Origin of the sequence: Mycolicibacterium komossense, assembly GCF_025822605.1 — a bacterium.
Lineage (GTDB): Bacteria > Actinomycetota > Actinomycetes > Mycobacteriales > Mycobacteriaceae > Mycobacterium > Mycobacterium komossense.
Window position 1 is genome coordinate 171,128 of record NZ_JACKTY010000030.1, and the last position, 114,997, is coordinate 286,124.

The window sequence follows — 114,997 nt, forward strand, 5'->3', positions numbered from 1 at the left end:
CGAGCGGCGGCGGTGTTCCCGTCGATGGTCAACGAGACGATGGTCGAGCGCTTTAGTGCGTCATCGGGCAGAGTGTCGAAAACGGTTCCCTGCCAATGGTATCGGCCATCGATCGGGTCGAGGTGCCCGGTCAGGCGGACCCGTACGTCGCGGGTCTGCCCCCCGAGCGTCAACACGGCTGGTCCGTCGTAAACGCCAGGACTCATAGGAACCGGGTGCGCTTCCACAGCCGCCGAGCAATCGGACCCATCAGGCCGACCTCGGTCAGGAAAGCGGCCAGCGGTGCGAAACCGGCGACCTGGACCTCATGCCGGTGCGGGCTGGTGCGCGCCAGCCGGCGGGCCGCCTTGGCATCGAGTCCCGTGCGCCGGTACGGCACCGGGTTGCTGAACAGGAAGCGGAAGAACAAACCACCCAGGCCGTTGATATTGGCCACGAAGAACCGGTTGAATCGCGGCATCTCGGCGACCCTCTTGCGGGCGCCGTCTCGGGCGAACTGGATGTGACGCGCCTCTTCGGTGACGTGAATCCGCATGAGCCGCTGCACCATCGGCTGCAGCTCGGGATCATCCATCATCTGCCTCTGCAGTGAATCGAAGATCTCCTCGCCGATCAACGCCGCCACCCAGAGCGCCGAACCGCGGAACATCAGCGGCAGCGTGTTGATGATCATCCGCTGATACAGCCGTGGCCGAACGGGTTTGGCGCCCACCCGCTCGATCGCCTTGCCGAACATCACCATGTGCCGGGTCTCGTCGCCCAGTTCGGTCAGCGCGTAGTGCGTCTCCTTGGCCGTCGGGTCCTGGTGCATCATGGTGCGCAACAGTGCCTGGTTGAGGATGTTCTCGAACCAGATACCGGCCGAGAGTGTATTCACCAGCTCTTGCCGGGACAGCTCGATGCGTTGCTCCCGCGACATCTCCTGCCATATCGATGTGCCGTAGAGAGACACGATCTTCGGCGGCAGGAAGAACTTGTCCGGGTCCAGCGGCGCGTCCCAGTCGATATCGACGACCGGCTCGTAGGACTTCCGCACCGAGCCTTTGAGTAACCGGTCGGAGAATTCCTCGCGGGTGGGGCCGGTAGACGGTTTCACCGAGGAGGTCATCGAGTCAGGTCCCTTCGCAGCGCTGGACTCTGCTCGACGTTAAGGATCGGCAGGGCAAGATGTCAATACCCCGGGTATCGGATACTTCGGGTTCCCCGCGGCGCTCGGTAGCCGTCTGCACGCAGACGGCTACCGTTGTCGAATGCGCATGATTCATGTCATCGGGATAGGAGCGGGCGACCCGGGCTACGCCACGGCACAGGCTGTCGAGGCGCTGAACGACACAGAGGTTTTCTTCGCGATGGACAAAGGTGAGGCGAAGAGCGATCTGGTGGACCTGCGACGTGAAATCTGCGAGACCTTCATCCGGGAGCCAGGCTATCGGTTCGTCGAACTCGCGGACCCCAAGCGGGCCAAGGACGGTGACTACCGGCAGGTGGTCGCCGACTGGCATGAGGCGCGGGCGCAGGTATGGGCCCAGGCCATCGAAACCGAGCTCGATGTCGACGGCGTCGGTGCGTTTCTGGCGTGGGGCGACCCGTCGCTGTATGACAGCACGCTGCGGATCCTTGAGCTGGTCGGTCGGCATCTGGCATTCGACTACGACGTCATCCCCGGCGTCACCGCGATTCAGGCACTCACCGCGCGGCACCGCATCACGCTCAACGACATCGGTGAACCGGTGCTCATCACCACCGGGCGGCAGTTGCGCGCCGAGGGGCTAGACGGTGCGGCGGTGGTGATGCTCGACGCGGAATGTTCGTTCCTGAGTTGCCCTGCTTCGACCAGGATCTGGTGGGGGGCCTACCTCGGCACGCCGGACGAGATTCTGGTGTCGGGGACGGTGGGGGAGGTCGGTAACCGGATCGTGTCAGTGCGCGCCGATGCCCGCGCGCGGCACGGCTGGATCATGGACACCTATCTTTTGCGCCCGACGGGCTAGTTCGCGCGGGCGCAGGGCAGCTAGGGAGATGTCCCCGTCGTAGTGGTCGATCACTCGGTGGTCCATGACCCGGCGCCACAGCGGCGGAATCGCGGCCAGCACGATCATCGCGGCGTAGCCGGCGGGCAGTTGGGGTGCTTCCTCGGCCTGGCGAAGTGCTTGATAACGGCGTTGCGGATTCGCATGGTGATCGGAGTGCCGCTGCAAATGGAACAGGAAGACGTTGGCGATCACGGTGTTGCTGTTCCAGCTGTGTGAGGGCCGGACCCGTTCGTAGCGACCGCTGGGCAGCTTCCTTCGCCGCAACCCGTAGTGCTCAAGGTAATTGACCGTCTCCAGCAGGCAGAAGCCGACGAAGGCTTGCCCGATCAGCCACGGCAGGACGACGCTGCCGAACCAGATCACCAGTCCGATGAACAGGCCGATGCTCATCAGCCAGGAGCTGAGGACTTCGTTGCGCAGGCTCCAGGCGGACTTCCCGGAACGCGTCAGGCGTTTGGCTTCCATGCGCCACGCCGAGCGCACGCCGCCGACCACCGACCGTGGGATGAAGAAGTAGAGACTCTCCCCGAGCCGGGAGCTGGCGGCGTCCTCAGCGGTGGCGACGCGCGCATGGTGCCCACGGTTGTGCTCGACGAAGAAGTGTCCGTAGAACGTCTGGGCCAGCGCCACTTTGCTCAGTCGCCGCTCGGCTTTCGCCTGCCGGTGTCCCAACTCGTGTGCGGCGCTGATCGCGACCCCGCCGATGATCCCGACTGTCATCATCAAGCCGAACCGATCGGCGAAGCTCATGGTGAGCCAACCGCCACCGGCCCACAGCCAGCAGGCGAGCACCACTGACAGGTACTGGCAGGGCAGATACAGATAGGTGACCCAGCGGTAGAACCGGTCATCTTCCAGCCATTCCAGCGCACTGTCGGGCGGGTTCTCGGCGTCCGGGCCGACGATGTGGTCGAGCAACGGCATGATCCCGAAGGCCACGATGGGCCCTGACCACCAGAACGCGGTCAGGCCGGTCATAGTCACCGCGAGCCACGACCCGACGACGAGCCCGGGGACTATCGATCCCAATAGCCACAGATACCGCTTGGGGTCCCGCCATCGGCGGGCGGCGACGGGGCCGTGGTCCGCCCCCACGCGTTCCGACTGATCTGCTGGCGCGGGTGATGACATGGCCTCGTTTACCTTGCTGAGTGTGTTGTCGCAAACAATCTGAAGTGCATCGGTCAGTCAATGTAGCCAAAAATGACGGTGCCGTCGATAGGTGGTGTTGTGAGGTTTCGCACGGTCAGGCGTATGTCGATGGGAAATTCGTTAGGTAAGGTCACGATCTTTAAAAATTGACGATCTTGTATCGTTTCGTCGGTGGTCGTCCTATCAGTTAATATCGGGATATTCGCCTAAAGTGCTACGTGGGTAAAGATCGGTGGCGAACTCCCCTGTCGAGCGTCCCGAGGAGGCTGTATGTCGGTGCTATCGCGGAGACGCTTCCTCGGCGCCGCGGCTGGAGTAGCTGTCGGTGCAGTCGGCGCGGGAATGGTGGATCTGGGATCTGTCCGTGGCCGACGTGCCCAAGCCGCCGCCCGGCCCCATTATTCGGCGATCGTGGTCGGCAGCGGATATGGCGGCGGAGTCTCGGCGCTGCGGTTAGGTCAGGCGGGTGTGGACACGCTGATCCTGGAGAAGGGCAGGTTCTGGAACGCGCCCGACGCAGACGGCAAGAGGTTCTCCCGAATGCTGCCTGCCGACACTCGTGCCGGTTGGTTCTCGGATGTCCCGCCGAGCCTGGTGTCGTCGTATCAGGGCATCTCCATCGAAGATGTCGCCAAACACTCTCCGTCGCCCCAGCCCGTTCAGGCCGGGATCTGCCAGAAGACGGCTCATGGTGATCACGACGTATTCCGCGGTATCGGCGTCGGCGGAGGATCGTTGGTCAACGCCGCCATTGCGGCGATTCCCACCGTGGGCCAGGTCCGTGCTGCCTTCCCGGATATCGACGCCGCACAGTTTCTCGGCACCTACATCGAACGCGCGAAGGCGATGCTGCGGATCAACTACCGCGATATGGACTGGTTTGAGCGGACCCCGTACTTTCAGTACGCACGCGTCGGCCGTAAGTATGCCGAAGCGGCCGGATACCAGGTCGACTACAACGGCAGCGCATACTCCTTCGACTACATGAAACAAGAAGAGGCTGGACAGGTTCCCCGTTCGGCGCTCGACTTCGAGCAGCAGTACGGCAACAATTACGGCCGATTCGGCAGCGTCGACCAGACCTACATCGCCGCCGCGCTGGCAACCGGAAACGTCAGCATCCGCAGCCTCACCGAAGTAACCGGAATTCGGCGGGAGCGCTCGGGGGAGTACGTGGTGTCCACCCGGGAGATCGACCGGTGGGGACACGAGCTCGGGCGCCACGAAATAGGCTGCCAGCAACTGCATCTCAATGCCGGCGTGCTCGGCACCGCCGAGATCCTGCTGCGCGCACGCGATACCGGAGCGCTGCCGCACCTGAGTGACGAGATCGGCCGCGGCTACGGTAACAACGGCGACGTCATGGTTGCGCACCGGCTGAACGAAAGCGATCCGGCGGGAACGCAGCAGTCCCTGCTGGGGATGATCAACATCGACGGCCGTGACGACCCCGTCAACCCGGTCTATGCCAGCATGTTCTCGATTCCGCTTCCGGTCGAGACGTTCGCCCTCGGCTACTACGTCATGGTCAAGACCGGCGATCGCGCCGATATCGCCTACGACCGGAGCACGGATTCGGTCGGCATCAACTGGCCCGCGGAGAACACCGATCACCTCCGGGTGCGGGCCAAAGCCGTGTTCGACAAGGTGACCGGCGCCAATGGGGTGGACTACCGCGACGATATCTTCGAGGGACGGGTCTTCGCGCCCAACACCGTGCACCCGCTGGGCGGGTGCGTGCGGGGCAAAGCGACCGACAGCTACGGGCGGGTCAACGGCTACGACAACTTGTTCGTCAACGATGCGTCCTTGATCCCCGGCTACATCGGATGCAACCCGTTCATGTCGATCACCGCGCTCGCGGAACGCAATATCGAGGGAATTCTGCAAGGCCGCACCTGATCCAGGCAAACTGGTGCAGTGCCCGAACTCCCCGAGGTCGAAGCCCTGGCCGATCACCTGCGCAGGCACGCCGTCGGACTGACCGTCGGACGAGTCGACATCGCCTCGCTGTCGGTGCTCAAGACGTTCGATCCGCCGGTGTCGGCGCTGATCGGGGGCACGGTCACCGGAGCGCACCGGTGGGCGAAGTACCTCGGCCTGCAGGTCGGTGACCTGCATCTGATCACCCATCTGTCCCGCGCCGGCTGGCTGCGCTGGTCGGACAAGCTCTCGCCGGCACCGCTGAAACCGGGCAAGGGCCCGATCGCGCTACGGGTGCGGCTGTCGGATCCCGCGAACCCCGAGGACGCCCCCGGGTTCGACCTGACCGAGGCCGGCACGCAGAAGCGGCTGGCGGTGTGGCTGGTCGACGATCCCATGAAAGTGCCGCAGATCGCCGCGCTCGGCCCCGACGCGTTATCGCTGGGGCCCGGGGAGTTGGCTGCGGCGCTGCAAGGCAACGGTGGCCGGATCAAGACGGTGATCACCGATCAAAAGGTGATCGCGGGTATCGGCAACGCCTACAGCGACGAGATCCTGCACGTGGCCAAACTGTCGCCCTTCGCGACAGCAGGCAAGCTGACCGACGCGCAGTTGTCGGCATTGCACGACGCGATGATCTCGGTGCTGACCGATGCCGTGGTCCGCTCCGTCGGCCAGGGCGCCGCCATGTTGAAGGGGGAGAAGCGATCCGGTCTGCGCGTACATGCCAAGACCGGTCTGCCCTGCCCGGTCTGCGGTGACACCGTGCGGGAAGTGTCGTTCGTCGACAAGTCCTTCCAGTATTGCCCGACCTGCCAGACCGGCGGCAGAATCCTGGCCGACCGGCGAATGAGCAAGCTGCTCAAATAGTTTCGTCCTGTAAATCATCACCGCTGCGCTGCCACCAGTAGATCCGCAGTTCCGGACCGCCGGCTAGCTGCAGTAGGAATGGGTGGCGAAGCCCAGTGCCTGCTGGTAGAGGCCGTCGAGCTGGCGGGCGCCGATGACGGCCGACGTGGCGCTGGCGAGCTCGCCCCAGCAGTCCGGGCCGTGTAGCGAACCCCATTGCAGGGCAATCTCGTTCACCATCGTCTTGTTGAATCCGTCGATCGCGGAGCGGGAAGCCGAGAGATCGGGTGCGGTGTCCGGCGCCGAGGCCGGGTCGAACTTCCACTGGCTGAAGCGGGCGTATTCGACCCCCTCGGTGGCATTGATCTGATCGCCGAAGACGCGCTTGACGTATCCGGTGTCGATCCGGTGTGCGGCGGCATCGGCGCCGACGTTGTCCAGTACCACCTTGACCCGGGGCGGGTCGGTGATCGGACCGCCGTCGATCCACTTGTAGGCGGCGACAGCATCCGCGGTCAGCAGTCGTTGAGCTGCGGCGTCCACCAGGTTGTAGAACGGGCTGGGGGTCTCTGCTTGTGCGTTCGGGACGGCGCCGACAACGCCGAACAGCACGGCTGCGGCGGTGGCGAGCGGAGCGACGGACAAACGGGTCATTGCTCCATCATCGCTGGCCCTGGCTACGCTGCAGCGGTGGCTCGCCAAAAGATCCTGATCACGGGCGCCAGCTCCGGCCTCGGTGCCGGCATGGCGCGGGCGTTCGCCGCCAAGGGCCGTGACCTCGCATTGTGTGCACGTCGGCTGGACAACCTCGAGGCGCTCAAAGCCGAGATTGCGCAGAGCCATCCGAACGTGACCGTCGCGATCGCGGCACTCGACGTCAACGATCACGACCAGGTGCCCAAGGTCTTCACCGAACTCGCCGAACAACTCGGCGGTATCGACCGTGTCATCGTGAATGCGGGAATCGGCAAGGGCGCTCGGCTGGGGTCGGGCAAATCGTGGGCCAACAAGGCCACCATCGAAACGAACCTGGTCTCCGCGCTGGTGCAGATCGAGAGCGCGCTGGAGATGTTCACCAGCGCCGGATCCGGTCACCTGGTGCTGATCTCGTCGGTGCTGGGCAACAAAGGTATGCCGGGGGTCAAGGCCGCCTACGCCGCCAGCAAGGCCGGTGTGTCGTCACTGGGTGAATCGCTGCGCGCCGAGTACGCCACCGGACCGATCCGGGTGACGGTCGTCGAACCCGGCTACATCGAATCGGAGATGACGGCGAAATCCGCGACGACGCAGTTGATGGTCGACAACGAGACCGGGGTTCGGGCGATGGTCGGCGCGATCGAGCGGGAAGCCGGACGGGCCGTGGTGCCCGCCTGGCCGTGGATCCCGCTGGTCGCACTGTTGAAGGTCTTGCCGCCGCGGTTCGCGCGGTACTTCGCTAGCTGACCCGGCTGTGCCGATAGGCCGGGCCCGTCTTTCGCCAGGGGCTTCGCCGAACCTGGCTCAGTCGACCCGGCCTCGCTCGGTCCGGTACTTGCGCACCAGCGCATCCGTCGAGCTGTCGGACTGCTCGGCCGGTGAGTCGTCTCCTGTGATCATCGGCAGCAGCGCCTTGGCCTGGGTTTTGCCCAGCTCAACACCCCACTGGTCGAACGAGTCGATACCCCACACGACGCCCTCGGTGAACACCTGATGCTCGTAGAGCGCGATCAACTGCCCCACGATCGACGGGGTCAGACGGGTGGCCAGAATCGACGTCGACGGGCGGTTACCCGGCATCACCTTGTGCGGCACCACTTCTGGTGGGGTGCCCTCGTCGGCAATGGCCTCCGCCGTCTTGCCGAACGCCAGCACCTGGGTCTGTGCGAAGAAGTTGCTCATCAGCAGGTCGTGCATGCTGCCGGTGCCGTCGGCTGTCGGCAGGTCGTCCGTCGGCTGCGAGAACCCGATGAAATCGGCGGGCACCAGCCGGGTGCCCTGGTGCAGCAGCTGATAGAAGGCGTGCTGGCCGTTGGTTCCTGGTTCGCCCCAGAAGATTTCGCCGGTGTCGGTGACCACCGGGGAGCCGTCACGGCGCACCGATTTGCCGTTGGATTCCATCGTCAACTGCTGCAGATAGGCGGCGAACCGGGACAGATCGTTGGAGTACGGCAGCACCGCGCGGGACTGGGCGCCGAAGAAATCGGAATACCACAACCCGATCAAACCGAGCAGCGCCGGCGCGTTCTCTGCCAGCGGTGCGGTGCGGAAATGCTCGTCGACGAGATGGAACCCGGACAGGAAATCGGCGAAGGCCTCTCTGCCGATGACGGCCATCACCGACAGGCCGATGGCCGAGTCCACCGAGTAGCGGCCGCCGACCCAGTCCCAGAAGCCGAACATGTTGTCGGTGTCGATCCCGAATTCGTCGACCAGTTTTTTGTTCGTGGACACCGCGACGAAATGCTTGCTGACGGCGGCATCACCGAGTTTGTCGGTCAGCCAGCGGCGTGCGGCGGTGGCATTCGTCAGAGTCTCCAAAGTGGAGAACGTCTTCGACGCGACGATGAAAAGCGTTGTAGCCGGTTCTAATCCATCGAGCTTGGCGACCAGGTCGGCCGGGTCGACATTGGAGACGAAACGCGCCGAGATACCCGCGTCGGCGTAGTGCCGCAGCGCGTCGTACACCATCACCGGCCCCAGATCCGACCCGCCGATACCGATGTTGACCACGGTCTTGATCCGCTCACCGGTCGCGCCGGCCCACTCGCCGTTGCGCAGCTTGTCGGTGAACTCACCCATCGCATCGAGGACCGAGTGCACCTCTGCCACGACGTCCTGGCCGTCGACCACCAGCGTCGCATCGCGTGGCAGCCGCAGGGCCGTATGCAGAACGGCACGGTTCTCGGAGGTGTTGATGTGCTTGCCGGCGAACATCGCGTCGCGGCGCCCTTCCAGATCGGCGGTTTTCGCCAGCTCGATCAGGAGTGCGAGGGTCTCGCGGGTGACTCGGTGCTTGCTGTAATCGATGTACATATCGCCGACCGTCAGTGTCAGCTCACGCCCACGGGCGGGGTCCTCGGCGAACAGTTCGGTGAGGTGCTTACCGCCGATTTCCTCGTGATGCCGGACCAACGCGGTCCACGCGGGGGTCTGTGTGATGTCGGGGATATCGGATTTCAGGCTGGTGTCGGCAGACATACCCCGACCCTAGTGCGGCATGGCATCCGAAGGAGTAAATGATTGATGCATGGACACCGAAAAGCTCCTGTCATCCGTACCCACCGGCTTGTGGATCGGAGGTGAGGAGCGCGCAAGCTCCTCGACATTCGAAGTTTTCAACCCCGCGACCGACGAAGTGCTGCTGAGCATTGCCGATGCCACGCCCGCCGACGGGATCGACGCACTCGACGCCGCGGCCGCCGTCCAGGCGGACTGGGCCGCCACCCCGGCGCGCGAACGCGGCGAGATCCTGCGCTCGGTCTTCGAGACGATCACCGCCCGCGCCGAGGAATTTGCGACGCTGATGACCCTGGAGATGGGCAAGGTTCTCGCCGAGAGCAGGGGTGAGGTCAAATACGGCGCCGAATTCTTCCGCTGGTTCGCCGAGGAGGCCGTGCGCATCGGCGGCCGCTACACCAAGAGTCCGGCGGGCACGGGCCGCATCATCGTCACCAAGCAAGCCGTCGGACCGTGTCTGGCGATCACGCCGTGGAACTTCCCGTTGGCCATGGGCACCCGCAAGATCGGTCCGGCGATGGCCGCCGGGTGCACCATGATCATCAAACCGGCCGCTGAGACCCCGCTGACGATGCTGCTGCTGGCCAAGCTGATGGACGAGGCCGGCCTGCCCAAGGGCGTGCTCTCCATCCTCCCGACCTCGAAGCCCGGCGATCTGACGACCGCGCTGATCGACGACGGCCGGTTACGCAAGCTCACCTTCACCGGCTCTACCGGGGTGGGCAAGATGCTGGCCAAGCAGAGCAGCGACAAGCTGCTGCGACTGTCGATGGAGCTGGGCGGCAACGCGCCGTTCATCGTCTTCGACGACGCCGATGTCGACGCCGCAGTCGATGGCGCCATCCTGGCCAAGATGCGTAATGGCGGCGAGGCCTGCACCGCGTCGAACCGCTTCCACGTTGCCAACGCGGTGCGCGCTGAGTTCACCGAGAAGCTCGTCAAGCGGATGAGCGAATTCACCCTGGGCAACGGGCTGGACAAGTCGTCGACCCTGGGGCCGTTGATCAACGCCAAGCAGGTCGGCACCGTCGAGGACTTGGTGTCCGACGCAGTGTCCAAGGGCGCGACGGTCGCGGTCGGCGGCGTCGCACCGGGCGGACCGGGCTTCTTCTTCCCGGCCACCGTGTTGGACGGGGTGTCCGCGGACGCCCGCATCCTCAAGGAGGAGGTCTTCGGGCCCGTCGCGCCGGTCATCGGGTTCGACACCGAGGAAGAGGGGATCGCGGCGGCCAATGACACCGAATACGGTTTGGCCGCATACATCTACACCCAGGGCCTCGACCGTGCGCTGCGGGTCGCCGAGGCGATCGAGGCGGGCATGGTCGGTGTCAACCGCGGGGTGATCTCCGATCCCGCTGCACCGTTCGGCGGCGTCAAGCAGTCCGGCTTCGGCCGGGAAGGCGGCACCGAGGGCATCGAGGAGTACCTCGACACCAAGTACATCGCGCTGACGTAGTCGTGACTTCGGCGTGCCCCTCGCCGCTGACCGGGCGGGGGCACGCCGAAATCGCAAGAAGTCAGTGGCCGAGGCGGCCGCGGCCCAACCGCAGCAGCAACATCGCCAGGTCTTTGCCCTCGGGGCCCAGTGCGCTGTAGCGCTCGATGACCTTCATCTCGCGGCTGTGCACCAGCCGGGTGCCACCGGAGGCCATCCGGGCTTTGCCGATCGTCTGGGATACCTCGGTGCGGCGCTGGACCGCGGCGAGGATGGTGGCGTCGAGCTGATCGATTTCGAGGCGGAGTGAGTCGATATCGAGCTCGGTGGCTGCGTTCGTCTGGACCGTCATCGGTTCGTTCTCTCTGTGTGGAGGTTCTGGTGTGGTAATTTCCGGGTTCCTTCCGGGGCCTCTACACAAGAGTCGAGCCCCGGATCCGGTTGCGGACCGCGGGGCTGAAGGGAAAGCAGCTAAACCACGGGGACCGCTGGCCGGTACCCGTAAAAAAATCGAAGCTGCGCATCAAGCACCAATCGAGTGTGCCACTAAGGGTCGCGCCAGCGCAAAAAGTGTCGCCGAGCGGCGGTAAGTTGGGTCAGACATGAGTGTGGACGTGATGGATACCCAAGCTTCAGAACTACTGGACGGGCTCAACCCCCAGCAGCGGCAGGCGGTGCTGCACGAAGGAACGCCGCTGTTGATCGTGGCCGGCGCCGGTTCCGGCAAGACCGCGGTGCTGACGCGGCGCATCGCCTATCTGTTGGCCGCCCGCGATGTCGGGGTCGGTCAGGTACTGGCGATCACGTTCACCAACAAGGCCGCTGCCGAGATGCGGGAACGCGTCGCTGAGCTGGTGGGCCCTCGGGCCAGATCCATGTGGGTATCGACGTTCCACTCGACGTGTGTGCGGATCCTGCGTAACCAGGCGTCGCTGCTGCCGGGGTTGAACTCCAACTTCTCCATCTACGACGCCGACGATTCGCGGCGGCTGCTGATGATGATCGCCAAGGACATGGGGCTGGACACCAAGCGGTACACGCCGCGCCTGCTGGCCAACTCGATCTCCAACCTGAAGAACGAGTTGATCGACCCCGACAAGGCACTGGCCGACCTCGACGAGGGCTCGGACGACCTGATGCGCACCGTGGCAACCGTGTTCGGTGAGTACCAGCGCCGGCTACGCGTGGCCAATGCGCTGGACTTCGACGACCTGATCGGGGAGACGGTCGCGGTCTTGCAGGCGTTCCCGCAGATCGCGCAGTACTACCGGCGGCGGTTCCGGCACATCCTGGTCGATGAGTATCAGGACACCAACCACGCCCAGTACATGCTGATCCGCGAGTTGGTGGGAGTTGAGGCCGACCCAGAAGACGTAGCCGGCATCCCGCCGGGCGAGCTGTGCGTCGTGGGTGACGCCGACCAATCGATCTATGCGTTCCGCGGCGCGACGATCCGCAATATCGAGGACTTCGAACGCGACTACCCCAACGCCACCACGATTCTGCTGGAGCAGAACTACCGGTCGACGCAGAACATCCTGTCTGCGGCCAACTCCGTCATCGCCCGTAATACGGGGCGCCGCGAGAAACGGTTGTGGACCGATGCCGGCGAGGGTGAGCTGATCATCGGTTACGTCGCCGACAACGAACACGACGAGGCCCGGTTCGTCGCCGAAGAGATCGATGCCCTGGCGGACAAGAACGAGATCACGTATAACGACGTCGCTGTTTTCTACCGCACCAACAACAGCTCACGCGCGCTGGAAGAGGTCTTCATCCGTGCGGGCATCCCGTACAAAGTCGTTGGAGGAGTGCGCTTTTACGAGCGCAAGGAGATCCGCGACATCGTCGCCTACCTGCGGGTGCTGGACAACCCCGGCGATGCGGTCAGCATGCGGCGCATCCTCAACACCCCGCGCCGTGGGATCGGTGACCGCGCCGAGGCCTGTGTTGCAGTGCATGCCGATAACACCGGCTCCAGCTTCAACGACGCATTGCAAGACGCCGCCGAGGGCAAGGTGGCGATGCTGAACTCCCGCTCGGAGAAGGCGATTGCGTCGTTCGTTGAGCTACTCCAGGGTTTGCGGGCCGGACTCGAAAACGAGCTCGGCGATCTGGTCGAGGCAGTGCTGGATCGGACCGGATACCGCAAGGAACTCGAATCATCCAGTGATCCACAGGATCTCGCGCGCCTTGATAACCTCAACGAACTCGTCAGCGTCGCACACGAATTCAGCACCGATCGAGCCAACGCCGCGGCCTTGCGCGATGAGTCGGAGGAGGTGCTCGACGAGGACATCCCCCAGACGGGCATCCTCGCGGAGTTCCTGGAGCGGGTGTCGCTGGTCGCGGATTCCGATGAGATTCCGGAGAACAGCTCGGGCGTCGTGACAATGATGACGTTGCACACCGCAAAGGGTCTCGAATTCCCGGTGGTCTTCGTGACCGGCTGGGAGGACGGCATGTTCCCCCATATGCGGGCTCTCGGCGATCCGGCGGAGTTGTCGGAGGAGCGCCGGCTGGCCTACGTCGGAATCACCCGGGCCCGCCAACGGCTGTACGTGAGCCGGGCCAAGGTTCGCTCGTCTTGGGGCCAGCCGATGTTGAATCCGGAATCGCGCTTCTTGCGGGAGATCCCGCAAGAACTCATCGACTGGCGCCGCACGGATACCGCGCCGTCGTTCAGTGCACCGGTGAGCGCGCCCGGCCGGTTCGGCGGCACACCGCGGCCGGCGCCCGGCCGCACCGGTGGGCCACGCAACCGCCCGCTGGTGACGCTGGAACCCGGTGACCGGGTCACCCACGACAAGTATGGTCTCGGCCGCGTCGAGGAAGTGTCGGGGATGGGCGAATCGGCGATGTCACTGATCGACTTCGGCAGCGCGGGCCGGGTGAAGCTGATGCACAACCACGCGCCGATCAGCAAGCTCTAGGGTAAGTCACAGCCCGTTGAGCTGTGACAACGTCGCGTGCGCGATCATGAAGTAGATGATCAGGCCGGTCCCGTCGACGATCGTCGAGATCATCGGCGCCGACACCACCGCCGGGTCTACCTTGAGCTTCTTGAGTACCGGCGGCAGTATCGACGCGACGAACGCCGACCACAGCACGATGGCCCCCACCGTAAGCGAAACCGTGATGGTGACCTCGGGGCCCACGCCCAGGGTCCAGGAGCGGACCACCGCTGCGGCGGCCATCGTGACGGCGATCAGCGCACCGGTCGAGAGTTCCTTGACCAGCACGCGCGGCATATCCCGGAACGTCACCTGCCCGGTGGCCATCGCGCGGACGAGGGTCGTGGTGATTTGGGTGCCAGTGTTTCCGCCGGTACCGATCAGCAGCGGGATGAAGAAGGCCAGTGCCACCACGGCTTCGAGTTCATCCTCGAACGCGCGCAGCACGGTGCCGGTATAGGCCTCCGCGACGAAGAGCACCAGCAGCCAGACGATGCGCTTACGCCACAGCAGCCACGGCTTGGCTCTCAGATAGGGCACCTCCAACGGCGCCGAACCGCCTTGCCGCTCGGCATCTTCGGTGGTCTCTTCTTCGAGGATGTCCGCCGCGGCGTCCGCAGTGAGAACGCCGAGCAGCCGCCGCTGTTCGTTGACGACGGGCAGCGCGGGGAGGTCGTAATCGGCCAGCGCCTGAGCCGACTCCTCGGCATCGACCAAGGCGGACACCCACGCCAGATCCTGGTCCATCAGATCCGAGATGTGCTGGTCGGGTTGCGCCAAAATGAGGTCCTGCGTTTCGACCACGCCGACCAGACATCGATCTGCGTCGGTGACGTAGATGAGCCCACCGATGCGGTCCTTTCCACGGATGCGCAGTGCTTGGGTGCGGATCGCCGTCTCGGCCTCCGCGATGGTCATCTCGGATTCCACGGTGAAAGCATCCGGAATCATATGCGCCGCAGTCGATTCCGCTGGCCAGTCGAGCATCTCCCGAACGGCCTGGGCGTAGTCGGGGCTGACGGCGTCCAGTAGAGGCGATCGCTGGGCCTCTTTCATCCTGCGCAGTATCTCAGCAGCATCGTCGAGATCCATGGCCTCGAGCAGGCGAGCGGAATACCTCGCGGCGCCGGCGCGTAACACCTTGCCGGCCAGATCGGCATCGACGGAGCGCAATACCTCCGGTCCGCTCCTGGCGCTCAGCAGCAAAGCGAACGCCGCCAACTGCGATTTGCTCAGCGCTGCGACTCGCCGGCTGCGTTCTGCGCGCGACGTGTTCTCCAGCCACCTTTGGATGTCATCGGATGTCTCCAGCAGTGCCGGTGCCCGCTGAACCGTCTCTTCGGATGCGGTCATCGCGCCCTCCTTCTCAACCGACCGGATACGTACTAACGTCCGAGACAGCGTAACGGCAGCGTGCTGACCCCTCAGGCGGATTCGAACCCGCGTCGCTGCCCGTGGATTTCTTCGATAGCCAAGGGGGAGAGCATGTTTCGACACCTCGTGAAAGGAATCCCATCCCAGGCGGTGGCGCATTGTTCACCACTCGTTTGCCTGGGCGTCAGCGGTGCTGGACCCAGCGTTTCGTCGACGGTTGCAGGGCCAGTGCCGCGCTGATGACGGGTAGCACCGGGATGGTGTAGACGATCCACGGAATTTTCGCCCCGGCGATGAACACTCCGGTGAACGCCAGCAGCGCCACCACGGCACCGAGCGCGATCAGGAAGCGACCGATCTGGCGACCCAGCAGCAGGAGGATCACCCCGGCCGTTGTACTGGCTGCGAAGACTAGCGCGAGGAATCCGACTGCAGCGCAAAACAATCGGTCGGTGTCCCACCAGCCGGTCAGGAGATCGGTCGCGACCACCGACGTCGCCCAGCCACTGAGGATGGCCACCACGCAGGCCGAGATCGCCGTGGTGGCAGACGGTCGGATCCCCGAGTGGGTGCCGGGTACCTGGACCGGCTTGGCGCGGGGCAACAGACTGGTGGGGGGTTCGTCATTCGCGGTGGACATCTGAGCGACGGTGGGGATGTGCGTGGTGCGGGCAGTGTCCGGCACGATTGGCATGGCCCCGGTCGGTGCGCGACGGATGATTCCGGTCCGGGTGTCGCCGGCGGTAGGAGCAGCGGGTGTGGCGATGGGCCCGGTGGGGTTGCGACGAATGATGCGCGTCGGCTCGTCGGGTCGCTCGGGGGACCCTTCTTCGCTCAAAGGCTCAGGGTTCGTACGCGCCGACGGTGATACCGCGCTGAGCGAGCCACGGAACGGGGTCGATGCGGTCAGTTCCGTTGAGTAGAACCTCGAAATGGCAGTGCGGGCCGGTGGAGTTGCCGCGGTTACCGATGGTGGCGATCTCGTCGCCGGCCATCACGCGCTGGCCGACGCTCACCAGCCAGGTGTTGACATGGCCGTACAGAGTGACGGTGCCGTCGTTGGCACGGACCTTGACCCAGGCGCCGTAGCCGGCGGTCGGGCCCACATCGGTGACGACCCCGTCGGTGGCGGCAACGATCGGGGTGCCGATCGCGTTGGCGAGGTCGATGCCGCCGTGCAGTGCGCCCCAGCGGTAACCGAAGCCCGAGGTGTAGATGCCCTGCGTGGGCTTGACGAACAACGGCCGCTGCAGGCGGGCTTCGCGCTCGGCACGCTCCTGCGCGAAGGCCGAGGCGTTGGCGATCTCTTCGGAATGCACGCTGGCGTTGGCGACCGAGCTGACTGCGACGACCTGCATGCCTTGGGACGTGCCCGTGATGGCGCCGGTGTTGAGAGCGGTCTGGCCGGCCGCCAGCACCGTCTGTGCCGAAGCGGTGTCGGACGGGTTGATGGCCGAGTGCGCGGCGGCGGCCGCGGCCCCTGCGGCCATCGCAGCGATGAGTACGCGGCCTTTCAGTGCGCCAGAGTTCGTCGGCTTGCGGTGCGCGGCGACGCGCGGGATGACGTCGGTGATATCCGGGTCATAGACGCAGTCGATATCGGTGCGGCGCATCAGGGTGAAGGGCGTGAGGTCGTCGACGTCGTGCAAATCGTCCAGTTCGGGCGCGCGCAGCACCGCCGTCTCGCCGTCGAAGGCACCGTCGCGGAAATCGAAGTCGTCGAGACTGCCGAACTCATTGAACGGAATGATGTCGGTGACTTCATTGCGGTCCAGGTCACGACCCTGATCGAGCCATCGGTTGCGCGCATTTTTCGACACCCCTGCAGAAGGCGATGGAGTCGAACGATGCTGCGGCAACCTGGAATGTCCCTCTAGTCGTGACCAAAGCGTTATCTCGGACCAGGAGACGTTAACCAAACTCCAATGAAGGTGGCAAGCCGTAACGGTATTCCACCGTCGATTGTGATTTGTATCACTATGGCGGCGCCGTGACATATACCACTTCGGTGGTGGGCGGTGCGATTGCCACGCACTGGCCTAGATACAGTGCCCAACGGGCGACTTCCCTCAATCCACATGACCCAGTCAACGCAGACAGACAGACAGTGAGCACATGGATCTTTTCGAGTATCAGGCGAAGGAGCTGTTCGCCAAGCACAACGTCCCGACCACACCCGGCCGAGTCACCGACACGGCCGAAGGCGCCAAGGCGATCGCCGAAGAAATCGGCAAGCCCGTCATGGTCAAGGCCCAGGTCAAGGTGGGTGGACGCGGCAAAGCCGGTGGCGTGAAATTCGCCGCCACCCCCGACGACGCCTTCACCCACGCACAGAACATCCTCGGCCTCGACATCAAGGGTCACGTGGTCAAGAAGTTGCTGGTCGCAGAAGCCAGTGACATTGCGGAGGAGTACTACATCTCCTTCCTGCTCGACCGCTCCAACCGCACGTACCTCGCGATGTGCTCGGTCGAGGGTGGCATGGAGATCGAAGAGGTCGCCGCCACCAAGCCCGAGCGCCTGGCCAAGGTGCCCGTCGACGCCGTCAAGGGTGTCGATCTGGCCTTCGCGCGCTCGATCGCCGAGCAGGGCCATCTGCCCGCCGAGGTCCTCGACGCCGCCGCCGTCACCATTCAGAAGCTGTGGGAGGTCTTCGTCGGCGAGGACGCCACCCTGGTCGAGGTGAACCCGCTCGTCCGTACCCCGGACGACCAGATCCTGGCGCTCGACGGCAAGGTCACTCTCGACGCCAACGCCGATTTCCGGCAGCCCGGCCATGCCGAGTTCGAGGACAGGGACGCCACGGATCCGCTGGAGCTCAAGGCCAAGGAGAACGACCTCAACTACGTCAAGCTCGACGGCGAGGTCGGCATCATCGGTAACGGCGCGGGCCTGGTCATGTCGACGCTGGACGTGGTGGCCTACGCCGGTGAGAAGCACGGTGGCGTCAAGCCCGCCAACTTCCTCGACATCGGTGGTGGCGCCTCGGCTGAGGTGATGGCCAACGGTCTCGACGTCATCCTCGGCGACAGCCAGGTCAAGAGCGTCTTCGTCAACGTCTTCGGTGGCATCACCGCGTGCGACGCAGTCGCCAACGGCATCGTCGGCGCACTGGAGAAGCTCGGCGCCGAGGCGAACAAGCCGCTCGTCGTCCGTCTGGACGGCAACAACGTCGAAGAGGGCCGCGCGATTCTCGCCAAGGCCAACCATCCCCTGGTGATCCAGGCCGAGACCATGGACGCCGGCGCCGACAAGGCCGCCGAGCTGGCCAACAAGTAAGGGCGAAAGGTCTATCTGCCGTGTCTATTTTTCTGAACAAGGATTCCAAGGTCATCGTCCAGGGCATCACCGGCGGCGAGGGCACCAAGCACACCGCACTGATGCTCAAGGCCGGTACGCAGGTCGTCGGCGGCGTGAACGCGCGCAAAGCCGGCACCACCGTCGCCCACAAAGATAAAGAGGGCAACGACGTCGAGCTCCCGGTGTTCGGCAGCGTCGCCGAAGCGATCAAGGAGACCGGCGCGGACGTGTCGATCGCCTTCGTGCCGCCGGCGTTCTCGAAGGACGCCATCATCGAGGCCATCGACGCCGAGATCCCACTGCTGGTCGTCATCACCGAGGGCATCCCGGTGCAGGACAGCGCGTATGCGTGGGCCTACAACGTTGACAAGGGCGAGAAGACCCGGATCATCGGGCCGAACTGTCCTGGCATCATCACCCCCGGCGAGTCGCTGGTCGGCATCACGCCGAACAACATCACCGGCAAGGGCCCGATCGGGCTGGTGTCCAAGTCCGGCACGCTGACCTACCAGATGATGTACGAGCTGCGCGATCTCGGCTTCTCGACAGCCATCGGCATCGGCGGCGACCCGGTCATCGGCACCACCCACATCGACGCCATCGAGGCGTTCGAGAAGGACCCCGAGACCAAGCTGATCGTGATGATCGGTGAGATCGGTGGCGACGCCGAAGAGAAGGCCGCCGCCTACATCAAGGCCAACGTGTCCAAGCCGGTCGTCGGCTACGTCGCCGGCTTCACCGCACCTGAGGGCAAGACGATGGGCCACGCCGGCGCCATCGTGTCCGACGGCGCCGGCACCGCGGCGGGCAAACAGGAGGCTCTCGAGGCTGCTGGTGTGAAGGTCGGCAAGACGCCGTCCGAGACCGCAGCCAAGGCACGCGAGCTGCTGAAGTCCCTTTAGCGCGAGCAGACACAAAGTCCCCCATTTCCTCTCGAAATGGGGGACTTTTCTGTCTGGTCGCTAGACGGAGTTCGCTGGGCGGAGTCCTGCAGCGCCATCAACCCACCGATGGCGCCGATCACGGCTGCCAACTACTCGATTGGCAAAACAGGAACACGTTCTATTAGCGTAACGAATTAACACTTGCCAGGAGGTCTGTCCCATGCCCGTTGACCCGCGCACCCCGGTGATCGTCGGCGTCGGCCAGTTCACCGAACGCATCGACGATCCGGACTACCGCGGGATGTCGGCGGTCGAGCTGGCCACCGAGGGTGTCCGTGCCGCGCTGCTCGACACCGGTGCCGACGTGACAGCGGTGGCTCAGGCGATCGAGGTGTTCGCCGGACTGCGGCAGTTCGAGATCTGCACGCCCTTCAACACTCCGTCGCTCGGTGCGTCGGACAACTACGTGCGCTCGGTCGCGCAGCGCGTCGGCGCCGACCCCGCCCGCGCGGTGCTCGAACCCATCGGAGGCAATGGCCCGCAGAAGCTGGTCACCGAGTTCGCCGGGGCCATCGCCGCGGGTGACATCGAGGTAGCACTGATTCTCGGATCAGAACCCGGCTCCACGGCAAAGTATTTCGCGACCCGTGACGACAAGCCCGATTTCACCGAACACGTCGGCGGGCAGCTCGACGACCGCGGGTACGGGTTCGAGCAGTATATGAGCGAGTACACCGCGAACCACGGCCTGACCGGGGCGCCGGTGCAGTACGGGCTGCTGGACAACGCCCGTCGCGGGCGCCTCGGCCTGACTGTCGACGAGTACCGGCTCGCGATGGCCGAGCTTTTCGCACCGTTCTCCAAAGTTGCTGCCAAGAACCCGTTTTCGTCGTCTCCGGTGGAACGTTCGGTTGACGAGCTGATCACGGTCACCGACGAGAACCGGATGATCTGCGACCCGTACCCGCGGTTGATGGTCGCCCGCGACACGGTGAATCAGGGTGCGGGCGTGCTGGTGATGTCGGTCGCGGCCGCCCGTCGTCTCGGGGCGGCCGAGGAGAAGTGGGTGTACCTGCACGGCCACGCCGACCAGACCGAGCAGGGCCTACTTGACCGGGAAGACGTCAGCGTCAGCTACTCCGCGAAACAGGCTGTGGCCGAAGCTCTTCGGGTGGCCGGGGTCGGCATCGACGATATCGCGACGTTCGACCTGTACAGCTGCTTTCCGTTTCCCGTCTTCGCCGTGTGCGACGACTTCGGGCTGGCCGCCGATGATCCGCGCGGGCTCACACTCACCGGCGGGTTGCCGTATTTCGGTGGTCCCGGCAACAGTTACTCGCTGCATGGCATCGCCGAGACCGTCGCGCAAGCGCGGGACAAACCAGGGACATTCGGTCTGGTCGGCGCCAACGGTGGCGTCATGAGCAAATACTCGGTGGGGGTGTACTCGACGACCCCCGCTGACTGGGTCGCCGACCGCAGCAAGGCGCTGCAGCAGGACATCGCCGCGCTCCCGAAGGTCCCGGTCACCCGTAATGCCAACGGTCCCGGCGTCATTGAGACGTATTCGGTGCGCTACGACTGGTCGGAGGTCACCGGCATCATCATCGGCAGATTGGCCGCCGACGACAGCCGATTCATGGCGATCACCACCGACTACGAACTGCTGGCGCTGATGACCGGCGGAGATCCCCTGGGTGCGAAGATCACCGTCGCGGCCGGCGACGATGGGATCAACCGCGCCGTTCTGACGTAGGCGCGCAGCTCAGGGCGAGCGCATTGTTGGTTGCGCTGACCCCGCCGTCGCCTAGCAGGGTCTTCAGTCGTTTGCGCAACGCGGCCTGAGTCTCGGGTTCGAGGATGATGTGGTTGGAGTGGGTGAAGACCAGGTTCAACCAGTCGTCTGTCTCGTAGTGCAGATTCTCGCTGGCCTCGATGCGTTCGACCGCGAAATCCGAGGTCTGCAGCAGCGTCTGCAGTGCGGTTTCGGCGTTGCTCGCGGAGTTCGCGGCCGGTGTGGTGGCGCTGTAGTCGGCGGAGATGCGTTCCATCTCCTGACGTAACGGCTCGGCTGGCCTGATGCGGTTCCACATCAGCACCAGCCGGCCACCGGGGTTGAGTAGCGTCGCGAGCTTGGGCAGCGCCACCTCCGGGTCCACCCAGTGAAACGACTGGCCGAAGGTAATCAGGTCGAACGTGCGCTCACTGGCCTGCCAGTCCTCGAATATGCTGCGCTCGAACGGAATTCCCTTTGCGCTGCCCACGGCCGCCATCTGCTCGTCTGGTTCGACTGCGAGGACCTCGGCTCCGGCGGCGGCCAACTGCGCCGACAGGATTCCGGTGCCTGCTCCCACATCGAGAACGCGTAAGCCGGGGCGGGTCACCAGTCGGGAGATCAGCGGCTGTGGATACTGCGGGCGGTAGCGGTCGTAATTCTCGGCGACCGAACCGAAGGACTCGGCGCGGCGGCGATCGGTGAAGACTCGGTTCAGTTCTGGCATGCGCCCAGAATGCCCCGCGTTTCTAGACGAGCGCTGCGAGCTTGCCCGCCAATCGCTCCACGTAGGCCGCCACTTCAGCTTCGGGCTTGTCCGGCAGACCGAACAGCACCTCGGTCACGCCCAGCTCGCGCCAGTGCGCCAGCTTCTCGGGATCAGGCTTGAAGTCGAGTGCGACGATCTGCGGCGCACCATCGCGGCCGGCCGCGGCCCAGGTGTCCTGCAACAGCTTGACGGGATCGTCGATGTTGAAGTCGCGGGGCGTGGTGATCCAGCCGTCGGCACTGCGGGCGATCCACTTGAAGTTCTTCTCGTTGCCCGCCGCGCCGACCAGAACCGGGATATGAGCCTGCACCGGTTTGGGGTAGGCCCAGCTCGGGCCGAACTTCACGAATTCGCCGTCGTATTCGGCTTCTTCCTCGGTCCACAGTGCCCGCATGGCCTCGAGGTATTCGCGAAGCATGGTGCGGCGACGGCCCGGCGGAACGTTGTGGTCGGCCAGTTCGTCGGTGTTCCAGCCGAATCCCACGCCGAGGCTGACCCGCCCCCCGGATAGATGGTCGAGGGTGGCAATGGATTTCGCCAACGTGATCGGGTCGTGCTCGACGGGTAACGCCACCGCCGTGGACAGCCGCACCTTGGTGGTGACCGCGCATGCGGCGCCCAGCGAAACCCACGGATCCAGGGTTCGGGTATAGCGGTCGTCGGGCAGCGATTCGTCCCCGGTGGTCGGATGCGCGGCTTCGCGCTTGATCGGGATGTGGGTGTGCTCAGGTACGTAGAACGTGGTGAACCCATGGTCGTCGGCGAGCCTGGCCGCCGGCGCAGGGGCGATTCCACGGTCACTGGTGAAGAGCACGAGCCCGAAGTCCATAACCAGAATTAGAACGTGTTCCAGTCTTGGGGGCAAGGCCGGGGTCCCCGACGAGCGAATTGGTGTGAGTTTAAGTAGTGACCACCGCTGACTTCGCTGGTGGGATTGATCGTCATGACGACAGAACGCATCGCCGAACAGACTTCGTTCGCCTACTGGGTGCCGAACGTCAGCGGCGGCCTGGTGACCAGCGATATCGAGCAGCGCACCGACTGGAATTACGAGTACAACAAGAAGCTCGCGCAGACTGCCGAGAACAACGGGTTCGAGTACGCGCTGTCGCAGGTTCGCTACGAGGCCAGCTACGGCGCCGAATACCAGCATGAGTCGACCAGCTTCAGCCTGGCGCTGTTGCTGGCGACTGAACGGCTCAAGGTGATCGCCGCGGTGCATCCAGGGTTGTGGCAGCCCGCTGTTCTGGCCAAGCTCGGCGCCACCGCCGATCACCTCTCGGGCGGCCGCTTCGCGGTGAACGTCGTCTCCGGTTGGTTCAAGGACGAGTTCACCCATCTGGGTGAGCCGTGGCTCGAACACGACGAGCGCTACCGCCGCAGCGCAGAGTTCCTGCAGGTGCTGCGCAAGATCTGGACCGAGGACGACGTGGACTTCCGCGGGGACTTCTATCGCATCCACGATTTCACGCTGAAGCCGAAACCGCTCAACACCCCCGAGCGGCCGAACCCGGAGATCTTCCAGGGCGGCAACTCCACCGCCGCCCGGCGCAACGGTGGGCTGTACTCGGACTGGTACTTCTCCAACGGCAAGGATTTCGACGGCCTGACCGAGCAGGTGGTCGAGGTGCGTGAGCATGCCCGCAGTGTGGGCAGAGAGGTGAAGTTCGGCCTCAACGGTTTCATCATCGCCAGGGACTCAGAAAAGGAAGCCAAAGAAGTCCTCCGAGAGATCATCGCGAAAGCCAACAAGCCGGCCGTGGAAGGGTTCCACGGTGCCGTGCAGCAGGCCGGTAATTCGACCGGTGACAAGAAAGGGATGTGGGCCGACTCGTCGTTCGAGGACCTGGTTCAGTACAACGACGGATTCCGCACTCAGCTGATCGGTACCCCCGAACAGATCGCCGAGCGGATCGCGGCCTACCGCAAACGTGGCGTGGACCTGATCCTCGGCGGGTTCCTGCACTTCCAGGAGGAGATCGAGTACTTCGGTGCCAACGTGCTCCCGCTGGTACGCGAAATCGAAAGCAGTGAGCTCGACCAAGCAAAAGAGTCGGCGGGCGCGCCAGTACTCGTCTCTTCCTGAGGCACTCTGGGAAAGAGTTGAGGTCCTGCACCCGCGTGGCGCGGTGACACGCGCAATGGCGTGCCGCGCCCGTCCGACGGTGCGCTAGCGTGGTTGTTCGTATCGCATTCGAGCGCCAACGCGGGTCATCCAGACTTGGCCGGTCGCGGTCCTACGTAAGCGCCGCCGGCGAGCGGCGCCAAACGACACAGGAGAGGTCATGACCTACTCACCCGGCTCACCCGGCAGTTCCCCCTATGGGGCACAGCCGTCAGGTTCCTACGGAGCCCCGACACCCGCCTACGGGCAACCCGCCGTCGACTCCGGTCCGAGCAAGCTGCCCCTGTACCTGACGGCGGCGGTGGCGGCATTCGGCATTCTCGCCTACCTGTTCAGTTTCGGCCCGATGTTCACCTTCAATGTGGACATCGGCCCGTTCGGCACCGAGCTTTCCGGAACCGGCGGTTTCGGCACGCAGATCGCGGTGGTTGCCGCGCTGGCGGCCGCGCTGCTGGCCGGCGCGAGCCTGCTCCCCAAGGCCACCGGCTACAGCGCCATCGTCGCGGTGCTCGCCGTTCTCGGCGTGCTCCTGGTCGCCTATCAGGTCTTCGTCAAACCGCAAGGCGTCTCGATCGGCTGGGGCCTGTGGGTGGTGCTCGCGATGAGCTTCCTGCAGGCCGTCGTGGCGATCGGCGCAGTCCTGCTGGAGACCGGCGTGCTCACTGCGCCCGCTCCGCGGCCCAAATACGAGCAGCCCCAGTACGGCCAGTACGGCCCGCCCGCCGGCTACTGGGGGCAGACTCCGGGCCAGCCGCAACACCAGCAGCAGCAGCCGGCCGGACCGCCGCAGGGACCGCGGCCCGGTTACCCGTCCCAGTACCCGGGCTACCAGCAGGGCCCCTCGACCGGCGGTTTCGGTGCCGTCGGGCCGCAGGGCGGCGCGCAGAGCGGCCCGCCGACCCCGCCGACCGGCTATCCCAGCTTCAGCCCGCCACCGGCGGTCGGCTCGGGCCAGCAGCAGGCGCCTGCCCAGAGTTCCGGGCAGAACCAGCCGCAGTCCCCGGCTCCGTCGCCCGGACCTTCGTCGTCGTAGTTCGGTGCGCTTGCTTCCGGTGACCCGGGCGCAGCAGACCTGACGTGAATGCAGGACAACCGAACGGCGGGGGCGCGTCAAGCCCGTGACCTGGTCCGGGTCGCTTTCGGCCCGGCACTGGTGGCGTTGGTCATCGTCGCGGCGGTGGTACTTCTCCAGCTGGTGATCGCCAACAGCGACATGACCGGCGCGTTTGGCGCCATCGCGAGCATCTGGCTCGGGGTGCACCAGGTGCCGATCTCGATCGGCGGCCGGGAGTTGGGCGTGATGCCCCTGCTTCCCGTGCTGTTGATGGTGTGGGGCACTGCCCGCACGACATCGCATGCCACCGCGGTCCGGGCGTCGTGGTTTGTGATCAGGTGGGTGGTGGCCTCGGCGCTGGGCGGCCCACTATTGCTCACGGCAATCGCGCTCGCGGTGATTCACGATGCCTCGTCGGTGATCACCGAACTGCAAACGCCCAGCGCGTTACGCGCATTCGGCAGCGTGTTGGCGGTGCATGCCCTCGGCGCGGCGATCGGGGTGGGCACCAAAGTCGGCCGGCGCACCGTCGCGACGTTGCGCTTGCCGGGCTGGCTGGCGGATTCGGTGCGGGCTGCGACGGCCGGCGTCCTGGCGTTGTTCGGGTTGTCGGCCGCGGTCACCGCCGCGTCGCTGGTGGTGCACTGGGCGACTATGCACGACCTGTACGCGGTGACCGACTCGCTGTTCGGCCAGCTGAGCCTGACGATTCTCTCGGTGCTGTACGCGCCGAATGTGATCATCGGGACGTCGGCGATCGCGGTCGGCTCAAGCGCGCACATCGGTTTCGCCACCTTCAGCTCCTTCACCGTCTTCGGCGGCGACATCCCGGCGCTGCCCATCTTGGCCGCCGCGCCGACCCCGCCGCTCGGCCCGGTCTGGGTGGCGCTGCTGATCGTCGGTGCCGCCGCCGGTGTGGCGGTGGGCCAGCAATGCGCGCGGCGGCCGCTGCCGTTGGTGCAGGCGTTGCCGAAACTGGCCACGGCGGCAGCGCTCGCCGCCACGGCGATGGCCGTTCTGGGCTTCGCCGGTGGGGGTCAATTGGGCAACTTCGGCGCCGTCGGGGTAGACCAGGCGACGTTCGCCCCTGCCGTGTTCCTGTGGTTTTTCCTGGTCGGAGCTGTGACCGTGGTGATGTCGGGCGGGCTGAGGCGAGGGCCGAAACGGGTCAGAAAACCCGTCACGGCGCCGCTGGAACTGGCCGGCTCCGCGGTGATCGCGGACTCTGTCGTAAGCCCGGACGACGCCGTGGACAGCGAGGATGCCGAACCGCCGACGCGGCCTCTCGGCGAGCCGTCCGCCAACTCGCCGGGGCCGCTGCTCGGTCAACCGTCGCGGGAATCGATCGAGGATCACTACCTCGACGCCAGCCTCGACCCCCTCGACCCCTATGAAGAACCGCACACGGCCGAGCCGTACGTGGCCGAACCGCACCAACTACGCGAGCGGGAACCCGTCGACTACGCGGCGCTGGCCGATCTGCCCGACGCCGAGGATCTGCTCGACGCCGACAACGACCTCCCGCCGGACGCGCATTAAGCTCTTTGCGTGCAGAGACCGCTCTTGGTGCCCCCCAGCGCGCCGGCCCGGCTCGTGGTGCTGGCGTCGGGCACCGGCTCCCTGCTCAAATCCCTGCTGGAGTCCGCGGTCGGCGACTACCCGGGCCGGGTCGTCGCCGTCGGTGTCGACCGCGACTGCCCGGCTGTCGACATTGCCGCCGCCGCCGGCCTGCCGACCTTCACCGTCCGGCTCGGCGAGTATGCCGACCGCGCAGCGTGGGACGCCGCCATCGCCGAGGCCACCGGCGCGTATCGGCCGGATCTCGTGGTCTCGGCCGGTTTCATGAAGATGCTGGGGCCGCAGTTTCTTTCGCGCTTTCCCGGCCGGGTGGTCAACACCCATCCCGCTCTGCTGCCTGCCTTCTCCGGCGCTCGTGCGGTACCTGCCACTTTGGAATACGGCGTCAAGATCACCGGCGCCACCGTGCACCTGGTCGACGCCGGGATGGACACCGGGCCGATCCTGGCCCAGGAGGCCGTGCCGGTGTTCGACGATGACGACGAACAGACTCTGCACGAACGCATCAAGGTCGTCGAACGTCGACTCTTGGTGGACGTGCTGGCCACGATCGCAACCAGCGGCGTGACCTGGACCGGACGGAAGGCAAGCTTCGGGATGAACGGGACTTTTACGTGAGTGAGCGGAAGCCGATCCGGCGGGCGCTGATCAGTGTCTATGACAAGTCGGGTCTGGTGGACCTGGCGCGCGGCCTGCACGATGCGGGTGTTGATATCGTCTCCACCGGCTCGACCGCGAAAACGATTGCCGGGGAAGGTATTCCGGTGACCCCGGTGGAGGATCTGACCGGCTTTCCTGAGGTGCTCGACGGCCGGGTCAAGACCCTGCATCCGCGAGTACACGCCGGCTTGCTGGCCGATCTGCGCAAACCCGAACACGCGGCAGCGCTTGAGGAACTCGGTATCGCGGCGTTCGAACTGGTGGTGGTGAACCTCTACCCGTTCAGCGAAACCGTGAGTTCGGGTGCGACGGAAGACGAATGCGTCGAGCAGATCGACATCGGCGGGCCGTCGATGGTGCGGGCCGCGGCGAAGAACCATCCCAGTGTCGCCGTGGTGGTCGACCCCCTCGGCTACGACGGCGTGTTGGCCGCCGTGCGCGCCGGCGGATTCACCCTGGCCGAGCGGAAGATTTTGGCGTCCTTGGCGTTTCGGCACACCGCCGAGTACGACGTCGCGGTGGCATCCTGGATGGGGGAGATTCTGGCTCCGGAAGAGCCGGCACAGAAGCTACCGGAATGGTTCGGCGGCACCTGGCGTCGTTCCGCAGTGCTGCGCTACGGCGAGAACCCGCACCAGCAAGCGGCGCTCTACTCCGATGACGGCGGATGGCCCGGGTTGGCGCAGGCCGAGCAGCTGCACGGAAAAGAGATGTCCTACAACAACTACACCGATGCCGATGCGGCGTGGCGGGCGGCGTTCGACCATGAGGGCATCTGTGTGGCCATCATCAAACACGCCAATCCGTGCGGCATCGCGATCTCGTCGGTGTCGGTCGCTGACGCGCACCGCAAGGCGCACGAATGTGACCCGCTCAGCGCATTCGGTGGCGTCATCGCTGCCAACACGACGGTCAGCGTCGAGATGGCCGAGACGGTGGCCGACATCTTCACGGAGGTCATCGTCGCGCCGGCTTACGAACCGGGCGCCGTCGATATTCTGGCCCGCAAGAAGAACATTCGCGTTCTGCTTGCGGCCGAGCCCCAGGCCGGCGGAACGGAATTCCGTCAGGTCAGTGGGGGAATACTGGTCCAGCAGCGCGACGCCATCGACGCTCACGGTGACGATCCGCTGAACTGGACGCTGGCCACCGGTTCGCCGGCTGACCCCGAAACGCTGGCCGATCTGAAGTTCGCCTGGCGGACCTGCCGGGCGGTGAAGTCCAACGCGATCGTCATCGCCAAGGGCGGCGCTACCGTCGGGGTCGGGATGGGTCAGGTGAACCGCGTCGACGCCGCCAGGCTGGCCGTCGAGCGTGCCGGTGACCGGACCTCGGGCGCAGTGGCCGCCTCGGATGCGTTCTTCCCGTTCCCCGACGGTTTGGAAACGCTCACCGCAGCAGGGGTGACGGCGATCGTGCATCCCGGCGGATCGATGCGCGACGACTCGGTGACATCAGCAGCCGAAGCCGCCGGTATCACGCTGTACCTCACCGGGGCAAGGCATTTCGCGCACTGAGCTCATCGAAGCACGGCGGGGTTATGCCGCCGGCCAACGGTTCTGCCTTCGAGCCGATGGCGTCGACCAGTTGCCTGAAAACACGTCGCTGCTCCGCGGACAGGCCGGCCAGCACCCGGTCGTCCGCGGTGCGCACGGCTGCCTCGGCGCGTTTGAGTAGCGCCTTGCCGTCCGAGGTCAGGTGCGCAGGTAGCGCGCGCCCGGACGAAACCGAAGCCGGTCGCTTCACGACGCCGGAATCCTGAAGCCCCCGCAGCACCGCATTCATCGCCTGCGGTGACACATTCGTGTCGCGGGCCAATTCGGCGCTGGAGCGACCGGGTTGCATCGACAGGATGCGCAGGCAGACGAACTCCGGCAGCGTCAGCCCCAGTGGTTTGAGTTCCGCGGTGGCGGCCGGTCGTAGCGCCGCCATGATCCGGTAGAGCAGGTACCCGAGCGGCTGGTCCTCGGCTTGCTCGTGGGATGGCCCGGTCATATCCAGTATCTTGACATATATCAACTAGATTGATATTGATGGTTCATGTCCGAACCGCAGCCGCCCCGCTGGCTCAAGCCGATGAACAAGGTGATGATGGCCATGCACAGACTCGGGGTAGTCACCGGGCCGGTGCAGGTCTTGACCGTCACCGGCCGCAAATCCGGTCGGCCACGGAGCACGCCCGCGACGCCATATGTGTTGCAGGGCAACACCTATGTGGCCGGCGGTTATCCCCGCGCGGACTGGGTGCTCAACGCCCGCGCCGCGGGAGAGGGCGTCGTCACCCGCGGCCGGAAATCCGAACGGGTCGCATTCGTCGAGCTCACCGCGGACCAGGCGAAGCCGGTGCTGCGGGCATTCCCGCGCGAGGTGCCTGCGGGTGTCGGTTTCTACAAACGTGCCGGTCTGGTCACCGACGGCACGCCCGACGAGTTCGAGGCACTCGCCGGGCGCTGTGCGGTGTTCAGGTTGGATCCGCTTCCGGTGTCGTGAGATCTGGGAGTTCGCCACGCAGGGCGTTCGGCGATCTATTCCCGAATCCCGATAACGATGTCGAAAGTTCGCTCTTAGCAGGGACCCGCTGCCCCCGGACGCGGACAGTCGTAGCGTGGAGTGGTGACATCACCTAACGATCTGCCCCGGACCCTCGGCGAGCTGCGCGCTTCTGGCCATGAGGAGCGCGGGGTCAAGCAGGAACTCCGGGAGAACCTGCTGGCGAAGTTGGCCGCCTCCGGCGAGGACTCAGCAGACATCTGGCCGGGCATCCTGGGCTTCGAGGACACGGTGTTGCCGCAGTTGGAGCGTGCGTTGATCGCTGGTCACGATTTCGTGCTGCTCGGCGAGCGTGGCCAGGGCAAGACCCGGCTGCTGAGGTCGCTGGCCGGTCTGCTGGACGAGTGGACCCCGGTGATCGCCGGTTCCGAACTGGCTGAGCATCCGTATTCACCGATCACCCCGGAATCGATCCGACGGGCCGCCGAGCTGGGTGACGACCTGCCGGTCGAGTGGCGGCACCGCAGTTCCCGGTACACCGAGAAGCTCGCCACCCCGGATACCAGCGTCGCCGACCTGGTCGGCGACATCGACCCCATCAAGGTCGCCGAGGGACGCAGCCTCGGCGATCCGGAGACCATTGCGTTCGGCCTGATTCCACGGGCGCACCGTGGCATCGTCGCGATCAACGAGTTGCCCGACCTCGCCGAACGCATCCAGGTGTCGATGCTCAACGTGATGGAGGAGCGCGACATCCAGGTCCGCGGCTACACCCTGCGCCTGCCGCTGGACGTGCTGGTGGTCGCCAGCGCCAACCCCGAGGACTACACCAACCGCGGCCGCATCATCACCCCGCTCAAAGACCGCTTCGGCGCCGAGATCCGCACGCACTACCCTCTCGATCTCGATGCCGAGGTGGGTGTCATCACGCAGGAGGCGCATCTCAGCGCTGCGGTGCCGGACTACCTGATGCAGATCATCGCGCGCTTCGCCCGCTACCTGCGGGAGTCGAGCTCGGTCGACCAACGCTCCGGGGTGTCCGCACGGTTCGCGATCGCCGCCGCCGAAACTGTCGCCGCCTCGGCTCGCCACCGCGGCGCGCTGCTGGGGGAGGCCGAGCCGGTGGCCCGCGTCGTGGACCTCAGCACGATCATCGACGTACTGCGCGGCAAGCTGGAATTCGAGTCCGGTGAGGAGGGCCGCGAGCAGGCGGTGCTGGAGCACCTGCTGCGTCGGTCCACCGCGGACACCGCCCAGCGAGCTCTTGGCGGAATCGACGTGGGCACCCTGGTGGTCGCGGTCGAAGAGGGTGCGGCCGTCACGACCGGTGAGAAGGTCTCGGCCAAGGATGTGCTGGCCGCAGTGCCCGATCTGCCCGTGATCGACGCGATCGCCGAGCGTCTCGGCGCCACATCCGAGGGTGAGCGAGCGGCGGCTCTGGAGCTGGCCCTGGAGGCGCTGTATCTGGCCAAGCGGATCGACAAAGTGACCGGAGAAGGCGAAACAGTCTATGGCTAAAGCTAAACACGGCCACTCACAACGCTATTCGCGATACACCGGCGGACCTGATCCACTTGCGCCGCCGGTGGATCTGCGCGACGCGCTGGAACAGATCGGCCAGGACGTCATGGCCGGGACGTCGCCACGCCGCGCGCTGCAGGAGCTCTTGCGCCGCGGCACCAAGAACACGCCAGGTGCGGATCGGCTGGCGGCGGAGGCGAACCGGCGTCGCCGAGAGTTATTGCAGAACAACAACCTTGACGGAACGCTGCAGGAGATCAAGAAGCTGCTCGACGAGGCGGTGCTGGCTGAGCGCAAGGAATTGGCTCGCGCACTTGATGATGACGCCCGGTTCGGCGAACTGCAGCTTGAGTCGCTGTCCCCGTCGCCGGCCAAGGCCGTGCAGGAACTGGCCGATTACGACTGGCGCTCGCCGGAGGCGCGCGAAAAGTTCGACCAGATCAAGGATCTGCTGGGCCGCGAGATGCTCGACCAGCGCTTCGCCGGGATGAAGGAAGCGCTGGCGAACGCCACCGACGAAGATCGTCAACGGGTCAACGACATGCTGGACGATCTCAATGAACTGCTGGACAAGAACGCCAGTGGACAGGCGTCGCAGCAGGATTTTGATGACTTCATGGGCAAGCACGGCGAATTCTTCCCGGAAAACCCGAAGAACATCGACGAGCTGCTGGACTCGCTGGCCAAGCGGGCTGCCGCAGCCCAACGCTTCCGCAACAGCTTGTCGGCCGAGCAGCGAAACGAACTGGATGCGTTGGCGCAGCAGGCATTCGGCTCTCCGTCGTTGATGAACGCGCTCGACCGCCTCGACGGCCACCTGCAGGCGGCCCGGCCGGGCGAGGACTGGAACGGCTCGGAACGGTTCACCGGTGGTGACCCGTTGGGGATGGGTGAGGGCGCCCAGGCGCTGGCCGATATCAGCGAGCTGGAACAGCTGGCCGAACAGCTCTCGCAGAGCTACCCGGGCGCGACGATGGACGACGTCGACCTCGACATGCTCGCCCGGCAACTCGGCGACGAGGCCGCCGTGGACGCGCGCACACTGGCAGATCTCGAACGCGCGCTCATGAAAGAGGGCTTCCTCGACCGCAGTTCCGATGGGCAGTGGCGGCTGTCGCCGAAGGCGATGCGTCAGCTCGGTCAGGCTGCACTACGTGATGTGGCACAACAACTTTCGGGGCGACACGGCGAACGCGAGACGCGCCGCGCCGGTGCGGCGGGTGAGCTGACCGGTGCGACGCGCCCGTGGCAGTTCGGCGATACCGAGCCGTGGAACGTGACCCGCACACTGACCAACGCCGTGCTGCGCCAGGCCGGGACCGCGCAAGGGGACCGGGTGCCGGGTCGGCTCGACATTACCGTCGACGACGTGGAGGTTTCCGAAACCGAGACACGCACGCAGTCCGCGGTCGCACTGCTGGTGGACACCTCGTTCTCGATGGTGATGGAGGACCGTTGGGTGCCGATGAAGCAGACCGCCCTGGCGCTGCATCACCTGGTGAGCACCCGGTTCCGGTCCGACGACCTACAGATCATCGCCTTCGGCCGTTATGCGCGCACGGTGACCGCCGCCGAGCTGACCGGCCTCGAAGGTGTCTACGAGCAGGGCACCAATCTGCATCACGCCCTGGCGCTGGCGGGCCGACATCTGCGGCGGCACCCGAACGCACAGCCCGTGGTGCTGGTGGTCACCGACGGTGAGCCGACCGCACACCTGGAGGATTACGGCGCTGCAGAGGGTTCTGCAGTCTTTTTTGATTACCCCCCGCATCCCAGGACGATCGCTCATACGGTGCGTGGTTTCGACGAGGTGGCCAGGCTGGGCGCGCAGGTCACCATCTTCCGGCTGGGTAGCGACCCCGGTCTGGCGCGCTTCATCGACCAGGTGGCCCGGCGGGTGGAGGGCCGCGTGGTCGTCCCCGACCTCGACGGACTCGGTGCCGCGGTGGTCGGCGACTACCTACGGTCCCGGCGGCGGCGCCGCTGAGGTCCGAGCCGGGTGGCTGCAGAAATCCCGGCAAACCGGGGGGAGTCCACTTTTCGCAGTTCCGCGGTCCGCGGGCGTGTTCAGGGCCAATGGAACACACAGCTGTTTGCCAGCCTTGCGGGTGTTCGCTCCTCGCGGTCGGCCCTCGGACCCGTGTGCTCCGCTGGGCCGCGTGGTTGGATGTGACTTGAGCAACATCTCGCGGAAGCTTCTCCGGGCGTGTGGTGCGGTCCCCGTATTTACCGCTCATCATGATTTGAAGCACCCGGGCGACGGCTACTTCGGCTAACGAGACGGGCGGGCCGAGCAAACCTGGGTGGCGAGGGTTGTGCCCGGCGAGCGAAGGAGCTCTCCGGCAAACAATTCTGCTACCTCTGGGGTGTGTAGACGGTCTCGTCTCCATAACGGATGCTGCGAGTTTGCCGCTAGTTGGCTTATTTGCCGATAACGAGACGGCTACGGCCGAACGGCCTCTGCGGTGTGACGGTCGTTACGCGCGGGATCTGCATGGCTAATATTGACTAGCCGTACCGCTTGCCGTAGGGCAAACAGCGCCCTACTATCCATTAGGTTCTTCTAAGCTCTTTGCAAGGAAGCTCTTCGTTTACGCCGACCCAGTCCCAATAAGGGGGATCCCTACATGGCACCACGGCCATATCTGTCCACTGCTGCCGCCATTGTCGGCGCAGCCGTCATCGTCGCCGGCACGCCGGCGATCATGCCCCACGGAGATCTGCAGGTCAGCGCGCAGGCTCCCACCCCCACCAAGATCTCCACCGCCCAGTACGAGTTGACGGCGCTTTCGGACATCACGCTGCAGGGCATTGCCGACGCCTACTACAACGGCTGGGGCGGCTACATCGGTAGCGGCTTCGACCCGACCAAGGTCTACGCGGCCAACGCGGATGGCAGCGCGCCTTTCGCTTCTGACCCGTACTTCCCCGGAATCAACGGGCCGGTCGTCGCGACCCGTAACGCCGACGGCGTTCCCACCGGTTACTACTACGACCAGAGCCCGGTCTACGCCACCGGCGTCGGTGGTGCGACGTACTACCTGATCTCCCAGGCCCTGGATGACAAAGGGCTCTTCGCGGATCCCGTCTACCACTACTACTACGAGGTCGCGGCCGCGGGCGGCAACGCCTTCAGCGCTGCGCTGTACGTGGCCACCGCTCAGGCCTTCGGCGGAACGAGTTCGCTGCCTGCCCAGCTCGTGAAGACGGTCTTCATCGACGGCGTGCTGCCGAACGTCCAGGCGACGGTCATCGGTCTGGCCACCCTGGTGCCGAAGTTCAACGTCGGGCCGGTCGTGGTCGGCGGCGGTAACCTCGCCAGCCTGTACTTCACAGGCTCGACCATCGACGGCTCGTACAGCTACGGCAACACCGGGCTCTCCGCGATCGCCGGCTACATCGCGTACTCGATCGCGAACCCGCCCACGACGACGCCGACGACGTCGACGACGCTGGCTGCAGCGGCGAAGACCGCCGCTCCCGAGGTCAAGGCTCTCGTCGCGACCGACACCACGGTCACCGACGGCACCACGGCTGCGACGGACACCACGGCCGTCGTCAAGAAGGTCACCTCGTCGGCCAAGGTCGAGAAGCCTGCGGCCGAGGATGTCAGCGCTTCGGTCGCCGACGCAGTGACGGCAGCACCGGATACCACCACGACGACCACGACGTCGACCGTGACAACCCCGAAGGTCAAGAGTTCGCTCTCGGATCTGGGGAAGTCGTTCGACAACATCCTGGGCGGTGGCAAGTCCGACAAGGCCAAGGCCGCCGCTGATGGTGCGAAGTCGGCGTCGGATTCCGGCTCCACCGGCGCCAAGTCGACCGGCAAGAAGGGCACCAAGAGCGCCTCGACGAAGAGCTCGTCAGACTAAGCGCGTCAGTCCTTCCCGCTACTACAACATCGGCCCCCTTCCTGACGGAAGGGGGCCGATGTTGTCGCTGAGCCAGCCGGAATCGGTAGGGCCTCAGGCACTCTCGAGACGGGTTTGCGGCCGGCGCTTCTTGCGCTTGATACCGATGCCGCCGCAGATGGAGAAGCCCGTGATGGTGACGTGCGGTGCACCAGGGGTTCCGGTGTCGCCGAGGTCGTGGTTGAACCCGCCCATCACCCCAATCCCGTGGATGTGGACGTTCACCTCCGGCGGCAGCAGGATCGTCTGGCCGCCCATGATCGAGTACGCATGGATGGATACTTCAGACGAGGTGAAGTCGGCGTACCGCAGATCCACCACGCCGCCGCCGAACAGCGTGAACGTCGTCATCTTGCGGGGCACGTTCCAGCGGCCGCGGCGCTCGAAGCCACTCAAGATCGCCAGCAGTACGGTCGACGGCGCGGGCTTACATGCGCCGCGACGGGTGTTGGCGATACCGGGCAGATCGGTGGTCAGCACGTCGAGCTCGTCGTAGGTCGTCGCCGCGTACGCCTTCGCCAGCCGGACCTCGAACTCGGTCAGGTCGAGGCGGCCCTGCGCGGCGGCGTCGGTGAGCAACTGCGCGACCTGAATTCGATCGGTGTCTGCGGCTCGCAACGATGCATCCCGCGGCGCTGAGTTGCTCATCGGTACCGAGCCTACGACGATCGGTGGCCACCGCAAAGGATGGATTTCTAAACGTCCGTGCGCCCCTCGGTCTGAGCCCATCTCGGTGGCCGCCTCTGCAGAAATGCGAGCATCCCTTCGCGGGCTTCCTCGGAGACGAACAGGCGCGCCGAGTCGACGGTGAGGCGCTCGGCGTCGCGGTCGAATCCCGCCAGGATTGATGCTGTGGTCAGCGCTTTCGAGGCAGCCAGGCCCTGCGGTGAGCCCTTGCCCAACGCCTCGATGATGGCGACGGCCGCGGTCTCGATGTCATCGGCGGCGATCGTGATCAGGCCGATCTCGGCGGCCTCTCCTGCCGTGAACGTCTCACCGGTCAGGTAATAGCGACTTGCGGCACGCGCGGACAACTTCGGCAGCAGTGTCAGTGAGATGATCGTCGGCGCCACCCCGATCCGGGCCTCCGTCAGAGCGAAGGTGCTGCGCGGTCCGGCAACCACGATGTCGCAGGCGCCGACGAGCCCCAGGCCCCCGGCCCGGACATGTCCGTCGACGACCGCCAGCACCGGCTTCTCACACTCGACGATCGCGCGCAGCAGCGTGGTCATCTCTCTGGCCCGGTCAGCAGCGGCCCCGCCTGCGTCGCCGCCCGAGCCCTCCGACAGATCGGCGCCTGCGCAGAACGTGCCACCGGTGTGCCGAAGCACCACCACCCGCACCTGCGGATCGGCGAGGGCATCGCGCAGGCCCCGGTGTAGCTGACCCACCAGCGTCGTCGACAGTGCGTTGCGGTTGTGCGGAGAATTCAGCGTGAGCTGGGCCGCGCGGCCGTCGACCTCGTAGTCGACAAGTACAGGGGTGGTCATCAGTAGGAGCGCGGCAGTCCGAGCGAGGTTTGCGCGATGAAGTTGAGGATCATCTCGCGACTCACGGGCGCGATCCGCGCCAGCCGCGACGCCGTCAGGATCGAGGCGACGCCGTACTCCTTGGTCAGCCCATTACCGCCGAGTGACTGCACGGCCTGGTCAACAGCCCGCACGGACGCTTCGCCGGCGGCGTATTTGGCCATGTTGGCGGCCTCCGCGGCCCCGAAATCGTCTCCGCCGTCGTAGAGCGTGGCGGCCTTCTGCATCATCAGCTTCGCCAGTTCGACCTCGATGTGGTTCTGCGCCAACGGGTGGGCGATGCCTTGGTGCGCGCCGATCGGGGTCTTCCACACCTGGCGCGTCTTGACGTAGTCGGTGGCCTTGTTGATGGCGAAGCGACCCATCCCGACGGCGCTGGCCGCACCCATGATCCGTTCCGGGTTCAGGCCCGCGAACAGCTGGGCGATGGCGGCATCCTCCGACCCGACGAGCGCATCGGCGGGCAGCCGGACGTCGTCGAGGAAAAGCTGGAACTGGAACTCGGGGCTGACGATTTCCATGTCGATCTTGGTGTAGGTCAGGCCGGGGGTGTCGGTGGGCACGACGAACAGTGCGGGCTTCAAGTTGCCGGTCTTGTGATCTTCGGTGCGGCCGACCACCAAGACGGCCTGCGCCTGGTCGACTCCGGAGATGTACACCTTCTGGCCGGACAGGATCCAGTCGCTGCCGTCGCGGCGGGCGGTGGTGGTGATGCGGTGCGAGTTCGAGCCGGCGTCGGGTTCGGTGATGGCGAAGGCCATCGTGATGGATCCGTCGGCGATTCCCGGCACCCAGCGCTTCTTCTGCTCCTCGGTGCCGAACTTGCTGATGATGGTGCCGTTGATGGCAGGGGAGACGACCATCATCAATAGCGCGCAGCCACCGGCCGCCATCTCCTCCATCACCAGCGACAGCTCGTACATGCCCGCGCCGCCGCCGCCGTACTCTTCGGGAAGGTTTACCCCGATGAAGCCCAGTTTGCCTGCCTCGTTCCATAATTCGTCGGTGTGCTGGCCGGCGCGGGCCTTCTCCAGGTAGTAGGCCGGCCCGTAGTTGGCCGCCATCGCCGCCACCGACTTCCGCAGCGCCTGACGCTCTTCGTTCTCGACGAAACTCATTTCTCTCCTTCGTTGGCGTCTTGCGCTTCTACACGGGCCAGCACGGCCCCCACTTCGACCTGGTCGCCCGCCTTGACGTGCAGTGCGGTGAGTACACCCGCGGCGGGTGCGGTGATGGTGTGCTCCATCTTCATGGCCTCCAGCCAGACCAGTGGCTGGCCTGCGATGACGCTGTCCCCGATCTGGGCGCCGACTCTGATCACCAAGCCGGGCATCGGTGCGACGAGCGATCCCAGTTGCACGGTCGAGCCGGGCTCGGCGAACCGGGGCACCGCGACCAGATGGACCGGGCCCAGCGCAGAGTCGACGTAGGCATCGGCTCCGTAACGCGCGACGGCGAAACCGCACTCCACCGCTGTGTCGGCCAGCACCACCTGTTGCGGCGCCACCGAGATGACGGTGACATCCGGGTCGTCGGGCAGTGTCACCCCCATCCGGTGCGGGCGGTAGGCGACCCGGACCTGCGCACCGGCCGTCCCGTCAGCATTGGTGTAAGTCTTCACCTGATCTCCGGAGGAGAGATTGCGCCACCCGCCCGGGGCCGCCGCGAAAGCCGTTGCCGTCGAACGGTTGTGTGCAGACTCGGCGAGTGCGGCAGCTACCGCGGAGAGCCGGATGGCGCGGTCGTCGGCCAGCGGTGCGGCGAGTTCGCCAAGTCCGTGGGTATCGAAGAACGCGGTATCGGTGGCGCCGTCGAGGAATGCCGGGTGGCGCAGCACCCGCACCAACAGCTCGCGGTTGGTATGGATGCCGTGCAGCCGGGTGCCGGCCAGTGCACCGGCCAGCAGAAGGGAAGCCTGGCGACGCGTCGGGGCGTAGGAGATCACCTTGGCCAGCATGGGATCGTAGTGGATCGACACCACCGAGCCGTCGACGATGCCCGAGTCCAGCCGGATTCCGGCCGCCGCTGGACCCTCGAATTCCGTTGCGGCCCGCGGTACTTCGAATCGGTGCACGGTGCCGGCCTGGGGTTGCCAGTTCTTGGCCGGATCTTCGGCATATACCCGGGCCTCGATCGCGTACCCGACCGGCGCCGGTGGCTCGTCGGCCAGTGCCACTTCTTCGGCGATCTGTAGTTGCAGTGCGACGAGGTCAAGCCCGGTGGTCGCCTCGGTGACCGGGTGCTCGACCTGGAGCCGGGTGTTCATCTCCAGGAAGTAGAACTCGCCGTCATCATCTGCCAGGAACTCGACGGTGCCCGCGCCGGTGTACCCGATCGCTTCCGCGGCCAGGCGCGCCGCGTGGAAGAGCTTGGCGCGCATACCGGGTGTGCGCTCCACCAGCGGAGACGGCGCCTCTTCGATGATCTTCTGGTGTCGGCGCTGGATCGAACACTCCCGCTCGCCCACGGCCCACACCGTGCCGTGGCTGTCGGCCAGTACCTGCACCTCGACGTGGTGGCCGGTCGGCAGATATCGCTCACAAAACACCGTCGGGTCGCCGAATGCGGATCCGGCCTCCCGCCTGGCCGCGTCGACCTCACCGGCCAGCGCCGAGAGGTCGTGTACCACCCGCATTCCGCGGCCGCCGCCACCGGCCGAGGCCTTCACCAGCACGGGTAACTGCGCCTCGGTGACCGTCGCGGGATCGAGCTCCTCCAGCACCGGCACCCCGGCTGCCGACATCATTTTCTTGGCCTCGATCTTGCTGCCCATCGCCCGGACCGCCGCGACCGGAGGTCCGACCCAGATCAGACCCGCATCCTGCACCGCTGCCGCGAAATCGGCGTTCTCCGAGAGGAATCCGTATCCCGGATGGACCGCATCGGCCCCGGCTGCCTTAGCGGCGGCGATCAGCGCCGACGGATTGAGGTAATCGGTGGTCAGGGGCAGCCGCACCCGGACATCGGCCTCGGCGACGTGCGGTGCGCCGGCATCGGGGTCGGTGTACACCGCAACGGTGCCCAACCCGAGCCGGCGACACGTGCTGAACACCCGACGGGCGATCTCGCCCCGGTTGGCCACCAGAACCTTCGTGATCCGGTGCTGTCTGTTCTTCTCGCGAGCGCTCATCGCTGGCCCCTACATTCTGAAGACGCCGAAGTTCGACGTCCCCTCGATCGGGCCGCTGGCGATGGCGGACAGACACATTCCCAGCACGGTGCGCGTGTCGCGCGGGTCGATCACCCCGTCGTCATACAACCTGCCGGACAGGAACATCGGCAACGACTCCGCTTCGATCTGGGCTTCGACTGCTGCCTTCAGCGCCGCGTCAGCCTCTTCGTCGACCTGTTGGCCGCGGGCCTCGGCGGCGGCCCGGCTGACGATCGACAACACCCCGGCCAGCTGTGCACCGCCCATCACCGCGGATTTCGCGCTGGGCCAGGCGAAGAGGAATCTGGGGTCGTAGGCCCGGCCGCACATTCCGTAGTGCCCGGCGCCGTAGGACGCCCCGATCAACAGCGAAATGTGCGGCACTGTGGAATTGGAGACGGCGTTGATCATCATCGAGCCGTGTTTGACCATGCCGCCTTCCTCGTAAGCCTTGCCGACCATATAGCCGGTGGTGTTGTGCAGGAACAGCAATGGCGTATTGGACCGATTTGCCAGCTGGATGAACTGGGTGGCTTTCTGGGCCTCCTCGCTGAACAGCACGCCGCGGGCGTTGGCCAGGATGCCCAGCGGGTAGCCGTGCAGGCGGGCCCAGCCGGTGACCAGCGAGGAGCCGTACATCGGTTTGAACTCGTCGAATTCCGAACCGTCGACGACGCGCGCAATCACCTCCCGCGGGTCGAACGGAATGCGAAGATCCGGGGGCACGATCCCGATCAGTTCGTCCTCGGCGAAGACTGGCGGTACCACCGGCTTGGGTGCGGGACTCCGCTTGGTCCAGTTCAGCCGTGCCACCACCCGGCGGCCGATTCGCAGGGCATCGAGCTCGTCGACGGCCAGGTAGTCGGCCAAACCCGAGGTGCGGGCGTGCATTTCGGCACCACCGAGGGATTCATCGTCGGATTCCTCGCCGGTGGCCATCTTCACCAGCGGTGGTCCGGCCAGGAAAACCTTGGAGCGTTCCTTGATCATCACCACGTGGTCGGACATGCCGGGGATGTAAGCCCCGCCCGCGGTGGAGTTGCCGAACACCAGCGCGATGGTGGGGATACCCGCCGCCGAGAGCCGGGTCAGGTCCCGGAACAGCTGACCGCCCGGGATGAAGATCTCTTTCTGGGTCGGCAGGTCAGCCCCGCCCGATTCGACCAGGGAGATCACCGGCAACCGGTTCTCGAAGGCTATCTGGTTGGCCCGCAGGGTCTTGCGCAGCGTCCACGGGTTGCTGGTGCCGCCCTTGACGGTGGGATCGTTGGCAACGAGCATGCATTCGACACCTTCGACGGCGCCGATACCCGTGACCACGCTGGCGCCCACCTGGAATGCGCTCCCGTATCCGGCCAGCGGGCACAGCTCCAGAAAGGGGGAGTCCTCGTCGATCAGCAGTTCGATGCGCTCGCGTGCCGTGAGTTTTCCGCGGTCATGATGGCGGGCAACATATTTCGCACCACCGCCGGCCAGGGCCTTGGCGAATTCGACGGCCATCTCGTCGAGCTTGCCCTCGGTAGCCGAGGCGGCCTCGATAAAGGACGGTGCGGCGGGGTCGAGCGTCGAACTCAAGATCATGACCACCGCCGCCGATGCAGAGCGAGGAACGAGCGATGAGGAGAAGCCGGTGAAATCATGATTGGTATCCAAGCGTCTTGGCGGCCAGGCCGGTGAGGATTTCGGTGGTTCCGCCACCGATACCAAGGATCCGCATATCGCGGTACTGCCGTTCGACTTCGGATTCGGCCATGTAACCCATCCCGCCGAAGAGTTGCACCGCCTGGTTGGCCACCCACTCACCGGCTTCGACGGCGGTGTTCTTGGCGAAACAGACCTCGGTGATCAGATTCGGATCGCCCGCCACCTGTCGCTCGACCACGTGATGCGAGTACACCCTGGCGACCTGGATGCGACGGGCCATTTCGGCGAGGGTGTTCTGTACGGCCTGGCGTGAGATCAGGGGCCGGCCGAACGTTTCCCGGTCCCGGCACCACTGCACGGTCAGGTCCAGACACCGCTGAGCGCTCGAATAGGCCTGGGCGGCAAGGCCGATCCGTTCGGAGACGAAGGCCGCCGCGATCTGCAGGAATCCACTGTTCTCGGCGCCGACCACGTTCTCGACCGGTACCCGCACATCGGTGTAGGACAGCTCGGCGGTATCCGAGGACCGCCAGCCCATCTTGTCGAGGCGGCGCGTCACCTCGAACCCAGGCGTGCCCTTCTCGACCACCAGTAGCGAAACCCCGCCTGCGCCCGGCCCACCGGTGCGTGCCGCGGTGACGACGTAATCGGCCCGGACGCCTGACGTGATGTAGGTCTTGGCGCCGTTGACGATGTAGTGATCGCCGTCCCGGTCAGCTCTGGTGACCAGGTGTCCGACGTCGGACCCGCCGCCGGGTTCGGTGATCGCCAGCGCACCGATCTTCTCGCCGGCCAGCGTCGGGCGGACAAAGTGCTCGATCAGCCGCTCGTCGCCCGAGGCGACCATGTGCGGTACGGCGATGCCGCAGGTGAACAGCGACGCGAAAGTGCCACCGGGGCAACCTGCTTCGTGCAGTTCTTCGCAGACGACCAGACCGTCGGCGCCGTCGCCGCCCCCTCCACCTACCGACTCCGGGAATTGCACCCCCAGCAGACCGGCGTCGGCGGCTTTGCGGTGCAGATCGCGCGGTAGTTCACCGGCGCGTTCCCACTCGTCGACGTGGGGGAGCACCTCATGTTCGGTGAACGCCCGCACCGATTTGCGGAGTTGTTCGCGCTCGGGGGTGGTCCAGATGCTCATGCCGGCAGTAACCCTTCAGGTATGTCGATGTGTCTGCTGCGCAACCACTCTCCGAGGCCCTTGGCCTGCGGGTCGAACCGGGCCTGGTAGGCCACGCCCTGGCCGAGGATGCCGTCGATGACGAAGTTCACTGCCCGCAACTTGGGCAGTAGCTGCCGAACCACGGCCAATTCGGCGGCTTCGGGCAGCAGTTCTTTGAGCGTATCGATGGTCAGCGCGTGGGCCAGCCAGCGGTACTGCTCCTCGGTGCGCACCCACAGTCCGACGTTGGCAGAGCCGCCCTTGTCGCCGCTGCGGGCGCCCGCGATCGAGCCAAGAGGGGCACGCCGAATCGGTCCGGGGGGCAGCGGTTCTGGCAACGGTGGCGCGTCGGTGGGCTCCAGCATGCGGGTGTCGCCGGCCGGCTCGATGGCAGTCCGGCTGCCGTCGGCGTGGACGGCGATATGCGGCACCTCGGTGGCCGCGACGTAACCGGCGTTGAACACGCCGTACACCTGCCCCTCGCTCGGGGGTGCCGTCACGTGGAAGCCCGGATAGCTCGCGAGCGCGAGTTCGACTGCGGCGGAGGAGAATTGTCGACCCACATTGGCCGGGTCGGAGTCGCGGACGACGCAGTGCAGAAGTGCGCTGGCGGCTTCTTCGGTGTCGGCGTCGGAATGGTCGGTGCGGGCCAGCGTCCATTGCAGCTCGGCCGGTTTCACGGTCAGGCCCGCTTCGAGCTGTCGTTGTACCAGCGCTGCCTTGGCCTCGATGTCGAGGCCGGTCAGCACGAAGGTCATCGCGTTGCGGAAACCGCCGATGCTGTTGAGCGAGACCTTCAACGTCGGTGGGGGCGGCTCGCCGCGCACGCCGGTGATGCTCACGCGGTCGGGGCCGTCCGCGCTGAGCTCGATGCTGTCCATCCGTGCTGTCACGTCCGGGTTGGCATAGCGGGCGCCGCTGATCTCGTAGAGCAGCTGCGCGGTGACGGTGTCGACGCTGACCTGCCCGCCGGTGCCGGGGTGCTTGGTGATCACCGACGAGCCGTCGGCGTGGATCTCGGCCAGTGGAAAGCCCGGGTGCAGAAGGTCGGGGATCTCGGTGAAGAACGCGTAGTTGCCGCCGGCGGCCTGGATCCCGCATTCGATGACGTGGCCGGCCACCACTGCGCCGGCCAGCGCGTCGTAATCCGTCCGGCCCCAGCCGAAGTGGGCTGCGGCCGGGCCGACGATCACCGAGGCGTCGGTAACCCGCCCGGTGATGACGACGTCGGCGCCGCTGTGCAGGCAGTCGACGATGCCCCAGGCACCCAGATACGCGTTCGCGGTCAGTGGGGTGCCAAGGCCGAGTTCACCGGCGCGGGCGAGCACGTCGTCACCTTCGACGTGGGCGACGTTCACCGGGATGCCAAGGCGCTGCGCCACTGCCCGCACGGCGTCGGCCAACCCGGCCGGGTTCAGGCCGCCCGCATTGGTGACGACGCGGACTTTCTTGTCCTGTGCCAGCCCGAGGCATTCTTCGAACTGGGTGAGAAAAGTCTTGGCGTAACCGCGCTCAGGGTGCTTGGCGCGGTCGCGGCCCAGGATGAGCATCGTCAGCTCGGCGAGGTAGTCGCCGGTGAGGTAGTCCAGGTCGCCGCCGGTGAGCATCTCGCGCATAGCCGAATGTCGGTCCCCATAGAAGCCCGAACAGTTGCCGATGCGAACCGCAGATGTCACCGATCTCCCTCTCTCAACCAACCGGTAGGTTATCGGGTACCGCCGGTACCGCGTCAAGGGGTGACTACTTCCCATGCCGGTGTACTCACATAGTGGCGGCGTGTGGTCGCGGGTGACTCAGATTTGGCACGGCAGGGTGTGGCACTGCCCGCCGTCGGCCGGCTGGTTGCTGCGGTGGGGCTCTACGAACTGGTCAAGGGCATTCGAGACGCCGGTACCGTGTTGCTGAGCTTCGTCCCGGTTTCGGTGCCGGAGGTGTTCCGGACCGTGCGCAACGCCATCCGGCGCTGACCGTGAGGTCGTGTTTTGGAGCCGACGCTGATCACCGGCTATCCTGATGGGCAATTGTCACCGCCGTGCTTTCGTGTTTTTGAAAGGCGGTACACCCCTCATTTAGGAGATGCTCGTCATGGCTGTGCCCAAGCGCAGAATGTCGCGGTCGAATACCCGCAGTCGGCGCGCGCAGTGGAAGGCCGAAGCCACCGGCTTGGTCAACGTCACTGTGGCCGGTCAGCAGCATAAGGTTCCGCGCCGCTTGCTCAAGGCTGCGCGCCTCGGCCTGATCGATCTCGACAAGCGCTGAACTAACCCGGTGAGGTTGCTCGGATTGACTTCCGCGCGCCTCTCAGGCCGCTCTCAGGCCATGGGATAACACTGTTGTCGTGCGAATTCTTGTCGTTGATGACGATCGTGCAGTGCGTGAGTCGCTGCGGAGGTCCCTTTCTTTCAACGGCTATTCAGTCTCCTTAGCGGAGGATGGCGTCGAGGCTTTGCACTCGATTGCCAGTGATCGGCCCGACGCGCTCGTACTCGACGTGATGATGCCGAGGCTGGACGGTCTTGAAGTCTGCAGGCAGCTACGCAGCACCGGTGACGATCTGCCGATCCTGGTTCTGACCGCCAGGGACTCGGTATCGGAGCGGGTGGCGGGCCTCGATGCGGGTGCCGACGACTACCTCCCCAAGCCGTTTGCCTTGGAAGAACTGCTGGCCCGGATGCGCGCGCTGCTGCGCCGCACCACCCCAGAGGACTCGGGTGAGTCGGTGGCGATGACGTTTGCCGACTTGTCGCTCGATCCGGTGACCCGCGACGTCACCCGCGGTGAGCGGCATATCAGCCTGACCCGCACCGAGTTCTCGCTGTTGGAGATGCTGATTGCCAACCCGCGGCGCGTGCTGACGCGCAGCCGCATCCTGGAAGAAGTGTGGGGCTTCGATTTCCCCACGTCGGGCAATGCGCTCGAGGTGTATGTCGGATATCTGCGCCGTAAGACCGAAGCAGAAGGGGAGACAAGGCTCATCCACACCGTGCGCGGCGTGGGCTACGTCTTGCGTGAAACTCCGCCCTGATGCGTCTGTTCCGGCCTTCGCCCGAACGCACTCGGGTTCCTCTGCGCGCCACCACCTCGTTATCGCTGCGCTGGCGCGTGATGCTGCTCGCCATGTCGATGGTCGCCATGGTGGTGGTGCTGATGGCAGTGGCGGTCTACGCCGTGGTGTCGCGGGCGCTCTACAACGACATCGACAACCAGCTGCAGAGTCGAGCGCAGCTGCTGATCGCCAGCGGCTCGCTGGCCGCCGACCCCGGTAAGGCCATCGAGGGCACGGCCTATTCCGATGTCAACGCCATGCTGGTGATCCCTGGCAAATCGATCTTCACCGCCAATCAGGAGGGCCAGACCCTACCGATCGGCGCGACTGAGAAGTCGGTAATCCGCGGTGAGCTCTTCATGTCGCGTCGCACCGCGGCTGACCAACGGGTGTTGGCAGTGCATCTGCCGAACAACAGCACGCTGCTCATCTCGAAGAGTCTGGCCCCGACCGACGCTGTGATGACCAGGCTGCGCTGGGTTCTGTTGGCGGTCGGCGGTATCGGCGTGTTCGTGGCGGCCATCGCGGGCGGTACCGTCACGCGAACGGGTCTGCGGCCCGTCGGCCGGCTCACCGAGGCCGCTGAGCGGGTGGCGCGCACCGACGATCTGCGGCCCATCCCGGTGTTCGGCAGCGACGAGTTGGCCCGCCTGACCGAGGCGTTCAACATGATGTTGCGGGCGTTGGCCGAATCCAGGGAGCGACAGTCGCGACTGGTCAGTGATGCCGGCCACGAGCTGCGCACGCCGCTGACTTCGTTGCGTACCAACGTCGAGTTGTTGATGGCCTCGATGGCGCCCGGTGCACCACGTATCCCCGATAGCGATCTGGCCGAACTGCGTGCCGACGTCATCGGACAGATTGAGGAATTGTCCACGCTGGTGGGCGATCTGGTTGACCTCACCCGTGACGACGCCGGCGGCGTGGTCCACGAGCAGGTCGACATGGCCGAGGTGGTGGAGCACTGCCTGGAGCGGGTCAGACGGCGCCGAAACGATATTGAGTTCGACGTCCATGTCATTCCGTGGCAGGTCTACGGTGACGCGGCCGGGCTGAACCGTGCCGTGCTCAATCTGCTCGACAACGCGGCGAAGTGGAGTCCGTCGGGTGGGCGCGTGGGTCTGCGCCTGAGCCAGCTCGATCCGACGCACGGCGAATTGGTGGTGTCCGACCATGGTCCCGGTATCCCGATCCAGGAGCGCGGACTGGTTTTCGAGCGGTTCTTCCGGTCCACGTCGGCGCGGGCGATGCCGGGCTCCGGACTCGGGCTGGCGATCGTCAAGCAGGTGGTCCTCAAACATGGTGGCGCGCTTCGCGTTGACGACACCGTCCCGGGTGGGCAGCCGCCGGGCACGTCGATCTCTGTGCTGTTGCCGGGGCGCCTGGCTCCCGCTATGCCGTTCCAGGAGTCGCCGTTCCAGGAGTCGCCGTTTCAGGACGAGTCGTACCAGGGGGTGGCCGAAATTACCCCGCACAATGGACGTGCAGCGCATCTCACTGAGGAGGCCACCGCAGGTCTCAGTCGATTCTCAGTCGATGAGGGCAAAGTAGACGGCAATGACGCGGACCATCCCCCGAAGGACAAGTGACGCAGACGTATGACGAACCACCCGAGGTATTCGCCTCCTCCGCCGGAGCCGGGCCGTCGACAGGACTCGAACCAGCCTGTGGCGCCTGCGTATCCGGGCCAGTATCGTCCGGTCCCGCCGCCGCAGCCGGTCCCGCCGCAGCAGCCGGTCCCGCCGCCGCAGGGCTATGACTGGCGCTACGCCACGCAGCACAACCCCTCGCAGCAGCAGCGCCCACCGTTCGACCCGTACCGTCCAGCGCATCCAGGCAATCACGTGCCTACGCAGGCCATGCCGCTCAGCGGAGCCATGCCTCTGCAGCTGCCGCCGCAGCCGGCGCCGCGGAAGCGCTCGCGCGGGATCGCTCTGACGGCCGGGGCGTTGGCCGTCGCAGTCGTGTCCGCGGCGGTCGGCGGAGGAGTGGCCCTGCTCGCACAGCCCGAGGGTGGGGCCACACACTCGGCCATCCCGGAACTGGGTGCCCCCCAGAGCGTCCCGGCTGCCAACGTGCCGCCGGGTTCGGTCGAGCAGGTGGCGGCCAAGGTCGTGCCCAGCGTCGTCAAACTCGAGACCGACATCGGCCGGGCCAATGAAGAAGGCTCGGGCATCATCCTGTCCTCTGACGGGCTGATCTTGACGAACGCGCACGTCGTGTCCGCAGCCAACGGTGACATCCCACCGCCATTGGCGGCGCCGTCCGGCCCGGCGGGGCCGTTACTGCCACTGCCCACTGCTCCGCCGGGGCCCGACAGTCCGTCCGGGCCCGGCCCGACGACGGATCCCGGCGCCAAGCCCGTTACCACCGTGACCTTCGCCGACGGCAACACCACCACGTTCAGCATCGTCGGGATCGATCCCGCCAGCGATATCGCCGTGGTGCGCGCCAAGGGGGCCTCCGGTTTGTCTCCCATCACTCTTGGTTCATCGGCGAATCTGCGGGTCGGCCAGAACGTGGTGGCCATCGGATCACCGCTGGGCCTCGAAGGCACCGTGACCACCGGCATCGTGAGCGCGCTGAACCGGCCGGTCTCCACGGCCGGTGATACGACTAACCAGAACACCGTGCTCGACGCGATTCAGACCGATGCTGCCATCAACCCCGGCAACTCGGGCGGTGCGCTGGTCAACATGAATGGCGAGTTGGTCGGTATCAATTCGGCGATCGCCACCCTGGGCGGCGACTCCGCCGGAGCGCAGAGCGGATCGATCGGGCTCGGCTTCGCCATCCCGGTGGACCAGGCCAAACGCATCGCTGACGAGCTGATCAGCACCGGCACTGCGACGCACGCGTCGCTCGGCGTCCAGGTCAGCAACGACAGCACCACGCATGGCGCCAAGATCGTCGAGGTCACGCAGGGAGGCGCGGCGGCAGGAGCCGGCCTGCCCAGCGGTGTCGTCGTCACCAAGGTCGACGATCGGACCATCGCCAGCGCCGACGCTCTGGTGGCCGCGGTCCGGTCCCGGGCACCCGGTGACAAGGTGACGTTGACCTACCTCGACGCCTCGGGTAACCCCAAAAGTGTCCAGGTGACGCTGGGGAAGGCTGCACAGTGACCAGGACTGCTGCGCCGATGTCACCTGCCAGATATACGGTTGCACCCATGGAGCAGCCTGTGGAGCTGGTGGGTAGGGCGCTGGTCGTCGTCGTCGATGACCGGACTGCGCATGGTGACGAAGAAGATCACAGTGGTCCGTTGGTGACGGAACTACTGACCGAGGCCGGTTTCGTGGTCGACGGTGTCGTGGTTGTCGCCGCCGACGAGGTGGAGATTCGCAATGCGCTGAACACCGCGGTGATCGGCGGCGTCGACTTGGTGGTGTCCGTCGGTGGCACCGGTGTCATGCCGCGTGATGTCACTCCCGAGGCCACCGTGGACATTCTTGATCGCGAGCTTCTCGGTATCTCCGAGGCGCTGCGGTCATCGGGTCTGGCGGCCGGTATCACCGACGCTGGGTTGTCTCGCGGGTTGGCCGGAATCTCCGGTAGCACGCTGGTGGTCAACATCGCCGGCTCGCGCTATGCCGTCCGCGACGGCATGGCGACGCTCAATCCGCTGGCGGCTCAAATAATCAGCCAGTTATCCAGTCTGGAGATCTAGACGTCGGTCTACTCGGCGGTTAACCCGACGGTGCCGAAGCCTCCGCAAGGCGGCTCGGCGCCGTCGTTGTGGTGCATAAATGACCCTGGAGAACTCCGTTGTGTCGCGCTACACGCGCGTGAACTGCATAAACGACTAGAATGTGATCTTTATCACATTTGGAGGCGACTGTGATCGAGCCTGCACCTCAATATTCAAGTTCAGTTAACAATATCTTCGGCTCCGACATTCCTGCCGAGTCCTCGGATGAACGCGATCCGGACGCGCGGCGCGATGAGCGCGATCGTGATCAGTGGATCAGGGATAACGTTCCGCCACATCACAGTTGACGATCACTTGCTGCTGAATGGCTGTGAACTGGGTCATGTCGTCGGCCTGATGAAGTTATGTCAGGTCTCGCGGGCTAAGGCGACGGTGTGCCGACGCAAATGGGACGATTGAACTGCCGCGACACCCGGTGACCAGGCCAGCAAACTTCTTCTCGAGCCGGCGCGGGATGGGTCGAGGATGTCTACGCGTTGCCGCAGCGATGCCACCCCGTTATGTTCCTCGTGTCTATAACGATGAGTGAAACGTAAGAACAGCCTGTGAGCGTTCTCATTTGGCGGTTTTTACTTCGTGTGAGGTTCAACAGCGTTGGCCCACACGAACCACAACTCGGTGAACCGCCTGGATCACCGCCGACACGCTAGGGAGAACATGAAGGTAATCAGTCGGGTGCTGGTGGCGATGATCGCTGCCGTCGCTGCGCTGTTCGTGGGCACGGGCACCTCACACGCTGGCTTGGACAATGAGTTGAGCCTGGTGGACGGACAGGGCCGCACCCTGACCATTCAGCAGTGGGACACGTTCCTCAACGGTGTGTTCCCCCTGGACCGCAACCGGCTGACCCGTGAGTGGTTCCACTCCGGGCGCGCTGTCTACTCGGTGACCGGCGCCGGATCCGACGAGTTCAAGGGCACCCTGGAGCTCGGCTACCAGGTCGGCTTCCCCTGGTCACTCGGTGTGGGCATCAACTTCTCCTACTCCACCCCGAACATCCTGCTCGACGACGCCAACCTGTCCCCGACCGGTTTCAACCCGCTGGGCTCGGTCATCACCCCGAACCTGTTCCCGGGTGTGTCGATCTCCGCTGACCTGGGCAACGGCCCCGGCATCTCTCCGTCGACGTCTCCGGCCCCAACGGCGCAGTCGCCGTTTCTAACGCCCACGGCACCGTGACCGGCGCTGCCGGCGGCGTCCTGCTGCGGCCCTTCGCACGGCTGATCAGCGGCGCCGGTGACAGCGTCACCACCTACGGCGAGCCCTGGAACATGAACTAGCACGTGAGCTGGTTCGTGGACTGACGGTTCACAGCTTCACCAAAGAAATCGCCCCCGGCCTGAGCCGGGGGCGATTTCTTTTGCGTTCTTCTGCGGGTTATTCGCCTTCGTGGCTCTGGGGTTGGGGCGTGGCCCCGGGCGTCCCGTGCTTGCCAACGACCTCGACCCCATTCTCGCGCAGCAGGTCGCGGATCTCGGTGAGCACGGTCAGTTCGGTGTCGCCCTCGGCCACCTTCTTGTCGCGCTCCTTCAGCTTCTTGAACGGCGCCACGATGATGAAATAGACCACCGCCGCGACGATCAGGAAGTTGAGGCCCGCGGTCAGCACGGCATTGAGATTGACGAAGGTGTCACCGCCCAGCGGGATCTTCAGGAATCCGTAGTCCTTGCCCGGGGTCGCGCCGATCCGGTCGATGAGCGGCTGGATGACGTTATCGGTGAACGCCTTGACCAATCCGGTGAATGCAGTACCGATGACCACGGCGACCGCCAGGTCGATGACGTTCCCGCGTGAGATGAAATCCTTGAACCCCTTCAACATGGGATGAACCTTTCGCTGTAGGCCTGTGCACTTCGCAGATATCGAACGTTAGTCCCGTGCGCCGGGCTGCGGCGGGAAGCCCTGGGATGCTAGGTTTCCTCCGACGTGGCTGCGCTACGTCGGATCGGAAAGGATCAGCGGGTGCGCGAGAGTGTCGGGAAACGGCGGGCGGCTGGCATTGCGATTGCGCTGCTTGCTTTTTGGGCCGGATCTGGCGGCCAAGCCTTTGCCGATGAGCCGACACCGACCCCCGCTCCTGCTCCAGCTGCGACGTCGTCCACGGACGAGCTCACCGATATGGTGATGGACGCGCTCGGCGGCGGTGCCATCGCGCCGGCCGCCGGTTCGGTTCCCGCCCCGCCTGGTTGACCTACACCCCTGGCCGTCGACCGACGCGCTGACGATCACCGGTGGCGCGAGGTCGGACAGTGTCACCCCCAGTTATCGGCAACACCATGAAGATCGTGCGAGATGGGGCGAGCGCTCGCTGCTCGAAGCAAAGCCGGACGAATTAGCCGTGACGTAAGTCGCTGCACCTCGGCCAACTTCGATCAATGCGATGATCAATGCAATGTCAGAGTGACCGTCTCGGTCAGGGCGGCGCCTGCGACGGCGTTTGCCGCGTGGGCGGGCAGCGCCACCAGCACCACCCGGTCGTTGGCAGCCGTCGCGGACTTCGGCTTGGCCGACACCAGCACCACCACCGCGTCGCTGGCGACCACTCTGGGGACTGCGTTGCTGCCGGAGTCGGCGGCAGCGAGGATGTCGACAACATCTCCGGTGCGGACCAGCTCGACCACTGCATTGTCGGCCAGGTGCAACGGCACGATCCGCGCATCGGGCCCGGCGGCGGCCTTCGCCAACCGGGAGCCGAGCAGTCGGACATCGGTCAGCACCTCACCGCGCCGTACGGGACCGGCCAGCGTCGCGCCGACAACGCCACCCAGGTCGGCCTGTGATCCGTCGGGAAGTGTTGTCGCCAGCCGGTTTTCGACCAGGACGTCGTCGGGCGTGACGGTGATCCCCGGGGCCAGATCCCGGGCGGCGACGACCGCTGCGGTGCGATCGCCGTCCGGGTCCGATCGGATGGCAGCAACCCCGGCAAGCACGACGAGCGCGGCGGCGGCGATGCGCCGGGCCCGCATCGTATGCACCCAATCTGGTTGCAGCGCTTGGCGTAACCGCGTCAGGGGGGTGGGGTTCAGGGATGCCGAACGGCGCAGCGCCATGCCGATAGGGTAGGGATGGCGCAACGCTGCAGGCGTACGTCGCCCGCAGCGCTGTGGATAACTAGTTCGATGCTGCGGCGGCGGGAGCCGAGCTGGTGGACCCGGAACTCTTCTCCTTGGCGCCGCCCGACTTGTCCGACGAGCTGCTCGATGACGAAGAACCGCCGCTGTCGCCGCTCTTCTCGGAACTCTTGTCGGCGCCCTTCTCCGATGAGGATGACGACGAGGAGGAGGAACTGGTGCTCTTCGCGGCCTCACGGCTGTCGGTGCGGTAGAAACCGCTGCCCTTGAAGACGACGCCGACCGAGTTGAAAAGTTTGCGAAGCCGGCCCGAGCACTTGGTGCACGTGGTCAGGGCATCGTCGCTGAACGCCTGCACCGCGTCGAAACGATCTCCGCACTCGGTGCACGCATAGCTGTACGTCGGCACAAAAACCTCCGGGAAGGGTCAGAACTTGTTAGCACTCTATCGTGTCAAGTGCTAGAACCGCCATCTGGCCCACGCCATTCCCGATGTTCCAGCGTGACGACACCACCGCCGGGTGTGACCGCATGGGTCATCCGCACGTCATGGGCCGCCACGGGCAGTTCGGCGACCAACTCCTCATCCCGGACCACCGCGACCAGATGGGCCGCCGGGTCCCGAAGCGGTAGCGACCGATCGTAGAAACCGGCACCGCGGCCCAACCTGCCACCGTGGTGGTCCACCGCCAGGGCGGGGACGATCACCAGGGCCGCCTCGGACAGCGTTTCCGCAGGCAGGGAAGGACCCGCCGGTTCCATCAGACCGAACCGTGCCGCCACCAGTTCGCCGGGTCGGTATTCGCCCCACAGCAGCGGTAGCGGGACGCCGTCGGATGTGTTTACCGCTACCGGCAGCAGCACCCGCTCGGCCAGCTCCTGCAGGGCCTCCAGCAACGCGACCGACCCGGGTTCTGTGCCGATCGGCACGTAGGCGCACACCGTGCCGCTAATGTTCGGCAGGGTAGGGATATGCTGTGCCAGAGCGAGCGCCTCGGCCTCGTGCGCAGCGGGGGCAAGCAAACGTCGAGCACGAATCAGTTGAATGCGTAACTGGGGTTTCGAGCGGTCGCTCACGGGGTCAAGAATGTCAGCTGAGCGGGGAGCACGTTGCGATTAGGGTGGGAACGATGACGATGCCTCAGGCGCCGAAAGTGTCGATACCGCGCACGGCGGTTGTGCCTGCTGCAGGTCTTGGCACGCGCTTTCTGCCCGCCACCAAAACCGTCCCCAAAGAGTTGCTGCCGGTGGTGGACACTCCGGGTATCGAACTCGTTGCCGCCGAGGCCGCCGAGGCCGGTGCCGAGCGCCTGCTGATCATCACCTCGGAGGGCAAGGACAGCGTCGTCGCGCATTTCGTCGAGGACCTCGTGCTGGAAGGCACGTTGGAGGCCCGCGGCAAGAAGGTGATGCTGGAGAAGGTGCGTCGGGCGCCGGCTCTGATCAAGGTCGAGTCGGTGGTGCAGCGCGAGCCGCTCGGCCTCGGACACGCCGTCAGTTGCGTCGAATCCAAACTCTCCGACGACGAAGACGCGATCGCGGTCCTGTTGCCCGACGATCTGGTGTTGCCCACCGGCGTGCTGGAGATCATGTCCAAGGTACGCGCCAAACGCGGCGGCTCGGTGCTGTGCGCCATCGAGGTGCCCGAAGACGAGATCAGCGCCTACGGCGTGTTCGACGTCGAGATCGTTCCCGACGCCGCCAACCCCAACGTGCTCAAGGTCCTCGGCATGGTCGAGAAACCGAAGGCGGAGGACGCCCCGTCGCTGTTCGCGGCTGCCGGCCGGTACGTCCTGGACCGCGCGATATTCGACGCGTTGCGCCGAGTTCAGCGTGGTGTCGGCAATGAAATCCAGCTCACCGACGCCATCGCCCTGCTGATCGCGGAGGGTCATCCCGTCCACGTGGTGGTCCATCGGGGTACTCGACACGACCTGGGAAATCCCGGCGGCTACCTTAAGGCTGCGGTTGACTTTGCCTTGGATCGTGATGACTATGGCCCGGACTTGCGCCGTTGGTTGGTTTCGCGACTCGGCCTGACCTAGCACTAGGCGTGCTGCGGGCGCGGGTTGCGAACCGGGCCCGACGGCAGAAAGGCGCACTGTGCGTTCGGTTGAAGAACAGCAGGCCCGGGTTCAGGCGGCTGCGGTAGCCCCCAGGCCGGTTCGTGTTGCGATAGCCGAGGCGCAGGGCCTGATGTGCGCCGAGGAAGTCGTGACCGAAAGGCCGCTGCCCGGTTTCGACCAGGCCGCGATCGATGGATATGCGGTCCGCAGCGTCGACGTCTTCGGCGTCGGTGAACCCGGTGGCCCGGATGGCGACCATGCAGGCGGTGAGATCAGTCTCCCGGTGATGGGGGCCATCGACGCAGGTACCCGGACGCCGAGCCGGTTGCAGCCCAAACAGGCGGCTAGGGTCCAGACCGGCGCGCCGATGCCGACACTCGCCGACGCCGTGCTGCCGCTGCGCTGGACAGACGGCGGGCAGTCGCGGGTGCGGGTGCTGCGCGGGGTCCGGTCGGGCGCCTATGTGCGGCGGACCGGCGACGACGTCCAGCCCGGAGATGTCGCGGTGCGGTCGGGAACCATCATCGGCGCCGCCCAGGTCGGTCTGCTGGCCGCGGTCGGCCGGGAGCGGGTGTTGGTGCACCCTCGGCCCCGCCTGTCGGTGTTGTGCGTCGGCGGTGAGCTGGTCGACATCTCCCGTACCCCAGGGAACGGGCAGGTTTACGACGTCAATTCCTATGCGCTGGCGGCCGCCGCACGCGACGCCGGTGCCGAGGTGAACCGGGTGGGCATCGTCGACAATGATCCCAAGGGGCTCAAAGAGGCGGTCGAGGGTCAGCTCAGCCGGGCCGAGATCGTCATCATCGCCGGGGCGGTCGGTGGTGCGGCCGCCGAAGGTGTGCGTGCGGTGTTGTCGGAGCTGGGTGAGATGGAGGTGACCCGCATCGCGATGCACCCGGGCTCCGTGCAGGGGTTCGGTCAGCTCGGTCGCGACGCAGTCCCGGTGTTCCTCCTGCCTGCCAATCCGGTCAGCGCGCTGGTGGTCTTCGAAGTGATGGTGCGTCCGCTGATCCGGCTGTCGTTGGGTAAGCGGCAGCCGACCCGCCGGATAGTCCAGGCGCGTGCGATCGCCCCGATCTCGTCGGTGCGCGGCCGCAAGGGATTCCTGCGCGGGCAGTTGATGCGCGATCAGGACACCGGTGAGTACTTGGTGCAGGCACTGGGCGGCGCGCCGGGTTCGTCATCGCATTTGTTAGCCACACTGGCCGAAGCGAACTGCCTCGTCGTGGTGCCCAGCGAGGCCGAGCAGATTCGTACCGGCGAGGTCGTCGACGTCGCCTTCCTGGCCCAGCGCGGCTGAGCTAGCAGTCGACGTGAGTTTCTGGCGTTCGAGTGCCATGCATCCTGGCTGGCCGATGGTGGTCGGGCCGTTGCGGGTGCCCGCCGGAGTGACCCAGTTGCGCCCGGTTCGGATGCGCGATGCCGCCCAGTGGAGCCGCATCCGCAGTGCCGACCGAGCGAATCTGGAACCGTGGGAACCCAGCGCCGACCTGGATTGGGCTGTGCGTCATTCAATTTCGGCGTGGCCCTCGGTGTGTTCCGGGCTGCGGGCCGAGGCGCGCAATGGCCGGATGCTGCCGTATGTCATCGAGGTCGACGGGCAGTTCGCCGGTCAGCTGACGATCGGCAACGTCACTCATGGCGCGCTGCGGTCGGCGTGGATCGGCTACTGGGTGCACAGTGAGCTGACCGGGCAGGGCGTCGCCACTGCCGCCCTGGCACTCGGTCTTGACCACAGCTTCGGGCCCGTGATGCTGCACCGCGTCGAGGCGACGGTGCGGCCGGAGAATGCCGCGAGTCGAAAAGTACTGGCCAAAGCGGGCTTTCGCGAAGAGGGCCTGCTGCGCAACTATCTCGACGTCGACGGGGCGTGGCGGGATCACCTGCTGGTGGCGCTGACCGTGGAGGAAGTATCGGGGTCGGTGGCCGCATCGCTGGTCCGGGCCGGTCGCGCCAGCTGGGCTTGAGCCGTCTACGTCCAGATCGACATGAGGGTCGTGGAAAGCGCGGTTTCACAACCATCGCGCCGGACTCGCCGCGCCCGGCGACGATTGCGGGCCTGCCGGTCCACATCCAGGCCGCGTAGGTCGGGGTGAACAGGTTCTGCTCGGCATTCTTCGGCAGGGGGATGCGCGGGTACGGTTGCGAACGGCGTCACCGCAGAGTTCTGCGGGTCCGGACCCTGTCCGCAGTGGCCTGCGTCCTGATAATCGGCTTCGACATGCCCGAATGGTGCGAAGACCGGCCGACGCGCACCCCCTCCCGGCGGACCCGCCGCAGCAATCTGTGGGCGAACCCGTGACTGGGTATGGCAGGCGAGTTCGGCGGGAGGGTTGGCTTTTCGCCGAACTCGCGACCCTGGTGTCCAACTGGCGACAGGGCCCAGGGAGTCCAAATCTTGTTACTAATGTGACATTTGTGACTAATGGTGCTTGTCACAGACGAATTACAGGTGTGTAATTGTCTCGGCGCGCCGCACCCGGATGCGCTGGTCGGGAGACCTAGCCTGGAGGGGAAAGGAGCTTGCCGCCATGCCAAGCATCCCCCAATCGTTGCTCTGGATCTCACTCGTGGTGCTCTGGCTGTTTGTGCTGGTGCCCATGCTCATCAACCGGCGCGACACAGTGCGTCGCACCAGTGACGTCGCGCTGGCCACCCGAGTGCTCAACACCGGCGGTCGCGCCGCGCGTTTGATCAAACGTGGCAAACCCGCGGCCGGGCACCGCAGCGACCCCGACTGGCAGCCCACCTCCGTACATGAGGACGACGAAGCCGACGACTTCGACGAGGAGAAGACGGGGCCGGTTGTGGTGACCGGCAAGCCCTCTCGCGTCCGGTCGGTCGCCGTGGTGACGTCGCTGGCCGAAGAGACCGAACCCGACTATCTGGACGTCGACGTCGTCGACGAGGACTCCGGCGCCCTCCCGGTCGGACGGATTCGGACCGAGGCAGCTTCCGAACCCGTCGCGCAAGCCGAGGAACCGCAGCTCCCGTTCGACGACGGCGCCGACACCGAGGGCATCAGAGCGCAGACCAACGACGCTTCCACCGACGAGACTGACGACACCGCCGAGACTCCTGCCGCTGCCGCCGACGACACTGTCGATGGCAGCGCCGACGAGTACGAGTACGTCGAGGACACCTCCGGCCTGGAAGCCGAGGAAGAGCCGGCGACGACCGTCGGCCGGCGGCTGTCCGGAGCCTCCCGGGTGCACAGCCTGGAGTCGAAGACCGCGGCCGCCGTCACCGCCCGCAAGTACAAGTTCCGCAAGCGGGTGCTGCTGACGATGGCGACCCTGCTGGTCTTCACTGCCGCCGCCGCGTTCCTGGTGACGCCCAGCTCCTGGTACCTGTGCTGTGTGGTCGGCGCGATCACGCTGCTCTACCTGGCATACCTACGCCGTCAGACTCGGATCGAGGAGCGCCTGCGCCGTCGTCGCATGCAGCGGATGGCCCGGTCGCGCCTCGGGGTGGAAAACACCCACGACAACGATCTCGACGTCGTGCCTGCGCGGTTGCGTCAGCCCGGCGCGGCCGTACTGGAGATCGACGACGAGGACCCGGCGTTCGAGCATCTGGACTACGTACCGTTTTCCCGCGAGTACTCGCTGCCGCACGCCGCGGGGCAGTGACCGGCGGTTTTCGGTTGACGCCTGCAGGCTGGTAGCGTGCTAGCGGTCAAGGGGCTATGGCGCAGTTGGTAGCGCGCCTCGTTCGCATCGAGGAGGTCAGGGGTTCGAATCCCCTTAGCTCCACCCTTGAGATGGCAGGTCAGGAAACTGGCCTGCCATCGGTGTTTCCGGGGTCCCTCACAGGCGGGGCTGGCGGCCCGGCCTTGAGCACGGGAGCCGCTCGGCGCCGCAGCATGGGGTTCTGGTGAGAATTCCCTACGGTTGCTCTGGCATCCCTTGTCAGATGCCGTCCACGCCACCACAGTAGTGGGTGGACCGGGGTCTCCTGCCTCTCAGGATCTGTCAGCCCCGGTCTGCAAAGCGATTCAGGGACCCGGCCCGTCACAGCACCGCTGTGGCGGGCCGGTCACTGTCTTACCGTCGGCGGCGATGGCACCGTCTGAAAGTCCAAAAAGCCGCGTGATTCAGTCAATTGGCGCCCCGTCACCCGCGACCAGCCGGGTGGCTTCACTGCTGGCGGTACCCGCGTCTGGTCTGTCTGTTCGGCTGACCCCAGCGCCCTGAGTGACAGGGGCGGCGCCGAGGTTTCGGTGAACCGGGGTCGAGCGCGCGACCTAATCGCCGCAGCAGCGCAACACGCGCGGGGTAGTCCGTCGGGTGGGTTTGCTGGACGCGGGCCGCTCAGTAGCCGGCTGTCCATCCGGTGACGCTGGGACCGGTCCTTGCATCAAGGGGGTTCTGTTGTTACCCCGATGGGTAGGCACTCCCGCAGCCCAGTCTGTAAGGGTTGGATGGACTGGAGACGAAAGGACATTTCTATGCGCGCGACCCTGATGTACGGCGCCCACGACGTTCGGATCGAGACGGTGCCCGATGCGACGCTGCGGGAACCCACTGATGCACTCGTCCGGATCACCGCGTCCTGTATCTGCGGTAGCGATCTGTGGCCGTACGGATCGATGCCGGCCACCGAGCGTGGCCGCCGGATGGGCCACGAGTTCATCGGCGTCGTAGAGGACTTCGGCTCGGAGGTATCGGGACTCAAGAAGGGCGATCTCGTCGTCGCCCCGTTCCTGTGGGCCGACAACACCTGCGACTTCTGCCAGGAAGGCCTACAGAGCTCCTGCCGGCACGGCGGCGGCTGGGGCTCGAAGAATGTCGACGGCGGCCAGGGGGAGGCCGTGCGGGTCCCGCAGGCGCAAGGCACGTTGGTGAAACTGCCGGTCGCGCCGGACTCCGTGCTGATACCGTCGCTGCTGACACTTTCCGATGTGTTCTGCACCGGGCACCACTGCGCCGTCACCGCCGGCGTCGGTCCACGCACCACCGTCACCGTGATCGGGGACGGCGCCGTCGGATTGTCCGCAGTGTTGGCTGCCAAACGCCTTGGCGCCGAGCAGATCATCCTGATGGGGCGGCACAAGGTCCGGACCGATCTGGGGCGCGAATTCGGCGCGACGGAAGTGGTCGCCGAACGCGGTAGCGAAGGTATCGAGCGGGTCCGGGAATTGACCGGCGGTGACGGGACGCACACCGTGCTGGAATGCGTCGGGACCAATCCGTCGCTGGCGACGGCGTTCGGCGTGGCCCGCGCCGGCGGCTTCGTCAGCCGGGTCGGTGTGCCTCAGGACAACGAGATCCCCTTCGGTGTACCGGAATTCATGCGTAATGTCACCCTCACCGGCGGTGTCGCACCTGCACGGGCCTATATCGAGGAACTCATGCCCGATATCCTCGACGGCACCGTCGAGCCGGGGAAGGTCTTCGACCGCACGATCGGAATCGACGAGATCCCCGAGGGCTACCAGGCGATGGCGGATCGTCAGGCCCTCAAAGTCCTGATCCGTCCGTGACTTTCGACAAGCGGACTGAGACGGTCGGGGGGATCGGCCGTCTCTAGTTCGGCGCGGACTGCCGCGGTGATCTGGCTGCTGGGCGCGGGGGTATACGTGGTCTGTGAGGCCGTCGCGGCCGCGGGCAAGCCGGGCTACCGGTATGCCACGAACTACATCAGCGATCTCGGCACGTCCGCGGTGATGAACGTCGGCGCCTTCGCCCTGCACGGTCTGCTGTTCGCGCTCGGGGCGGTGGTCGCGGTGCGCGCCCATCCGGGGACCGGCGGGGTCGGCCGGGGGTTCCTGCTCGCCGCCGCCGCCAACGCCGTAGGCAACGTGATGGTCGGCAGCTTTCCCAGCGGTTCACCCGGCTCGGTTGCGCTGCATGTCGTCGGCGCCGCGCTGGCCATCGTCGGTGGCAACATCGCCGTGCTCCTCGTCGGGGTCGGCGGTCGCCGGATCGGATTGCCGCAGAACTACTCTCGTGCCAGTGTGGCCCTGGGCGTCTTCGGCATCTGCTGCCTGGCGGCGCTGACGATGTTTCCGGTCGGGTTCGTCGAGCGCGGCGCGGTCTACCCGATCATCGTATGGCAGGCGATGACCGGCGTCGCGATCCTGCGCCAGGTCAGCCGATGACCGCGGCGGCGCGCGTCACCCGTCCGCGGGACACCAGTTCGCCGACCACCACCACCCCGCACGTCTGCGACAACAGCAGCGCGACCAGAACGAGCACCTGCACCGCACCGGCTTGGGCCGCGGATCCCGTGGCCAGCAGCACGCCGACGAAGGCGCCGGGCAGGGTGACCAGACCGGCGGTTCTGGCCTGGTCGAGATTCGGCAGCAGCGAATCGCGAATCGGCCGTTCCACCACTTCCTTGCGCGAATCTCGTTCTGACAGTCCCAGACTGAGCGCCGCCTCCACCTCACCGTTGCGCTGATTCAGCGCGTCGAGCGCCCGCCGGGCGGCGACCGCGGTGGCGGTCATCGTGCCGCCGAGCACGATGCCGAAGACCGGGACGATGGCGAAGCCCGAGACAGGCACCACCCCGGACAACAGCAGTAACGGAATCACCGCGAGCATCCCGGCACCGAGCGCGGCCGCCAGCCACCATGAACCTCGATCGGCCTGGCTGCGCCGCGCTGCCGTCACGGTTGCCACGGCGAACATCACCGTCAGCACCAGCATCGACGACCACAGGTGAGTCATCGCCGCGGCCAGCACCATGGCGACCGCGGCCAACTGCAGTGCGGCACGGGCACCGGCCCGCGGGACGATCCACGGCGAACTCCGCAGGAAGACGCGGCTGAGCACACCGGCGGCGATCGCCATCACCACACACACGACCACCAGGGGAACACCCAGCACCGGTTCGGAATTGCTCACCCCATCAGTGTGGACGCACGTACGCTCGGTGCCATCGGCAGGAGATAGCTGGGGTGTCTGGGATATGTCCGAACTGACGGAGTTGCAGGCGAAAGACCTCGCCACCATGGAGGTCTTCGCCGGTTGCCGCGTCAGCGACCTGATCCCGCTCGCCGAGCAGCTCCAGCCGCTGCGGTCCGCCCCCGGCGAGGACCTGATGCTCCAGGGTGAGCCGGCGGTGTCGTTCCTGTTGATCTCGTCGGGCCGCGTCGAGGTCCGCCATGTCTGTGACGACGGCGTCCTGATGATCGGCGAGGTGTCCGCGGGCCGGGTCGTCGGCGAGATGGCCTTGCTGCGCGACAAACCGCGCACCGCGACGGTCACCACGACCGAAGCGCTGACCGGCTGGATCGGCGACACCGCGGCGTTCGCGTGCATGGCCGACATTCCGGGCGTCAAGGACCGGCTGGTGCGCACGGCGCGCCAGCGGCTGGCATCCTTCATCACTCCGGTGCCGGTGCGGCTGCGCGACGGCACCGCGCTGCTGTTACGCCCGGTGCTGCCCGGGGACAGCGCCAGGGCCACCAAAGGCCCCGTCGAATTCTCCAGCGAGACGCTGTACCGGCGGTTCATGACGACCCGCGAGCCGACCCAGGCGCTGATGGACTATCTGTTCGAAGTCGACTACGTCGACCATTTCGTCTGGGTGATGATCGATCCGGCCGAGGAGCTGGACAATATCGTCGCCGACGCCAGGTTCGTGCGCGACGAAGCCGACCCGACGGTGGCCGAGATAGCGTTCATCGTCGGTGACGACTACCAGGGCAAGGGGGTGGGGTCGTTCCTGATGAAGGCGCTGGCTGTCGCTGCCAGGATCGACGGCGTCGAGAAATTCTCTGCACGTGTGCTTTCCGACAACCTGGCGATGCGCTCGATACTCGACGAGTTCGGTGCATTCTGGGTACGAGAGGATGTGGGTGTGGTGACAACGGTGATCGATGTGCCCGACCGACGCGACGTCCATCTGCCTCGGCAATTGATCGAGCAGATCCGCAGCGTCGCCCGCCAGGTGATCGAGGCGGTGGGTTGAGATGGCGAGACCACCGCTGAACAAGGACACCACGCTGTGTATCTCGCTGGCCGCGCGACCGAGCAACATCGGCACGCGGTTCCACAACTATCTTTACGACCGGCTCGGGATCGACTTCATCTACAAGGCATTCACCACGACCGATATCGCCGCGGCGATCGGCGGTGTGCGGGCGCTTGGCATCCGCGGCTGCTCCGTGTCGATGCCCTTCAAGGAGGACGTGCTGGCGTTGGTCGACCACGTGGACGACTCCGCACGAGCCATCCATTCCGTCAACACCATCGTCAACGACGACGGGGTGCTGACCGCGTCCAATACCGACTATGTCGCGGTGGAGCGCCTGATCGCCGAACACGGATTGCAGTCCGACCAGACGGTGCTGATCCACGGCAGTGGCGGGATGGCCAAGGCTGTTGGATCTGCCTTCCGGGACAACGGTTTTCGCGACGGAACCGTAGTGGCTCGCAACGAGTCGGTCGGTCCCGAACTGGCCGATCAGCTCGGCTATCGCTGGCGCTCGCATGTCGGCGGCGCGGCGGCGTCAATCATCGTCAACGTCACCCCGGTGGGCATGGCCGGCGGCGCCGAGGAGCACGACAGCCCGTTCCCCGCGGAGCTGATCGCGGCCGCCGACACGGTGTTCGATGTGGTGGCACTGCCATCGGAGACACCGCTGATCCTCGCGGCCAGAGCGGCCGGCAAACCCGTGATCACCGGCGCTGAAGTCATCGCGCTGCAGGCCGCCGAGCAGTTCGAGCGATACACCGGGGTGCGGCCGACTCCGGAGCTGGTAGCGGAGGCGTCGAAGATCTCGCGCGCTTAGCCGGTGTTGATCACCACGATGGGCTTGACGACGAGCTCGGCCGGGCGAGCGTTGACACCGGCGTAGCGCAGCCGCGCCTGCACGTACCAGTCCATCGACGAGTGCACGGCAGCCGCGGTGGGTGGCGCATCGGCAGGGAGCGGAATCGCGAACGGTAAGGTGACCGGCTTACCTGATTGCAGCGTAATTCGGTTGTCCAACTGGATGATTCGGCCCTCAAGGGAATTTCCTTCGGACGGATTCTTGGTCAGCGGGTGCGATGCTCGCCGCCGCTGCCAGCAGACCGCAAGATCGCCGTCGGGCAGGTCCACGGTGGGGGTGAGGAAGGCGCGTCCGTTGACGGCCTCCCCGGCCAGGAAAATCGTTGTGGGCAGGACGATATCGATCACTGTCTCGGCCGCGCCGGACACCACCTCGACCGGCTCGTCGAGGCCGTCGAAGTCGAACACATCGTTGCGCCCGATCCGGACGGTGAACTCGCCGTGGGCGTCGATATCGTGCCCGCCCCGCTCGACGATGAGCCGCGCGGACCACCGGGCGATCTCTTTTGACGATGCCGGCGCCCATGACGGAACCCGGAATGTCCACGAACCGCCGGTGAATTCAGACGTCGGGACGGGCAGATCGACCGTGCTGACGCAGACCCATTCGTCGGTGCTGCGGTCGCCGGGGTCGGTGATGCCGACCTCGCCCACGGCCGACAAGACCTCGCTGCCCCTGGCCGCGGCGGAGTCGGATTTACCGGCCCAGTCCTGGTCGAAGAAGTTGGTGTAACCCCATTCGAGGCGTGCCGCGGTCACCGTGCGCACGGGTGTGCTGGTGGTCACGGTGGCGGTGACCGTGGCGCGCGGGACGACCGCGACCGGTGACACCGTCACCTCGACGTCGGGGGAGCGGTTGAACAGTCTGTCTCCTCACAGGCGTGGGTCTGTCATGCCGGCCGCCACCGCTATATCGGCGCTGACAGTGGGCGAGGCGGATCCGATCAGGGCGTGATCGTGGTCTTCTCGTTGATGATGTTCATCGCGTTGTTGAGGATGCCCGCTTCGGACTCGTCGGAGAAGCCGTTGAGCTGCAGCACGTAGACGGCATTGTCGGCCGGGATCACGACGGTCTTCTGCGAGATCATGCCCTGCTTGCCGTTCTGGTTGTAGGTGCCGGCGAGTTCGACCGAGTTGAAGCCGGACAGCTGAGACGGCTCGCCCTGGTTGTCACCGGTGAAGCCGGGCAGGTTGTTGAGCTCACCCGGTGCGTACTTCAAGATCTCTGCGGGATCGACATTGCCCGTCAACTTGGACAGCAGCGCGAGGACGCGGGGTGGATTGGTCGGTACGGCGGTCTTGGCGTAGACGATCGCGCCGTAGGTACCCTCCGGGAGCGCACCCTGCTTGGGCTGCCAGTCCGGGGGCAACGGCACGTTGATGTTCGGGCCCGGATCGCCGCGCTGCATGCTGGTTTCGGTGATGTTGTTGTCTTTGACGTAGTCGGCGATCGTCTTGTTGGTCCCGGGAGTGGGCGCCGCACTGGTCGCCGATGCCTCGGCCGAAGTCGTCTCGGACGATGACGCCACCGCCGAGGTGGAGCCGGAGCCGGACGACGCGGTGGTCTTGCTGTCCGAGCCACAGCCCGCGAGCGCGAGGCTCAGCGCGAGGACGGCGACTCCCGCGCCGCTGGCGGCATTCAGTCTTTTCATCGAGCGCTGTCTCCTTAGAAGAAAAGGCGATATCTGTCGCGCAGCCTACGGTCGGCAAACGCCCAACGGAAGTCCAACCGCACCTGCAGGACAGTGGTGTCCCATCGGAAACCAATAAGTAGCGTGCCGCGATTAGGCGGCCACCTCCGCGGGTAGCGTGAATGTATGCGCGTGCCTACCTTGATCGGAACTGCTCTAGCCACCGCGAGTGCTGCGGTGATCGGAAGTGTGGCGAGTAAAGCGGGTGTCGAAACCTGGTACCCGACAGTGAAAAAGCCCAGCTACGTTCCGCCGAACGCTGTTTTCCCAGTGGCATGGACCAGCCTCTACGCCGATATCGCTGTCACCTCTGCCGCCACGATCGACCGGCTGCAGGCCGAGGGCGACGATTCGAAGACCCGTGCCTATGTCGCGGCGCTGGGCACGAACCTAGTCCTAAACGCCGGCTGGAGCTGGCTGTTTTTCAAGAAGCACAAACTCGGCGCGTCGGCCCTGGCAGCCGCCGGGCTGGCCGTCAGTAGCGCTGATTTGGCCCGGCGGACCGCGCAAGTGAACCCGAAGGCGGGGCTGGCGTTGGCGCCGTATCCGCTCTGGTGCAGTTTCGCGACGTTGATGTCCGCCGACATCTGGCGCCTCAACAGGTAGCTCTGCGTCAGAACGTCACGTGGGCGGCCGAGAATCGGGTGGTGACGTCGCCGATCATCGTCCAGTCGTAGGGATCGACGGCCACCGGATCGCCGCCTGGTGCAAGATTCAACCCGTCGAACTCCACCCAGATGGTGTTCGGGCTGGTGGTCAGCTCGAAGTAGTAGACGCGGTTGGTCAGATCCGACACCGTGCGGTATTCGGTGTTATAGACGCCGAATTCGCCGTACGGCGCGCCGAACGGCACCGACACGTTGCGCATCACCGCCATCACGGCGGCCACCGCCTGGCGTTCGTTCTCCGGCGTGGGCAACAGCGCGGAATAGTAGGCCGCGCGTTGGAAACGGTCGACGGGATTGACGTTGCCCGGTAGGGGCATGTTCCGGTCGGGTTGCGAAAAGTCCTGCTTGGAAAGCAGTTCGAGTTGTTCGTCGTAGGTTGGGTCGTTCGTCATCAGGGTGAACTCGCGGCCGTGGTGGACGACCTGTTTACCGTCGACGAACTCGATGATCGCCGAATCGCCACTGCTGTCTTCCAGGGCGACGTGCAGGGTCGCTTGATGGCCACGGGCGGACACCATCACCACGTCGACATCGGCCATCAGGGCCACTGCCTCAGCGACGGTGGCTGCCTGGTCCAGCAGGTATTGCACCCATAATCCGCCGTGCAATCCGGGCTTGGAGGTGTCGCGCGGCCCGAAGTCCGTCGACTGCAGATATAGGCCGTGGGCGGCCAGCCCCTTCTCGTTGAAGCCGTCGATTCCGCCGAGGCCGTAGACGCTGGTGACCAGCGTGGCGTAGCGGCTGATCCAGCGCAGCGGGTTGTCGCCGACGACGTTCGTGCCGGCCAGGTCTCCGCCGTTGCGGGAGCGGCCGCTGGGCGAGGCGACGATCAGCGGGTCGGTGGATTCGGGCCAGTCCATGCTCCGGCCGGAGAGCGTGGCGAGATCGTTGGTATTCCAGAGGATTCGGGTGCACACAGCTCTCAAACATAGGGAAGGGGCGCCCGATCCGGGCGCCCCTTTACCGAACTGTGTTGCTACTCAGCAGTGTGCCGTCAGATATGCCGGCTGCAGCACAACGTTGTTGAGGCGGATATCCGTGGTGCGGTTCGGCTTGGTCGAATCGACGGTGCACAACTCCAGCTGCGCGCCGCGGTTCTTGTTCAAGACCGACTGGTAACCACTGCTCTGTAGTGCCGACCCGGCGCCCGCCGGGGCGGCCACCGCCTGCGCCGCGGTTCCGGCGGCCAATCCGAGCAGGCTGCCCGCCACTGCGCTAGCAAATATCAACTTCTTCATCTTGGTCCCTCCGACCTTCTCTCTCCCATCGCCCGTCCTGCGGCGCCGCAGGACCTGGGACCCGCGTGTTTACCTGCGGTTTACATGGCTCGTTTGGTGTAACGCGGCAGGTAATGAGTTTTCTTCCGGCTGATCACAAATTCTTCTGTGCGTTTTCTTCTGAAGGTCTCAGGTTCGGGCGGCCGCGTTGTAGGCTGCGTCACAGTTTCGCTGTGACGACTGTGATGGCGATTACAGCAACGAAGATCAGCACGTGGTCCGGGAAGGCCTCCCCGTTTACGGGCCGGTCTGTGATATCAACGGGCCGTGGGGCGACTGGCGCTCAGCCTGATGGTGGTCGTGCTGGCGGCTGGGTGTGGCCAGCCCCAACGTCCCGCGTCCCCGCCGGCATCGACGCCGGTTGGTACGGCCGCCGTGGGGCCCGCCGGACCCGTGGACCCCGAGCGGATCAAGCGGGTGCGCGGCGACCTGCCGCCCGGTTACGAGGTGACCGATATCTCCGGGCCGGCAGCGCTGTCGGGTTTGTGGGGGTTCCGGGCCGGTTGGACCGCCGACCCACCCCACTGCGCGGGATTGGTGGATCCCGTTGCCGCGCCTGCGGAAATCCAGACGGAGCGTGGGCTTTCCGGGTCGGGTCCCGGCGGCATCGTCTATGTCGCCGTCGTGGCGGCGCTCCCGGGAACGCTTGCCCTCGACCCCGCCCTCGCTGTCGATTGCAGTCAGTTCACGATGGCGTACGGCCGGTCGACGGCCTCGGTCCATCTGGTCGACGCCCCGCCCATCGCCGACGCCGCGACCGTCGGCATGACCACCGCGATCAGCACGGTGGTCGAATCGGGCAACGAAACGGATTCGCAGGCGCAAACGTTCACCGCCTATGCCGATGACCACTTCGTATTCGTGACATTGGTGACGGACCCGGGATCGCCCAACCCGCCCTTGCCGCCGGAGTTCGGCGCCGGCCTGTTGGTGAAGACGGTCTCGGCGTTGCGCAGGTAGATTAGCCCCCGATGTTCAACACCAGGGCGCTGTACGCGCTAACCTGCGCCGGCCTGTTGGCCGCCTGCTCTGCCAATCAACCGTCGGGACCGAAGGCGGACATCGCCAAGGTGGCCGACGTGAAATCGTCGTTTGGTCAGGATTTCAAGGTGACCGACGTGCCGACTACGGGGATCGACCCGAAGCTGCTGGCCGGCCAGAAGCTGCCCGACGGGCTCAGATTCGACCCGGCCGACTGTGCGAAGTTCGCCGCCGGCCAGGCCATGCCCGCGGACCTCAAGGGCAACATGGCGGCCGTCGGTGCCGAAGGTGCCGGTAACCGCTTCATCACCATCGCGATGGAAACCTCCGAGCCGGTGCCCGTCGTCGACCCGGGGGCAGGCTGCCAGAAGGTCGGCTTCACCGGAGGTGCCCTGCGCGGCGCGGTGGAAGTAGTCCCGGCGCCGCAGATCCCGGACGTGCAGACCCAGGGTGTGCACCGCATCCTGCAGACCACGATCAACGGCAAACCGCAGCTCGGGGAGATTTACAGCTACCTCGCGCACTTCGGCGATTACCAGGTGATCGTCACCGCCAACCCACTGGTGGACGGCGACAAGCCCGTCGTGCCGGTGGATACCAAACGTGCGGAGGCCCTGCTGACCGCGGCGGTGGCCGCCATCAAGAGTTGATCATCACCGCACATCACGCGGTCGAAACTGGATGCTGATGCGTGGCCCGGTCGGCCTGCTGGTTTTCGGGATCGAATGCTCCCAGGTGCGTTGGCAGGACCCGCCCATCACCAGCAGATCCCCGTGGCCGTGCTTGATCCGCAGCGACGGCCCGCCGCCGCGTGGTCGTAGCGCGAACGTTCGGGTGGAACCCAGCCCGACGATGGCCACCATGGTGTCCTCGGTGCTGCTGCGCCCGATGTTGTCGCCGTGCCAGGCCACACTGTCGTTCCCGTCGCGGTAGAGGCAGAGCCCGGCAGTCGTGAACGGTTCGCCGAGTTCGCCGGCGTAGATATCGTTCAGCCGGCGCCGCAGCTGTTTGAGCGCGAGGTGCGGGGCCGGGTGGGTGAGAAGGTCGTGGAAGCTGACCAGGCGCGGGACGTCGAGCACCCGGTCGTACATCTGACGCCGCTCCGCCCGCCAGGGGATGACGCTGAGCAATTCGTCGAACAGCGTCTCGGCCCCGTCGAGCCAGCCGGCGCGCACGTCGATCCACGCGCCGTCCGTCAGCTGTCGACGTTCGGCGTGGTCGAACAGCGAACCCTGGACCGCCAGTGACACGTCCGCGAGTTTATCGCACACGCGTTCGATTTTCCTGAAGTCCTACAGGCGTGCGGCGCCGGGGCCCTTCTCGGCGAGCACATCGCCGGGGTTGGTCAGCGCGCAGCTTTTCAGGCTGAGGCAGCCGCAGCCGATGCACTCTGAGAGGTTGTCCCGCAGGTGCTGCAGGTGCATGATCCGGTCGTCGAGGTCCTGGCGCCAGCCTGCCGACAGGCGCGCCCAGTCCTTGCTCGTCGGCGTGCGGTCGGCCGGCAGGGTGGCCAGTGCGTCGCGCACCCGGGCCAGGGGGATGCCGAGGCGCTGCGACATCCGGATGAAGGCCACGCGGCGCAGCGTCTCGCGGGTGTACCGGCGCTGGTTGCCCGCCGTACGACGGCTGGAGATCAGCCCTTCGCGTTCATAGAAGTGCAGTGCCGACACGGCGACGCCGGCGCGCTGCGCCAGGTCGCCGGGGGTCAATTCGAGTTCGTGCATAACACCTAAACGGTAGTTGAGGTGGCTGTCCGCGATACGGTGCTCAGTGTGACTGGGATAGCGCTTGGCTCGAATTCCGAGGTAGGGACGTTGCGGGTGGTGATTCTGCATCGCCCCGGCGCTGAGTTGCAGCGGCTGACCCCGGGCAACAACGACAAGCTGTTGTTCGACGGCTTGCCCTGGGTGGCGCGGGCCCAGGAGGAGCACGACGCGTTCGCCGCGCTGCTGCGGTCCCGGGGTGTCGAGGTGCTGCTGCTGGCCGATCTGCTGACCGAGGCCCTGGCCAGCGGAGCGGCCAGGATGCACGGCATCTCCGCCGCTGTCGATGCGCGTCGGCTGGGTTTGCCTCTGGCGCAGGAGCTTTCGGCTTATCTGCGGACTCTGGCGGCCGTCCCGCTGGCGCGCATCCTGATGGCAGGCATGACGTTCAACGAGTTGCCGGTCGGCGGGGACCTCTCGCTGGTCCGGCGGATGCACCACGGGGCCGACTTCGTCATCGAGCCTCTACCGAACCTGCTGTTCACCCGCGACTCGTCGTTCTGGATCGGCCCGCGGGTGGCCATCACGTCGCTGGCGCTGCCCGCGCGGATCCGCGAGACGTCGCTGACCGACCTGATCTACGCCCATCACCCGCGGTTCCTCGGGGTCCGGCGCGCGTACGAGTCCCGTTCGGCGCCAGTCGAGGGCGGTGACGTGCTGTTGCTGGCCCCGGGCGTGGTGGCCGTAGGGGTCGGTGAGCGGACCACCCCGGCCGGCGCCGAAGCCTTGGCTCGCAGCCTCTTCGATGACGGGCTGGCCCATACCGTGCTGGCCGTGCCGATCGCTCAGGAACGCGCGCAGATGCACCTCGACACCGTCTGCACCATGGTGGACGTCGACGCGGTGGTGATGTATCCGAATATCGTGGACTCGTTGTCGGCGTTCACGATTCACCACACCGACAGCGGCGGCGTCACGATCGACCGCGCCGCGCCGTTCGTCGCTGCTGCGGCCGATGCGATGGGCATCGACAAATTGCGCGTCATCGACACCGGCCTCGATCCCGTCACCGCCGAACGCGAGCAGTGGGACGACGGTAACAACACTCTCGCGCTGGCTCCCGGTGTGGTTGTCGCCTACGAGCGCAACACGGAAACCAATGCCCGCCTTCGGGATTCGGGTATCGAGGTGTTGGCCATCTCGGCGTCCGAATTGGGCACCGGCCGCGGCGGGCCACGTTGTATGTCATGCCCGGTGGCTCGCGATCCGCTGTAGTCGCATCGCCGCTCGCACTCTGCGCGCGCTGTCCTGGGCCAAGAAGTTGTCGTCCACGTGGACTTCGATCCAACCGTGGCGATGTACCGCATCCTCACGCAGAATCCGTTGTCGGACAGCGCTTCGTTCGGGGCGTTTGTCGGCGAAACCGACACCGACCCTCCATTGCGGCCAGCCGATCGCGATCACAACGCCAGACCAAACGTCGTCGCCCAAGAGGATGGCGGTCTCCGGACGTGGCAGCCCGGCGTCGATCAGCATCAAACGCAGCCGGGTGTACAGCGGCGAACCCCCACTGAAGTCCATCAGACCGATTGCCGTGCGCGCTTGCTCGATTCCCCGCGCACCGCTGTAGCGGTCGACCAGTGCAGCGGTCTCGCCGGGGTCCACCTCGGTGGCCAGCGCCAATCGATCCAGGGTGATCACTGCTTCGTCCCGCGGCAACCGTCGAGCGAGATCGAGTGCCGTTCGTGCGGGTGAAGTCAGCATCATTTCGCCGAAGCGGGACAGCTCGTCGTCGCCGATCCGCTCCTGCCGGACTGTCACGCCGGGCGGCGTCCGACGACGCTTGGCGATCAACTCGACGGCTGCTGCCCCGTCTTTTACCGACACCCCGTGCAGGTTGGCAGCAGTCGCGCCGGCGATGATCCCGGAACGGCCCGACCACAGCCAGGCGCCTTGAGCCCTCGTGAGCAAGTCGATGCGGCTTCCGACAGGAACGTAGACGTCGGGATAGAGGGCGGTGTAGCGCCAGCGCAGCTGGCCACGCGTCAGCGCGCCTGTGTGAAGTGCTTCAGAGCCGATGATGGGCCACACGCCGATCACGCTGGCCTGACTTACAGACACTTCGCGGCGCTAGGGACGAGTTCATCACCACGGCTGTGGATTCTTGCGGATCTGGGGAAAGCCGCCGACTTCCACGACCCTGCTGATCAACTCGGCCATAGGGCCGCAGAGGGACTACTGGTTCCGGCTCACCGCCAGCTGGGCAGCCAGATCTCCATATTCCAGGTGGCGTGCGAGATGGGCAGTCCGGTGAGCACCGGGAACAGCCAGGCGAAGTTGGTGATCACCAAGGCGAGATAACAGCAGACGACGAGCATTCCCAGCGTTCGGCGCTCGGCGTTCTGCCCGGGTTTGTACAGGATGTCCCCGCAGATCAATGCGATGGCCATCACGAGAAACGGCCCCATGGTCGAGGCATAGAAGAAGTACATCTGCCGGTCGATGTCGGCGAACCACGGCAGCCACCCGGCGAGGTACCCCACCAACACGACGGCATAGCGCCAGTCTCGGCGAACGAACGCCCGCCATGCCATATAGAACAGCACCGGCACCGCGAGCCACCACATCGCGGGGGTGCCCACCAGCATCACGGCCTTGACGCACGACTGCGCGCCGCAGCCCGGCACGTTGTCCTGGTCGATCGCGTACAGCACCGGCCGCAGCGACATCGGCCACGTCCACGGCTTGGATTCCCACGGATGGTGGTTACCGGCGGCGTTGGTCAGGCCGGAGTGAAAGTCGAAGGCCTTACTGGTGAAGTGCCACAGCGACCGGATGGCGTCGGGGGGTTGGTACCACTGCCGCTCGCCGATGGTTTGTCCCACCTCGTACCGGTCCACGGCCGTCTCCGAGGCGAACCAGGGGGCGTAGGAGGCGAGATACACGCCGAACGGGATCAGCAGCATCACGTACAACGTGGGGCCGACGTCGCGGCGGACGGTGCCCAGCCACGGTCGCGGCACCCGGTACGCCCGGCGGGCGGCGATATCGAAGGCCAGCGACATCGCGCCGAAGAAGATGATGAAGTACAGGCCGGACCATTTGGTGGCACAGGCCAATCCGAGCAGAACTCCGGCGCCGAACCGCCACCACCGCACGCCAAGGCGCGGTCCCCAGGGGGTCTCGGCGATCCGGCCGTCCAGGAGCGCGTTGTGCATTCGCTCCCGGACCTGGTCCCGGTCGACGATCAACGCTCCGAACGCCATCACGATGAAGAACGTCAGAAACCCGTCGAGCAACGCGGTGCGGGCTGTGACGAAGGTGACGGCGTCGGCGCACAACAACACTCCGGCGATACCGCCGACGAGCGTCGAGCGGCTGATCCGCCGCACAATCCGGGCCACCACCGCCACCAGCACCACGCCGAGCAGTGCGCCGGTGAACCGCCAGCCCAGCCCGTTGTAGCCGAAGATGCCCTCGCCGATGGCGATCAGCTGCTTGCCGACCGGCGGATGCACCACCAGGCCGAAGCCGGGGTTGTCCTCGACGAAGTGGTTGTTCCACACCTGCCAGGCCTGCGGCGCGTAGTGCTTCTCGTCGAAGATCGGCGTCCCGGCGTCGGTGGGGGACTGCAGGTTGATGAAACGGGTCACGGTGGCCAGTGCGGCGATCACTGCCGTCATCGCCCAGCCCTGCAGCCGATCGACGGGTCCGAAATCGGTGACGGGGACGAGCGGGCCGGGACTGATCACAGGTACGGCACGCTCCGTCATCACGGGGCTGGGAGCGGTCATCACAAGAATCGTAAGCGGCGATCGTAGGCTTGCCCTCATGAGTGGTGGCCGACTGTTGCTGGGCGCCACGCCGCTGGGACAGCCCGGTGACGCATCGGCGCGGCTGATCGAGGCGCTGGCCTCGGCAGATATCGTCGCTGCCGAGGACACCCGCCGGGTCCGCTCGCTGGCCTCCGCGCTGGGGGTCAGCATCACCGGCCGGATCGTCAGCCTGTTCGACCAGAACGAGGCGGTCCGGGTTCCCGCGCTCCTGGAGGAGCTGCAGCAGGGTGCGACGGTGCTGGCGGTGACCGACGCAGGGATGCCGTTGATCAGCGATCCCGGTTACCGACTGGTGACGGCCTGCGTGGCCGCCGGGGTGCCGGTCAGCTGCCTGCCGGGCCCATCGGCGGTGACGACCGCGCTCGCGATCTCCGGCCTGCCCTCGGAGCGGTTCTGTTTCGAGGGGTTCGCCCCGCGCAAGGAGGCGGCCCGCCGGACGTGGCTGGCCTCGCTGGCGGCCGAACGGCGTACCTGTGTGTTCTTCGAATCGCCGCGCCGGCTGGAAGCCTGTCTGCGTGATGCGGTCGAGCAGCTCGGCGCCGACCGTCGGGCAGCGGTGTGCCGGGAGTTGACGAAGACCCACGAGGAGGTCATCCGCGGCTCGCTGGCCGAGCTCGTCGACTGGTCGGCCGGCGGCGTGCTCGGCGAGATCACCGTGGTGCTGGCCGGCGCGACACCCGTCACGGATATCGACGTGCTGGCCGCGCAGGTTCAGGCGTTGACCGAGGAGGGTCTCGGGGTCAAAGAGGCGTGCCAGCAGGTGATCGCGGCGCATCCCGGTGCTCCGTCGCGCCGCGAGCTCTACGATGCGGTGCTTCGCTCGCGGCAGTGATTGTCGAAGCGCCGAGCCCGATGGTCGCGGCGGCCTTGTCCAGGCATTCCTGCCACTCGGCATCGACGTCGGAGTCGGCGGTGATCCCGCCGCCCACTCCGAGCAGAGCCGCGCCCGTGCTGTCGAATTCGACGGTCCGGATAGCCACGTTGAGTTCGGTGCCGGCCAGGGGCGACGCCAAACCGACTGTGCCGCAATAGACTCCGCGCCGGCGCGGCTCCCACTGGGACAGCAGTTCGCGGGCCCGGCCCTTGGGGGTGCCGGTGACGGAAGCGGGCGGGAAGGTGGCAGACAGCAGATCGTGCATCGTCAATTCGGCAGGCACCTGGGACGACACCGTCGACACCAGATGCCAGACACCGGGGGCGGGGCGTACCGCCAACAGTTCGGGGACGCCGACCGAACCCGTCACCGCGACCCGGCCGAGGTCGTTGCGGACCAGGTCGACGATCATGATGTTCTCGGCGACATCCTTGACCGACGCCCTGAGCTGCGCAGGGTCGGCATGCAACGGCAGTGTGCCCTTGATCGGGCTGGACACCACCGTGTCGCCACGGCGAACGAGGAAAACCTCGGGTGACAGCGAGGCCACCGCACCCCACGCGCCGGCGACATAGGCACCCCTGGCGGGTGCGGTGCGCGCGACGGCATCGGCGAAGAAATCCAGTGGCGACCCGTGGATGCTCCCGGTGAATTGCGTGCACACGCAGGCTTGGTAGACCTCGCCGGCAACGATCGCGTCGAGACAGGCTGCCACGCCGGAGCGGTGCACGTCGCGGTTGGGCGCCGACCAGTCGATACGCCAGGGCGCGGCGGGGGCGTCGTCGGTGACGGCGTCGGCCAGCCAGTGGGGCATGGGTGCACCGGAAAGACTTTCATACCACCAGATTTCGCTGCTGTCCTGTCGCAGGACGCAGTCCGTCCACCCGCCGGCGGCGACCGGAATACGGCCGGGCCGCCCGTCGGCACCGGCATCGGGATAGGAGAGGTAACCCACCCATCCGCCGCCGATCGCCCCGGCTTCGGCGTCGATACCGGGACCGGTGGTGAAGACGTCGTCAGGCGCGGTCGGTGCCGCGTCGACCGAGGGCGCGATGACGGCCCGTGCACCGAACCACTCGCCGGTCAGCGCCGCCGGTGGCGCCAGCTGGTGGAGCTGCGCCGCGCGTGCGACGGCTCGCAGCAGCCGCGGGGCGGTGCCCACAGCGCCGAGCCGGTCGATCCGCATCGTCCAAGCTTGTCAGACGCGGCCGATCTGCCGCGGAACGGTCACCGTCGTCAGCTTCTCCGGATTGCGCATCGCGTAGAAATTGGTGATCCTGCCGTCGACCACCTCGACGGTGACCACGCTCTCCAGGTTGTCACCGAGATACAGCACGAGGGCGGGTGCGCTGTTGTAGTTCGCGGGCTCGACGCGGCCATCGGGACCGCCCAACCGGATCAGGCCCATCACCAGCCTGGCCACCTTCTCGGCACCGGCGACCGGTCTGCGGGCGGCGCTCGCCTTGCCGTCGCTGTCGGCGGTCCACACCACATCCGGCGCCAGCATCGTCATCAGCGCGGCCAGGTCGCCGGTGGCGGCGGCGGTAAAGAACGAGGTGGTCAGCTCGACCGACGTCTGGTGGTCGACGGGATCGAACCGTTTCCGCCTGGACTGCACATACTCGCGGGCGCGGTGGGCCATCTGGCGCACCGCGACCGTGGATCTCCCTACCGCCGAAGCGATCTCGTCATGGCTGAAGCCGAACACCTCGCGCAGCACGAACACCGCGCGCTCGTCGGGGCGCAGCGTTTCGAGCAATACCATCATCGCCATCGACACCGATTCGGCCAGCACCGCATCGGCCGAAGCGTCGTCCTCGGTGATCAGCAGCGGCTCCGGAAGCCACGGACCGACGTAGTCCTCGCGCCTACGGGATTCGGACCGCAGGGAGTTCAATGACTGGCGTGTGACGAGCTGCGCCAGATACGACTTGGTATCGCGTACCTTGTCGAGATCGACCTGCGCCCACCGCAGGTAACTCTCTTGTAGGACATCATCGGATTCGGTTGCCGAGCCGAGGATTTCGTAGGCGATGGTGAACAGCAGCGGACGCAGCAGCGTGAACCGCTCGGCATGGACATCGCCGGTCGGGATACTCACGAGCGGGCTGACTGTCGCTGTGCGGGACGGTCGCTGCCCTTCATCCACCAGTAGGCGCCCGGTTTGCGGGCTTCGCGGGTAAGCAAGGAGATGGTGCCCTTGCAGACGGCCTCCTTGACCAGCGCACCGGTCCGGCCGCCGAGGTACAGCCCCCGTGGGGTGTCGTCTTTGTGGCAGATCTGGATGGTGCCCGCGCCCCGGCCCACGCTGATGCACTGGCCGGTGAAGGCCTGGTTCAGCGGCGCGGGTTCGGTGCCCGCGATGCGGCTCAGCACGGTGTTGGCGGCCTGGGCGCCCAGGGGTAGCGCAGCCTGGCAGCTCATCCGCAGCGGCTGGTTCGACGGCGAAGCGGCGTCGCCGGCGGCAACGATGCGGTCATCGTCGATGCTGGTGAGGGTTTCGTCGGTGAGTAGTCGTCCGAGTCCGTCGGTGCTCAACCCGCTCCGCGCTGCCAGCTCCGGCACACCGAAGCCCGTGGTCCACATGGTGATTGCGCTCGGCAGTGTGCGACCGTCGGCGAGTGCGACGGATTCGTGGGTCACGGTGGTCACCGACGCGGTCGGCCCGACGAGCACGCGCACGCCGAGCTTGGCCAGCCGCTTGGCGATCGAGCGCCGCGCGCCCTCGCCGACGGATGGGCCCAGAATCGGGCCGCATACCACCGTGACGGCTCTGCCGATCTCGGCCAGTTCACTGGCGGTCTCGATCCCGGTCAGGCCACCCCCGACCACCACGATCGGGGCATCGGGCGCCGCCGCGGCCACCGCTTCGCGGAGCACCTCGGCGTGTTCGAGATCGGCGATGGGATAGGCGAATTCGGCGGCACCGGCAGCTTTCGGCGCCGAGCCGGTGCTGCCCACCGCGTAGATCAGATAGTCGTAATCCAGGGAGCTGCCGGAAGCCAATGCCACGGTACGGGTTGTTGCGTCGATGCGTATCGCACCGTCGATCACCAGCCGGATACCCTCGCCGAGCAGTCTCCGGTAGTCCACGACGGCGTCGTGGGAACCGGTGATCAACTGGTGCAACCGAATTCGTTCGACGAATGACGGGCGCGCGTTCACCAGCGTGATGTCGACGTCGTCACGCTGGCGCAGATGGTTGGCGGCCAGCACACCGGCGTAACCACCGCCGAGCACGACGATCCGGGTCCGGTGGATGGTCGGGGTCTTAGTCATGTCAACTCCTTTGTTGTTGACCTCAAGACACCGGCCGCGGCCCCGATGTGACAGCGCCACCTCGCATTGTGGCGCAGCTCACTCGTCTTCGGTTGGGTTACTCGTCGTCGGTCGGCGCGACATACCGCGGGAAAACCCCTTCCGGCTTCGGTAGGGGGGTCCCGGCGACCAGTCGGGTACCGATCGCGGTGAAGGTCCGTTGATCTTCCGGCTGGCCGAGCAGGTCCAGCAGCTTGGCCGCCGCCGCCGGCATCACGGGTTGCACCAACAGAGCGGCGATCCTGACCACTTCCAGCGTCGTGTAGAGCACCGTCGAGAAACGTTGCTGATCGACCTCGGAGTCGGACTTGCGCAGCACCCACGGTTCCTGCGCGGAGAAGTATCGGTTGGCCGCACCGAGCATCAGCCAGATCGCTTCCAGCGCCTGATGCATGGCCTGCTCGTCGAAGAACCCGCGGACCTTCGCCAGTAGCGCATCGGCCTCAGTCAGCATGGTCTCGTCCTCGGCGCTGAATTCGCCTGGGGTGGGGGCTATTCCGTCGAGATTCTTGTTCACCATCGACAGCGATCGCTGCGCGAGGTTGCCGAGCTCGTTGGCCAGATCGGAGTTGATCCGGTTGATGATGCCCTCTTCGCTGTAGCTGCCGTCCTGCCCGAACGGCACCTCGCGGAGCAGGAAGTAGCGCACCTGGTCCAGGCCGAAGGCATTGATGAGGTCGACTGGATCTACTACGTTGCCCACCGACTTGCTCATCTTCGCGCCGCTGTTGAGTAGCCAGCCGTGAGCAAAAACTCTGCGGGGCAACTCGATTCCGGCTGACATCAGGAACGCCGGCCAGTAGACGGTGTGGAACCGGATGATGTCCTTGCCGATCATGTGCAGATCGGCCGGCCAATACCGTTGAAAGGCAGAGGAATCGGTATTCGGGAAGCCGACCCCGGTCAGGTAGTTGGTCAGCGCATCGACCCAGACGTACATCACATGATCGGGGTGGCCGGGCACTGGCACGCCCCAGTCGAATGTCGTCCGCGAGATCGACAGGTCGCGCAGGCCGCCCGAGACGAAGCTGACCACCTCGTTGCGACGGACCTGGGGTGCGATGAATTCGGGGTGCGCCTCGTAATGGGCCAGCAGCCGGTCGGTGTAGGCCGACAGCTTGAAGAAATAGGTCTGCTCCTCGGTCCAGGTGACGGCCGCTCCGGTGTCGGTCGCGACCCGGACGCCGTCGGCGTTGACCGAGGTCTCTGATTCCGTGACGAAACCCTCGTCGCGCACGGAATACCACCCCGAGTAGCTGTCGAGGTAGATATCGCCCGCATCGGCCATCCGCTGCCAGATCGCCTTGGATGCCTCGTAGTGATCGGGGTCCGACGTCCGGATGAACCGGTCGAACGAGACGTTCAGCTTCTCCTGCAGCGCCTGGAAGACATCGGAGTTGCGCCGGGCCAGCTCGGCGGTCGGAATGCCTTCCGCGGCGGCGGTCTGGGCCATCTTGAGGCCGTGCACGTCGGTGCCGGTAAGGAAGCGGACGTCGAATCCGTCGAGGCGTTTGAACCGCGCGATCGCATCGGTTGCGATGTACTCGTAGGCGTGTCCGACGTGCGGTACCCCGTTGGGGTAGGCGATCGCGGTCGTGACGTAGTAAGGCTGGCTCATCAGGTACTCCACCTTATTGTGTGGCGGTGAGTTCGAAACGCTCAGCCGGACGTGCCGCCCCCCCGCTTCCCGAGCCGTTGACCCCCCTGATCGACGCGCACACCCATCTCGACGCCTGCGGGGCGCAGACCGCCGACGATGTGCGGGCGATCCTGGACCGGGCCGGCGCGGTGGGCGTTGCGGCGGTCGTCACGATCGCCGACGACCTGGACGCCGCCCGCTGGGCCGCCGGTGCGGCCGAATGGGACCCCAGGGTGTACGCGGCGGTCGCGCTGCACCCGACGCGGGCCAATGCCCTCGACGACGCGGCGCGGGTCGAGTTGGAGCAGTTGGCGGCCCACCCACGCGTGGTGGCGATCGGTGAGACGGGGATGGATCTGTACTGGCCGGGGCGGCTGGACGGCTGCGCCGAACCCGCCGTCCAGCGGGAGGCGTTCGCCTGGCATATCGATCTGGCCAAACGGGCCGGAAAACCGTTGATGATTCACAATCGGGACGCCGACGCCGACGTGTTGGATGTGTTGCGGGCCGAAGGCGCTCCCGACGCCGTGATCTTTCACTGCTTCTCGTCGGGGCCGGAGATGGCACGGACCTGCATCGACGCTGGGTGGTATCTGTCGCTGTCGGGCACTGTGAGCTTCAAGAACGCCACCGAACTGCGAGAAGCTGCTTTGCTCATCCCGGCTGACCAGCTCCTCGTCGAGACGGATGCGCCGTTCTTGACGCCCCACCCGTATCGTGGGGCGCCGAATGAGCCGTATTGCCTGCCGTACACGGTGCGGGCATTGGCCGATCTGACCGATCGGCCCTCTGGCGAACTCGCCCGGCAGTCGTCAGCAAACGCCCGCCGGGTGTACGGGCTGGACCTGTCAGCGAGCTGAGTGGCCGCAGACGGGCTCAGAAAGCCCCACAACGCACGGCGGTGGCGCGCGCAGAGTTGCCGCATTGTGTCGGGGTTCGTTACCGTCTTGTTATCAACAGGCGCCCGACGTGGCGCCTGCCTTTGCGAGTGAACCCAGGAACGCCTCAACTTTGAACGCACTTACGAAGCTTCATCAGTCCCGATCGATGATGTTGCGGATTCTGGTCGCGGCGTTGCTGATTGCGCTCACCTTTGCGGGTAGCTACGCCGTCGCGGCCCACAAGACGGTCACACTGAGCATCGACGGGGCACCGATGACGGTCACCACGATGAAGTCCCGCGTGATCGATGTGGTCCGTGAGAACGGCTTCTCGGTCGGCGATCGTGACGATCTGTTTCCGGCCCCTGACCAGCCGATTCAGGATGCCGAGACGATCACCCTGCGGCGCAGCAGGCCGCTGGAGATCTCCTTGGACGGCCGGGACAGCAAGCAGGTGTGGACGACGGCGTCGACGGTCGACGAAGCACTGTCACAGCTGGCCATGACCGACACCGCTCCCGCGGCCGCGTCGCGTGGCACCCGCCTCCCGCTCGCCGGGATGGCGCTGCCCGTGGTGAGCGCGAAGACCGTCCAGATCAACGACGGCGGTGTGGTGCGCACCGTGCACCTTGCCGCGCCCGACGTGGCGGGCATCCTGGCCGCCGCCGGCGCCCCGCTCGAGCAGAGCGACCAGGTGGTGCCGACGGCATCTTCTCCGGTGATCGCCGGTATGCAAATCCAGGTGACGCGCATCCGCTTGGCGAAGGTGACCGAGCGACTCCCGCTCGCGCCGCCGGCGCAGCAGATCCAAGATCCGACGATGAACATGAGCCGGCAGGTAGTCCAAGACCCAGGAACGCCCGGGGTGCAGGACGTCACGTTTGCCGTCGCGAGTGTCAACGGGACCGTCACGGGTCGGCTACCGGTCGCCAACGTGGTGATCACCCCGGCCCGCGATGCGGTGCTGCGAGTGGGCGCAAAACCCGGGACCGAGGTTCCGCCGGTGTCGAATGGAGTCATCTGGGATGCCCTTGCGCGGTGCGAATCGGGCGGCAATTGGGCCATCAATACGGGTAACGGTTTTTACGGTGGTGTCCAATTTGATCAGAACACCTGGGAGCGTCAGGGCGGACTGCGCTATGCTCCTCGTGCGGACCTGGCAACCCGCGAAGAACAGATAGCCATAGCGGACGTCACACGGGCTAGGCAAGGTTGGGGTGCTTGGCCGGTGTGCAGTGGTAGGACGGGTGCATCCTGACGATTCGTCTTCTCGGGCGGACCGAGATCAGAAATCTGGCCAAGGAGCTTGACTTCCGGCCACGTAAGTCGCTGGGACAAAACTTTGTCCATGACGCTAATACCGTCCGGCGGATCGTCTCGTCGTCCGGGATCAACCGGCACGATACGGTCATCGAGGTGGGGCCGGGTCTCGGCTCGCTGACGCTCGGTCTGCTGGACCGCGGCGCCACAGTGGCCGCCGTCGAGGTCGATCCGGTACTCGCGCAGCGACTGCCGCAGACCATCGCCGAGCATTCACACAGCGAGATCCACCGGCTGACGGTGCTCAACACCGACATCTTGACGCTCCGTCGGGCAGACCTGGATGTGGAGCCGACCGCCCTGGTCGCGAACTTGCCCTACAACATCGCGGTGCCGGCGCTGTTGCACCTGATGGCCGAGTTCCCGTCGATCAAGACCGTGATGGTCATGGTGCAGGCCGAGGTCGCCGAGCGTCTCGCCGCTGAACCGGGTGGCAAGGATTACGGCGTGCCCAGCGTCAAGGTGCGCTTCTACGGCCGCGTCCGGCGCTTCGGCATGGTCTCGCCGACCGTCTTCTGGCCGATCCCGCGGGTGTACTCAGGTCTGGTGCGCATCGATCGGTACGAGACCACGCCCTGGTCCACCGACGAAGAGTTCCGTGATCAGGTGTTCAACCTGATCGACATCGCCTTTGCCCAGCGCCGCAAGACATCGCGCAACGCGTTCCTGGAGTGGGCCGGCTCGGGTAACGAGTCCGCCAGCCGACTGTTGGCTGCCAGCATCGATCCGGCTCGTCGGGGTGAGACCCTGGCCGTCGCTGATTTCGTCCGCCTGCTGCAGCGTTCCGGTGAATCGGAAGAGCAGCGAGCCCAGCGCGTCCGGTCGTCCTCGACTTAGGTATCTCTGCAGCGCAGACCGCCTGGCCGACGAGATGTCGACCGGGCGGTCTGCGTTTTGGTGCTACTCGTCGGGCGCGGAGCTTTCCTTTTCGGCCGCCGCCTTCTTCTTCGCGGCTGCCGCGGCATCCTTACCGAGCAGTTCGTCCATCAACGGCGTCTCGGCGTACACCGGGTAGTTGCCGGTGATCCCGACGCGCTCCTGCGCCATCTGCAGCACGCGGCCCCGCACGCCGTACCAACCGGCGATCAGGACCGGGATGATGACGACGATCGCGATGGCGTTCCAGTAGTTCTCGATGCACATCAGCAGCGTCACGGCGGCCAGGAAGATCAGTGTGGCGTAGCTCGTGTAGGGGGTGCCGAACAGCCGGAACGCGGGACGTTCCAGGATGCCCTTCTGTGACCAGCGGTATAGCTGGATCTGACAGATGACGATGGTGGCCCAGGAGGCGATGATGCCCAGGGCGGACAGGTCGAGGGCGATGTTGAACGCCTCGGCCGGCACCACCAGGTTGAGGAACACCCCGACCACCGTGAAGCATGCCGTCAGGGCGATACCGGCCCATGGGACGCCACGTTTGGACATCTTGGCCGTGAACTTGGGCGCGCTGCCGTTCATCGACATCGACCGCAGGATGCGACCGGTCGAGTAGAGACCCGCATTGAGGCTAGACAGGGCGGCGGTGAGCACCACGAAGTTCATGATGCTGCCCGCTCCCTCCACTCCGATGCTGGAGAAGAACGTCACGAACGGACTGGTGCCGGATTTGTACTTCGTGAACGGCAGCAGTAGCGCGAGCAGGATCAGCGAGCCGACATAGAACACCGCGATCCGGAAGATCACCGAGTTGATCGCCTTGGGCATCACCTTGGCGGGTTCGGCCGTCTCGCCGGCGGCGGTACCCACCAATTCGACTGCCGCATAGGCGAAGATCACTCCCGAGATGATGACGACGAGTGCCAGCAGACCGTTCGGCAGAATGCCGCCGTTGTCGGCGATCACCGACGGGCCGGTGGTCGCGCCCTCGATCTTGAAGCGGCCGGCCAGGAACACGATGCCGACCACCAGGAATGTCACCAATGCGACGACCTTGATCAGAGCGGCCCAGAATTCCATCTCGCCGAACCACTTCACCGAGATCATGTTGATGCTCAACACGATCAACAAGGCGATGAGCGCGATCGTCCATTGGGGTATTACTTCGAACGCCCCCCAATAGTGCATGTACAGCGCGATGGCGGTGACGTCGACAATGGATGTGCACGCCCAGTTGAAGAAGTACATCCAGCCGGCGACGTAAGCCGCTTTCTCGCCGAGGAATTCGCGTGCATAGGACACGAACGAGCCCGAGGACGGCCGGTGCAGCACCAGCTCGCCGAGGGCGCGGAGGATGAAGAAGACGAAGACGCCGCAGATGGCGTAGACGATGAACAAGCCGGGGCCTGCGCTCGCCAGTCGTCCACCTGCACCCATGAAGAGGCCGGTGCCGATGGCGCCACCGATCGCGATCATTTGCAGCTGGCGAGGTTTGAGACCTTTGTCGTAGCCCTCTTCTTCATGAGCGAGCGCCGAGTTGTCGTACTTGGTGGGAGCGGCCATTTCGCTGACGCTAGCGGCGACGTGTCGCAGCGGATACTGGAGCGGAGTTAACCTTGCGTTACGGAAAACCTAAACTCATCGCCACGTAAAATCTGGTGAACATTGACGGCGATCACCGTAATGCCCGCGTAATGAGTCTTATGAACTCCGAACAGGATTCGTAGCGGGCCTCGGGGTCTTTGGCCATCGCCTTGGCCAGGATCGAGTCGAATGCGCGGGGGATCCAGGCGACGTCGCGTGACACTTTCGGCGGTGCCTGATGCAGTTGTGCTTCGACCAGCGCGATGGGGGTCGGCGCCACGAACGGTGGTTTGCCGGTGATGAGTTCGACTGCGGTGCAAGCGAGTGCGTACTCGTCGGTGGCGCCGGTGGGCTGGTGGCCCTGCAGTAGTTCCGGGGCGGCATAGGGCAGCGAGGCCTGAACCTGGGTGGGCCGATCTGGCGGTCGCTGTGCGGCCCGCTTCGCCGGATCCAGGGTCAGGCTGTGCGTGGGATGCTGCGCGAGGCGCAGTTGGGCGTCCTCGGCCAGTGAGTGCGCGACGCCGAAGTCGATGAGCACCGCGCCGCGGGTCGAGAAGTCTTCGGAGACAAGGATATTCGACGGCTTAACATCACAGTGCACGATCCCTTTGCGGTGGGTGTAGTCCAGGGCTTCGGCGGTCTGTGCCAGCGCCGTCAGCCGGTTGGCCAGGGTGTGCAGAATGCTCGCGTTGCCACCGTCGATGTACTGCATCGCCAACCAGTAGGGCCCACGGTCGTACATTTCGACGATATGCGGATGCTCTAGCTGCTCGGCGAGTTCGAACTCGCGTTGCAACCGGCCCAACTCCAGCTGGCTGCGGCGATTGGCGCTGAGCACTTTCAGTGCGACGGCTCGGGTGGAATCCTGGTGATCGGCACCCCGGGCGTGCGCCAGGTACACCGTGGCGCTGCCGCCGCGGCCGAGCTCTCTGTCCACCGCGTAGCCGGCGGCAACCCCACCGTCGACGGTCCCGCCGGTCTGCTCACCAGAACCTGGCACGTCGTCAGCCTAGTGACCTGAGCTCGCTTTCCCGTGTTTTCGCCTGAGCCCCGATAGTCTCGTGACGTGACCGCATCGGACGGGAGCACCGCCGCTGACTGGGTGCCGACAGGATCGGTAACTGTCCGGGTGCCCGGCAAGGTCAACCTCTACCTCGCGGTCGGTGACAACCGCCCGGACGGCTACCACGAGCTGACCACAGTGTTTCACGCCGTCTCGTTGTTCGACGAGATCACGGTGCGGACCGCGGACGTGCTGTCTCTCGACGTCATCGGCGAGGGGGCCGAGTCGCTCCCGGTCGACCAACGCAATTTGGCCTGGCAGGCCGCCGAACTACTGGCCGAGCATGTCGGGCGTACCCCTGAGGTGTCCATCACCATCGAGAAGGCGATCCCGGTCGCCGGTGGCATGGCCGGCGGCAGCGCGGACGCCGCGGCGGTGCTGGTCGCGATGAACACGTTGTGGGAGACGGGTGTGCCGCGTCGCGATCTGCACGCGCTGGCCGCCCGGCTGGGCAGCGATGTGCCGTTCGCGCTGCACGGCGGTACCGCGCTGGGCACCGGCCGAGGTGAGGAGCTGGCCACGGTGCTGGCCAGGAACACCTTTCACTGGGTCTTGGCGTTCGGGCGGCGGGGCATGTCGACGCCCGCGGTATTCCGGGAGATCGACCGCCTCCGTGAGGTCGGTGAGCCGCCCCGCATCGACGAGGCCGAGCCGGTGCTGGCCGCCCTGGCCGCGGGCGATCCCCACCAGCTGGCGCCATTGCTGGGCAACGAGCTGCAACCGGCCGCGTTGTCCATCGACCCGGAACTGCGCCGCACGTTGCGGGCGGGCGTCGAAGCCGGCGCGCTGGCCGGGATCGTGTCCGGCTCCGGTCCGACTTGCGCCTTTCTGTGCTCGTCGGCCTCGTCGGCTGTCGACGTCGGCACCGAGCTGGCGGGAGCGGGCGTCTGCCGGACCGTCCGGGTAGCCAGCGGGCCGGTGCACGGCGCCCGAGTGGTGCCCACCCCGGTCTCCTGACCTCGGCTGCGACGGAAAACTCCCCCAAAGTTTGGCAGTTACTTAAGAGAAGCTTAAGATGATCGGCGGTGACGAGTAACGGTCAGTCAATCGACAGCACGTGGACGCCCTTCGGCGGCTACGGCGCGTTACTGTCGCAGGTCTCATCTGGTCCAATCCGAGACCTAACCGCAGCTCAATTGTGTGTGCGCGCCTCCTTGGGTGCGACCACCGCCAGGCGCAGCATTGATGTCTGGGCTCCGTCACTGTCGCCGCTCCGGAAGCCGAGGAGGTCCTCGTGAGCAGATTTACCGACAAGATGTACTACAACGCCAGGAACAGCACGAAGGGCATGGTGACCGGCGAGCCGGTCGAGCCCGTTCGGCACACCTGGGCGCAAGTGCATGAGCGCGCCCGGCGCGTCGCAGGCGGCCTCGCTGCCGCAGGCGTCGGTCCCGGTGACGCGGTCGGTGTTCTCGCGGGTGCCCCGGTGGAGATCGCCCCGACGGCGCAGGCCCTGTGGATGCGCGGCGCCAGCCTGACGATGCTGCACCAGCCCACCCCGCGTACCGACCTGGTGATGTGGGCCGAGGACACCGTCCACGTCATCGACATGATCGAGGCCAAGGCCGTCGTCATCTCGGACCCGTTCCTGGTGGCCGCGCCGGTTCTGGAGGAGAAGGGCATCAAGGTCCTCGTCATCGAAGAGCTGATGGCCCACGAGGGAATCGATCCGGTGGAAACCGGCGAAGACGATCTCGCGCTCATGCAGCTGACGTCCGGATCTACCGGCTCGCCCAAAGCGGTGCAGATCACCCACCGCAACATCCACTCGAACGCCGAGGCGATGTTCATCGGTGCGCAGTACGAGGTCGAGCGGGACGTCATGGTCAGCTGGCTGCCGTGCTTCCACGACATGGGCATGGTCGGCTTCCTCACCATTCCGATGTACTTCGGTGCCGAGCTGGTCAAGGTCACGCCGATGGACTTCCTGCGCGACACCCTGCTGTGGGCCAAGCTCATCGACAAGTACAAGGGCACCATGACCGCGGCGCCCAACTTCGCGTATGCGTTGCTGGCCAAGCGGTTGCGCAGGCAGGCCAAGCCAGGTGACTTCGATCTGTCGACGCTGCGGTTCGCGCTGTCCGGCGCCGAGCCCGTCGAGCCCGCCGACGTCGAGGATCTGCTGGACGCCGGTAAGCCGTTCGGTCTGAAGTCCTCGGCGATCCTGCCCGCCTACGGCATGGCCGAGACCACTCTGGCGGTGTCGTTCTCCGAGTGCAACGCCGGTCTGGTGGTCGACGAGGTCGACGCCGACCTGCTGGCCGCGCTGCGCCAGGCGGTGCCGTCGTCGAAGGGCAACACCCGCAGGCTCGCGACGCTGGGGCCGCTGCTGACCGATCTGGAAGCCCGCATCGTCGACGAGCACGGCAATGTGATGCCGGCTCGCGGCGTCGGCGTCATCGAGTTGCGCGGCGAGTCGCTGACTCCCGGCTATCTGACCATGGGTGGCTTCATCCCGGCGCAGGACGAGCACGGCTGGTACGACACCGGAGACCTGGGCTACCTGACCGAAGACGGCCACGTCGTCGTGTGTGGCCGCGTCAAAGACGTCATCATCATGGCGGGCCGCAACATCTACCCGACCGATATCGAGCGGGCTGCGGGCCGCGTCGAAGGCGTTCGTCCCGGCTGTGCCGTGGCGGTCCGTCTCGATGCCGGGCACTCGCGGGAGACCTTCGCCGTCGCCGTCGAGTCCAACGCGTTCAAGGACCCGGCCGAGGTGCGCCGCATCGAGCATCAGGTCGCGCACGAAGTGGTTGCCGAGGTCGACGTCCGGCCGCGCAACGTCGTCGTGCTCGGGCCCGGCACCATCCCCAAGACACCCTCGGGCAAGCTGCGTCGCGCGAACTCGGTGGCGCTGGTCACCTAGCGGCGATCTCCTCGGTCAACTGGCCGAGCCGCTGGTATGCGTGCCAGCAGATTGCCTCGTGTTCGGATTCTCCGAGTACACCTTCGGCCCGGCTGGCATCGGCGGCCAGTAGCTCGGTAGCCAACGCGCGTGCCGCGTCGAGGCGCCGTCGACCTTCCTCGTCGTGCTCGCCCGACACCGTGATACCGATGAAAGTCCTTACGCGGGTCCGGGTTCCGCCTGACAGGGCGAAGGTAACCGCGCCGGAGAGCACCCAGACGGTGGTGGAGATCGCCGTCGCCCACGTCGTCGCGACAGCGTGCGTGAGCCAGATCTGCGTAGCCAGGAACACCACCATCCCCCACGCCGGCCAACTCCGCCACGCGCGCAGCAGTCGCCGTTCCTCGGGGGAGATGCCGGGCGGGAACATCACCAGTCGAAACCGGGTCACCCCGTAGCGGCAGGGGTAGATGTCGAAGTATCCCCAGCTGCGTCCGCTGCCGAACGAGCGGAGCGGTCGTTTCTGCTCCATGTCTTCCACATCTACGCCGGTTCCTCCGGCCGGCCCACCGTCTGGACGTTTTCTTTACGTTTTCTGTGTGGCTGCCGGAGGAGACGCGATGCTAGGTATGGTTTACAATACTCAGAATGAATGACCGACCCTCCCTGCCGGCGAAGCTCGCCAGTCATCCGACGGTGCAGAAAGTGCTGGCCCGCGGTGCCGGCCGTAACCCCGCCAACTCATCGGTGATCGACGCGGACTGGCTGCGGGAGATCTGCCTGGCTGCCGGTGCCGACGACGTCGCCTTCGCGAGCGTCGCGAACCCGGCGCTGGCCTCGGAGCTCGAGCATGTGGAAGGTGCCTTACCCGGCGCCAAGAGCTTCATCTCGTTGGTGGTGCGGATGAACCGGGACAACGTGCGCTCGACCGCGCGCAGTGTCGCCAATCAGGAGTTTCACCGCACCGGCGAGATCATCAACGAGGCAGCGCACCAGATCACGCGTACCCTGCAGGATCTCGGTCGCCGCGTCCTGAACCCGTCGGCGACTTTCCCGATGGAGATGGACAACTTCCCCGGCCGCATCTGGGTGGTGGCCCACAAGCCGGTGGCGGTGGCCGCGGGTCTCGGCGTGATGGGCATTCACCGCAACGTCATCCACCCGAAGTTTGGCAATTTCATCTTGCTCGCGACCGTACTCGTAGACGCCGAGATCTCCAGTTACGGTGCGCCACTTGATTACTCGCCATGTCTGGAGTGCAAGCTATGCGTGGCGGCCTGTCCGGTCGGGGCCATTGGCAAAGATGGCGACTTCGATTTCGTCGCGTGCTCGGTGCACAACTATCGCGAGTTCATGGGTGGGTTCACCGACTGGGCGCAGACCATCGCCGACAGCTCCGATGCTGCTGACTTCCGTTCCCGGGTAACCGATTCGGAGAACGCGTCGATGTGGCAGAGCCTGTCGTTCAAGGCCAACTACAAAGCGGCCTACTGCCTCGCGGTGTGCCCGGCGGGTGAGGACGTCATCGAGCCGTATCTCGACGATCGCAAGGGTTTCATGGACCTGGTGCTGAAACCGTTGCAGGAGAAGAAGGAAACGCTCTACGTGCTACCGAACTCCAAAGCCAAGGCGTTCGCCGAGAAGCGGTATCCGCACAAACCGGTCAAGGTCGTCGACAGCGGTATCCGGGGTCGCTGATTTGCCCGCGGTTACCAGGCGTGGACGGTGTTCTGCGCCGGCTCCAGGCCGAGCTCGACCAGAAGTTCGGTGGCGTCGGCAGCCTGCTCGCAGATCGTCGGCACCTCGGTACGTTCGCCTGCGCTGAAATTCTCCAGCACGTACGCGGCCGGATCTTTACGGCCAGGAGGACGTCCGATGCCGACGCGCACTCGCTGAAAGTCTTTGGTGCCCAGAACTGATGCCACCGAGCGCAGGCCGTTGTGACCGCCCTCGCCGCCGCCGAGTTTGAGCCGGATGCGGCCGAAGTCGATATCGAGCTCGTCGTGCACGATGATCACGTCACCCGGCGCCACCGAGTAGAAGTTCGCCAACGGTCCGACCTGGCGGCCCGATTCGTTCATGTACACGCGCGGCTTGGCCAGCACGACGGACCGGCCCCCGAGGTGGCCAGCGGCCACCTCGGCGCCGGAACGTTTGTGCACCTTGAAGTTCGAGCCCATCCGGTCGGCGAGGATATCGGCGACCATGAACCCGATGTTGTGCCGGGTTTTGGCGTAGTTCGGCCCGGGATTGCCCAGGCCGACCACCAGCAGGGGATCGGCCACTTCGGTCGCTTCCCGTCGCCAGCCGGTTACTCGGAGTCGGATTTGCCAGCCTCGTCATCGGACGCCTCTTCGGATGCCGCGGCGGGCTCGTCGGCGGCCTCGCCGGCACCCTCGGCTTCGAGGTCCGCGGCGGTGGGCGCGACGATGACGTTGACGACCAGCAGCTCCGGATCGGAGATCAGCGTGACACCGTCGGGCAGCGGAATCTGGGCGGCGGTGAACTGCGTGCCGGCCGGGATGCCCTCCACCGACAGCGTCAGCTGCTCGGGGATCGACATGGCGTCGGACTCGATCTCGATGGCGTTGGCTTCCTGGTTGACCAGGGTGTCGGGGCCGGCTTCGCCCTCGACGACGACGTTGACCTCGACGGTGACCTTTTCGCCGCGGCGGACCAGGATCAGGTCGACATGCTGGATCTCGCGACGGATCGGGTGAACCTCGATGGCCTTGGGCAGCGCCAGTGCCTCGGTGCCCGCGACGTCGAGCGTGAGGACCGCGTTGGTGCCGAAGTTGCGCAGGACGGCGGCGAACTCGCGGGCCGGCAGCAGCAGGTGCTGCGGGTCGGTGCCGTGGCCGTAGAGGACCGCGGGGACCTGGCCTTCGCGGCGGGCACGGCGCGAGGCGCCCTTGCCGGTCTCTTCACGAACCAACGCGACGATGTTGTTTTCGGCGTGGGTCTTGGTCTTGGCCATGGTGTCGCTCCTGTGTTGCTGTGCGGAATTCGGTTTCGAGGCACAGCCAGAGCGGACAACCGCAGAAGAATGCGGGATCTCCGTCGATAACGGTGGTCTAGCCACCCTCGCCGTGACGCTTGGCAAGGTTAACGCATCGGAGGAGGAGAAACGAAATCCGCCGGAACGGGAACCGGGTGCCCGTGAGCGGCGGTTATCTGCGCGAGCAGGCGCAAATTGCCCTCAAAAGCCGCGCTGAGGTACCTCTTTACGTCTGTTCGCGAACAGGAGCTGCGGTCAGGGCACCTTCACCGTGAAGCCGTCGATGATCGCCTGGATGTCGTCGGCGTCGGCGACGGCCTGATCTGCCTTGCTCGTCACGGTCAGCTGAACGAGGTACCGCTGGAACGTCTTGGTCACGGGGATGACGATGCGGTTGTAGGTGTGTAGCCGATCGCCCTTGGCATTGTCGTAGCTGCCCTCGATCATCGCCGACGGGAAGCCGTCGAAGTCGGCGAAGGATTCATTGAGCTTGGTGAAGTTCTGCGACATCGTGGCATCGGCGTTGGCGTGTTTGATCGCGTCGGCGACATCGAAATCGCCGTGCAGTTTGAAGGCGACCAGGGTCGCGGTCGGGTAGGTGTTGTTCCTGGCGATGACGACGGTTCCCGGTGCCGAACTCGGATCGGTGTAGCGCTGCCAGCCCTTCGGGGACGGCATGGTGACCGTGATGTCGGTCAGCTTGTCGCTGGGGACCGGCTCGCCGCGGACGCCGAGCCGTTCCAGGTAATCCGAGAAGGGTATGGGCGCCTCGGTGCTGGGGGACCCAGACGTAGATGCCGACGGAGTGGTCACGCCGGTACTCCAGATCGACTGGTAGTCGGGCGTTTTCGACCCGCAGGCCGATAACGCCAGCAGGGCCACGACCGCGCCCGCTGCCACGCGGCGGCGCACGGTCACAGAATCTCGCGGACCGAATCGATCGGACGGGCCAGGCGGGTGCCCTTGGCGGTGACGACGAAGGGCCGCTCGATCAGGATCGGGTGCTGCGCCATCGCGTCGAGCAATTCGTCGTCGGAGGCGTCGGCCAGGTTGAGCTCGCCGTAGAGCGCTTCGCGTTTGCGGACCGCGGTGCGCACGTCGATGCCGGCGTCGGCGATCATCGTGGCGAGCTCGGCCCGCGACGGCGGTGTCTTCAAGTACTGCACGACCGTCGGCTCGATACCGTTGTCCCGCAACAGGTCCAGCGTCTTGCGGGAGGTGCTGCAGCGGGGGTTGTGATAGATGATCGTGTCGCTGGCGGGACGGGTGCCGGACAAGCTAGGCCATTCCGTCGAAAAGCCCGGTGACCGAGCCGTTTTCGAACACCGCCCGGATTGTGCTGGCCAGCAGGGGAGCGATTGACAGGACCGTAAGCGCCGCGAACTGCTTGCTTTCGTCGATCGGCAGGGTGTTGGTGACGATCACTTCACGCGCGCCGCAGTCGCTCAGTCGCTGCGCGGCCGGCTCCGACAGCACGCCGTGGGTGGCGGCGATGATGACGTCCTTGGCGCCGTCCTCCCGCAGCAACTTCACGGCGCCGGCGATGGTGCCGCCGGTATCGATCATGTCGTCGGTGAGGATGCAGGTCTTGCCGTGGACGTCGCCCACCACCCGGTTGGACTTCACCTGATTCGGCACCAGGGGGTCGCGGGTCTTGTGGATGAAGGCCAGCGGTACACCGCCGAGCGAGTCGGCCCACTTCTCCGCGACGCGGACGCGACCGGAATCCGGGGAGACCACCACCAGGTCGCCGTCACCGTAGTTGTCGGCGATGTAGCCGCACAGCAGCGGCTGGGCCCGCATGTGGTCCACCGGGCCGTCGAAGAAGCCCTGGATCTGGTCGGTGTGCAGATCCACCGACACGATGCGATCCGCGCCGGCGGTCTTGAGCAGGTCGGCGACCAGTCGCGCCGAGATGGGTTCGCGGCCACGGTGCTTCTTGTCTTGGCGGGCATACGGATAGAACGGCAGGATTGCGGTGATCCGCTTGGCGCTACCGCGCTTGAGGGCATCGATCATCAGCAGCTGTTCCATCAGCCAGTGATTCAGCGGCGCGGGATTGCTCTGCAGAACAAAGGCGTCGCTGCCGCGAACGGACTCGTCGAACCGGACGAAGATCTCGCCGTTGGCGAAGTCCCGCGCGGTCTGCGCGGTGACATGAACGTCGAGTTCTTTGGCCACCTGCTCGGCCAGTTCGGGGTGCGCGCGACCCGAGAAGAGCATCAGGTTCTTGCGGTTGTCGGTCCAGTCGTGGCTCACGGGAATGCCGCCCTCGAAGGTCGGGGATCGATACGGGGCAATGGTACGTAGCGTTTCTTGGTCCCCGTTCGCGGGTTACCAGATTGCCAACGGAAAGCGTCTGATCAGTCGGTGTTCTCAGTCGCCTTGCGGGCCGCTTCGGCCGCCGCGCTGCCCGGCCGCTTCCGCTGTACCCAGCCCTCGATAGTGCGTTGCGGACCCGCCGAGACAGCCAGCGCGCCGGGTGGAACGTCCTCGCGGACGACGGTGCCTGCGCCGGTGTAGGCACCGTCGCCGACCGTGACCGGGGCGATGAACATGGTGTCGGATCCGGTCCTGACGTGGGAACCCACGGTGGTGCGGTTCTTGGTCTCGCCGTCGTAGTTGACGAACACGCTCGAGGCGCCGATATTGCTGTGCTCGCCGATGTCGGCGTCGCCGACGTAAGTCAGGTGCGGCACCTTGGTGCCGGTCCCGATCGAGGCGTTCTTGGTCTCGACGAATGCGCCCAGCTTCCCGTCGCTGCCCAGCGAGGTGCCTGGCCGCAGGTAGGTGAAGGGGCCGACGGTGGCTCCGTCGCCGATCGAGGACGACGTGCCGTGCGTGCGGATCACCGACGCCCGGTCACCGACGGAGACGTCGTCGAGCGTGGTGTCGGGGCCGATGGTGCAGTGCGATCCGATTTGCGTCGTACCCAGCAGTTGGGTGCCCGGGTGGATCACGGTGTCCTGGCCGATGGTCGCGTCGATATCGATCCAGGTCGACGCCGGGTCGACGACGGTGACGCCGTTGCGCTGATGAGCCGCCACGATGCGGCGATTGAGTTCCGCCCCCAGTTCGGACAGCTGGACGCGGTCGTTGACGCCGGCCAGAAGTGCGTGGTCGTCGACATGCTTGGCGTGCACGATCTGCCCGTCCTGGCGCACGATCGAGATCACGTCGGTCAGGTAGAGCTCCTGCTGGGCGTTGTCGGAGCGCAGCCGGTTCAGTGCCGAGCGCAGCGGGGCGATGTCGAAGGCGTAGACGCTGGCGTTGACCTCACGGATCGCGCGTTGGGAGGCAGTGGCGTCGGCCTGCTCGACGATGGCGATGACCTCGCCGTCCTGGGTGCGCAGGATCCGGCCGTACCCGGTCGGGTCGGCCAGCGTGGTGGTCAGCACGGTCACTGCGGCGGGTTCGGCGCTATGGGTGGCGATCAGGTCGGCCAGCGTCTCGGCATCCAGCAGTGGGATGTCGCCGGAGGTCACCACCACGACGCCCTGGAAATCTGTTGGCAGAGCCGAGAGCCCGCACAGTGCCGCGTGACCCGTCCCGAGCTGTTGCTCCTGCACCGCGATATCGATGGTGCGGCCGAGCGTGTCGGCCAGTTCGGTCACGGCAGGTGCGATCTGCTCGCGATGCTTGCCGACCACGACCACCAGATGCTGAGGCGCGACCTTGGCCACGGCGTGCAGGGCATGCGAGAGCATGCTGCGACCGGCCAGCGGGTGCAGGATTTTCGTGGTGTCGGACCGCATCCGGGTGCTTGCACCTGCGGCCAGCACCAGGACGGCGGATTCGCCTTGTGTTGTCATGAGAGCTCCGTGCCTAAAGTCGCAAGACTTGCTCGTACCTCGCTCGCTTGCTCCGTGCCTAAAGGCGCAAGACTTGCTCCGTCGCCAGGACTCGAACCTGAACTGTCTGAACCAAAATCAGAAGTGCTGCCGATTACACCACGACGGACCGGGGGGATCCGAGCGTTGATCCTAACGGAGGAGGTGAGGCGGAGCGGATACCCTGACTATCGTGGCAGCTCCCGATAAAGAAGTGCGTGCGCCCCGCGCCCGGATGACCGGCAGCGAGCGCAGGCACCAACTCATCGACATCGCCCGCGCACTGTTTGCCGAACGCGGCTACGACGCGACGTCGATCGAGGAGATCGCGCAGCGCGCCAATGTCTCCAAGCCTGTGGTCTACGAGCACTTCGGTGGGAAAGAAGGCCTGTACGCGGTCGTCGTCGACCGGGAGATGTCGGCATTGCTCGACGGGATCACCTCGTCGTTGACCATGAACCGGTCCCGCGTGCGCATCGAGCGCGTCGCACTGGCGTTGCTGACCTACGTGGAAGAACGCACCGACGGATTCCGCATCATGATCCGCGACTCGCCCGCTTCCATCAGTTCGGGCACCTACTCCAGTTTGCTCAATGATGCGGTCAGCCAGGTCGCGTCGATCCTGGCGGGCGACTTCGCCCGCCGCGGGCTCGACCCCGACCTCGCACCGCTGTACGCGCAGGCCCTGGTCGGCTCCGTCTCGATGACTGCGCAGTGGTGGCTCGACACCCGCGAACCGAAGAAGGAAGTGGTGGCCGCCCACCTGGTCAACCTGATGTGGAACGGGTTGATCCAGCTCGAGGCCGACCCGCACCTGCAGGACGAGTAGGTCCCCCGAACCCGGGGGTGTCCTCAGCCCTGATCCCTTGCCAGCCGGTCAGCGGTGCTCTCGCGCCGGATCAGCTCGTGGATGCGACGGTCTTTCACCGCCACCAGTGAGGCGCTGCCGTGGCCGGCGCCTGTGCCCGGCACGGCCAGCAGATCGCCGGGGTGCAGATCGGCGGGCAGTTCGATGCACTGTCCATTGACCATGGACATGCGCGACGGTCCGAGCGAATGCCGGTTCGCCAGTGTGACGATGGCGCCTGCGCGGATGTCGCCATCCGTTGCGACGAGAGCGCGCCCGTCGGCACAGGATCGGACGGTGCTCACCCGGTGCAGCGTCACGCCGGCTTTGGCACTGATTTCTGCGCCTGTCTCGATGATCAGTCGCGGCCGCGGAAAGCGTTCGGCCGCACATGCCTCGTCCAGTGCTTCGTCCACGTCCGCGGCGACCGGATCCGCACCGCCGACGGCGACCTCGGTGAGCACCACGTGATGATGGGCCCGGGTGTCGGCCAACACGGCGACGGCGTTGCGGACAGCGTCGTGCTCACAGTGCACCCCGACCAGCTCAAGCTGGGGGGCGGCGAGCAGGTGGCGGATCGGCGCCGCGGGGTCGACGTCCGGGGTCACCCGCAGCAGTACCGGTTGGGGTCGGCGGACCAGGCCCGCGAGGTAGGCGATGTCGACGGCATTTTCGACCACGACGCGGCCGATGCCTGCCGCCACCGCGTCGCGAAGATCGTCGTGGGTGTTCGCAGTGCCGGTCCAGGTGATGCGGACCGGGTCGACTCCGCCGGCGAGGGCAGTGGCGAGTTCGGCGGCCGAACACACCGCAACCCCCAATGACTCGTCCCTGGCCCAGCGGGCGACGGCGATGGTCAGCAGGGCCCGGCCGGTGTAGACGATCTCCGCGTCCGGGACGGCCCTGCGGTAGCGGCGGGCCCGGTGGCGGAAGTCGTCCTCGTCGAGGACGCAGGTCGGGGTACCGAATTCATCGGCCACCTCCGTCAACGCGATGCCGCCGAGGCAGAGTCGGCCGAGATCATCGGTGTGGGTGGTCAGCGGCCAGATCGCCGGGTCCAGGCGCGGCCTGGTGGCCAGACGCAGTGACGGCAGGATGTCCAACAGGGTCATGGCTCAACGGTGCGCTCACCGGCGGCGCCTGCGACCGGCGTTGACGATGTCTTGACGGCCAGGATCCGAATTTTGACGTCGCTGGTGCCTGATAGGTGCCTGATGGGCGGGCTCCGCACGCCCGCCGGTCCGCACTAGACTGGGCACATCATGACCGCACCGGGGCACACCCATGTCCACACCCCGATCGCGGGGCTCGTCGAGTTGGCTCTGACCGCTCCGACATTCTCAGCTCTGATCGAACGCGCCGCCGAGACGCCTGCCGAAATGGCGCTGGTCGCCCCGCCCAGCGCCAAGGTGTTCGTCGCCGCGGCGCTGGCGCAGCAGGGTCCGCTGCTGGTGGTCACGGCCACTGGCCGGGAAGCCGACGACCTGACGGCGGAACTGCGCGGTGTCTTCGGCGACGCCGTCGCGATGTTCCCCTCGTGGGAGACGCTGCCACATGAGCGGCTCTCGCCCGGCGTCGACACCGTCGGTGCGCGCCTGATGCTGCTGCGCCGGCTGTCGCACCCCGACGACGCACGGCTCGGTCCGCCGCTGCGGATCGTCGTCACCACTGCCCGCTCCTTGTTGCAGCCGATGACGCCGGATGTGGCGAAGGTCGAGCCGGTGACGTTCAGCCTCGGCGCGGAGATGGGATTCGACGAGACCATCGTGCGGCTCGTCGAGCTGGCCTACACCCGGGTGGACATGGTCGGTAAGCGCGGCGAGTTCGCGGTCCGCGGCGGCATCCTCGACATCTTCGCGCCCACCGCCGAACACCCGGTGCGCATCGAGTTCTGGGGTGACAAGGTCACCGAGATGCGGATGTTCTCGGTCGCCGACCAGCGCTCGATCCCCGAGATCCCCGTCGACACCGTCATCGCCGTGGCCTGCCGGGAACTGCTGCTGACCCCGGATGTGCGGGCCAGGGCAGCGGCGCTGTTGACCGAGCATCCGCCGGCCGAGCATCACGTCACCGGCACGGTCGGGGAGATGCTGGCCAAACTCGCCGAGGGCATCCCCACCGACGGGATGGAGGCGCTGCTGCCGGTGCTGCGCCCTGACGACCTAGCGCTGCTGACGGATCAGTTGGCGCCGGGAACGCCGGTGCTGGTGTGCGATCCGGAGAAGGTGCGTACCCGCGGGGCCGACCTGATCAAGACCGGCCGGGAGTTCCTCGAGGCGTCCTGGTCGGTGGCGGCCGTCGGTGGCGATGCACCCATCGACGTCGAACAGCTCGGCGGCTCGGGTTTCCGCGAGCTGGGTGAGGTACGGGCCGGCGCCCGGGCGGGCGGTCACCCCTGGTGGACGCTGAGCCCGCTGGCCGACGGGGCTGCGGTCGAACTGGATATCCGGCCTGCGCCGTCGGCTCGCGGTCCGCAGGGCGTGGACGGTATCGAGACCATCTTCGCGATGCTGCGCGCACACGTGGCCACCGGTGGCTACGCCGCCGTCGTCGCGCCCGGTACCGGGACGGCGCACCGAGTCGTCGAGCAATTGGGCGAATCCGACACTCCGGCAACGATGTTGGAGCCCGGTCCAGATGGGATGGCCCAACTCAAGCCGGGCATCGTCGGTGTGCTGAAGGGGCCGCTGCACGACGGGATCGTGCTGCCCGGCGCGAACCTGGTGGTGATCACCGAGACCGATATCACCGGCAACCGGGTGGCGGCGACCGAAGGCAAACGGCTGGCCGCCAAACGCCGTAACACCGTCGATCCACTCGCCCTTGCCGCGGGTGACCTGGTGGTGCACGACCAGCACGGAATCGGCAAGTTCGTCGAGATGACCGAGCGCACCGTCGGCGGGGCGCGCCGCGAGTACCTGGTGCTGGAGTACGCGTCTTCCAAGCGCGGTGGCGGGTCCGACAAGCTGTTTGTTCCGATGGATTCCCTGGATCAGCTGTCGCGGTATGTCGGTGGCCAGGCGCCGAGTCTGAGCAAGCTCGGCGGCAGTGACTGGACCAATACAAAGACCAAGGCGCGCAAGGCGGTTCGTGAAATCGCCGGTGAACTGGTGGCGCTCTACGCCAAGCGTCAGGCGGCACCCGGTTATGCGTTCGGGCCCGACACCCCGTGGCAGGCCGAGATGGAGGACGCGTTCGGATTCACCGAGACGATGGACCAGCTGACGGCCATCACCGAAGTGAAATCCGATATGGAGAAGCCGGTTCCGATGGACCGGGTGATCTGTGGCGACGTCGGCTACGGCAAGACCGAGATCGCGGTGCGCGCGGCGTTCAAGGCCGTGCAGAGCGGGAAGCAGGTCGCGGTGCTGGTGCCGACGACGCTGCTGGCCGATCAGCATCTGCAGACCTTCAGCTCCCGGATGGCGGGTTTCCCGGTGACCGTGAAGGGGCTGTCCCGCTTCACCGATCCCGCGGAGTCGCGCAAGGCACTCGAGGGAATGGCCGATGGTTCGGTCGATATCGTGATCGGCACCCACCGGTTGCTGCAGACCAGCGCGCGGTGGAAGGACCTCGGGCTGGTCATCGTCGACGAGGAACAGCGCTTCGGTGTCGAGCACAAGGAACACATCAAAGCGTTGCGGACCCACGTCGACGTGCTGACCATGAGTGCCACTCCGATCCCGCGAACCCTCGAGATGAGCCTGGCCGGCATCCGCGAGATGTCGACCATCCTCACCCCGCCCGAGGAACGCTACCCAGTGCTGACTTACGTTGGCCCGCACGACAACAAGCAGGTGGCCGCCGCCTTGCGCCGCGAACTGCTGCGCGACGGGCAGGTGTTCTACATTCACAACCGGGTCAGCTCCATCGACAACGCCGCGGCCAGGGTGCGCGATATGGTGCCAGAAGCCCGGGTCGTCGTCGCGCACGGCCAGATGCCAGAGGAGCAGTTGGAGCGCACCGTCGAGGGCTTCTGGAACCGGGAGTTCGACGTCCTGGTCTGCACCACGATCGTCGAGACGGGCCTTGACATCTCCAACGCCAACACGTTGATCGTGGAACGCGCCGACACCTTCGGCTTGTCGCAGCTGCATCAGCTGCGGGGCCGCGTCGGTCGCAGCCGCGAACGCGGTTACGCGTATTTCCTGTATCCGCCTGAGGTTCCGCTCACCGAGACGGCGTATGACCGGCTGTCGACCATCGCGCAGAACAACGAGCTCGGCGCGGGCATGGCCGTGGCGATGAAGGACCTGGAGATCCGCGGGGCGGGCAATGTCCTGGGTGTCGAACAGTCCGGCCACGTCGCCGGTGTGGGTTTCGACCTCTACGTGCGATTGGTCGGCGAGGCTGTCGAGGCGTACCGGGCGGCCGCCGACGGCGAAACCGTCACCAGCGCAGAGGAACCCAAGGATGTCCGGATCGATCTGCCGGTCGACGCGCACCTGCCACCGGAGTACATCGCCAGCGACCGGCTGCGGCTGGAGGGCTATCGCAGGCTGGCCGCCGCCGGAGATGACGCTGCCGTCACGGCGGTGATCGAAGAACTGGTCGACCGCTACGGTCCGCTGCCCGAACCGGCCCTGCGGCTCGTCGCGGTCGCCCGGCTTCGGCTGTTGTGCCGCAGCTACGGTGTCACCGAGGTGTCGGCCACCGGTGCCGCCGGTCAACCGTCGACCCTGCGGCTCTCGCCGCTGACGCTGCCGGATTCGGGGCAGCTGCGGTTGGCCCGGATGTACCCCGGAGCTCAGTACCGGGCCACCACGGCGACCATCCAGGTGCCGATTCCGCGGGCGGGCAGCGGGATCGGCGCACCCCGTATCCGAGACCTCGAGCTGGCGCAGATGGTGGCCGACCTGCTGGTGGCGCTCGACGGCAAACCTGCCGGGCAGGTCGATATCGCTGGGGGACAGGACCGATGACCGTCATCCTGGTCGACCCGCGCCGCCCGACACTGGTGCCCATCGAAGCGATCGAACTGCTCGCCGGCGAGGTGCAGTACACCGAGGAGCTGCCGGTGAAGGTGCCGTGGTCGTTGGCATCGGCGCGGCCGGTGCACTCCGGCGAGCAGGCGCCGGCGCTGTTGTCCTCGGATCCGCGCCACCCCGCCGTCGTGGCCAGGGTGGCGGCCGGCGAGCGGGTGATTTCCGTCCCCGCCCCGCAGGCCGGGGAGCGGCTCGTCGATGCCGTCGCGATCATGGACACACTGCGCACGACGGGTCCGTGGGAGAGCGAGCAGACCCATGATTCGTTGCGGCGCTATCTGCTTGAGGAAACCTACGAACTGTTCGACGCGGTCCGCGGCGGCGACGCCGACGAGTTGCGCGACGAACTCGGCGACGTACTGCTGCAGGTCCTGTTCCACGCCCGCATTGCCGAGGATGCGCCGACGAACGCGTTCAGCATCGACGATGTGGCCGACGCCCTGGTACGCAAGCTGGGCAACCGGGCGCCCTCGGTGCTTGGCGGCGAGTCGGTGTCTCTCGATGAACAGCTCGCCCAGTGGGAAGAGCGCAAAGCCCTTGAGCGGACACGTGATTCGGCGATGGACAACGTGCCCACCGGGCAACCCGCCCTAGCGCTGGCGCAGAAGGTGATTGCCCGCGCGCAGCAGGCCGGGGTTCCCGTCGAGCTGATCCCGTCGGGCATGCTGACCGTCACTGTGTCGGCCGATGACGATGCCGAGAATGCCCTGCGGTCACTGGTGCTGCAGTTCATGGACGATGTGCGCGGAGCCGAGAAGGCTATCGCCGTCGATCGCGGCCCGCAGCTCGACGACGCGCAACTCGGTGCCGTCAGTGAGGACCAGTGGCGCGCCGCCTGGCCGACCGAGGTCCCCGACGAGTTGACGCCCGGGGAACTCCGGCCGGTGGACTCAGATCAGCCCAGCAGAGACGAACCCCAGTAGGCCGACGTGTCGTTCTCGCGGATACCGGGCGGGATCGCGAAAATGGCTGAGCCGGTGTGGGTGATGTACTCGTTGAGCGCATCGCGGCGGGACAGCTCGGTCTGCATCGGGATGAACGACGTGTCCGGGTTGCGCACGAAGGCGATGAAGAACAGCCCGGCGTCGAGGTGTCCGAAACCATCTGAGCCGTCGGTGAAGTTGTAACCGCGGCGCAGGATCTCGATCCCGCCGAGGTGCTGCGGTGACGCCAATCGGACGTGGGCGTCTTTGTCGATCAGTGGCGCGTTCTTCTTGTCTTTGAGGTCGAAATTGAGTTCCTGGAACTCCTGGGTCAGGCCGTTGGGTGCACCGCTGCCCTTTTGCCTGCCGATCACCCGCTCCTGTTCGAGAAGTGTGGTGCGGTCCCAGTTCTCGATGCGCATCCGGATCCGTCGGGTGATCAGATAGCTGCCCCCGGTCAGCCACTTCGGCCCGTCGCCGTCGGCCACCCAGACGTGCTGGTTGAGCTTGTCGGTCTCGTCCGACTTGAGGTTGTTCGTTCCGTCCTTGAATCCGAACAGGTTTCGCGGTGTGCTCTGATCTCTGGTGGTCGACGAGGTGCGGCCGAAACCGAGCTGGGAATACCGTACCGCCGCGGTACCGAAGGCGACCCGGGCCAGGTTGCGGATGGCGTGCACGGCGACCTGGGGATCGTTGGCGCAGGCCTGGATGCAGATGTCGCCGCCGGAGCGGTTCGGGTCCATCGTTTCGTTGGGGAACTTCGGCAGTGGTCTCAGCGGCTCCGGTCGCTGGTCGGCGATACCGAAGCGGTCCTTGCCGTCCTTGCGGAAGAAGTTCGGGCCGAAGCCGATAGTCAGCGTTAGCTGCGATGCCGGAAGGCCCAGCGCCTCACCGGTATCCAGTGGCGGCGCGTACGGGTTGCGTCCGACGGCACCCTTTTCGAAGGCTTCCTCGCCGGCGGTCATCCGCTCGGCCATATTGGTCCACTCCTGCAGCATCGCCACCACCTCCGCTTTGGAGTCGGTGGTGACGTCGAAGGTCGCGAACTGCATCCGGTCCTGCGCCTCGGTGATGATGCCGGCTTGGCGCTCACCCCGGAAGGGGACGGGACTCTGCAGCAGCTGCCCGTGAGTGTTGTTGTCCGCGGCGGTGGCTCGCCCGGCGCTGAACGACGCCCCAGCTGTGCCCACGATGGCGGCGCCCACCCCCGCCGCGCCGATCAGTCTGCGTCGCGAGAATCCTCGCGACGACCTGACCGGCGCAGCAGTGGGAGTGGCTACCGAAGTCGAATCCTCGGAAGGATTACTGGGGTGCGATGACACCTTGGACCTGGCTCACTTCCTTGGACAGTGCGTCGACGACGTCCGACAGGCCCTTGCGCTGCGGCTCGGTCACCGTGTCGTACAGCACGAAGCCATCGCCCTGGCGGAACTTGGCCAGCGCGGCCTCGACATCGGCGAAGCGCTGGTCGACGCGCTTGCCGAGCTCGGCATCCCGCTCGTCGAGGATCGGCCGAACCGACGCGACGGCGGTCTGCGAGCCGTCGACGTTGGCCTGGAAGTCCCACAGGTCGGTATGGCTGAAGATGTCCTCTTCGCCGGAGATCTTGCTGGAGGCGACCTCGTCGAGCAGACCCTGTGCGCCACCGGCGATCTGGGTCGAGTCGATGGTCCAGTCGGGCGCCTTGACGCCGTCGTTGAGTTCTTTGATGTCCGCGACCAGCTGATCGGCCAGCGCGTTGGCGTCGGGCTGCAGGCCGGTGACCCACAGCTGCTTCTCGATGGCGTGGAAGCCGGTCCACTTCTGGCCGGGCTCCAGGTCCGCCTCGCGGAGGTCGATGCGCGGGTCCAGGTCATCGGGGAACGACTCGGCGACGGGCTCGATGCGCTCGTAGTAGGTGCGGGCGATCGGATACTGGGCCTTGGCCGCGTTGACGTCGCCGGCCTTGACGGCGTCGGTGAAGACCTGGGTGGCCGTCACCAGGGCTTCGGTCTGGCTGTTCACGTAGCGCTTGTAGCTGTCGGCGGCTTCTTTGAACTTGCCTTCGGTGTCGATCTGGACGGCATCGCCGGTGACCTTGAAGTCGCCACGGATGCCGTCGCCGATCATGCCCGGCTTGCAGGCGGTGGTGTAGGTGCCGGGTTCGGTCAGCTGGACGATCAGCTTGCGCGACAGCCCGGGGGAGATGTTCTCGACCTCACCCATCACCCGGTCGCCCTCGTCGTAGACGTAGAACTCCTGGACCTTGGTCCCGTTGTTGGTGATGGTGAAGGTGTTCGCGCCGGTGGCCCCTTCGGTGCCCGACAGTGCGCACTCGGTGTCGGTCGCCGCGACGGTGACTTCGGCCGGGGCTGCCTTGTCGCCGCTGCTGCTCGCAGACGAGGACGTCGACGAGTCCTTGGCCGTGCAGCTTGTCAGCGCGACGCCGGCGACCAGCGCCGCGGTGACGGCCAGGAAGGGGGTGGTGCGATTCACGTGGTTGACCTTTCAGTGTGTGAAGCGGAATCCGAATCCCCGACGGGTTCGGCGGCGGCGGGTTTCTTCGGGGTGGCGCCGGTGGTCGGCCGCAGGAACAGCGCCAGCACGATGACGATGTAGGCGAGATAGCCGGACAGCTGCAGCACCGTCGGGGTCGGCGTGACGTTGAAAACCCCCTGGATGACCTCGCCGTACCAGGACGACCAGTTGAACCAGCTGCTGATGTCGAAGGCGCGGTTGGACAGCCCGGGCAGCCAGTCGACGGTCTGCAGCGCGCCGATGCCGTACGACAGGATGCCGGCGGCCACCACGATGAGAAACACGCCGGTGTAGGAGAAGAACTTCGCCAGGTTGATCCGTACGGCGCCGACGTACATGCCGTAGGCGATGGCCACCGCGATCAGCACGCCGACGACGAGTCCGATCAGCGGCCAGGAGGTTTGGGCTTCGGCATAGCCGACCATGAACAGCGCGGTCTCGACGCCTTCGCGCCCGACGGCCAGGAAGGCCAGCGTCGCCACGGCGATACCGCCGGTTTCCAGTGCGCGCGTCATCCCGCTGCGCAGTTCACCGGAAATACTGGCCGAGGCTTTTTTCATCCAGAGCACCATCGTGGTGACGATCGCGACGGCGATCAGTGACGCCACCCCGGCGATGGCTTCCGCGGCGAGGCCGGAGATGGTGTTCTCGCCGAGCTGGATCACCAGGAACACGCCAACGGTCATGGCGATTGCTGCGGCGACGCCGAGCCACACCCATTTGAGGGCGTCGCGTCGATCGCCCTTGACCAGGAACGCGACCAGAATGGTGACGACGATGGCTGTCTCGAGGCCCTCGCGAAGTCCGATCAAAGCGCTGCCGAACAGCTGAGATGAAACGCTGGGACCAGCAGCCAACAAAGTGACCGAAAGGTCTCCGGCGGCAGTCATGTGGTGTCCTCGTTCATTAAGTTCAAGACCTAGCGTTGGCTACCCATAGCAAGGTGTGGCTCACCTTATCAGCGGGCTGACAGGGGTGGAACAGCTTGCCCACAGCGCTGCGTCGGGCTTGGGTAAACCTGGTTACTTTCCGACCCGTGGGACGATGGTCTTCGACCAATGTGGGTTTTAGGGAGTCCTGTGGTGCCAGCGCGATGGCTCAGGGCCGTCGCGGTGGTAGGGGCGACGGCCCTGCTCATGGCCTCGAGTTGTTCGTGGCAGTTGGGCATCCCCATTCCCGAAGGAGTGCCACCGCCGCCGGGTGATCCGGTGCCCGCCGTCGACACCCACGCCAAGGGCCGGCCCGCCGATCAGCTGCACGATTGGGCGGCCCAACGGGCGCCCGCGCTGGGGATACCGGTGACTGCACTGGAGGCCTACGCCTACGCCGCTCGGGTCGCCGAAGTGGAGAACCCGAACTGTCATCTCGCCTGGACCACCCTGGCCGGTATCGGGATGGTGGAAAGTCATCACGGCACCTATCGGGGGGCCACGATCGCACCCAATGGTGACGTCACACCGCCCATCCGCGGGGTTCGGCTCGACGGCACCGCCGGCAATCTGCTGATCCCCGACACCGACGGCGGCAAGCTCGACGGGGATGCCCACGTGGACCGGGCGATGGGTCCGATGCAGTTCATCCCGGAGACCTGGAGGCTCTACGGCGTCGACGCCAACAACGACGGCGTCATCAGCCCCGACAACATCGACGATGCCGCTTTGTCGGCGGCCGGATACCTGTGCTGGCGGGGAAAGAATCTCGCCACACCGCGGGGCTGGATGAACGCGCTGCGGGCCTACAACAATTCGGACCAGTACGCGCGCACGGTGCGGGATCTGGCCACGGCATACGCCAGCGGCCACCCGCTATAGCTGCGCTATCGCCGACCCGCGGCCCAGCATCTAGGCTGATGGCTGTTCCAGCCCAAACCGCTTATGCGAACCCTGAAGGAGACGACAGTGCCCATCATCGAGCAGGTCGGCGCACGCGAGATCCTCGATTCCCGCGGCAACCCGACCGTCGAGGTCGAGGTCGCGCTGATCGATGGCACCTTCGCCAGGGCCGCCGTGCCCTCCGGCGCATCGACGGGCGAACACGAGGCTGTCGAGCTGCGTGACGGCGCCGCGCGCTACGGCGGCAAGGGTGTCGAGAAGGCCGTGGAGGCGGTGCTCGACGAGATCGCGCCTGCGGTGATCGGGCTCAATGCCGATGACCAGCGCCTCGTCGACCAGGCGCTGGTAGATCTCGACGGCACCCCGGACAAGTCCCGGCTCGGCGCCAACTCGATCCTCGGGGTGTCGCTGGCCGTTGCGAAGGCTGCCGCCGACTCGGCGGGTCTGCCGCTGTTCCGCTACCTCGGCGGCCCGAATGCCCACATCCTGCCGGTGCCGATGATGAACATCGTCAACGGCGGGGCACATGCCGACACCGGCGTCGACGTCCAGGAGTTCATGGTCGCGCCGATCGGTGCGCCGTCGTTCAAGGAGGCGCTGCGCTGGGGCGCCGAGGTCTACCACTCGCTGAAGTCGGTACTGAAGAAGCAGGGCCTGTCGACCGGCCTCGGTGACGAGGGTGGTTTCGCACCCGATATCGCCGGTACCCGGGCGGCGCTCGACCTGATCAGCTCGGCGATCGAGGGCGCGGGCTTCAAGCTCGGCACCGACGTCGCGCTGGCTCTGGACGTGGCGGCCACCGAGTTTTACACCGAGGGCACGGGTTACGCGTTCGAGAAGGAGACCCGCACCGCCGAGCAGATGACTGCTTTCTACGCCGAGCTGCTTGACGCCTACCCGCTGGTGTCCATCGAGGACCCGCTGTCGGAAGACGACTGGGATGGGTGGGTGTCGTTGACCACCGCGATCGGCGACCGGATTCAGATCGTCGGCGACGACTTGTTCGTCACCAACCCCGAACGACTCGAGGACGGTATCGAGAAGGGCGCGGCCAACGCACTGCTGGTGAAGGTCAACCAGATCGGCACGTTGACCGAGACGCTCGACGCGGTGGCGCTGGCCCATAACAGCGGCTACCGGACGATGATGAGCCACCGTTCCGGCGAGACCGAGGACACCACCATCGCCGACCTCGCGGTCGCGGTGGGCAGCGGTCAGATCAAAACGGGTGCCCCGGCACGTAGCGAGCGCGTCGCGAAGTACAACCAGTTGCTGCGAATCGAAGAGGCGCTCGGCGATGCTGCGCGCTATGCAGGCGATCTGGCCTTCCCGCGCTTCGCCGTTGAGGGCAAGTAGTCGGTTGTCCGGCTCTTCCTCCACATCGCTCGTGCCTCGCTCTGCATCGTCGTCGAACCGGTAGCCTGGCCTGTTAGATGTCCGACGCGAAGCGGGAACGACGGTCCCCGACGTCCCGACCAGGCCGGGCCGGCGAGGCCAAGGGGCGACCGCGAAAGACGGTGAAGCCGTCCGCCACCTCGGCCCGGGAGCCACGTAGAGAGGCTCCCGCCGAGGAGGAGGTCGTCGATGAGGTCGTCGAGCCGAGCGAATCAGTCCTGCAGTCGATCTCGGCGGCGATCGCCGAGCAGGCCGAACAGCAGTCCGAGCAGCGGCTCGGCTTCACCGCGCGTCGGGCGGCGATCCTGGCGGCGGTGGTGTGTGTGCTGACGCTGACGATCGCGGGACCGGTCCGGACCTATTTCGCCCAGCGCACCGAGATGAAGCAGCTGGCCGCCACCGAGCAGTCGTTGCGGTCCCAGATCGCCGACTTGGAACAGCAGAAGCAGAAGCTGGCCGATCCGGTGTTCATCGCCGCGCAGGCCCGTGAGCGGCTGGGTTTCGTGATGCCCGGTGACATTCCGTATCAGGTCCAGCTGCCACCGTCGGCGGCGCTGCCGCCCACCCCGGGGGAACAGCCGATTGCGCCGGCCAGTACCGACCCCTGGTACACCGCGTTGTGGAAGACCATCGCCGATGCCCCGCACGGCGCGGCCCCGGTCGAGGGCACCGCGCCACCGGAGCTTCCGGTCGACCCGCCGCCACCACCACCGGGGGGGCCCGGTGGTTGAGCGCGCCGATCTGGACGCCGTGGCCGAGCAGCTCGGCAGGGAGCCGCGGGGCGTCCTCGAGATCGCCTACCGCTGCCCCAACGGCGCCCCCGCTGTGGTGAAGACCGCGCCGAAACTGCCTGACGGAACTCCTTTTCCGACGCTCTACTACCTGACGCTGCCGGCGCTGACCGCCGCGGCGAGCCGGTTGGAGTCCTCGGGGTTGATGAAGGAGATGACCGATCGGCTCGGTGCGGATCCCGATCTGGCGGCGGCGTATCGACGGGCGCACGAGGACTATCTGGCCGAGCGCGATGCCATCGAACCGATGGGAACGACGTTCACCGGCGGGGGCATGCCCGACCGGGTGAAGTGCTTGCACGTGCTGATCGCGCATTCATTGGCCAAGGGGCGTGGCGTCAATCCCTTCGGCGACGAGGCGCTGGCGATCCTGGCGCAGGAACCGGGGATGGCGGGAATTCTTGTTGTGGAGGAGTGGATTTGAGGGTCGGTGCGGTCGACTGCGGGACGAATTCGATCAGGCTGCTCATCGCCGACGTCGACAACGGTGTGCTGCGTGACGTGGACCGCGAGATGCGGATCGTCCGGTTGGGCCAGGGGGTCGACGCGACGGGCGAGTTCGCGCCGGAGGCAATCGCCCGCACGCAGGCAGCCTTGAGTGAATACGGTGAACTCCTCAAAACCGCTGAGGTGTCCCGCATCCGGATGGTCGCGACGTCGGCCACCCGCGACGCCCGCAACCGTGACGACTTCTTCGCGATGACCGCTGACATCCTGGGCGCGGTGGTGCCCGGCGCGGTGGCGGAGGTGATCACCGGCAACGAGGAGGCCGAGCTGTCCTTCCGTGGCGCTGTCGGCGAATTGGATTCCGCTGGGGCGCCTTTCGTGGTCGTCGACCTCGGCGGCGGCTCGACGGAGGTGGTGCTGGGGGATTCCCGTGGCGTCCAAGCGGGCTTCTCCGCGGATATCGGGTGTGTCCGGCTTACCGAGCGCTGCCTGCACAGCGATCCGCCGACCGCTGCGGAGCTCGCAGCGGCCCGTGAGGTGGTGCGGGAGCGGCTGGCCGAGGCCCTGCGGGTGGTGCCGGTGGAGAACGCGCGCACCTGGGTGGGGGTGGCCGGTACGTTCACCACCATCGCGGCGCTCGCCCAGAACATGACGAGGTACGACCCGGCGGCCATCCATCTGTCCCGGATCGGATTCGACGAGCTGCTGCCGGTCTGCGCGCAGTTGATCGCGATGACGCGCAAGCAGCGGGCGGCACTGGGGCCGATGCACGAGGGCCGCGTCGATGTGATCGGCGGGGGAGCCGTCGTCGTCGAGGAACTCGCCTTCGCGTTGGGTGCGCGGGCCGGCATCGACGCGTTGACGGTCAGCGAGCACGACATCCTCGACGGTATTGCGTTGTCGCTCGCCGATCCCGCCCAGTAGTAGGCCCACACTCACGGTTGGGCGCCACAGTGCGACAGAAACTCGGCACAGCGTCTAACTCGGCGCGCGCGGCCCGGCTGTGCGCACTGGCCTTCGTCGCGGTGCTCGTCGTCGCGACACTCGTCGTGGCCGGCTACCCCGTCTACGTCAGGCCGCAGATCGACCCGCTGCGCAAAGCCGACGCCATCCTGATCGTCGGTGGCGCTGACCCGCTGCCGCGCTACCGCTACGGCTTCGAACTGGCTGGGCAGGGTTGGGCGCCGCATCTGGTGGTCTCCGATCCGGACCGTCAGCTGACGAAGGCATGTGGGGTGCGCTACCCCGGCTTCACCGTCGAATGCTTCGTCCCCGATCCACGTACCACGCAGGGGGAGGCGCGTGAGATCAGCCGACTTGCGATCGAAAAGCATTGGCGGACAGTGATCGTCGTGGCCTACCTGCCGCACATTTCACGAGCCCGCTACCTCATCGAACGCTGCTTCGGCGGGGATCTGATCATGGCGGCCGCCCCGACTCGGCTCTCGCTGCCGGACTGGGCCTGGATGTACGGCTATCAGAGCGCCGGTTATCTCAAATCACTGTTCGCCGGCGGGTGCTGACCTACTCCGGCGGCGGGACCAGCTCTTCGCCACCGGCGCCGGTCGGCACCCGGGCGCCGGCCAGGGTCAGCGCCAGCACCGTCATCGTCACGCCGAGGCCCAGGTGCAGCCAGTTGTCGGCGTTGTTGATCGGCAGGACGTTGGCTGCGCTGACGGGGTGCATCAGTAGCCCCCAGATCCACAGTCCAAGAAAGAGGAGGCCGCCGATCAGGAGGTACGCCCGAGCCATCGCGTAGCTACGCGCCAGCAGCAGTCCCACGATGCCGAAGGCCACGTGGCTGAGGTTCTGTACCACCGACACCTGGAAAACGTCGAATAGCAGTGCTCCCGAACGGTATCCGACCAGTTGTATCGAATCCAGATGTGCGGTGACGCCGGGGGTGAACCCGAGAATTCCGATCAGCAGAAACGCGGCGCCCATGACGATCGCCGCGCCTTGTACCGCCAGGAGGCCGGTGTATGTGCGGCGCTTCCTGGCGGCCCGGTTCTTGGTAACCATCGTCGTCGCCTCCTCACGGAAGCCGGCATTGACGACTCCGCAGATTCGGTGGGAATACCCACCTTGGCTGCGCCTAATCCACCATTTGGTGGCCTCGACGACGGTGTCGCGCAGGACACCGGGAGTAGCCGATCGACGCGCTAAGGCTTGACCTTGCAGCCGCTGCCGATGTTGTGGCAGTGGTGGCCGCCGTCGCAGGCATTGCAGCGGCACGAACAGCCGCCGGTGTGCTTGATGATTTCAGAAACGCGCATCGCGAACCATCTCCTCGTCATTGGTGTCAGGCTGCTTCGACGGTAGGACTGCGCGCAGATACTTCGCGGCGTTACGGCCAAACCGGCCCTATTTCAGTGCGTCGGTATCGGCGCTGCGCCCAAGGCCGACGAGTGGGGAACTGTGGCGGCCGAGCGTCTCGCCGTCGCTCGTCAGTTCTTCCATGCAGCAAACTCTCTTGAGGGGTGTCCTATCGACGTTTGGGCAATCACGTTGTACACCTGAGAGTCGCTGGGGCGGCGGAAGTTGGATCTGGTCTCGCGCGCCACGCATCGGCAGTGCGCGCAAACCAGCGCGGGGCCGCCAAAGGCTTGTCAGGCTACTGAAAAGTAACTCCGCAGTCCGTTCAGCAAAGCCAGACATGTTACCCGCGGGTAAGGTTGTCGGCTGGATCCGGCGGTGAGTGGGGCGGTCGACGCCGGTCCTCGGCCGTCGGTGGTGGCCTGGACGGACGCGTGATCGGGACGTCTTTCCAGTTGAGGGCAGTATCGCGCAGCAATCATCCCCGAAGTTGACGCGTTAAATATTTTCGGGATTCGCTACTTACTACTGAGTAAGGTGCAGTATCTTCTGGCACCTAGGGGGTTCGGATGCTTAGAGGAGAGTTCATGCATGCTGTAGTTCGTCCGTATGCCGCCGCTGGCGTAGCGCTGATGGGAGCGAGCGTCATCGCGATTTCGCCATTGGCGCCGTTGCCCGACATGGCGGCAGCGCATCGCGTCGTCACGTCGGTGAACGTCGAGCTGAACGCCATGGTAAACCCGATCGACCGGTGGATTCAGGTGCTGCAGAAGAGCGCAGCAAACATTGGCGCAATTGGTGAGCAGCTCGCCGCCAACCCCGCGCCGATCCTCAGTCAGGTGATCGCCAACCAGGTGGCGAACGCTACGGCGTTCGGTGTCGCCCTGCAGAACGCGGGGTTCACGGCCTCCCAGATCGTGGAGAGCATCCCGGGAGCTCTGCAGACCGCGGCGGGGCAGCTCCAGGCCGGGAATGTCACTGGAGCCGTTGACACCATCAACAACACCATCGTGATCCCGGCGGTGCTGGCGGCGCTGCAGGTCGGATCCGACGCGTTGGTCCCGCTCACCAACATCGTCAACAACTTCGCGAAGGTGGTCGCCACCCTGCCCACCGACGTGTTCACTGTGACACTGCCGTTGACGTATCCGCTGCTTTCAGCGGTGAATGCCCTTGTTCAGACCACGCAGGACGTGGTCAACGGAGTCGGCGCCGGGGACGTGGGCGCGGTGGTGAACGCTCTGGTCAACGCCCCCGCCAACCTGGTCGACGGCGTCCTCAACGGCGCAGGCATGGTGCTCGGAATTCTCCCGACCGCCGGCATTCTGACGCCGTGGGACCCCAGCGCCGGCGCACTCGACAGTGGACCCATTGCGAGCTTGATCGCGCTGCGCCAGACGATCGCCGAGGCACTCGGTGCCGCGCCGCTGCCCGTGGTGCTGCCGGGCGCCAGTGCGGTGGCGTCGGTGCCCACCGCAGCTAAGACGGTGACCCTGTCGACGGCAGCGCCGGAGGCGCCCAGTGCGACAACGGAGGACACCGTCGTCACCAAGACCACCTCGGCGAAGCCGAAGGTCGTCTCGTCCGCGTCGGCAGCCGCGTCGGCGGCCCCGGCGGCGGTCGAGTCGTCCGGCGACAGTGCCGGTGCCACCTCGGGTGGTGCGTCGGGTAGCGGGTCGGGTGGCGCGAAGTCCGATTCGTCGTCTTCTGCCGGCGAGGCAGGCTCGACAGTCAAGTCGGGCACCGGTGCGGCGAAGCCGGGAGCAACGCACAAGACGGGTGCGGCATCGGCCAAGTCGGCCAAGGCCGCCAAGTCGGACAGCTCGGGCGCGCAGGACTGACCGGAACCCGGCCGACGGCCCCCGTTAGTGGGGGCCGTCGGCGTGGGCGGCCGGCTCACGAGACGGCGAACGGCTCCTGCTCGCTGGGTCGATGTCCGTTGGATGACGGCGCGGTCAATCCCTCGATGGCTTTCTCGGTATACACTCGGTACCCGAATTCTGGCTTGTAGCCGTGGATTTCGGGGGTATCGAGGTTGGTGATAAAGGCCAGAATCTCGCGGCTGAACACCTGGCCGGGCACCAGCACCGGGAACCCCGGCGGATACGGGGTGACGAAAGTGGCTGACACCACGTCGATCCCGGCGTCGAGCTTGGTCAGCACCTCGTCGGTCGTGAGGTATTCGCAGTTGCTGTCGGTGTAGGACAGGTAGAAAGCGCTGCGGACGTCGCCCTCGGAGGTCGGCTCCGTCCCACGCAGATCGCGGAACGCCGCGTGGAAGCCGCTGAAGTCCGGCATGTGGGTCGTTTTGGCGGTCAGCCGGTGTACCCGTTGCTCGAAGCGGGCGCGCTCACCCAGGCCCATCTCGGAGGTGCGTTCCTCAAGCTCACGGGCGATCTTCACCAGCACCTCGACCAGGAAGGCCACCGAGCTTCGGGTGGTGCCGATATTGGTCATGAACAGCACGGTGTTGCGCGAGGTCTTGTTGATCTGGACGCCGTGGCGGTCCATCAACTGCTCGCGCTTGAACTCGTCACCGTCGTAGCCGGTTCGCCCGATGGACAACGTGATTCGCGACGGGTCGAGCACGAATTCGTCGTGGTCCCAGGCCGTCATCATGTTGCGCAGCCCCGAGCGCAGCGGCTGCGCGATATGCGATTCCCGGTAGTCCCCGGGGATCAGGTCCGAGGTACGCAGGCAGGACACGTAGCGGCTGAGCAACGGGTGGTTGTCGATGGCGTCGCGCAACTGCATGGCGTTCTCGATCTGGCGCTGCACCAGTTCGACACCCTCGAGCGCGACCTGACGACGGCCTAGGTCCAGCGACGCCAGGATCTGGTAGTTCGGCGACGTCGAGGTGTGCGCCATGTAGGCCTCGTGGAACGCCTCGGCCACCTTCTGCTCGAAGTCCTGGTCGAAGACGTGGATCATCGACCCCTGGCGCAGCGCGGTCAGCGTCTTGTGGGTCGACTGGGTGGCGTAGACGCGCACCCGCGCCTTGGCGGGATCCGGGCGCAGCCGCCGCGCCATCAGCTCGTCATCGGACGGCTCGGCACCGTCGGCCGCACTCAACTCGGCCTCGTAATCCCGGCCATACTCTTTGTCCTGCAGGCGTTCCCGGAGGCGGCGGGCAGCAGTCATCGCGGTCCGGTTGCGGTAGACGGGATGGAACCGGGCGAACGCGAACCAGGCTTCATCCCACAAGAACACCAGGTCCGGTTTGATCGCCAGGCATTCCTCCATGACCCGCTCGACGTCGTAGACGATGCCGTCGAACGTGCAGTTGGTCAGCGAGATCATCTTGACCCGGTCGAGCTTGCCCGCCCGTCGCAGCGCCAACAGTTTCGACTTGATCTCGGTCAGCGGCACCGCCCCGTACATCGAGTACGACGTCAGTGGATACGCCTCGAGATAGACCACGTGCGCGCCCGCCAGCATCATCCCGTAGTGGTGGGACTGGTGGCAGTTGCGGTCCAGCAGCACGATATCGCCGGGCGCGACCAGCGATTGCGTGACGATCTTGTTGGCCGTCGACGTGCCGTTGGTGACGAAGTAGGTGTGTCTGCTGCCGTAGGTCTCGGCAGCCAACTCCTGGGCGTCGCGCAGCGGCCCGGTGGGCTCCAGCAGGGAGTCCAATCCGCCACAGGTGGCCGATGTTTCGGCCATGAAGACGTCCAGCCCGTAGAAGCTGACCATGTCCTTGATCCAGTGCGAGTTCACGATCGACTTGCCCTGGGAGATGGGCAGTGCGTGGAAGACGCCGGTGGGCCGATGGCTGTATTCCTTCAGCGCGCTGAAGAAGGGGGTGCGGTAGCGCGCGGCCACGCCGTGCAGGATGCTCAGGTGCAGTTCGAGGAAGCCTTCGCGGGCGTGGAAGACGCGCCGGAAGTGCTGGCCGAGTCGGCCGGCGATGTCCTCCACCTCGATCTCGGTCATCAGGTAGAGATCGACCTCAGGACGTAGCTCGGCCAGGGAGGTCGCCAGGATCTGGGCGCGCTCGTCGGGTGAGAGGTGGTCGGCCAGTTCATCGGACACCTTGCGGTCGACGAATTCGTCGAGCGCCGACAGATCGCGGGTGGACTGGTGGCTGAACCGGCGGCGGATCACCACCGCCTGCAGGTTGACGTTGAGTCGCGCGGCGATCATGGCCTCGTCACCACTGGCCACCACCACCAGCTCGTAGACGTATTCGTCGTCCGGTCGGCGCCAGCTGCGAACCTCTTTGCGTAGCGCCCGTTCCTGGGCCTCGCTCATCGCCTCCACCACCAGGACCTCGAAGTACAGTTGCTCCTTCTTGGTGGCCGGCTGCTGTTCGAGTGCACGCGGATCGGTGGGGAACATGTCGTGTTCGTCGGCGCCGCTGTGCTCGGCGTCGCCGGTGCGGTAGGAC

Annotated in this window: 103 protein-coding genes, 2 tRNA genes and 3 pseudogenes (2 of these 108 cut by a window edge); 56 read left to right on the forward strand and 52 right to left on the reverse strand. The window is 66.1% G+C overall.

Translation table 11 applies throughout. The features are described from left to right. Positions 1 to 191, reverse strand: a pseudogene (locus H7J73_RS17220) (DUF4873 domain-containing protein) (its annotated part extends 91 nt beyond the left edge of the window); the annotation flags it as partial. An 11-nt stretch (positions 192 to 202) separates the two neighbouring features. After that, positions 203 to 1,108: an AurF N-oxygenase family protein gene (locus H7J73_RS17225; RefSeq protein ID WP_264068728.1), complete on the reverse strand. Its 906-nt coding sequence runs from the start codon at positions 1,106 to 1,108 to the stop codon at positions 203 to 205. Between the two features lie 142 nt (positions 1,109 to 1,250). On the opposite strand from H7J73_RS17225, the gene cobF reads away from it, so the two are divergent. Then, positions 1,251 to 1,991 carry a precorrin-6A synthase (deacetylating) gene (gene cobF / locus H7J73_RS17230; RefSeq protein WP_264068730.1) on the forward strand — a complete coding sequence of 247 codons (741 nt, stop codon included), beginning with the start codon at positions 1,251 to 1,253 and terminating at the stop codon, positions 1,989 to 1,991. On the opposite strand, the gene H7J73_RS17235 is transcribed toward cobF, so the two are convergent. Then, positions 1,920 to 3,164, reverse strand: a complete 1,245-nt coding sequence (locus tag H7J73_RS17235; RefSeq protein ID WP_264068732.1) for an alkane 1-monooxygenase — start codon at positions 3,162 to 3,164, stop codon at positions 1,920 to 1,922. The genes cobF and H7J73_RS17235 overlap by 72 nt on opposite strands. A 291-nt stretch (positions 3,165 to 3,455) precedes the next feature. Between H7J73_RS17235 and H7J73_RS17240 the strand changes: the two genes are divergently transcribed. Both H7J73_RS17240 and H7J73_RS17245 read left to right on the forward strand, forming a co-directional pair. Continuing rightward, the gene (locus H7J73_RS17240; protein WP_264068733.1) at positions 3,456 to 5,087 is read left to right on the forward strand and encodes a GMC oxidoreductase; all 1,632 of its coding nucleotides are present in this window, start codon (positions 3,456 to 3,458) and stop codon (positions 5,085 to 5,087) included. Positions 5,088 to 5,105: 18 nt separating this feature from the next. Then, positions 5,106 to 5,978 carry an Fpg/Nei family DNA glycosylase gene (locus H7J73_RS17245; protein ID WP_264068734.1) on the forward strand — a complete coding sequence of 291 codons (873 nt, stop codon included), beginning with the start codon at positions 5,106 to 5,108 and terminating at the stop codon, positions 5,976 to 5,978. 63 nt (positions 5,979 to 6,041) lie between these two features. Here the strand turns inward: H7J73_RS17245 and H7J73_RS17250 are convergent, their stop codons facing one another. Then, on the reverse strand, positions 6,042 to 6,611 hold the full coding sequence (locus H7J73_RS17250) for a chorismate mutase (RefSeq protein WP_264068735.1): 570 nt from the start codon (positions 6,609 to 6,611) through the stop codon (positions 6,042 to 6,044). Positions 6,612 to 6,647: 36 nt separating this feature from the next. On the opposite strand from H7J73_RS17250, the gene H7J73_RS17255 reads away from it, so the two are divergent. Continuing rightward, on the forward strand, positions 6,648 to 7,400 hold the full coding sequence (locus tag H7J73_RS17255; RefSeq protein WP_264068737.1) for an SDR family oxidoreductase: 753 nt from the start codon (positions 6,648 to 6,650) through the stop codon (positions 7,398 to 7,400). 57 nt (positions 7,401 to 7,457) lie between these two features. On the opposite strand, the gene pgi is transcribed toward H7J73_RS17255, so the two are convergent. Then, a complete protein-coding gene (pgi, locus tag H7J73_RS17260; RefSeq protein WP_264068738.1) occupies positions 7,458 to 9,134 on the reverse strand; it encodes a glucose-6-phosphate isomerase in 1,677 nt (558 codons plus the stop codon). A gap of 49 nt (positions 9,135 to 9,183) precedes the next feature. Here pgi and H7J73_RS17265 point away from each other — a divergent pair, with 49 nt between their 5' ends. Beyond that, on the forward strand, positions 9,184 to 10,629 hold the full coding sequence (locus tag H7J73_RS17265; protein ID WP_264068739.1) for an NAD-dependent succinate-semialdehyde dehydrogenase: 1,446 nt from the start codon (positions 9,184 to 9,186) through the stop codon (positions 10,627 to 10,629). A 61-nt stretch (positions 10,630 to 10,690) separates the two neighbouring features. Here H7J73_RS17265 and H7J73_RS17270 read toward each other — a convergent pair whose 3' ends face one another. Continuing rightward, entirely contained in the window at positions 10,691 to 10,960 is a 270-nt protein-coding gene (locus tag H7J73_RS17270) for a chorismate mutase (protein ID WP_264068740.1), read from the reverse strand. A 265-nt stretch (positions 10,961 to 11,225) separates the two neighbouring features. On the opposite strand from H7J73_RS17270, the gene pcrA reads away from it, so the two are divergent. Next, positions 11,226 to 13,541 carry a DNA helicase PcrA gene (gene pcrA / locus H7J73_RS17275; RefSeq protein ID WP_435405517.1) on the forward strand — a complete coding sequence of 772 codons (2,316 nt, stop codon included), beginning with the start codon at positions 11,226 to 11,228 and terminating at the stop codon, positions 13,539 to 13,541. A 6-nt stretch (positions 13,542 to 13,547) separates the two neighbouring features. Here pcrA and mgtE read toward each other — a convergent pair whose 3' ends face one another. From mgtE to H7J73_RS17290, 3 genes are all read right to left on the reverse strand, one after another. Then, positions 13,548 to 14,915 carry a magnesium transporter gene (gene mgtE, locus H7J73_RS17280; protein ID WP_264068743.1) on the reverse strand — a complete coding sequence of 456 codons (1,368 nt, stop codon included), beginning with the start codon at positions 14,913 to 14,915 and terminating at the stop codon, positions 13,548 to 13,550. A 205-nt stretch (positions 14,916 to 15,120) separates the two neighbouring features. Then, the gene (locus tag H7J73_RS17285; protein ID WP_264068744.1) at positions 15,121 to 15,774 is read right to left on the reverse strand and encodes a hypothetical protein; all 654 of its coding nucleotides are present in this window, start codon (positions 15,772 to 15,774) and stop codon (positions 15,121 to 15,123) included. A gap of 4 nt (positions 15,775 to 15,778) precedes the next feature. Next, entirely contained in the window at positions 15,779 to 16,795 is a 1,017-nt protein-coding gene (locus tag H7J73_RS17290) for a M23 family metallopeptidase (protein ID WP_276031380.1), read from the reverse strand. 256 nt (positions 16,796 to 17,051) lie between these two features. On the opposite strand from H7J73_RS17290, the gene sucC reads away from it, so the two are divergent. From sucC to H7J73_RS17305, 3 genes are all read left to right on the forward strand, one after another. Beyond that, a complete protein-coding gene (sucC, locus tag H7J73_RS17295) occupies positions 17,052 to 18,215 on the forward strand; it encodes an ADP-forming succinate--CoA ligase subunit beta (RefSeq protein ID WP_264068746.1) in 1,164 nt (387 codons plus the stop codon). 20 nt (positions 18,216 to 18,235) lie between these two features. Beyond that, complete coding sequence (gene sucD, locus H7J73_RS17300) at positions 18,236 to 19,138, forward strand: succinate--CoA ligase subunit alpha (protein WP_264068747.1); 903 nt, start codon at positions 18,236 to 18,238, stop codon at positions 19,136 to 19,138. A gap of 202 nt (positions 19,139 to 19,340) precedes the next feature. Next, on the forward strand, positions 19,341 to 20,876 hold the full coding sequence (locus tag H7J73_RS17305) for an acetyl-CoA acetyltransferase (RefSeq protein ID WP_264068748.1): 1,536 nt from the start codon (positions 19,341 to 19,343) through the stop codon (positions 20,874 to 20,876). Here H7J73_RS17305 and H7J73_RS17310 read toward each other — a convergent pair. Both H7J73_RS17310 and H7J73_RS17315 read right to left on the reverse strand, forming a co-directional pair. Beyond that, positions 20,854 to 21,621, reverse strand: a complete 768-nt coding sequence (locus H7J73_RS17310) for a class I SAM-dependent methyltransferase (RefSeq protein WP_264068749.1) — start codon at positions 21,619 to 21,621, stop codon at positions 20,854 to 20,856. The genes H7J73_RS17305 and H7J73_RS17310 overlap by 23 nt on opposite strands. Positions 21,622 to 21,643: 22 nt before the next feature. Beyond that, positions 21,644 to 22,492 carry an LLM class F420-dependent oxidoreductase gene (locus H7J73_RS17315; RefSeq protein WP_264068750.1) on the reverse strand — a complete coding sequence of 283 codons (849 nt, stop codon included), beginning with the start codon at positions 22,490 to 22,492 and terminating at the stop codon, positions 21,644 to 21,646. Positions 22,493 to 22,606: 114 nt separating this feature from the next. Here H7J73_RS17315 and sfnG point away from each other — a divergent pair, with 114 nt between their 5' ends. The 5 genes from sfnG (at position 22,607) to purH (ending at position 28,597) form a co-directional block, all read left to right on the forward strand. Continuing rightward, positions 22,607 to 23,749, forward strand: a complete 1,143-nt coding sequence (gene sfnG, locus H7J73_RS17320; protein ID WP_264068751.1) for a dimethylsulfone monooxygenase SfnG — start codon at positions 22,607 to 22,609, stop codon at positions 23,747 to 23,749. A 199-nt stretch (positions 23,750 to 23,948) separates the two neighbouring features. After that, complete coding sequence (locus H7J73_RS17325) at positions 23,949 to 24,821, forward strand: DUF5336 domain-containing protein (protein ID WP_264068752.1); 873 nt, start codon at positions 23,949 to 23,951, stop codon at positions 24,819 to 24,821. 48 nt (positions 24,822 to 24,869) lie between these two features. Then, complete coding sequence (locus H7J73_RS17330) at positions 24,870 to 26,381, forward strand: cell division protein PerM (protein ID WP_264068754.1); 1,512 nt, start codon at positions 24,870 to 24,872, stop codon at positions 26,379 to 26,381. Between the two features lie 9 nt (positions 26,382 to 26,390). Beyond that, positions 26,391 to 27,038, forward strand: coding sequence for a phosphoribosylglycinamide formyltransferase (gene purN, locus H7J73_RS17335; protein WP_264068755.1), 648 nt, complete (start codon positions 26,391 to 26,393; stop codon positions 27,036 to 27,038). Then, positions 27,035 to 28,597 (forward strand): bifunctional phosphoribosylaminoimidazolecarboxamide formyltransferase/IMP cyclohydrolase, encoded by a 1,563-nt coding sequence (purH, locus tag H7J73_RS17340; protein WP_264068756.1) that lies wholly within the window; start codon positions 27,035 to 27,037, stop codon positions 28,595 to 28,597. Before purN ends, purH begins: the two co-directional genes overlap by 4 nt. Here the strand turns inward: purH and H7J73_RS17345 are convergent. Continuing rightward, positions 28,569 to 29,075, reverse strand: a complete 507-nt coding sequence (locus H7J73_RS17345; protein WP_264068757.1) for a MarR family winged helix-turn-helix transcriptional regulator — start codon at positions 29,073 to 29,075, stop codon at positions 28,569 to 28,571. The two genes, purH and H7J73_RS17345, sit on opposite strands and share 29 nt — an antisense overlap. 45 nt (positions 29,076 to 29,120) lie before the next feature. Between H7J73_RS17345 and H7J73_RS17350 the strand changes: the two genes are divergently transcribed. The 4 genes from H7J73_RS17350 to H7J73_RS17365 all read left to right on the forward strand — a co-directional run bounded on the left by H7J73_RS17350 (position 29,121) and on the right by H7J73_RS17365 (position 34,966). Then, positions 29,121 to 29,570 carry a nitroreductase family deazaflavin-dependent oxidoreductase gene (locus H7J73_RS17350; protein ID WP_264068758.1) on the forward strand — a complete coding sequence of 150 codons (450 nt, stop codon included), beginning with the start codon at positions 29,121 to 29,123 and terminating at the stop codon, positions 29,568 to 29,570. Positions 29,571 to 29,690: 120 nt separating this feature from the next. Further along, complete coding sequence (locus H7J73_RS17355; RefSeq protein WP_264068760.1) at positions 29,691 to 31,088, forward strand: sigma 54-interacting transcriptional regulator; 1,398 nt, start codon at positions 29,691 to 29,693, stop codon at positions 31,086 to 31,088. After that, on the forward strand, positions 31,081 to 33,078 hold the full coding sequence (locus H7J73_RS17360) for a vWA domain-containing protein (RefSeq protein ID WP_264068761.1): 1,998 nt from the start codon (positions 31,081 to 31,083) through the stop codon (positions 33,076 to 33,078). The genes H7J73_RS17355 and H7J73_RS17360 overlap by 8 nt, the downstream gene beginning before the upstream one ends. 640 nt (positions 33,079 to 33,718) lie before the next feature. Further along, positions 33,719 to 34,966, forward strand: coding sequence for a hypothetical protein (locus H7J73_RS17365; RefSeq protein WP_264068762.1), 1,248 nt, complete (start codon positions 33,719 to 33,721; stop codon positions 34,964 to 34,966). A 93-nt stretch (positions 34,967 to 35,059) separates the two neighbouring features. Here H7J73_RS17365 and H7J73_RS17370 read toward each other — a convergent pair whose 3' ends face one another. The 7 genes from H7J73_RS17370 to H7J73_RS17400 are packed head-to-tail and all read right to left on the reverse strand — an operon-like array spanning position 35,060 to position 44,167. Next, entirely contained in the window at positions 35,060 to 35,653 is a 594-nt protein-coding gene (locus H7J73_RS17370; RefSeq protein WP_264068764.1) for a DUF1707 SHOCT-like domain-containing protein, read from the reverse strand. 47 nt (positions 35,654 to 35,700) lie between these two features. Further along, positions 35,701 to 36,495, reverse strand: coding sequence for an enoyl-CoA hydratase family protein (locus H7J73_RS17375; RefSeq protein WP_264068765.1), 795 nt, complete (start codon positions 36,493 to 36,495; stop codon positions 35,701 to 35,703). Further along, complete coding sequence (locus H7J73_RS17380; RefSeq protein WP_264068767.1) at positions 36,495 to 37,652, reverse strand: acyl-CoA dehydrogenase family protein; 1,158 nt, start codon at positions 37,650 to 37,652, stop codon at positions 36,495 to 36,497. Before H7J73_RS17380 ends, H7J73_RS17375 begins: the two co-directional genes overlap by 1 nt. Next, a complete protein-coding gene (locus H7J73_RS17385; RefSeq protein WP_264068768.1) occupies positions 37,649 to 39,664 on the reverse strand; it encodes an acetyl/propionyl/methylcrotonyl-CoA carboxylase subunit alpha in 2,016 nt (671 codons plus the stop codon). The genes H7J73_RS17380 and H7J73_RS17385 overlap by 4 nt, the downstream gene beginning before the upstream one ends. 9 nt (positions 39,665 to 39,673) lie before the next feature. Further along, positions 39,674 to 41,263, reverse strand: a complete 1,590-nt coding sequence (locus tag H7J73_RS17390) for an acyl-CoA carboxylase subunit beta (protein WP_264068882.1) — start codon at positions 41,261 to 41,263, stop codon at positions 39,674 to 39,676. A gap of 58 nt (positions 41,264 to 41,321) precedes the next feature. Next, on the reverse strand, positions 41,322 to 42,470 hold the full coding sequence (locus tag H7J73_RS17395) for an acyl-CoA dehydrogenase family protein (protein WP_264068769.1): 1,149 nt from the start codon (positions 42,468 to 42,470) through the stop codon (positions 41,322 to 41,324). Continuing rightward, on the reverse strand, positions 42,467 to 44,167 hold the full coding sequence (locus H7J73_RS17400; protein WP_264068770.1) for an acyclic terpene utilization AtuA family protein: 1,701 nt from the start codon (positions 44,165 to 44,167) through the stop codon (positions 42,467 to 42,469). The genes H7J73_RS17395 and H7J73_RS17400 overlap by 4 nt, the downstream gene beginning before the upstream one ends. Before the next feature lie 123 nt (positions 44,168 to 44,290). Here H7J73_RS17400 and H7J73_RS17405 point away from each other — a divergent pair, with 123 nt between their 5' ends. The 7 genes and pseudogenes from H7J73_RS17405 to mspA all read left to right on the forward strand — a co-directional run bounded on the left by H7J73_RS17405 (position 44,291) and on the right by mspA (position 50,526). Continuing rightward, the gene (locus H7J73_RS17405; protein ID WP_264068771.1) at positions 44,291 to 44,458 is read left to right on the forward strand and encodes a hypothetical protein; all 168 of its coding nucleotides are present in this window, start codon (positions 44,291 to 44,293) and stop codon (positions 44,456 to 44,458) included. A 118-nt stretch (positions 44,459 to 44,576) separates the two neighbouring features. Further along, positions 44,577 to 44,750 carry a 50S ribosomal protein L32 gene (gene rpmF / locus H7J73_RS17410; protein WP_264068772.1) on the forward strand — a complete coding sequence of 58 codons (174 nt, stop codon included), beginning with the start codon at positions 44,577 to 44,579 and terminating at the stop codon, positions 44,748 to 44,750. A 79-nt stretch (positions 44,751 to 44,829) separates the two neighbouring features. Continuing rightward, positions 44,830 to 45,516 (forward strand): response regulator transcription factor, encoded by a 687-nt coding sequence (locus H7J73_RS17415; RefSeq protein WP_264068773.1) that lies wholly within the window; start codon positions 44,830 to 44,832, stop codon positions 45,514 to 45,516. After that, positions 45,516 to 46,928 (forward strand): annotated as a pseudogene (locus tag H7J73_RS17420) (HAMP domain-containing sensor histidine kinase); the annotation flags it as partial. The gene H7J73_RS17415 and the pseudogene H7J73_RS17420, both read left to right, overlap by 1 nt. Positions 46,929 to 47,135: 207 nt before the next feature. Beyond that, positions 47,136 to 48,659, forward strand: a complete 1,524-nt coding sequence (locus H7J73_RS17425) for a S1C family serine protease (protein WP_264068775.1) — start codon at positions 47,136 to 47,138, stop codon at positions 48,657 to 48,659. Between the two features lie 17 nt (positions 48,660 to 48,676). Continuing rightward, entirely contained in the window at positions 48,677 to 49,204 is a 528-nt protein-coding gene (locus H7J73_RS17430) for a MogA/MoaB family molybdenum cofactor biosynthesis protein (RefSeq protein WP_264068883.1), read from the forward strand. A gap of 699 nt (positions 49,205 to 49,903) precedes the next feature. Further along, positions 49,904 to 50,526: pseudogene (gene mspA, locus H7J73_RS17435) on the forward strand (porin MspA). A 97-nt stretch (positions 50,527 to 50,623) separates the two neighbouring features. Here mspA and mscL read toward each other — a convergent pair. Next, the gene (mscL, locus tag H7J73_RS17440) at positions 50,624 to 51,067 is read right to left on the reverse strand and encodes a large-conductance mechanosensitive channel protein MscL (protein WP_264068776.1); all 444 of its coding nucleotides are present in this window, start codon (positions 51,065 to 51,067) and stop codon (positions 50,624 to 50,626) included. 141 nt (positions 51,068 to 51,208) lie between these two features. Between mscL and H7J73_RS17445 the strand changes: the two genes are divergently transcribed. Next, positions 51,209 to 51,436, forward strand: a complete 228-nt coding sequence (locus tag H7J73_RS17445; RefSeq protein ID WP_264068778.1) for a hypothetical protein — start codon at positions 51,209 to 51,211, stop codon at positions 51,434 to 51,436. 194 nt (positions 51,437 to 51,630) lie between these two features. Here H7J73_RS17445 and H7J73_RS17450 read toward each other — a convergent pair whose 3' ends face one another. From H7J73_RS17450 to H7J73_RS17460, 3 genes are all read right to left on the reverse strand, one after another. Further along, complete coding sequence (locus tag H7J73_RS17450) at positions 51,631 to 52,296, reverse strand: SAF domain-containing protein (protein ID WP_264068779.1); 666 nt, start codon at positions 52,294 to 52,296, stop codon at positions 51,631 to 51,633. A gap of 61 nt (positions 52,297 to 52,357) precedes the next feature. Continuing rightward, on the reverse strand, positions 52,358 to 52,726 hold the full coding sequence (locus tag H7J73_RS17455) for an FmdB family zinc ribbon protein (protein WP_264068781.1): 369 nt from the start codon (positions 52,724 to 52,726) through the stop codon (positions 52,358 to 52,360). Between the two features lie 44 nt (positions 52,727 to 52,770). After that, positions 52,771 to 53,394, reverse strand: coding sequence for a 5-formyltetrahydrofolate cyclo-ligase (locus H7J73_RS17460; protein ID WP_308207425.1), 624 nt, complete (start codon positions 53,392 to 53,394; stop codon positions 52,771 to 52,773). Positions 53,395 to 53,453: 59 nt separating this feature from the next. Between H7J73_RS17460 and H7J73_RS17465 the strand changes: the two genes are divergently transcribed. From H7J73_RS17465 to H7J73_RS17495, 7 genes are all read left to right on the forward strand, one after another. Further along, entirely contained in the window at positions 53,454 to 54,362 is a 909-nt protein-coding gene (locus tag H7J73_RS17465; protein WP_264068886.1) for a UTP--glucose-1-phosphate uridylyltransferase, read from the forward strand. 58 nt (positions 54,363 to 54,420) lie between these two features. Further along, a complete protein-coding gene (gene glp / locus H7J73_RS17470) occupies positions 54,421 to 55,683 on the forward strand; it encodes a molybdotransferase-like divisome protein Glp (protein ID WP_264068782.1) in 1,263 nt (420 codons plus the stop codon). A 37-nt stretch (positions 55,684 to 55,720) separates the two neighbouring features. Continuing rightward, complete coding sequence (locus tag H7J73_RS17475) at positions 55,721 to 56,350, forward strand: GNAT family N-acetyltransferase (protein ID WP_276031412.1); 630 nt, start codon at positions 55,721 to 55,723, stop codon at positions 56,348 to 56,350. Positions 56,351 to 56,914: 564 nt separating this feature from the next. Further along, positions 56,915 to 58,015 carry a divisome protein SepX/GlpR gene (gene sepX / locus H7J73_RS17480; protein ID WP_264068784.1) on the forward strand — a complete coding sequence of 367 codons (1,101 nt, stop codon included), beginning with the start codon at positions 56,915 to 56,917 and terminating at the stop codon, positions 58,013 to 58,015. 50 nt (positions 58,016 to 58,065) lie between these two features. Further along, positions 58,066 to 58,138: transfer RNA gene (locus H7J73_RS17485), tRNA-Ala, on the forward strand. Between the two features lie 695 nt (positions 58,139 to 58,833). Further along, positions 58,834 to 59,868, forward strand: coding sequence for a zinc-dependent alcohol dehydrogenase family protein (locus H7J73_RS17490; protein WP_264068785.1), 1,035 nt, complete (start codon positions 58,834 to 58,836; stop codon positions 59,866 to 59,868). Positions 59,869 to 59,934: 66 nt separating this feature from the next. Beyond that, positions 59,935 to 60,486, forward strand: a complete 552-nt coding sequence (locus H7J73_RS17495; protein ID WP_264068786.1) for a DUF998 domain-containing protein — start codon at positions 59,935 to 59,937, stop codon at positions 60,484 to 60,486. Here the strand turns inward: H7J73_RS17495 and H7J73_RS17500 are convergent. Further along, positions 60,476 to 61,234 carry an ABC transporter permease gene (locus H7J73_RS17500; RefSeq protein ID WP_264068787.1) on the reverse strand — a complete coding sequence of 253 codons (759 nt, stop codon included), beginning with the start codon at positions 61,232 to 61,234 and terminating at the stop codon, positions 60,476 to 60,478. The two genes, H7J73_RS17495 and H7J73_RS17500, sit on opposite strands and share 11 nt — an antisense overlap. A 64-nt stretch (positions 61,235 to 61,298) precedes the next feature. Here H7J73_RS17500 and pat point away from each other — a divergent pair, with 64 nt between their 5' ends. Then, entirely contained in the window at positions 61,299 to 62,303 is a 1,005-nt protein-coding gene (pat, locus tag H7J73_RS17505; protein ID WP_264068788.1) for an acetyltransferase Pat, read from the forward strand. A 1-nt stretch (position 62,304) separates the two neighbouring features. Beyond that, positions 62,305 to 63,126, forward strand: coding sequence for a shikimate 5-dehydrogenase (locus H7J73_RS17510; protein ID WP_264068790.1), 822 nt, complete (start codon positions 62,305 to 62,307; stop codon positions 63,124 to 63,126). On the opposite strand, the gene H7J73_RS17515 is transcribed toward H7J73_RS17510, so the two are convergent. Both H7J73_RS17515 and lpqN read right to left on the reverse strand, forming a co-directional pair. Beyond that, positions 63,123 to 63,998, reverse strand: coding sequence for a hypothetical protein (locus tag H7J73_RS17515; RefSeq protein WP_264068791.1), 876 nt, complete (start codon positions 63,996 to 63,998; stop codon positions 63,123 to 63,125). The genes H7J73_RS17510 and H7J73_RS17515 overlap by 4 nt on opposite strands. 113 nt (positions 63,999 to 64,111) lie before the next feature. Further along, positions 64,112 to 64,819 (reverse strand): envelope biogenesis lipoprotein LpqN, encoded by a 708-nt coding sequence (gene lpqN / locus H7J73_RS17520; RefSeq protein ID WP_264068792.1) that lies wholly within the window; start codon positions 64,817 to 64,819, stop codon positions 64,112 to 64,114. Positions 64,820 to 64,984: 165 nt separating this feature from the next. Between lpqN and H7J73_RS17525 the strand changes: the two genes are divergently transcribed. Then, positions 64,985 to 65,464 (forward strand): TspO/MBR family protein, encoded by a 480-nt coding sequence (locus H7J73_RS17525; protein ID WP_264068793.1) that lies wholly within the window; start codon positions 64,985 to 64,987, stop codon positions 65,462 to 65,464. Positions 65,465 to 65,471: 7 nt separating this feature from the next. Here H7J73_RS17525 and H7J73_RS17530 read toward each other — a convergent pair whose 3' ends face one another. Both H7J73_RS17530 and H7J73_RS17535 read right to left on the reverse strand, forming a co-directional pair. After that, the gene (locus H7J73_RS17530; protein WP_264068794.1) at positions 65,472 to 66,443 is read right to left on the reverse strand and encodes a bile salt hydrolase; all 972 of its coding nucleotides are present in this window, start codon (positions 66,441 to 66,443) and stop codon (positions 65,472 to 65,474) included. A 63-nt stretch (positions 66,444 to 66,506) separates the two neighbouring features. Beyond that, entirely contained in the window at positions 66,507 to 66,764 is a 258-nt protein-coding gene (locus tag H7J73_RS17535) for a hypothetical protein (RefSeq protein WP_264068795.1), read from the reverse strand. Positions 66,765 to 67,070: 306 nt separating this feature from the next. Here H7J73_RS17535 and H7J73_RS17540 point away from each other — a divergent pair, with 306 nt between their 5' ends. Together H7J73_RS17540 and H7J73_RS17545 are read left to right on the forward strand one after the other, a co-directional pair. Further along, positions 67,071 to 67,763 (forward strand): DUF5642 family protein, encoded by a 693-nt coding sequence (locus tag H7J73_RS17540; protein ID WP_264068796.1) that lies wholly within the window; start codon positions 67,071 to 67,073, stop codon positions 67,761 to 67,763. A gap of 11 nt (positions 67,764 to 67,774) precedes the next feature. Further along, positions 67,775 to 68,434, forward strand: coding sequence for a DUF5642 family protein (locus tag H7J73_RS17545; RefSeq protein ID WP_264068797.1), 660 nt, complete (start codon positions 67,775 to 67,777; stop codon positions 68,432 to 68,434). A 3-nt stretch (positions 68,435 to 68,437) separates the two neighbouring features. Here H7J73_RS17545 and H7J73_RS17550 read toward each other — a convergent pair whose 3' ends face one another. Further along, positions 68,438 to 69,034, reverse strand: coding sequence for an alpha-ketoglutarate-dependent dioxygenase AlkB (locus H7J73_RS17550; RefSeq protein WP_264068798.1), 597 nt, complete (start codon positions 69,032 to 69,034; stop codon positions 68,438 to 68,440). A 42-nt stretch (positions 69,035 to 69,076) separates the two neighbouring features. Beyond that, positions 69,077 to 69,508, reverse strand: a complete 432-nt coding sequence (gene soxR / locus H7J73_RS17555; protein WP_264068799.1) for a redox-sensitive transcriptional activator SoxR — start codon at positions 69,506 to 69,508, stop codon at positions 69,077 to 69,079. A 48-nt stretch (positions 69,509 to 69,556) separates the two neighbouring features. Between soxR and arcA the strand changes: the two genes are divergently transcribed. After that, on the forward strand, positions 69,557 to 70,762 hold the full coding sequence (arcA, locus tag H7J73_RS17560) for an arginine deiminase (protein ID WP_264068800.1): 1,206 nt from the start codon (positions 69,557 to 69,559) through the stop codon (positions 70,760 to 70,762). Here the strand turns inward: arcA and H7J73_RS17565 are convergent. Both H7J73_RS17565 and H7J73_RS17570 read right to left on the reverse strand, forming a co-directional pair. Continuing rightward, positions 70,733 to 71,578 (reverse strand): type IV toxin-antitoxin system AbiEi family antitoxin, encoded by an 846-nt coding sequence (locus H7J73_RS17565; RefSeq protein ID WP_264068801.1) that lies wholly within the window; start codon positions 71,576 to 71,578, stop codon positions 70,733 to 70,735. The two genes, arcA and H7J73_RS17565, sit on opposite strands and share 30 nt — an antisense overlap. 158 nt (positions 71,579 to 71,736) lie before the next feature. After that, on the reverse strand, positions 71,737 to 73,260 hold the full coding sequence (locus tag H7J73_RS17570; protein WP_264068887.1) for a dolichyl-phosphate-mannose--protein mannosyltransferase: 1,524 nt from the start codon (positions 73,258 to 73,260) through the stop codon (positions 71,737 to 71,739). A gap of 58 nt (positions 73,261 to 73,318) precedes the next feature. Between H7J73_RS17570 and rsmI the strand changes: the two genes are divergently transcribed. Then, complete coding sequence (rsmI, locus tag H7J73_RS17575; protein ID WP_264068802.1) at positions 73,319 to 74,155, forward strand: 16S rRNA (cytidine(1402)-2'-O)-methyltransferase; 837 nt, start codon at positions 73,319 to 73,321, stop codon at positions 74,153 to 74,155. Here rsmI and H7J73_RS17580 read toward each other — a convergent pair. The 4 genes from H7J73_RS17580 to metG form a co-directional block, all read right to left on the reverse strand. After that, the gene (locus tag H7J73_RS17580) at positions 74,064 to 75,383 is read right to left on the reverse strand and encodes an aminodeoxychorismate synthase component I (RefSeq protein WP_264068803.1); all 1,320 of its coding nucleotides are present in this window, start codon (positions 75,381 to 75,383) and stop codon (positions 74,064 to 74,066) included. The genes rsmI and H7J73_RS17580 overlap by 92 nt on opposite strands. Before the next feature lie 12 nt (positions 75,384 to 75,395). Next, positions 75,396 to 76,298 (reverse strand): RNA polymerase sigma-70 factor, encoded by a 903-nt coding sequence (locus H7J73_RS17585; RefSeq protein ID WP_264068804.1) that lies wholly within the window; start codon positions 76,296 to 76,298, stop codon positions 75,396 to 75,398. Next, the gene (locus tag H7J73_RS17590) at positions 76,295 to 77,476 is read right to left on the reverse strand and encodes an NAD(P)/FAD-dependent oxidoreductase (RefSeq protein WP_264068805.1); all 1,182 of its coding nucleotides are present in this window, start codon (positions 77,474 to 77,476) and stop codon (positions 76,295 to 76,297) included. Before H7J73_RS17590 ends, H7J73_RS17585 begins: the two co-directional genes overlap by 4 nt. Before the next feature lie 97 nt (positions 77,477 to 77,573). Next, entirely contained in the window at positions 77,574 to 79,133 is a 1,560-nt protein-coding gene (metG, locus tag H7J73_RS17595) for a methionine--tRNA ligase (RefSeq protein WP_264068806.1), read from the reverse strand. A 26-nt stretch (positions 79,134 to 79,159) separates the two neighbouring features. Between metG and H7J73_RS17600 the strand changes: the two genes are divergently transcribed. From H7J73_RS17600 to rsmA, 3 genes are all read left to right on the forward strand, one after another. Beyond that, positions 79,160 to 80,014 (forward strand): TatD family hydrolase, encoded by an 855-nt coding sequence (locus H7J73_RS17600; protein WP_264068807.1) that lies wholly within the window; start codon positions 79,160 to 79,162, stop codon positions 80,012 to 80,014. 151 nt (positions 80,015 to 80,165) lie between these two features. Then, a complete protein-coding gene (locus H7J73_RS17605; RefSeq protein WP_264068808.1) occupies positions 80,166 to 81,293 on the forward strand; it encodes a resuscitation-promoting factor in 1,128 nt (375 codons plus the stop codon). Further along, positions 81,290 to 82,192 carry a 16S rRNA (adenine(1518)-N(6)/adenine(1519)-N(6))-dimethyltransferase RsmA gene (gene rsmA / locus H7J73_RS17610; RefSeq protein ID WP_264068888.1) on the forward strand — a complete coding sequence of 301 codons (903 nt, stop codon included), beginning with the start codon at positions 81,290 to 81,292 and terminating at the stop codon, positions 82,190 to 82,192. The genes H7J73_RS17605 and rsmA overlap by 4 nt, the downstream gene beginning before the upstream one ends. Positions 82,193 to 82,255: 63 nt before the next feature. Here the strand turns inward: rsmA and H7J73_RS17615 are convergent, their stop codons facing one another. Next, complete coding sequence (locus tag H7J73_RS17615; RefSeq protein ID WP_264068809.1) at positions 82,256 to 83,794, reverse strand: amino acid permease; 1,539 nt, start codon at positions 83,792 to 83,794, stop codon at positions 82,256 to 82,258. A 112-nt stretch (positions 83,795 to 83,906) separates the two neighbouring features. Further along, positions 83,907 to 84,815, reverse strand: coding sequence for a serine/threonine-protein kinase (locus H7J73_RS17620; protein ID WP_264068810.1), 909 nt, complete (start codon positions 84,813 to 84,815; stop codon positions 83,907 to 83,909). Positions 84,816 to 84,881: 66 nt separating this feature from the next. On the opposite strand from H7J73_RS17620, the gene H7J73_RS17625 reads away from it, so the two are divergent. Continuing rightward, the gene (locus H7J73_RS17625; protein ID WP_264068811.1) at positions 84,882 to 85,835 is read left to right on the forward strand and encodes a 4-(cytidine 5'-diphospho)-2-C-methyl-D-erythritol kinase; all 954 of its coding nucleotides are present in this window, start codon (positions 84,882 to 84,884) and stop codon (positions 85,833 to 85,835) included. 277 nt (positions 85,836 to 86,112) lie between these two features. Beyond that, the gene (locus H7J73_RS17630) at positions 86,113 to 87,747 is read left to right on the forward strand and encodes a fatty acyl-AMP ligase (RefSeq protein WP_264068812.1); all 1,635 of its coding nucleotides are present in this window, start codon (positions 86,113 to 86,115) and stop codon (positions 87,745 to 87,747) included. Here H7J73_RS17630 and H7J73_RS17635 read toward each other — a convergent pair. After that, positions 87,740 to 88,258, reverse strand: coding sequence for a DUF6611 family protein (locus H7J73_RS17635; RefSeq protein WP_264068813.1), 519 nt, complete (start codon positions 88,256 to 88,258; stop codon positions 87,740 to 87,742). The genes H7J73_RS17630 and H7J73_RS17635 overlap by 8 nt on opposite strands. Positions 88,259 to 88,374: 116 nt before the next feature. On the opposite strand from H7J73_RS17635, the gene H7J73_RS17640 reads away from it, so the two are divergent. Beyond that, the gene (locus H7J73_RS17640; protein WP_264068814.1) at positions 88,375 to 89,424 is read left to right on the forward strand and encodes an epoxyqueuosine reductase; all 1,050 of its coding nucleotides are present in this window, start codon (positions 88,375 to 88,377) and stop codon (positions 89,422 to 89,424) included. Positions 89,425 to 89,435: 11 nt separating this feature from the next. On the opposite strand, the gene pth is transcribed toward H7J73_RS17640, so the two are convergent. The 7 genes from pth to H7J73_RS17675 form a co-directional block, all read right to left on the reverse strand. After that, a complete protein-coding gene (gene pth / locus H7J73_RS17645) occupies positions 89,436 to 90,011 on the reverse strand; it encodes an aminoacyl-tRNA hydrolase (RefSeq protein ID WP_264068815.1) in 576 nt (191 codons plus the stop codon). A 26-nt stretch (positions 90,012 to 90,037) separates the two neighbouring features. Further along, positions 90,038 to 90,703, reverse strand: a complete 666-nt coding sequence (locus H7J73_RS17650; protein WP_264068816.1) for a 50S ribosomal protein L25/general stress protein Ctc — start codon at positions 90,701 to 90,703, stop codon at positions 90,038 to 90,040. A gap of 276 nt (positions 90,704 to 90,979) precedes the next feature. Next, the gene (locus tag H7J73_RS17655; protein ID WP_435405518.1) at positions 90,980 to 91,636 is read right to left on the reverse strand and encodes an LpqN/LpqT family lipoprotein; all 657 of its coding nucleotides are present in this window, start codon (positions 91,634 to 91,636) and stop codon (positions 90,980 to 90,982) included. Positions 91,637 to 91,638: 2 nt separating this feature from the next. Then, a complete protein-coding gene (gene arsC, locus H7J73_RS17660) occupies positions 91,639 to 92,001 on the reverse strand; it encodes an arsenate reductase (glutaredoxin) (protein ID WP_264068818.1) in 363 nt (120 codons plus the stop codon). A 1-nt stretch (position 92,002) separates the two neighbouring features. After that, positions 92,003 to 92,983 (reverse strand): ribose-phosphate diphosphokinase, encoded by a 981-nt coding sequence (locus tag H7J73_RS17665; RefSeq protein WP_264068819.1) that lies wholly within the window; start codon positions 92,981 to 92,983, stop codon positions 92,003 to 92,005. A 104-nt stretch (positions 92,984 to 93,087) separates the two neighbouring features. Beyond that, positions 93,088 to 94,536: a bifunctional UDP-N-acetylglucosamine diphosphorylase/glucosamine-1-phosphate N-acetyltransferase GlmU gene (gene glmU, locus H7J73_RS17670; RefSeq protein ID WP_264068820.1), complete on the reverse strand. Its 1,449-nt coding sequence runs from the start codon at positions 94,534 to 94,536 to the stop codon at positions 93,088 to 93,090. 76 nt (positions 94,537 to 94,612) lie between these two features. Further along, positions 94,613 to 94,684: transfer RNA gene (locus H7J73_RS17675), tRNA-Gln, on the reverse strand. A gap of 105 nt (positions 94,685 to 94,789) precedes the next feature. On the opposite strand from H7J73_RS17675, the gene H7J73_RS17680 reads away from it, so the two are divergent. Continuing rightward, positions 94,790 to 95,383, forward strand: coding sequence for a TetR/AcrR family transcriptional regulator (locus H7J73_RS17680; protein WP_264068889.1), 594 nt, complete (start codon positions 94,790 to 94,792; stop codon positions 95,381 to 95,383). A 23-nt stretch (positions 95,384 to 95,406) separates the two neighbouring features. Here H7J73_RS17680 and H7J73_RS17685 read toward each other — a convergent pair whose 3' ends face one another. Next, a complete protein-coding gene (locus tag H7J73_RS17685; RefSeq protein ID WP_264068821.1) occupies positions 95,407 to 96,513 on the reverse strand; it encodes a diaminopimelate decarboxylase family protein in 1,107 nt (368 codons plus the stop codon). Positions 96,514 to 96,663: 150 nt separating this feature from the next. On the opposite strand from H7J73_RS17685, the gene mfd reads away from it, so the two are divergent. Further along, the gene (gene mfd / locus H7J73_RS17690; protein ID WP_264068822.1) at positions 96,664 to 100,323 is read left to right on the forward strand and encodes a transcription-repair coupling factor; all 3,660 of its coding nucleotides are present in this window, start codon (positions 96,664 to 96,666) and stop codon (positions 100,321 to 100,323) included. Further along, the gene (locus H7J73_RS17695; protein WP_264068824.1) at positions 100,320 to 101,309 is read left to right on the forward strand and encodes a nucleoside triphosphate pyrophosphohydrolase; all 990 of its coding nucleotides are present in this window, start codon (positions 100,320 to 100,322) and stop codon (positions 101,307 to 101,309) included. The genes mfd and H7J73_RS17695 overlap by 4 nt, the downstream gene beginning before the upstream one ends. Here H7J73_RS17695 and efeB read toward each other — a convergent pair. From efeB to efeU, 3 genes are read right to left on the reverse strand one after another with little or no spacing between them, the layout of a single operon-like run. After that, complete coding sequence (gene efeB, locus H7J73_RS17700) at positions 101,282 to 102,631, reverse strand: iron uptake transporter deferrochelatase/peroxidase subunit (protein WP_435405519.1); 1,350 nt, start codon at positions 102,629 to 102,631, stop codon at positions 101,282 to 101,284. The genes H7J73_RS17695 and efeB overlap by 28 nt on opposite strands. Next, positions 102,612 to 103,784, reverse strand: a complete 1,173-nt coding sequence (gene efeO, locus H7J73_RS17705; RefSeq protein WP_264068825.1) for an iron uptake system protein EfeO — start codon at positions 103,782 to 103,784, stop codon at positions 102,612 to 102,614. The genes efeB and efeO overlap by 20 nt, the downstream gene beginning before the upstream one ends. After that, complete coding sequence (efeU, locus tag H7J73_RS17710; protein ID WP_264068827.1) at positions 103,781 to 104,716, reverse strand: iron uptake transporter permease EfeU; 936 nt, start codon at positions 104,714 to 104,716, stop codon at positions 103,781 to 103,783. The genes efeO and efeU overlap by 4 nt, the downstream gene beginning before the upstream one ends. Before the next feature lie 189 nt (positions 104,717 to 104,905). On the opposite strand from efeU, the gene H7J73_RS17715 reads away from it, so the two are divergent. The 6 genes from H7J73_RS17715 (at position 104,906) to H7J73_RS17740 (ending at position 109,814) form a co-directional block, all read left to right on the forward strand. Then, a complete protein-coding gene (locus H7J73_RS17715) occupies positions 104,906 to 105,637 on the forward strand; it encodes a lytic transglycosylase domain-containing protein (protein ID WP_264068829.1) in 732 nt (243 codons plus the stop codon). 87 nt (positions 105,638 to 105,724) lie between these two features. Next, positions 105,725 to 107,014, forward strand: coding sequence for a phosphopyruvate hydratase (gene eno, locus H7J73_RS17720; protein ID WP_264068831.1), 1,290 nt, complete (start codon positions 105,725 to 105,727; stop codon positions 107,012 to 107,014). Positions 107,015 to 107,091: 77 nt separating this feature from the next. After that, entirely contained in the window at positions 107,092 to 107,784 is a 693-nt protein-coding gene (locus H7J73_RS17725; RefSeq protein ID WP_264068832.1) for an FtsB family cell division protein, read from the forward strand. Further along, positions 107,777 to 108,268 carry a DUF501 domain-containing protein gene (locus H7J73_RS17730; RefSeq protein WP_264068834.1) on the forward strand — a complete coding sequence of 164 codons (492 nt, stop codon included), beginning with the start codon at positions 107,777 to 107,779 and terminating at the stop codon, positions 108,266 to 108,268. The genes H7J73_RS17725 and H7J73_RS17730 overlap by 8 nt, the downstream gene beginning before the upstream one ends. Further along, complete coding sequence (locus H7J73_RS17735) at positions 108,265 to 109,215, forward strand: Ppx/GppA phosphatase family protein (protein ID WP_276031385.1); 951 nt, start codon at positions 108,265 to 108,267, stop codon at positions 109,213 to 109,215. Before H7J73_RS17730 ends, H7J73_RS17735 begins: the two co-directional genes overlap by 4 nt. A 29-nt stretch (positions 109,216 to 109,244) precedes the next feature. Continuing rightward, entirely contained in the window at positions 109,245 to 109,814 is a 570-nt protein-coding gene (locus tag H7J73_RS17740) for a YdcF family protein (protein ID WP_264068836.1), read from the forward strand. Position 109,815: 1 nt separating this feature from the next. Here H7J73_RS17740 and H7J73_RS17745 read toward each other — a convergent pair whose 3' ends face one another. Then, on the reverse strand, positions 109,816 to 110,313 hold the full coding sequence (locus H7J73_RS17745; protein WP_264068837.1) for a DUF4383 domain-containing protein: 498 nt from the start codon (positions 110,311 to 110,313) through the stop codon (positions 109,816 to 109,818). An 881-nt stretch (positions 110,314 to 111,194) separates the two neighbouring features. On the opposite strand from H7J73_RS17745, the gene H7J73_RS17750 reads away from it, so the two are divergent. Next, entirely contained in the window at positions 111,195 to 112,448 is a 1,254-nt protein-coding gene (locus H7J73_RS17750) for a hypothetical protein (RefSeq protein WP_264068838.1), read from the forward strand. 55 nt (positions 112,449 to 112,503) lie between these two features. Here H7J73_RS17750 and H7J73_RS17755 read toward each other — a convergent pair whose 3' ends face one another. Next, a protein-coding gene (locus H7J73_RS17755; protein ID WP_264068839.1) for an aminotransferase class I/II-fold pyridoxal phosphate-dependent enzyme crosses the window boundary here: on the reverse strand, positions 112,504 to 114,997 show its 3' portion. The gene runs 290 nt beyond the window's last position; 2,494 of the gene's 2,784 nt are visible here — the last part of the coding sequence; its start codon lies off the right edge, out of view; the stop codon is at positions 112,504 to 112,506.

Excerpts from the sequence above, each read along its gene's own strand:
- H7J73_RS17225 (WP_264068728.1), bottom strand. The coding sequence starts at position 1,108 with ATGACCTCCTCGGTGAAACCGTCTACCGGCCCCACCCGCGAGGAATTC.
- cobF (WP_264068730.1), top strand. The coding sequence starts at position 1,251 with ATGCGCATGATTCATGTCATCGGGATAGGAGCGGGCGACCCGGGCTAC.
- H7J73_RS17235 (WP_264068732.1), bottom strand. The coding sequence starts at position 3,164 with ATGTCATCACCCGCGCCAGCAGATCAGTCGGAACGCGTGGGGGCGGAC.
- H7J73_RS17240 (WP_264068733.1), top strand. The coding sequence starts at position 3,456 with ATGTCGGTGCTATCGCGGAGACGCTTCCTCGGCGCCGCGGCTGGAGTA.
- H7J73_RS17250 (WP_264068735.1), bottom strand. The coding sequence starts at position 6,611 with ATGACCCGTTTGTCCGTCGCTCCGCTCGCCACCGCCGCAGCCGTGCTG.
- pgi (WP_264068738.1), bottom strand. The coding sequence starts at position 9,134 with ATGTCTGCCGACACCAGCCTGAAATCCGATATCCCCGACATCACACAG.
- H7J73_RS17265 (WP_264068739.1), top strand. The coding sequence starts at position 9,184 with ATGGACACCGAAAAGCTCCTGTCATCCGTACCCACCGGCTTGTGGATC.
- H7J73_RS17270 (WP_264068740.1), bottom strand. The coding sequence starts at position 10,960 with ATGACGGTCCAGACGAACGCAGCCACCGAGCTCGATATCGACTCACTC.
- pcrA (WP_435405517.1), top strand. The coding sequence starts at position 11,226 with ATGGATACCCAAGCTTCAGAACTACTGGACGGGCTCAACCCCCAGCAG.
- mgtE (WP_264068743.1), bottom strand. The coding sequence starts at position 14,915 with ATGACCGCATCCGAAGAGACGGTTCAGCGGGCACCGGCACTGCTGGAG.
- sucC (WP_264068746.1), top strand. The coding sequence starts at position 17,052 with ATGGATCTTTTCGAGTATCAGGCGAAGGAGCTGTTCGCCAAGCACAAC.
- H7J73_RS17305 (WP_264068748.1), top strand. The coding sequence starts at position 19,341 with ATGCCCGTTGACCCGCGCACCCCGGTGATCGTCGGCGTCGGCCAGTTC.
- H7J73_RS17310 (WP_264068749.1), bottom strand. The coding sequence starts at position 21,621 with ATGCCAGAACTGAACCGAGTCTTCACCGATCGCCGCCGCGCCGAGTCC.
- H7J73_RS17315 (WP_264068750.1), bottom strand. The coding sequence starts at position 22,492 with ATGGACTTCGGGCTCGTGCTCTTCACCAGTGACCGTGGAATCGCCCCT.
- sfnG (WP_264068751.1), top strand. The coding sequence starts at position 22,607 with ATGACGACAGAACGCATCGCCGAACAGACTTCGTTCGCCTACTGGGTG.
- H7J73_RS17325 (WP_264068752.1), top strand. The coding sequence starts at position 23,949 with ATGACCTACTCACCCGGCTCACCCGGCAGTTCCCCCTATGGGGCACAG.
- H7J73_RS17330 (WP_264068754.1), top strand. The coding sequence starts at position 24,870 with ATGCAGGACAACCGAACGGCGGGGGCGCGTCAAGCCCGTGACCTGGTC.
- H7J73_RS17345 (WP_264068757.1), bottom strand. The coding sequence starts at position 29,075 with ATGACCGGGCCATCCCACGAGCAAGCCGAGGACCAGCCGCTCGGGTAC.
- H7J73_RS17350 (WP_264068758.1), top strand. The coding sequence starts at position 29,121 with ATGTCCGAACCGCAGCCGCCCCGCTGGCTCAAGCCGATGAACAAGGTG.
- H7J73_RS17360 (WP_264068761.1), top strand. The coding sequence starts at position 31,081 with ATGGCTAAAGCTAAACACGGCCACTCACAACGCTATTCGCGATACACC.
- H7J73_RS17365 (WP_264068762.1), top strand. The coding sequence starts at position 33,719 with ATGGCACCACGGCCATATCTGTCCACTGCTGCCGCCATTGTCGGCGCA.
- H7J73_RS17370 (WP_264068764.1), bottom strand. The coding sequence starts at position 35,653 with ATGAGCAACTCAGCGCCGCGGGATGCATCGTTGCGAGCCGCAGACACC.
- H7J73_RS17375 (WP_264068765.1), bottom strand. The coding sequence starts at position 36,495 with ATGACCACCCCTGTACTTGTCGACTACGAGGTCGACGGCCGCGCGGCC.
- H7J73_RS17380 (WP_264068767.1), bottom strand. The coding sequence starts at position 37,652 with ATGAGTTTCGTCGAGAACGAAGAGCGTCAGGCGCTGCGGAAGTCGGTG.
- H7J73_RS17385 (WP_264068768.1), bottom strand. The coding sequence starts at position 39,664 with ATGAGCGCTCGCGAGAAGAACAGACAGCACCGGATCACGAAGGTTCTG.
- H7J73_RS17395 (WP_264068769.1), bottom strand. The coding sequence starts at position 42,470 with ATGAGCATCTGGACCACCCCCGAGCGCGAACAACTCCGCAAATCGGTG.
- rpmF (WP_264068772.1), top strand. The coding sequence starts at position 44,577 with ATGGCTGTGCCCAAGCGCAGAATGTCGCGGTCGAATACCCGCAGTCGG.
- H7J73_RS17425 (WP_264068775.1), top strand. The coding sequence starts at position 47,136 with ATGACGAACCACCCGAGGTATTCGCCTCCTCCGCCGGAGCCGGGCCGT.
- H7J73_RS17430 (WP_264068883.1), top strand. The coding sequence starts at position 48,677 with ATGTCACCTGCCAGATATACGGTTGCACCCATGGAGCAGCCTGTGGAG.
- mscL (WP_264068776.1), bottom strand. The coding sequence starts at position 51,067 with ATGTTGAAGGGGTTCAAGGATTTCATCTCACGCGGGAACGTCATCGAC.
- H7J73_RS17450 (WP_264068779.1), bottom strand. The coding sequence starts at position 52,296 with ATGGCGCTGCGCCGTTCGGCATCCCTGAACCCCACCCCCCTGACGCGG.
- H7J73_RS17465 (WP_264068886.1), top strand. The coding sequence starts at position 53,454 with ATGCCTCAGGCGCCGAAAGTGTCGATACCGCGCACGGCGGTTGTGCCT.
- H7J73_RS17475 (WP_276031412.1), top strand. The coding sequence starts at position 55,721 with ATGCATCCTGGCTGGCCGATGGTGGTCGGGCCGTTGCGGGTGCCCGCC.
- sepX (WP_264068784.1), top strand. The coding sequence starts at position 56,915 with ATGCCAAGCATCCCCCAATCGTTGCTCTGGATCTCACTCGTGGTGCTC.
- H7J73_RS17490 (WP_264068785.1), top strand. The coding sequence starts at position 58,834 with ATGCGCGCGACCCTGATGTACGGCGCCCACGACGTTCGGATCGAGACG.
- pat (WP_264068788.1), top strand. The coding sequence starts at position 61,299 with ATGTCCGAACTGACGGAGTTGCAGGCGAAAGACCTCGCCACCATGGAG.
- H7J73_RS17510 (WP_264068790.1), top strand. The coding sequence starts at position 62,305 with ATGGCGAGACCACCGCTGAACAAGGACACCACGCTGTGTATCTCGCTG.
- lpqN (WP_264068792.1), bottom strand. The coding sequence starts at position 64,819 with ATGAAAAGACTGAATGCCGCCAGCGGCGCGGGAGTCGCCGTCCTCGCG.
- H7J73_RS17525 (WP_264068793.1), top strand. The coding sequence starts at position 64,985 with ATGCGCGTGCCTACCTTGATCGGAACTGCTCTAGCCACCGCGAGTGCT.
- H7J73_RS17535 (WP_264068795.1), bottom strand. The coding sequence starts at position 66,764 with ATGAAGAAGTTGATATTTGCTAGCGCAGTGGCGGGCAGCCTGCTCGGA.
- H7J73_RS17545 (WP_264068797.1), top strand. The coding sequence starts at position 67,775 with ATGTTCAACACCAGGGCGCTGTACGCGCTAACCTGCGCCGGCCTGTTG.
- soxR (WP_264068799.1), bottom strand. The coding sequence starts at position 69,508 with ATGCACGAACTCGAATTGACCCCCGGCGACCTGGCGCAGCGCGCCGGC.
- H7J73_RS17570 (WP_264068887.1), bottom strand. The coding sequence starts at position 73,260 with ATGACGGAGCGTGCCGTACCTGTGATCAGTCCCGGCCCGCTCGTCCCC.
- rsmI (WP_264068802.1), top strand. The coding sequence starts at position 73,319 with ATGAGTGGTGGCCGACTGTTGCTGGGCGCCACGCCGCTGGGACAGCCC.
- H7J73_RS17580 (WP_264068803.1), bottom strand. The coding sequence starts at position 75,383 with ATGCGGATCGACCGGCTCGGCGCTGTGGGCACCGCCCCGCGGCTGCTG.
- H7J73_RS17590 (WP_264068805.1), bottom strand. The coding sequence starts at position 77,476 with ATGACTAAGACCCCGACCATCCACCGGACCCGGATCGTCGTGCTCGGC.
- metG (WP_264068806.1), bottom strand. The coding sequence starts at position 79,133 with ATGAGCCAGCCTTACTACGTCACGACCGCGATCGCCTACCCCAACGGG.
- H7J73_RS17615 (WP_264068809.1), bottom strand. The coding sequence starts at position 83,794 with ATGGCCGCTCCCACCAAGTACGACAACTCGGCGCTCGCTCATGAAGAA.
- H7J73_RS17635 (WP_264068813.1), bottom strand. The coding sequence starts at position 88,258 with ATGGAGCAGAAACGACCGCTCCGCTCGTTCGGCAGCGGACGCAGCTGG.
- H7J73_RS17640 (WP_264068814.1), top strand. The coding sequence starts at position 88,375 with ATGAATGACCGACCCTCCCTGCCGGCGAAGCTCGCCAGTCATCCGACG.
- H7J73_RS17650 (WP_264068816.1), bottom strand. The coding sequence starts at position 90,703 with ATGGCCAAGACCAAGACCCACGCCGAAAACAACATCGTCGCGTTGGTT.
- glmU (WP_264068820.1), bottom strand. The coding sequence starts at position 94,536 with ATGACAACACAAGGCGAATCCGCCGTCCTGGTGCTGGCCGCAGGTGCA.
- H7J73_RS17680 (WP_264068889.1), top strand. The coding sequence starts at position 94,790 with ATGACCGGCAGCGAGCGCAGGCACCAACTCATCGACATCGCCCGCGCA.
- H7J73_RS17685 (WP_264068821.1), bottom strand. The coding sequence starts at position 96,513 with ATGACCCTGTTGGACATCCTGCCGTCACTGCGTCTGGCCACCAGGCCG.
- mfd (WP_264068822.1), top strand. The coding sequence starts at position 96,664 with ATGACCGCACCGGGGCACACCCATGTCCACACCCCGATCGCGGGGCTC.
- H7J73_RS17695 (WP_264068824.1), top strand. The coding sequence starts at position 100,320 with ATGACCGTCATCCTGGTCGACCCGCGCCGCCCGACACTGGTGCCCATC.
- efeU (WP_264068827.1), bottom strand. The coding sequence starts at position 104,716 with ATGACTGCCGCCGGAGACCTTTCGGTCACTTTGTTGGCTGCTGGTCCC.
- H7J73_RS17725 (WP_264068832.1), top strand. The coding sequence starts at position 107,092 with ATGTCCGACGCGAAGCGGGAACGACGGTCCCCGACGTCCCGACCAGGC.
- H7J73_RS17745 (WP_264068837.1), bottom strand. The coding sequence starts at position 110,313 with ATGGTTACCAAGAACCGGGCCGCCAGGAAGCGCCGCACATACACCGGC.
- H7J73_RS17750 (WP_264068838.1), top strand. The coding sequence starts at position 111,195 with ATGCATGCTGTAGTTCGTCCGTATGCCGCCGCTGGCGTAGCGCTGATG.